Below are 113,016 nucleotides of genomic sequence, written 5' to 3'. Positions count from 1 at the left end.
GCCCGAGATGCGGGCGGCGAGGCTCGCGCAGCCGATCCACTTCGCGTTGTCGTTCGACGAGGAGATCGGCTGCGTCGGCGCGCCGCTGATGCTCGCCGACCTGAAGGCGCGCGGCGTCGCGCCCGCCGGCTGCATCGTCGGCGAGCCGACCGGCATGCGCCCCGTGATCGCGCACAAGGGCATCAACCTCTATCGCTGCTGCGTGCGCGGCCACGCCGCGCATTCGTCGCTGACGCCGAAGGGCCTGAACGCGATCGAATACGCGGCGCGCCTCATTTGCCACATTCGCGATCTCGCCGACGAATTCCGCGCACAGGGCCCGTTCGACGAGCTGTACGACGTGCCGTTCACCACCGCGCAGACGAGCCTCGTCCAGGGTGGCAACGCGGTCAACACGGTGCCCGCCGAATGCCAGTTCACGTTCGAGTTCCGCAACCTGCCGGCGCTCGATCCCGACGCGATCTTCGCGCGCATCGACGCGTACGCGCGCGACACGCTGCTGCCGCGGATGCGGCGCGAGCATCCGAACGCGGCGATCGAATTCTCGAAGATCGCCGCGGCGCCCGGCCTCGACGCGGCCGAGCAGGACGCGATCACGCAGCTCGTGCGCGCGCTCACGGCCGACCAGGACAAGCGCAAGGTCGCGTACGGCACCGAGGCGGGCCTGTTCCAGCGCGCGGGCATTCCAAGCGTCATCTGCGGGCCGGGCCACATCGAGCAGGCGCACAAGCCGAACGAGTTCGTCGAGCTCGAGCAGCTCGCGTCGTGCGAACGTTTCCTGCGCAAGCTCGTGCAAGGCATGACGCTCGCGTGAGCCGGCGCGCCGCCGCGAGCCTCGTTCCGGCCGGCGACCGGCCACCGTCATCGATACGCGCACGCACATGTCGACCTCACCTCACCACCCCGCTCATCTGACGATCAACGGCGAGCCGATTCCGACGCTCGACGAAATCGCCGCGCAGCACTTCGCGCTCACGCCGTGGGTCACGCGCACGCCCGTGTTCGAGCGCGCCGATCTGCCTTCGCTCGACAACACGCACGTGAACCTCAAGTTCGAGCTCCTGCAGGCGAGCGGCAGCTTCAAGGCGCGCGGCGCGTTCACGAACCTGCTCGCGCTCGGCGAGGCCAGGAAGAGCGCGGGCGTCACCTGCGTGTCGGCGGGCAACCACGCGGCGGCCGTCGCGTACGCGGCGATGCGGCTCGGCACGAGCGCGAAGGTCGTGATGTTCGATACCGCGAGCCCGGCGCGCATCGCGCTCTGCCGCCAGTACCGCGCGGAAGTCGTGATGGCGTCGAGCCCCGCCGAGGCGTTCGAGATCGTGCGGCGAATCGAGGCGGAGGAAGGCCGCTTCTTCGTGCATCCGTTCAACGGCTATCACACGATCCTCGGCACCGCGACGCTCGGCTACGAATGGGCGACGCAGACGCCGGACCTCGACGCGGTGATCGTGCCGATCGGCGGCGGCGGCCTCGCCGCGGGCATGTCGACCGCGCTGCGGCTCGCGAATCCGCGCGTGCACGTGTACGGCGTCGAGCCGGAAGGCGCGGACGCGATGAGCCGCAGCTTCGCCGCGAATCATCCGGTCCGCATGGGCGCGATGCACACGATCGCCGATTCGCTGATGGCGCCGCACACCGAGGAATACAGCTACGAGCTGTGCCGCCGCCATGTCGACCGGATCGTCACCGTATCGGACGACGCGCTGCGCGCGGCGATGCTCTATCTGTTCACGCATCTGAAAGTGGCGGTCGAGCCCGCGTGCGCGGCCGCGACGGCCGCCCTGCTCGGGCCGCTGCGCGAATCGCTGCAAGGCAGGCGCGTCGGCGTGCTGCTGTCGGGCACCAACATCGATTCGACGGCGCTCGCCGCGCATCTCGAGCATGCGCAGCTGCATCGGACGTCGCGGCCGTGACGCCGGTTATCCCCAGTTCGTGTTGAAGAGCATGTTGAAAAGCCGCGGACAAGCGCGCTAACGCGTTGATCGCGCGACGTTTTCGGGAAGCGCCGCGAAATGCGTCGCGGGCCTGCCCGACAGGCCCGCCGCGTGGCGCGGTTATCCCCAGTTTTTGTTGAAAGGGCTGTTGATAAGCATGGGGCAGCGGTGCTAACCGCTTGATCCGATTCGGATCGCCCGCCTCGGCGCGACACGTTGCACGATCGATTCGCATCGCCCGAACGCCGAGCCGCGCGCCGCGTTTTCCACAGATCGTGTTGACAGGCTTGTTGATAAGCGGCCGGACAACTGCGTAAGTGCTTGAGCGAGCAGTGCTTTGAATCGGTGCTCACGCACGCGGCGGCGCGCTGACGCGACGTGCGCCGCAAGCGTGCGGTTGCGGTTGCGGTTGCGGTTGCGGTTGCGGTTGCGGTTGCGGTTGCGGTTGCGGTTGCGGTTGCGGTTGCACGGTCGATCAACCACGATAATCGACGAGGGTCAACGATGCCAGCTTTTCATTCGACATGGATCGGCGGCATCGCGCTGATCGCCGCCGTCGCCGTCGCCGCGCTGCCCGGCTGCGCGACGGCGCCGCAACCGGTCGCAAGCGACGCGCGCTGCACGCAAGCGGGCGGCACGCGCGAGTTGCAGGCGGATCTGCTGTTCGGCCGCGACATCGCCGGCCACGGCTCCGTCACCGACGCGCAGCGCGAGCGCTTCGTCGCCGACGTCGTCACGCCGCGCTTTCCCGACGGGCTCACGACGTGGGACACGCACGGCCAATGGCGCGATCGCGCAACGCTCGGCATCGTGCGCGAGGCAAGCTTCGTGATCCGTATCATCGCCGCCGACTCGCCCGCGACGCTCGACAGCCTTGCCGCGATCCGCCGCGCGTACGTCGAGCAGTTTCGTCAGCAATCGGTTGGGCTCGTGTTGACGCGGGTTTGCGCGTCGTTCTGAATGCGACGCTCGGAACGCTTCGCTTTGAATATGCCGTTCTGAACGCTTCGCATCGCGCGCATCATTCCCCGCAAGTCGTTTCGTGCGGATCGCTCGAACGCCGCCGCCAAAATCGTGTCGCACCGCTCGAAGCATTCGAAGCATTCGAAGCATTCGAAGCATTCGAAGCATTCGAAGCATTCGAAGCATTCGAAGCATTCGAAGCATTCGAAGCATTCGAAGCATTCGAAGCATTCGAAGCATTCGACTTAACACGAAGCCCCCGGTCTCGCAAACGCGCCGCATCGAGCGCGTCGCGCGCCCGCGCATCTACCGGCCCTGCCGCTCGGCGAAGCCGTCAGCGCAAACGCCGCCGCGCGCCGCCGCGAAACCGCCCACATGCGCGCCAGCCTCGCACGCGACCACGCCGCACCGCCGCGAACGAAACCGCCAGCGAATCGCATCGACAAAAAAAACGGGCGCGCCGGCGCCCGTTTCGTCATGCGATCGACCCGCGCTCAAGGCTTGTTGCCTTCGAACATGTCGATGATCTGCCGCTTCTCCTCCGGCGTCACGGGCGGCGGCGTCAGGCCCCCGGCGCCCGCCGAGCCGAGCGCGTCGTTCGCGCTCACGGTCGGGCTCGCGGCCGGGTTGAAGTCGACGCTCGCGACGAAGCCCGCGCCCGGCGTGCGATCCGCGTAGTACAGCTCGCCGTCGATCGTCGTCAGCCCGTCGGGCATCGCCATCTGCTGCTCGGGCGCGCCGGAAAGCGCGGTGCGCATGTAGTTCACCCAGATCGGCAACGCGAGCTGCGCGCCGAATTCGCGGCTGCCGAGGCTCTTCGGCTGATCGAAGCCCATCCACGCGACCGCGACGAGCGATTGCTGATAGCCCGCGAACCAGCCGTCCTTCGCGTCGTTCGTCGTACCCGTCTTGCCCTGCAGGTCGCCGCGGCCGAGCGCGTTCGTGCCCGCGCCCGTGCCCGCCGTCGCGACGGTGTGCAGCAGGCTGTTCATCACGTACGCGTTGCGCGCGTCGATCGTGCGCGTCGCGTTCGCGCCGGCGGCGACAGGCTGCGCCTTCTGCAGCGCCTGGCCGCGAGCGTCGTCGACTTCGGCGATCAGATACGGATCGACCTTGTAGCCGCCGTTGGCGAACACCGCGTAGCCGGCCGCGAGCTGCAGCGGCGTGACGAGGCCCGCGCCGAGCGCCATCGGCAGATACGGCGGCGTCTTCGCGGGATCGAAGCCGAAGCGCTGCGTCACGTAGTCCTGCGCGTACGACGTGCCGATCGACGCGAGAATCCGGATCGACACGAGGTTTTTCGAGCGCTGCAGCGCGGTGCGCATCGGCATCGGGCCGTCCGGCTGGTCGTCGTCCTTCGGCTCCCACGGCTGGCCGCCCGGCACGCTCGGCGGGAAATACAGCGGCGCGTCGTTGATGATCGTCGCGGGCCCGAGGCCCTTTTCGAGCGACGCCGAATAGATGAACGGCTTGAAGCTCGAGCCCGGCTGCCGCCACGCCTGCGTCACGTGGTTGAACTTGCTCTTGTTGAAATCGAAGCCGCCGACGAGCGAGCGAATCGCGCCGTCCTGCGGCGCGATCGCGACGAGCGCGCCCTCGACCTGCGGCAGCTGCACGATCTGCCATGCGCTTCTCGCGTCCTTCATCACGCGCACGATCGAGCCCGGCTTGATCTTCAGCGCCGCCGACGCGCGCGCGCTCAACGCGCCCGCCGCGAAACGCAGCCCCGCGCCGTTGATCGTCGTCGTCGCGCCGCCGACGAACTGCACCTCGAGCGCCGTCGGCGACGCGGCGAGCACGACGGCCGATTGCAAGTCCCCGTTGTCCGGATGATCGGCGAGCGCATCGTCGATCGCCTCGTCGCGCTCGTCGCCCGCGGGCGGCAGCGCGACGAAGCCCTCCGGCCCGCGATAGCCGTGGCGGCGCTCGTAGTCCATGATCCCGCGGCGCACCGCCTGGTACGCGGCTTCCTGGTCGGCCGCGTTGATCGTCGTCGTGACCGTCAGGCCGCGCGTGTAGGTCTCGTCCTTGTACTGCGCGTACATCATCTGCCGCACCATTTCGGCGACGTACTCGCCGTGCACCGCGTACTGGTTGCCCGGCGTGCGCACGCGGATCTCCTCCTTCACCGCCTGGTCGTACTGCTGCTGCGTGATGTAGCCGATCTCGAGCATCCGCTTCAGGATGTATTCCTGACGCACCTTCGCGCGCTTCGGATTGACGATCGGGTTATACGCGGACGGCGCCTTCGGCAGCCCCGCGAGCATCGCCGCCTCGGCGAGCGTCACGTCCTTCAGGTCCTTGCCGAAGTACACGCGCGCGGCGGCCGCGAAGCCGTACGCGCGCTGGCCCAGATAGATCTGGTTCATGTACAGCTCGAGGATCTGGTCCTTCGTGAGCGCGCGCTCGATCTTGTACGCGAGCAGCATCTCGTAGATCTTGCGCGTGTAAGTCTTCTCGCTCGACAGGAAGAAGTTGCGCGCGACCTGCATCGTGATCGTGCTCGCGCCCTGCCGCGCGCCGCCGTGCAGGATGTCGGCGACGCCCGCGCGCAGAATGCCGAGAAAATCGACGCCGCCGTGCTCGTAGAAGCGGTAGTCCTCGATCGCGAGCACCGACTTCTTCATCACGTCGGGGATGTCCGCGAAGCGCACGAGGCTGCGGCGCTCCTCGCCGAACTCGCCGAGCAGCACGTGGTCCGCGCTGTACACGCGCAGCGGCACCTTCGGCTGATAGTTCGTGAGCGCGTCGAGCGACGGCAGTTGCGGCCCCATCACGACGAGCGCATAGCCGACGACCAGCGCGCCGACGGCGAGAAGCGTCGCGAACAGCCCGACGAACCACAGCGCGACGCGCGAGCCGAACGTGCGCGAGCCGCCGCTCGTGCGGCGCTGCGCGCGGTCGTCGTCTTCATCGGTGTCGTCGGTGTAATAGGCGCCGGCGGGCGAACGTCGTAGCGAATAATGGTGCTCGTTCGTGGCGCGGGAGGAAGGCGGTCGTTTGATAATAGGCATGTCGGATGGGCAGCGCACGAGGCGCGCCGCGAACGCGCGCGGGGCGCGTGCGTGGAATCGGTGGACGTAGCGTCGTGGAGCGTATCACGTCGACGGCTCCCGGCGCGCGTTGGTCCATACGGCGTCCGGTCCGCAGCGTGACAGCGCATTTTAATGAAATCGACGGGCGCTCTTCACGATTTTTTGTAAAAAATCCTCCAATTCGTTGCGCCGCGCACCGTCGCGGGCCGCGAACGCTCCTATGATGAAGACGGCATGCCGTGCGCCGCCGGCTTTCGTTTTGAAAGGCGCGCACGCGAGAAATTTGCGCGCGGCGCACTGGAAATTTTCGCCGCCCGCCCGCATTTTCGGTCGCGGCGGGCGGCATGCGCGCCGCCCGTGCGAGCCCGCGTTCACGCGGTTTTAAGCGGTGTTTAAGCGAACCGGTGGTGTAATATCCGCCGACGCCGACCGCCCGCGCCACGGCGAAGCATCGCACGCGATGCGCGGCGCGCGCATCGTTCATTACTTACGGAGGAATCCATGTCGCTTTTCGACTCTATTTCGCGCACGATCAAAGGTCTGCTGAACGACGCGGCGGACTCGGTGCAAGATCCGTCGCGCGACGCGCGGCAGATCGTGCGGGAGCTCGACGACAGCATCGGCCGCGCGGAAAACTCGCTGATCGAGATCGAGGCGCAGGTCGCCACGCAACGCAGCAAGCGCGACACGGCCGACGAGCGCGCGAAGAAATATGAAGACGGCGCGAAACGCGCGCTGCAGTCGGGCGACGAAGGCCTCGCGCGCGAAGCGCTCGCCGCGCAGGCGAACGCCGAGGCCGAGCGCGACGCGCTCGCGCGCGAGCTCGAGACGCTCGAGCCGTCGGTCGACAAGCTCAAAGGCCAGATCGCCGACATGCGCGCGCGCCGCAACGAACTGAACGCGCGCTCGAACATCCTGCAGGCGAAGCAGGAAATCGCGCAGGCGAAGGACGTCGCGGCCACCGCGCTCGGCGGGATCGGCGGCAAGAACCTGTCCGAGGATTTCCAGAAGCTCGAGGACAAGGTCACGCTGTCGAACGCGCGCTCGGACGCCCGCCTGAACTCGGCCGACACGAACAGCGGCCGCGCGCTCGACGACAAGCTCGCGGCGCTGAACAAGGGCCCGTCCGTCGAGGACCGCCTCGAAGCGCTGAAAAAGCAACTGAACACGCCGGCGCAATAACGGCGGCGCTACGCCAGCCGGCGCTTCGCGGCGCGGCGGCGGCGCACGTCGAACGCGCACGCCGCCGCGCCGCGACAATCCGCAAGGAGACGGGCCGAGCGCCCGAACCGATCATGAAAAAGCTTCTCGCAGCCGTCGGATTGTCGCTGCTTCTCGTGTCGGCCGCCGCCAACGTGGCGGTGCCGTCGCTGCAGCAAATCCAGCAATCGATCGCGCAAGGCAACTGGCAACGCGCCGACGCGCAGCTCTCGCAAGTGATCGACGCGTATCCGGACAACGCGCGCGCCCGCTATCTGTACGGCCAGGTGCTCGACCGCGAAGGCCGCCCCGCCGAGGCGCTCGAGCAGATCGAGCGCGCGAAATCGCTCGATCCGCAGTTGCGGTTCACCGATCCGTCGCGCTTCGCGCAGACGGAAGCGCGCGTGCGCGCCGACGCGCGCCGGACGGCCGCGCAGACCTCGCGCTCGGCGACGTCGGGCGGCATGCTCGTCGCGCCGCAAGCGCAGGCCCAGGCCCAGGCGCAATCGCAATTCGCCGCGGCGCCCGCCGCGCCCGCGCACCGCGGGCCGTCGGCCGGCATGTGGATCGGCATCGCAGTCGTGATCGGCGCGATCGCGCTCGTGCTGCGCTGGACGCTGCGCCGCGCGCGCTCGACCGACGACAAGCGCGCCGACGACGAACGCCGCGCGCAACTGAAGCGCGCGACCGACGTGCTCAACGACGTGCGCCCGCTCAAGCTCGACGCGCGGCTGTCGACGGCGCCCGGCGCCGCCGCGCTCAACGGCGAGATCGAAGCGCTCGAAGCGCAGGCGCGCGAGCTCGTCGAGACGTTGTCGAACGGCCAGAATCCGGCGCCGCCGTACCGGCTGGACGAACTCGAGAAACAATTCGCGAGCCTGAAGGCGCGCGTCGAAGGCCGCCCCGATCCGAACGCGGCCGCAGCGAGCGCGCCCGGCGGCGCGGGCTCGGTGTTCGCTCAGGAAGCCGATCGGCTGACGGGCGCGCAAGGCCAGCCGCCCTACTCGCCGTATCCGCCGCAGCCGCAACAGCAGCCGCCCGTCGTGATCCAGCAAGGCGGCGGCTTCGGCGGCGGCATGGGCGGGCTGCTCACGGGCGTGCTGCTCGGCGAGGCGATGTCGCACGGCCGCGAGCGCGTGATCGAGCGCGACGTGATCGTCGACGACGAAGCGCGGCGCCGTGCGGCCGCCGATCCGGGCATCGACTTCGGCCAGGGCGGCAGTTGGGACAGCGGCGGCTCCGACGGCGGCGGCATCGATCTCGGCAGCAATGGCGACGACTGGAGCAACAACGGTTGACGACGCACCGTTAGAACGACGAAATGGGCCGGCGACGGCCCATTTTTTTATCGGTCCCCTTTGTCAAGATTTCTCAGATGAACTATCGATAAAGGATCGGGTTCGTTATGATGACGGCCATCAACGTGCCGTAACGAATCGTTGCGCTACGCCCTATTCCATTTTCGACAGGAGCAAGCCGCCCATGAGCATCATCAAGGAATTCAAGGAATTCGCCGTCAAGGGCAACGTCATGGATCTCGCCGTCGGCGTGATCATCGGCGGAGCGTTTTCGAAGATCGTCGACTCGGTGGTGAAGGACCTCATCATGCCCGTGATCGGCGTGCTGACGGGGGGCCTGGATTTCTCGAACAAGTTCGTGCTGCTCGGCCAGATTCCGGCGTCGTTCAGGGGCAATCCGGATTCGTTCAAGGATCTGCAGGCGGCGGGCGTCGCCGCGTTCGGCTACGGCTCGTTCATCACCGTGCTGATCAACTTCGTCATCCTTGCGTTCATCATCTTCCTGATGGTCAAGTTCATCAACAAGCTGCGCAAGCCCGAAGAAGCCGCGCCCGCCGCGACGCCCGAAGACGTGCTGCTGCTGCGCGAGATCCGCGATTCGCTGAAGCAGCGCTGAGCGAGCGCGCCGCGAGCCGCAACACAGCCCGCCTTCGCGCGGGTTTTTTTTCGTCGTCCGGACGGTCTTCGGCGGTGCGTCGCGCGCGGAGGCAGAGAATACCCGAATCATTTTTTGCGACGTTCTGACGCACGCGCGGCGCTACCGGGTCTATCATGGAGACTCAACGACAGTGCAGGCGCAAAAAGCGCTGGCTTTGGCGATCGTAGGCTCTCACCCGGTTCGGTCGACGCACGGCAAAACGCATCGGCGAACTTCGTGAAGCCGGCATTTTCGTATGCTATAAAAGATCGACATGCGGCGCACATAGCCGGGAGTGGGTCGCATGAGGATGCCGCATTTCTTGCAATTGTTTTTGAGGCGAGTGTTTATGTCCTTCCCGAAAAAACGCCGACGCGCGCAACCAGACGGCCAGGAATCGTTCCTCGCGGTGCTGCGCCATGCCAAACCGTTCGCGCAGCTCGATACGAAGATCGCGCGCGCCAGGTCGCAGGACGAGCCCGTGCTCTACGCGCACGTGCTGCCCGGCCTCGACGTCCTGCTCTGCAGCGTGCGCGGCGCGCAGCCGCCGTATCCCGCGATCGCCGAGCTGCGCAAGCGCTGCATCGAATCGATCGCCAACGCGCTCGAGCAGCCGCTCGACGGGCTCGAGAACGGCGGCTACTGGTACGAAGCGAACGGATTCGGCTTCCTCGTGTTCGCGAGCCGCGCGCGAGCGCGTATCCTGCCCGAATTCGGTGCGGGCGTGAAAGCCGGGCTGCGAAGCGGAATCGGGCAACCGAACGCCGGCGACACGACGCCTCGCTCGCTGTAACCCTCGCCAACCTAGAACGGGCCGTTTCAAACGGCCCGTTTCTTCATCCGGCCGCAACGGTTCGCGGTCCGCGCGGCGGCGTGCGTCGCATGTTCGCCGGCGCCCTTGCCGCCCGCGCGCGGCGCGCGTGTTCGCCCCGCTATTCGCCTCGTTTCGCCTGCGGCCGCACGATATCGATGAACGCCGCGAAATCGGCCTGCGCAAGCCCCATCGCCGCGCCGAGCCGCAACACTTGCTGGACCGTCGCCGCGACGGGCATCACCGCGCCCGCGTCGCGCGCCGCGTCGGCGATCGCGTCGACGTCCTTCTGGAACGTCTTCAGCGCGCCGATCGGCGGATGGCCCGCGCTCGTCATTCGCGGCACGAACGTTTGCAGCAGCACCGAATCCGCCCAGCCGCCCGCGAGCGCCTCGGCGAGGCGCGACGCGTCGATGCCGCTCGCCTGCGCGAGCCCCACCGCCTCCGCGATCGCCGTGACGGTCGCCGTCACGATCGCCTGATTGCACAGCTTCGCCGTCTGCCCCGCGCCCGCTTCGCCGAGATGGGTGACGCGCGATGCGTATGCGCCGATCAGCTCGCGCACCGCGTCGACGTCCGCCGGCTGGCCGCCCGCCATCACCGCGAGCGTGCCCGCCTGAGCGCCCGGCACGCCGCCCGACACCGGCGCGTCGATCCAGCTCGCGCCGAGCGCCGCCGCGCGCGCCGCATACGCGCGCGTCGCCGCGGGCGGAATGCTCGAATGATCCACGATGCGCCGCACGCCGCGCGCCGCGGCGTCGCCCGCGAGCACGCCGGATGCGCCGAACACGACTTCCCCGACTGCCTGCGCGTCGAGCACGCACAGCATCACCGTCTGCGCGCGCGCGGCAAGCTCGGCCGGCGTGTCGACGACCTGCGCGCCGTGCGCGGCGAGCGCGTCGGCCTTCGCGCGCGTGCGGTTCCATACGTGCACCCGATGGCCCGCCGACAGCAGATGCCGGATCATCGGCGCGCCCATCAATCCCGGTCCGCAAAATCCCACGTCCACGTCTTCCCCTTTCCTCTCGTTCGAATACCGATTGAAGTTGCCGCCCATCATACCTATCACTCAAGAAGGCATGCGCGGGAACGCCGAATGCGCGCGCCCCGCGTGCCGGGCCGCACATCGAACGACTCACGGGAGAAACGTCATGAACGACCACGTCTACAAACTGATCGAACTCACCGGCTCGTCGCGCCAATCGAGCGACGAGGCGATCCGCAACGCGATCTCGAAAGCGGCGAAGACCGTGCGCAATCTGCACTGGTTCGAAGTGACCGACATGCGCGGGCACATCGAAGGCGACCAGGTGATTCACTGGCAGGTGACGCTCAAGGTCGGGCTGCGCATCGAAGACTGATCGCGCGGGCGGGGCGCGGCGAACGGCGGCGTCAAACGTTCGTTTGGAAAGCGCGTGTGGCGCGTGAGCCGCGCATCGGGTGCATCGGGCATTCAGATCTTGTCGCACTCGTTTCGTTGGGCACGCGCTCGGTGAAAGCGGCTTGCGTCGGACATCGCACGTTCGGCTCGCGCGTCGATCGGGTAAAGCGCCGCCCGCGCAAAAGCGCGAGACGCATCGCGCGGATCGCTCGCTTGCCGGCTCTACATCGAGCCCGACGTCGACGAGCCGCCCCGCCGTACATTCGACGCCGCCGCTTCGCGCGTTTCACTGCATGCCGCGCAAGCGCGACGAGTTACGTGCATTGCGTGCATTGCGTGCATTGCGTGCATTGCGTGCATTGCGTGCAAAGTGTCGCACCGCGCACCCGATCGTTCGCCGTTCCTTCGGCCTCCTTGAAACGTCGCCGCCCGTCCCTTTTTGTTGCGCGCGCCAACCGCTTCCCGCATCGGCGATCTTCATCGCGTCGATGCAGTGACGCGGCAAACGAATCACCCGCGCACGCGCGCGGCCGAGCGCGCGCGGCCGAGCGAAAATCCGAACGGGCCGCTCTTGACGCTCCTTTATGTCCATATTAAAAATCATATATCCCCACCTCCAATCGATCAGCCTGGACATATAAACGGAGAGAACATGAGCCAGCAACGCGAGGCGATCGACACGTATCTGTTGCGCGTCCTGCACACCTTGCTGATGGAGCGCAGCGTGACGCGCGCGGCCGTCAAACTGAACCAGTCGCAGCCGGCGATCAGCGCCGCGCTGCGCCGCCTGCGCGACATCACGGGCGATCCGCTCCTCGTGCGCGGCAAGTCCGGCATGGTGCCGACCGAGTACGGCCTGCGCCTGCTCGAACCCGTGCAGAACGCGCTGCGCGAGATCGAGCGCATCAAGTTCCAGCAGCACAACTTCGATCCGGCCACGTCGATCCGCTGCTACCGGATCGGCTGCCCCGACTACCTGAACGTGCTGTTCGTGCCGACCGTCGTCGAGCGCTTCCGGCAGGCCGCGCCGAACGCGACGCTCGAGTTCCATTCGCTCGGCCCCGCGTTCGACTACGAGCTCGCGCTCGAGGACGGCAAGCTCGACATCGTCGTCGGCAACTGGCCGGAGCCGCCCGAGCAGCTGCATCTGTCGAACCTGTTCGTCGACGAGATCGTCTGCCTGATGAGCAACACGCATCCGTTCGCGAAGCGCGGCGGCCTCACGCTCGACCAGTACCTGAACGCGCCGCATCTCGCGCCGACGCCGTATTCGGTCGGCCAGCGCGGCGCGATCGACGTGCACCTCGCGCGCGAACGGCTGAAGCGCCATGTCGTCGTCACGCTGCCGTACTTCAATCTCGCGCCGTACGTGCTCGTGAAGTCGGATCTGATCTTCACCACGACGCGGCTCTTCGCCGATCACTACGCGAAGTTCCTGCCGCTGTCGGTCGTGCCCGCGCCGCTCGATTTTCCGCCGATGCAGTATTACCAACTGTGGCACGAGCGCTGCCATTATTCGGACGAAGTGCGCTGGCTGCGCGGGCTCGTCGCCGAGGCGACTCGCACGCTGATCGATATGTAAGCGCGCGGCGCGGCGGCGCGGCGACGTCGGCGATGTCGGCGATGTCGGCGATGTCGGCGATGTCGGCGATGTCGGCATCAGTGTCGATCGCGGAACATCCGGCGGCAAGCCTGTCGCCGAATATTCCGCCCAATCCGCGCAACCGGGTACCCAGCCGCGCGCGCCGCGCCGCCGCCCGACGCGCCGCTCAGCGCGCGGCTTCGTAGAGCGTTCGCGCGAGTGCGTTGTGCCGCGCGACGAGCGGCTCGATCTCGAGCGTCGTCAAGCGCCCTTCCCGCACGACGACCCGCCCGTTGACGACGCCGTACGCCGCCTGCGCCGGCGCGCAAAACACGAGCGCGGCGACGGGATCGTGCAGCGCGCCCGCGAACTGCGGCGCACGCAGGTCGAACGCGACGAAATCCGCCGCCATCCCGGGCGCGAGCGCGCCGATGTCGTCTCGGTTCAGCACCCGCGCGCCGCCGAGCGTCGCGATCTCCAGCGCATCGCGCGCCGTCATCGCATCGGGTCCGAATCCGACGCGTTGCAGCAGCAGCGCCTGGCGCACCTCGGCGACCATCTGCGCGCCGTCGTTCGACGCGGAGCCGTCGACGCCGAGCCCGACCGGCACGCCCGCGAGACGCATCCGTTGCACGGGCGCGATGCCGGACGCGAGCCGCATGTTCGAGCACGGGCAATGCGCGACCCCCGTGCCCGTGCGCGCGAACAGCGCGATGCCCGGCTCGTCGAGCTGCACGCAGTGCGCGTGCCACACGTCGCGCCCGACCCAGCCGAGATCCTCCGCGTATTCGGCGGGCGTCATCCCGAATTTCTCGCGGCTGTACGCAACGTCGTTCACGTTCTCCGCGAGGTGCGTGTGCAGCGACACGCCGTAGTCGCGCGCGAGCGCCGCCGCGTCGCGCATGAGGCCGCGGCTCACCGAGAACGGCGAGCACGGCGCGACGACGACGCGCAGCATCGCGTAGCGGCCGTCGTCGTGATAGGCCTCGATCACGCGCTGCGTGTCGCGCAGGATGTCCGCCTCGCGCTCGACGACCGCATCGGGCGGCAGCCCGCCGTCGCTCTGCCCGACGCTCATGCTGCCGCGGCTCGCGTGAAAGCGCATGCCGATGCGCCGCGCGGCCGCGATGCTGTCGTCGAGCCGGCTGCCGTTCGGATAGATGTACAGATGATCGCTCGACGTCGTGCAGCCGGACAGCAGCAGCTCGGCCATCGCGGTCAGCGTCGACACCTCGATCATCTCCGGCGTCAGGTGCGCCCAGATCCGATACAGGTTCGTGAGCCAGCCGAACAGCTCGGCGTTCTGCGCGGCGGGAATCGCGCGCGTCAGGCTCTGATACATGTGATGATGCGTGTTGACGAGCCCCGGAATCACGAGATGGCCGCGCAGATCGAGCACCTCGTCCGCGTGCGCGGGCAGCTCGGCGCTCGGCCCGACCGCGACGATCCGGTTGTCTTCGACGTAAAGGCCCGCGTCGCGCAGTTCGCGGCGCGCGCCGTCCATCGTCACGAGCACGTCGGCGTGCTTGACGACGAGCGTCTTCGGACGGTTCGGGGAAAGGGGTTGCGCGCCGGCGCGCGCGCTCGGGTGTCGTTCCATCGTCGTTCGATCTCCGTATCGTTCGGCCGCCGAGGCGGCCGTCCCGCTCGAACGCGACGCGCGGCACGCACCGCGCCGCCGCGTCCGTTCGAACGCCCTGGCCCGGTTACCCGGCGTGCCCGCCGTCTTCGGGATGCACGCAGGGCCTCGGCCTCACCGGCCGATCCCGCACCCGCGCACCGGCCGAGCATCGCGCAATCCGCGGCGCGGCGCAAGCGGGCCGCGCGCATGATCGCCTTCATGCGGCCGATATGTCCGGCCGCGTCCGTCATCGGAACGACGCAAAAACCCGCCATATCCCGCGAGCGCCGCGGCCACGCGCCCATGCGCGTCCGCGCGCGTCCGTGCGCATGGACGCGCGCTCATGCGGCGCGCATTATCTTCGTTATCGCTCATCGTTTCGCGAGCGAACCTTTTTACAATGGCTGCACGGCGCTCGCTTCGATCCGCCGACGGGTATGTAGCCACTGACGTGGAGCCTCGATCCGCCGCAGCATCACCGGATCGAGCCGCCGCCGATCCTCGCAACTACACAAGGACATTGCGAATGGGCAAGCTCACTACCCACGTACTCGACACCGCGCACGGCCGCCCGGGCGGCGCGATCAAGATCGAACTCCACGCGGTCTCGGGCGACGGCGGCCGGCTGCTTAAGACGGTGCTCACCAACGACGACGGCCGCTGCGACGCGCCGCTCCTCGAGGGCGACGCGCTCGCGGCCGGCACTTACGAACTCGTGTTCCATGCGGGCGACTACTTCGCCGCGCTGGGTGTCGCGCTGCCCGAGCCGCGCTTCGTCGATCTCGTCGTGCTGCGCTTCGGCGTGGCCGACCCCGCCGCGCACTATCACGTGCCGCTTCTCGTGTCGCCGTGGTCGTACAGCACCTATCGCGGCAGCTGACCACGCATCGCTGCCCACGAACGACAACGATCGACTCAGGAGGAGTTTCATGGAAGGCTTCATCACCGACTGGCTGAATCTCGCGATCCGCTGGCTGCACGTCGTCGCCGCGATCGCGTGGATCGGCGAGTCGTTCTATTTCGTCGCGCTCGACAATAGCCTCAAGCCGCCGAAGGACGCGCGGCTGAAGGCGCGCGGCGTGTTCGGCGAGCTCTGGCACGTGCACGGCGGCGGTTTCTACAACATGCAGAAGTACCTCGTCGCGCCGCCCGAGATGCCGGAAGACCTGCACTGGTCGAAGTGGCCGTCGTACACGACGTGGATGTCCGGCTTCGGCCTCTTCCTCGTGCTCTACCTGCTCGCGCCGAACACGTACCTGATCGACAAGAACGTGCTCGACATGGGCCCCGTCGTCGCGGTCTCGTCGGCGCTCGGCTTCCTGCTCGCGGGCTGGATCGTCTACGACTGCGCGTGCCGCCTGCTCGGCAACCGCGACACGCTGCTCGGCGCGTTCGTGGGCCTCTACGTGGTCGCGGCCGCGTACCTCGCCTGCCATGTGTTCTCGGGCCGCGCCGCGTATCTGATCGTCGGCGCGATGCTCGCGACGATCATGACGGCCAACGTGTTCTTCGTGATCATCCCCGGCCAGCGCAAGATGGTCGACAAGCTGCTCAAGGGCGAGACGCCCGATCCGATCTACGGCAAGCGCGGCAAGCAGCGCTCCGTGCACAACACGTACTTCACGCTGCCCGTCGTGTTCGCGATGCTGTCGAACCACTATGCAATGACGTATGCGAACAAGTACAACTGGATCGTGCTCGTCGTCATCATGCTCGCGGGCGCGCTGATTCGTCAGTTCTTCGTGATGCGGCATCGCGGCCGGCAGCTGTGGTATCTGCCGCTCGGCGGCGTCGCGCTGATGATGCTCGCGCTCGTCGCGACGATGCCGAAGCCGATCGCGCCCGAAGCGCAGGCCGCGAACGCGCCGAAGCTCGCGATCAAGGACATCGCCCCGATCCTGCAGCAGCGCTGCGTCGCGTGCCACTCGGCGAAGCCGACGCTGATGGGCAGCGCGCCCGCCGGCGTGATGTTCGATACGCCCGACGAGATCGCGCAGAATGCGCCGCGGATCTATCAACAGGCGGTGCAGTTGAAGGCGATGCCGATCGGCAACGTCACGCACATGACGGACGGCGAGCGCACGCAGATCGCCGCTTGGTTCGGCAGCGGCGCGACGAAGTGACGAAGTGACGAAGTGACGAAGGCCGCGCGCGTTGCCGGCGGGCCCGCTTCGGCGGGCCCGTTGCATTTGGCGCGGGCTTCGAGTCAGCGCCGCCGACGGCATGCGGCAGCGCACCGCGGACGATGCGCGCCCATCGCAATCGAGCAACCGTCACCGCGCGCCGCGTTGGCCGCGTTCGGCCATCCTGCACTGCCTCAGTGACGCGCTCTTCGCCACCCATCATGCGCGAAACGCGACGGCGCGCGAATGGTCGCGGCTGCACTCGGGATACACGACGTGCACTGCCTTCCCGTGCGCGGCCGCCTCGGCGAAGGCTCGATCCGGAATCTCGCGCTCCGGAACGGCGAAACGGCCGCGTGGCCGAACGCCGATATGCCGAGCGGCGTCACGATGCAGATCCCGCGCTGCCAGTTGACGCGCCGCGGCGCAACCGCGACGTGTCACGAGACGAGTCGCCCGCCATCGGGGGCGCGGTCGTGGTGAACTCCCGGACACGCGCCATCGCGAAACATCGGGCCTGCGTTACGCGGCTGCCGGACGCGCGCTCGTGCGTCGCGCCGTTGCAGCGCGCATACGAAGCCGAGCCCGCCGCCGTGCCGCGCGCCGCCGCATGACGGTTGCAACAGCAACGAAGTACGCCGCTACACGGCGCGGCAAGAAAAGAAAAGCCCGCGCACGAGGCGCGGGCGTTGCGTTGCGTTGCGTTGCGGCGCGTCAGCGCCGCTTCATGCTTCATGCCTGTTTTATGCGCGTCATGCGCTCACCGCCAGCAACGCATCGTCGGTCAGCCACAGCGGTTCGGACAGATCCTGTTCGTTCAGATTGAGCCCATCGCCGCCGCGATCGACGACGACGAAGTCGCTCACCTCGCCGAGCGCGATCAGCGGATGGTGCCAGACGCCCTTCGCATAGTTCACGCCCTGCCATCCGCTCGTCACGAACGCACGAATCTTCGACGGATCGAGATCGCCCGCCGGCGCGACGACGACGATGTAAGCCCGATCCGCAAGCGGAATGAACGCCTGGCTGCCGAGCGGATGCCGCTCGAGCATCGTCACCTCGAACGGCAGCGCGCGCGGCTGGCCGCGAAACAGGTTCACGAGCGGCCGCCCGCCTTCGTCGGCGACGTCGATGCGCGCGAGATCGTGAAAGCGCATCGTCGTGCCGAGGTTGATCGGGATCTGCTTCGCGCCGTTCGTCTCGATGACGTCGCCGAACGGCGCGAATGCCGCGCGCGTCAATGGTTCGATCGCGAGCGTCTTCATTGGTCGAGCGTGCCCCACAGGCGCAGCCGCGACACGCCGCCGTCCGGAACGATGTTCAGCCGCACGTGCGTGACGGGGCCGAGCGCGGCGAGCTCCGCCTCGAAATAGTGCTGATTGTCCATCTGCAGCTTCTGCTCGCCGAGCAGCACCGGCCAGAACATCGCCTGCGTGACGAGCGAGCTGTCGGTGCCGCCCGTCACGTATGCGGCCTGAATCGAGCAGCGGTCCGGATAATTGCCCTTGAAGTGCGCGGTGTCGACTTCGATCTTGCGGATCACGCCCGGCTGCGCGAGCGCGATGATCGCCCAGTCGTTGCCCGGTTCGCGGCGGCGGCGCGTCTCCCAGCCGTCGCCCATGTTCACGCCGCGGCCCGGCAGCAGCAGACTCGACGCGAGACCGAAGTGCTGGTTGTTCGCCGCGACGACGTAGCCGCCGTTCTCCATCGCCGCGAGATCGAACAGCTCGGACTTGCTCGCGCCCGCCCAATCGAGCTGCGGCTGGCCGTACACGCGCAGCCGCGCGATGCCGCCGTCCGGGTAGATGTTCACGCGCAGATGCGTATAAGCGTTCGCGTCGCGCGCTTCGACGTAGTGATGGCTGTTGCCCTGCAGCGTCGTCGACGGCATGATCTCGACCCACTTCGTCGCGTCGTTCGGCGCGCCGTCGGCCACGTGCGCGGCCTCGATCGACGCCGCGGGCGGGAAATTGCCGGTGAAATGGCTCGTGTCGATGTCGAGCCCCTTGATCACGCCGGGACGCGCGAGCTTCACGACGCACCAGTCGTAGCCCGTCGTGCGCTTGCGGCGCGTCTCCCAGCCGTCCATCCATTTGCCGTGATCGTCGTATTTGCCCGGGATGAACACGGCCGGCTCGGGATTCAGCATGCGCTCCTTCGGCGCGAAGAAATCGTCGCTCGCCTCGAGCGCCTGCGCGCCGAGACGCGGATCGGCGAGATTCACGTAACGCCGCGTGAACTCGGGTGCGTTCGGATCGGAAAGCGGAAGAGCCATCGTAGTGTCCTTGTCGTGATGTGCGTGCTGCGTGATGAGTGGAAAGCCGCTGCGGCGCGCGATCGCGCGCGCATGGCGGCGGATGCGGCGCGCCGGGCGCGTCGCGGCGGTGTCGTCGCGGCGAACCTGCCGCGCCGCGCATCGCGTGATTCTTCTTCGTTTCGCCGGCAGCCGCGTCGCGACGAGCGGCAAGCGGCGGCCGCCCGCAGACGCCGGGCCGATCGAAGCGCCCGGCCGGCGCTCACGCGCCGATCAGATCGTCGAGCCTGAAGCGCGCGATCCGGTAGATCTGCTCGAGGTTCGCGCGCAATTCCTCGTCGCGCGAATGATCGACGCGCGCCTCGAAGTTCGCGATGATCCCGTGCCGGTCGTAGCCTCGCACCGCGAAGATGAAAGGAAAGCCGAATTTCTCGCGATATGCGCGGTTGAGCCGCTGCAATTTGTCGAACTCCTCCTGCGTGCAGCGATCGAGGCCCGCGCCGCTTTGCTCGCGCGTCGATTCCGCCGTCAGCTCGCCGCGCACCGCCGCCTTGCCGGCGAGCTCCGGGTGCGCGTTGATGAGCGCGAGCTGCCGCGCGTCGCCCGCGCTCTCGACCGCGTCCTTCATCGTCCGGTGCAACGCGTCGACGCCGCGAAACGGCCGTTCGAGCGCGGCCGCCTCGGCGACCCACGGCGAATGTTCGAAGATGCCGGACAGCGCCGCGACGAACGCGTCCGTCGACATCGCGTTCAATTGCTCGAGCGTGTAGTGCATCGCCTTCATCATGCGTCCCCCTCGCGTCGAGCAGGCTGATACGGGTGATGCTCGCGCCAGTGGCGCGCGATGTCGACGCGGCGCGTGACCCACACGCGATCGTGCCGCTCGACGTGATCGAGAAAGCGCTGCAGCGCGCGCAAGCGCCCAGGACGGCCGAGCAGCCGGCAATGCATGCCGATCGACATCATCTTCGGCGCTTCGTCGCCCTCCTCGTACAGCACGTCAAACGCATCGCGCAGGTAGTGGAAGAAGTGATCCGCCGTGTTGAAGCCTTGCGGCGTCGCGAAGCGCATGTCGTTCGTGTCGAGCGTGTACGGGACGATCAACTGCGGCACCGTTGCGCCGCCCGACACTTCGACGCCCATCCAGAACGGCAGATCGTCGCCGTAATAGTCGGAGTCGTACAGGAAGCCGCCGTGTTCGGCGACGAGCCGACGCGTGTTCGGGCTGTCACGGCCCGTGTACCAGCCGAGCGGACGCACGCCCGTCACGCGCTCGATCGCCTCCATCCCGAGCTTCATGTGCTCGGCCTCGCGCTCGGGCGACATGTCCTGATAATGGACCCAGCGCCAGCCGTGGCACGCGATCTCGTGGCCGAGCTCGACGAACGCGCGCGCGAGCTCCGGATGCCGTTCGATCGCCATGCCAACGCCGAACACCGTGAGCGGCAACCCGCGCTTGTCGAACTCGCGCAAGATGCGCCACACGCCCGCGCGCGAGCCGTATTCGTAGATCGACTCCATGCTCATGTGGCGCGCCGGATACGCGGCCGCGCCGACGATCTCGGACAGGAACTGCTCGGAGGCGGGATCGCCGTGCAGCACGCAGTTTTCGCCGCCCTCCTCGTAGTTGAGCACGAACTGCACCGCGACGCGCGCGCGGCCCGGCCAGTTCGCCTGCACCGGATGTCGGCCGTAGCCGATCAGATCGCGTGGATAGTTGGGATCGAATGCCATGATTGGATGCGAAGTGATGCCCCGTCAGCGGTTTCGCGCCGCCCGCGCGACGCCCGGAAACGGGCGCTGCGCGGCCGATGCGACGGATGGCCCAGTGTAGCGAAAACGCCTCGGACCGCCCATACGGGGGCACGGATAGTGCGGGTCAGACGGAATGTATGTGCGGTTGCGGAAAAACGGCGGACGTCGCGGTGTCCGGCGTGGCGATGTCGGGCGGCGCCATGCCGGACGCAGCGGCGGCACGCGCCGCACCCGCCGCACCCGCCGCATCGCGCACCGCATCGCAGGCCGCATCGCACGCCGCCGCGCCCGCGGCCGGCGCTCGCTCGGGCACCGCCGCCCCGCCCGGGCTGAAGCGTGCGAATTCGCCGTCGTAGCGCTTCGCGAGCGGCCGCGCGAAATCGCCGCGCTTCGCGGTCGCGAGCTTCAGTGCGATCAGCGCCTCCGCCCATTTGACCGCTGCCGTCACGCCCTCGACGACGGGCGCGCCGATCGCCGCCTCGATCTCGTGCGCGAATTCCGCCATCCCCGCGCAGCCGAGCACGATCGCGTCCGCGCCGTCCTCGTCGAGCGCGCGCCGGCATTCGTCGACGATCACGCGGCGCGCGGCCGAGCCCGGCCTGTCGAGGTCGAGCACGGCGACGTCGGTCGCGCGCACGTTGCGGCAAAAGCGCTTCATTCCATAGCGCTCCGCGAGGTGCCATGCCATTCCGCAGGTTCGCGCGAGCGTCGTCACGACCGAGAAGCCCGGCGCGAGCACGCTCGCCGCGTGCATCGCCGCCTCCGCGATGCCGACGACCGGCCCGCGCGCGAGCTCGCGCGCCGCGTACAGCCCCGGATCGCCGAAGCACGCGATCACGTAGCCGTCGAAACCGTCGCGCTCGCCCGCCGCGACTTCGGCGAGCAGGCCCGGCGTCGCGAGCGCCTCGTCGTAATGGCCCTCGATCGAAGGCGGCCCCATCGTCGGGCTCACGGCGACGATCGCCGTGCCCGCCGACGCGACTTCGCGCGCGCAGCGGCCCATCGCGTCGGTCATTCGCTGCGTCGTGTTCGGATTGATCAGCTTGATCTTCATACGGACTCCGTCATGCTTTCGCTTGCGCGAGCGCGCGGTAGAACGCGCCGCCGAGCGCCGCGCCGATGAACCACGAGAAATTCGCGAGCCCGGACAATGCCGGCGCCATCACGCACGCGACGGCGATCGCGGCCGCGGGCAGCAGCGCCGCGATCGCACGCCGGTTCACGCCGTCGCGATACCAGTACGCGCCGTCCGTCGACATCGTGTACAGATCGTCGCGCCGCAGCGCGCCGCGCTTCACCAGATAGAAATCGACGATCAGCACGCCGTACAGCGGCCCGATGAAGCTGCCGAGTACGTCGAGCGTGTAATGGATCACGACGGGATTGTTGAAGAGATTCCACGGCATGATGAACACCGACGCGACTGCGGCGAGCATGCCGCCCGCGCGCCAGCTGATCAGGCGCGGCGCGACGTTCGAGAAGTCGAACGCGGGCGACACGAAGTTCGCGACGATGTTGATCCCGATCGTCGCGATCGTGAAGGTCAGCGCGCCGAGAATCACCGCGGTCGGATGATCGATGCGGCCGACTGTCTCGACGGGATCGGTGATCAGTTGTCCGAACACGGGCAGCGTCGCGGCCGTCGTGATCACCGTGACGAGCGAGAACGCGAGGAAGTTGACGGGCAGCCCCCAGAAATTGCCGCGCTTCACGCTGCCGTAGCGCCCGCAGTAGCGGGAGAAGTCGCCGAAATTGAGCATCGGCCCCGAGAAATACGATACGACGAGCGAGATCGCCGTCACCATCACCGGGATCACCTCGGCGCCGTGATACTTGACGCCGCCGAGATTGAGGCCGATGTTGCGCCAGCCGGCGCGCCACACCATGTAGCCCGCGAGGACGAACATCACGACGTACACCGCGGGGCCGGCGAAATCGATGAACTTCTTGATCGTCTCCATGCCGTTCCAGAAAACGAACGCCTGCAGCACCCACAGCAGCATGAAGCCCGCCCAGCCGAGCGCCGAGAGCCCTAGGAAGCCGTAGCGATGTACGTCCGCATAGGGCATCCACTGCGGAAAGAACTTGAGCACGACGATCACGAGCGCGCTCGACGCGAGATAAGTTTGGATTCCGTACCATGCGATCGCGATGAGCCCGCGGATCACGGCGGGCACGTTCGCGCCGAGCACGCCGAACGTCGCTCGGCACGCGACCGGATACGGCACGCCGAGCTGCTGGCTCGGCTTCGCAATCAGATTGCACAGCACGTTGACGATCGAAATGCCGACGATCAGCGCGACGAGCACCTGCCAGCTCGTCAGGCCGAGCGCGAACAGGCTGCCCGCGAACACATAGCCGCCGACGCTGTGCACGTCGGACATCCAGAAAGCGAAGATGTTGTATGCGCCCCAGCTCTGGTTCGCGAGCGGCGCGAGATCTTCGTTGTACAGACGATTGCTGTAACCGGGGGGCGCCGCCGCGCCGTCCGTGTCGCCCGGGCGATCTTCGTTCGGTCGATACGAGGCGCCTTGCTGCGCCACACTGAACTGAGCCATGACATCTCCTTGCCTGCCGCGGACGAGCCGCGCGATCGTCATTGAAATCGCGGCCCGAACGTGGTCGCCCGATGCCGCCCTGGCGGGCGGCCGCATACGCGACCTCCCGGCATTTCGTCAGTTCAGTGAGCGCTCGAGGCGTGCGGCCGGGCCGTCAGCCCGGATTGCCGAACACCTCGCGCAGATCGACCGCGCCCTGCGCCGGCCGATCGAGCATCCTCAGTTCGACGTGCTGAAGATGGTGCGCCATCAGTTGCGCCGCGCGCTTCGCGTCGCCGGCTTCGAGTGCCGCGAGGATCTGCGCATGGTCGTCGAACGAACACGGGCTGCGCCCGTGCGATTCGTACAGCGCCGACATCAGCGTCGAGCGCACGACGAGCCCCTCCAGGCAATCGCGCAGCACCGTGTTGCCGGTGAGCGCCGCGAGCGCGGTATGGAACTCGCCGGACAAACGCACCCACGCCGGAAAATCGCGCCGCTCGAATGCGTTGCGCTCCTTGTCGATCATCGCCGCGACGCCCTTCAGGCGCTTCGCGCCCGGTCCCGTCGCGAGCCGCTCCATCACCGCGAGCTCGACGATGCGCCGCATCTCGAACACTTCGTGCACGTCCTGCAGCGTCGGACTCGCGACGAACGCGCCGCGATTCGGCTCAAGATCGACGAGCCGATCGGTCGCGAGGAGCGCTAGCGCCTGCCGGATCGTGCCGCGCTTCACGCCGAACACTTCGCACAACTGCGCTTCCGTCAGCTTCGTGCCGGGCGCGAGCCGATGCTCGAGGATCGCCGTGCGCATCCGCTCGGCGATCGACTCGGGGCTCGCGCCCGTCGGCGCGGAATCTTTCTTCGTCATGGTTCGCATCTCGTTATGAACAGCATCGTAGATTGGACATAAATATTGTCAACAATTTTGCAAATCGATTTTGCACAATATGGGTGATTGGGACGTCACCCGAACCGCATCAATTCGGTGCAGACGCTTCAATTCACCATATTTGACGGGACTCTTCACCGTTTGAGTCGTCACAATCGCCATCGGCAGCCTGTATTTTTGTCGACAATTTTTCCTTCGATTGGTGCATCACGACAGATCGAGCGAATCGCGCTCTATATCCGTTAGTTGCGAAGCAACGCGTAAAAAAAGGCGGTCGCCCGCCTTTTTCGTGCCGTGCCGGCGGCCGCCCCGCGCTCACGCCGAAAGATGCGGATAGTCCGACATCGTGAGCCGGAAGCCGTGCTCGTTCGCGACGAGCTCCGCGCGCGCGCCGAACGGCAGCGTCAGCAGGTCGGGCACGTGGCCGAATTGCAGCCCCGTGACGATCGGAATGCCGATCACGCCGCGCACCTGCTCGATCATCGTCTGCATGTCGTAGCCGTTGTCGTACTCGAACGGACGCGCACCCGTGAACTGGCCGAGCACGAGCGCCTGCTGGCGCACGAGGACGCCCGCGAGATGCAGCTGGTAGATCATCCGCTCGATCCGGAACGGCTGTTCATTGACGTCCTCGACGAACAGGATTCCGCCTTCGATCTGCGGCATGTAGGGCGTGCCGACGAGCGACGCGAGGATCGCGAGATTGCCGCCCCACAGCGTGCCCGACGCGTTGACGGCCTGCGTTTGCGGCACGTCGGAGACGATCGTCGCCGTCGGCTGCGTGAGCGTCTGCCAGAAATGCGCGAGCGTGAATTCGCTCGGCTTCTCCGCGCCGAAATCGGCGGACAGCATCGGGCCGCCGAACGTCTTCACGCGCGCCTTCGCGTAGAGCGCGAGCTGGATCGCGGTGAAATCGCTGTGACCGACGAGCGCGATCGGCTGATCGCGCAGCCGCCTTTCTAGGCCCCGATAGTCGAGCCCGTGCAGAATCCGGGCGGCGCCGTAGCCGCCGCGCACCGCGAGACCGATGTCGGGCAGCGGCAGCGACGGATCGGCGAGCCGGTTCAGATCGCCCGCGCGCTCGCCGTCGGTGCCGGCGAAGCGCTGATAGCGGCGCTGCGTCGCGTCGAGGTTCTCGATGCGATGCCGCTCGTCGCTCAGGCGTTCGAGCGCGCGATCGATCGCGGCGGGGTCGTGCGGATAACCGGAAGGGGCGAGAAGACGAATCGTGCGCGGCATGCGGGGCGTGAGAATCATGAATTCGCTGGGAAGAATCGATCAGACGTATTTAGAGGCGCCCCGCACCGCTCGGTTCAATCCTCGCGCGGCGGCGCGTCGGACGCCTGCTGCGCGCGGCGGGCGTCGCGGATCGCCTGCCGCCGCTCCGCAAAGAACGACTTGAGCGCCGCGCCGCATTCGTCCGCGAGCACCCCGCCTTCGACCAGCGTGTGATGGTTCAGGCGCGCGTCGGCGAATGCGTCGACGATGCTGCCGCATGCGCCCGTCTTCGGGTCCGGCGCGCCGAACACGACGCGCGCAATCCGCGCGTGCATGATCGCGCCCGAGCACATCAGGCATGGCTCGAGCGTCACGTACAGCTCGCAGCCGGGCATCCGGTAGTTGCGCAGCGCGCGCGCGGCGGCGCGCAGCGCGGCCATCTCGGCGTGAGCGGACGGATCGTGGCCGCCGATCGGATGATTGAAGCCGCGGGCGATCACCTCGTCGCCTCGCACGATCACCGCGCCCACCGGCACTTCGCCCGCCGCACGCGCTTCCTCGGCGGCGGCGAGCGCCATGCGCATGTAGCGGCGGTCGCGCTCGGCGGCGGCTGACAGAAGCGGCGGTTGCGATTCGCTGGGCTCGACGCCGGACGCGGGCGCGCCGGCGGGCATCACATCGCCCCCGCTTCGCCCTGCGCTTCGCCGAGCACGCGCTCGGACAGACGCTCGGCGATGCGGCGGCAGTATTCGCGCGGCACGACCATCGGGCCGCCGCGCAACGATTCCAGCGCCATGTCGAGGGCGAGCATCTTCGCCTGCAGGCGGCAGCGGGTCGCGCGGTCGCTGACCGCGCGAAGCTCGTCCTGCAGGTTGCGCAGCGCCCGCAGTTGCTCGACCGCGGGCGGCACGAAGCCCGCGTTCTTCAATATCCGATTCGCGACGCGCACTTCTTCCGGGACGAGCAGGTCGTCGTCCAGTTCCATCGGCGCGCCGGCGCCCGGCAAATCGTCGAACTCCCCCCGCGCGACGGCGGCGGCGATACGTTGTTCGACTAGAGCGTCAAGCAGTTTCATCGGGGTTTCATAACAATGCGGCATGCGGATTTTAGCAGGCGGCGCGCCGAGGTCCAGCCTGTCCGAGCAAATGCTCGATATCCGGGCCCGCATGCGAGAAAAGGCGCTATTCTTGCTGCAGCCTCTCCAACCGCGCGGCGCATGGCGCCTTGCGCTCGCTCAGGGCAACGAAGCAATGTCGATCGTCACTCGGCGCCACGTTCGCGCCCTCGTTTTTGCGGTGTCGCTCGTCGCAGCCGGACTCGCGTCGGGATGCGGCGTGATGTGCGGCGGCGCGGGCGGCAACGGCGGGTTTGCGGGCGGGTGCGCGACCGGCGTGAGGTTTTAGGCGTCGCGAAAAGGCCTGAGCGAAGCGGATTCAAGCACCAAACCGGCGGCCGATAGCGGCATCGCCGTCGATCGGCAAGCGTCGACGAGGCGAGGGTTTCTCGCCGCCGCGGCACGCCGCCAGGTTTCGCTAGCGCCGACTGCCCTCGCGTCGCGCATTCCGCGTCGCCTCGCCCGCCGACGCGTCGCTTCGCTCCGCGCGAATCGGCCCGGCAAGCGGCGCCTCCGCCACCTCCGCCCGACGCGACACTCGAAAAGCCACGGCGCTTCGCCCCTCTTTTCTGGCCGGACACGCCGACTGCGGCCGTTACGCCGCCGTCTCCGGCCACTCCACTGCCCGGCATTCTCCCGCCGCCGTTCCGACACGATTTCATTCGCCAGGACAGCCGGCTCCGCTCGCGGCCGATCACCGGAGGCTCGTCGTCGAATCCCAAACTCGCCGAACGGCCGGCGCGCCGGCGCGCTGTCGCCGCTACCGGCGACGGCGCACGCGCCGGCCCCGCGTCAACGCCCGCCGAGATAGTCCATCTTGCCGAGCGGCACGCCCTTGTGCCGCAGGATGTCGTAGGCCGTCGTCGTGTGGAAATAAAAATTCGGCAGCGCAAAGCCGAGCAGATACGACTTGCCGTCGAACGTCATCACGCCGTCGCGCAGCGGCAACTCGATCGCGCGCGTTTCGCTGCCGTCGAGTTGCGCCGGCTGGATCGTCTTCAGGAAATCGATCGTCTTGCCGATGCGCGCGCGCAGCTCGGCGAACGTCGCCTCGGTATCGGCGAACGACGGCACCGCGATCCCCGCGAGCCGCGCGCCGCATCCCTTCGCGGTGTCGCTCGCCCGCTGAACCTGCGCGTCGAGCGAGTACATGTCGTCGCGAAGCCGCGCGCGAACGAACTCGGCCGGCTCGACGCCCTGCGAGCGCGCGTACGCGTCGCCCTTGTCGAGCACGGCCGACAGGTTGTTCAGGCCGCGAATGAACGCGGGAATCGAAACGTCGTACATCGAAAGAGCCATGGGTTCTCCTTGACGGGTTCGCGAATCATCCTCGGGATGGCCGACCGTCGCTGACGGCGGCTCCTTAGCATAGACCGGATCGGACAAGCATGCGCACCGTCGCCAAGCGGCAAGCATTCGACGAGGCTTTCGACAGCGCACCGCGCACGGCCCGCGCGGACGTGCCGCCGAAGAAATGCCGCTCGAAGCGAAGTTCTCCGATACGCGGCTTTCTTTTCACCGCACGCCCGGCAGGGTTTCGACAATACACCGTCGAACCTCTTGCCGATCGGTTGCAAATCAAAACCAAACGAACTATTCTTCGCATGGTTTCAATTTGCAACCATTCAAGCGAGGCATCCGCATGCAAGCTCCGCCAGCAGCACCGGCCGCCCGTTCGATTCGAGCCGCCGATTCGCCTGCGGCGCCGGCGACGCTGCCGCGCAGCGCAGTCGCGCTGTTCGCCTGCGCGAGCGGCCTGAGCGTCGCCAACGTCTACTATGCGCAGCCGCTTCTCGATGCGCTCGCCGCCGATTTCGCGATCGGGCGCGCGGCGATCGGCGGCGTCGTGACCGCCACGCAGATCGGCTGCGCGCTCGCGCTGCTGCTGCTCGTTCCGCTCGGCGACCTCGTCGACCGACGGCGGCTGATGCTCGCGCAATCGCTCGCGCTCGCGGCGACATTGACCGTCGTCGGCTTCGCGCCGACCGCCACCGTCCTGCTCGCCGGCATGCTCGGCGCCGGGCTGCTCGGCACCGCGATGACCCAGGGACTCATTTCGTACGCGGCGAGCGCGGCGGCTGCGCACGAGCGCGGACGCGTGGTCGGCGCGGCGCAAGGCGGCGTCGTCGTCGGGCTGCTGCTCGCGCGCGTGTTGGCGGGCGTCGTCAGCGACGCGGCGGGATGGCGCAGCGTCTATTTCCTTTCGGCTGCGACGATGCTCGTGCTTGCGGCGCTGCTTGCGCGCAAGCTGCCCGCCGTCGCGCCGGCGCCGTCGCGCATCGGCTATCCGCGCCTGATCGCGTCGCTCTTCACGTTGCTGCGCGACGAGCGCGTGTTGCAGATCCGCGGCACGATCGCCCTCCTGATGTTCGCCGCGTTCAACATCTTCTGGAATGCGCTCGTGCTGCCGCTGAGCGCGCCGCCGTATGCGTTTTCGCACACCGCGATCGGCGCATTCGGGCTCGTCGGCGCGCTGGGCGCGCTCGCCGCCGCGCGCGCCGGACACTGGGCCGATCGCGGCTTCGGGCAGCCGACGAGCGCCGCGGCGCTCGCGCTGCTGCTCGCGTCATGGCTGCCGATTGCGTTCATGCCCGCGTCGCTGTGGGCGCTCGCGCTCGGCGTCGTGCTGCTCGATGTCGGCGGACAGGCGATTCACGTGACCAACCAGAGCATGATCTTTCGCGCGCGGCCCGACGCGCACAGCCGGCTCGTCGCCGTCTACATGCTGTTCTATTCGGTCGGCAGCGGCCTCGGCGCGATCGCGTCGACGGCCGTCTACGCGGCAGCCGGGTGGCGCGGCGTGTGCATGCTGGGCGCGGCCACGAGCGCCGCCGCATTCGCGTTCTGGGCCGCCACGGCGAGGCTGATGCCGAGCGAGCCCTCCCCGGAAAATACGGCGAACGGGCGACCGCAATAGCCCCGGATACCAACAAATGGCTGTGGCAGAATCGTCCTGATACATCGACAATTTTGCCAACCATGCCATTCATCCGAATATGGGCGGTCGAGCATTGTCTCGCATCGGGCATCGCCGCGCCGATCGACATGCTGACGGCCGCCAATCATCTCGCCGCGGAAGACGGGAGCGAGCGACGCGCGCGCGCGTTCACATGGCGCGTCGATTCGATCGACGGCAATCCGGTGCGCACCGCTTCGGGCCAGATCGCTCAGGTCGACGGGCGAATCGACGGCAGAAGCGCAGCCGATGCGATCTGGCTGACAGGACCGTTCGTCTCCGACGTCGGGCGGCTCCTGAGCCGCCCGGCCCTGCTGGCGCCGCTTCTCGACGCATTGAGGCGCCAACACGCACGCGGCACGCTGATCGCAACGTATTGCACCGGTGCGTTCCTGCTCGCCGAAGCGGGCCTGCTCGACGGACGCGTGGCCACCACGCATTGGTCGAAAGCGACGAGCTTTCGCGCGCGCTACCCTGAAGTCGAATTGCGCGCATCGGACGTTCTGACCGAACAAGAAGGCATCCTTTGCAGCGGCGCCGTCACGTCGTATCAGAACCTCGCGCTGCGCGTCGTTGAAAAGCTCGGGACACCGAAACTCGCCGCCGCAACCGCGAAGATCATGTTGATCGACATGAACCGCGTGTCGCAGGATTCGTTCATCGACATCACCCAAGCCGACAGCCGCGAACACGACGACGCCGTGGTCGCGCGTGCGCAACGCTGGATGGAGCGGCATCTGCGCGAGCCGTTCAGCCTGACACGCTTGAGCCGCCATCTCGCCGTCAGCGAGCGAACCGTCAATCGGCGCTTCAAGGAGGCCGTCGGCGCGCCGCCGCTCAGGTATCTGCAGACGCTGCGCATCGAAGTGGCAAAGCGCCTGCTCGAACAAAGAAAGCTCGGCATCGACGCCGTATGCGAACGCGTCGGATACACGGACGTCAGCGGCTTCAGACAGCTGTTCAAGCGTGTGACGGGCGTGTCGCCGGGCGAATACCGGCGCCGATTCGCTCGATGAGCATCGGTGGGCGGCGATGATCGACGCCGCAGCCGATGTCCGAATTGCCCCGCCGAATGGCGATTTCGCCACTTCCGATACATCGCGTCCATTCCTAAAGTGGAACCACGTCGCCCGGCATACGAGCCGGCCCGCCCTGAAACCACTCGAGGAATTCACGATGCCGATGATCGATGCATATATTCCGGAAGGCGCACTCGCGCCGCAAGCAGAGGCGCAATTGATGCGCGAGCTGACGGACATCTTGATCCGTCACGAGGATCTCGATCCCGACGATCCGCGGGTGCGCGACGCCGCATGGATATTCGTGCATCGGCCCACGGCAGTCTATTGGGCCGGCGCGCCCGCGGCCGCGCCGATCTTTCGAATCGTGGCGTCGGTGCCGGAAGGTCAATACACGGATGCGGCGCGAGCCAGCCTCGTGAAGGAAGTCACCGCCGCCATCGCGCGCGCGGAAGGCACGCCCGCGGACGCAATCGGAACGCGCGCCTGGATCTTCCCGACCGAAATCGGCGACGGCGGCTGGGGAAGCCGCGGTAGCGTGCGCCGCCTGCCGGACATCATGGAGCACTTCGGCGGAGCGACGCTCAGAACGCTCGGCGAACAGCGCCTCGCAGCCAAACGCCGCGCGGATGCGACGGCTTTTGTCGAAGCGGTGCTGCTAGCGCTGACCGGCCGCGCTGCGACGCTGACGCGCACCGCAGACTGAGCGAAGTCGTGGAAGCCGCCATCGCTCGGTCGCCGCGGCAAACGGCACGCCGACATTGTTCTGATGCCGCAATCCGCAAGCCCGTTGATATTTCGCATCGAGCGACTGAACGAGTCTTTGCTGCCGCTCCTCTCGAATCTCCGCTGAACACGCGCATGCCTGGCACGCGCGCATCTTTATCCTGGTTTTGTACCGATCGGTACGCAATGAAAAACGACAAAAGGAGTGCCCCGTGAAATTCCGGCAAGTACGCAATGCGACGGTCCTGATCGAATATGCCGGCACGAGGTTTCTCGTCGATCCGATGCTTGCTTCCAAGGGCACCTACCCCGGGCTCGAGGGCACCGTGAACGGCCACCTGAAATGGCCGACCGTCGAACTGCCGATCGCCATGGACGCGATCCTCGACGTCGACGCCGTGATCGTCACCCACACGCATCCGGACCATTGGGACGAAACGGCGAAGTCCGTCGTGCCGAAGAGCCTGCCGGTCTTCGTCCAGCACGAACGCGACGCCCGCCTCGTGAAGGCGTCCGGATTCATGGACGTCCGCCTGCTGACGCATCGCACCCAATACAACGGCGTGACGCTCGTCAAGACGCCCGGGCAACACGGCACGGACGATGCGATTCACGCGATCGGCGAGCTGCTGGGCGAAGTCTGCGGCGTCGTGTTCAGGCACGCCGACGAAAAGACGCTCTACCTGGCCGGCGACACGGTCTGGAACAAGCACGTGGAACAGAACCTGAAGCGCTTCCGACCGGACGTCGTCATCGTGAACAGCGGAGACGCACAAGTCGTCGGCCTCGGTGCAATCATCATGGGCAAGGAAGACGTCTACGAAGTCCACCGCGCGGCGCCGCAGGCCACGTTGATCGCGAGTCACATGGAAGCGGTGAATCACGCCGCATTGACGCGACAAGCGCTGCGCGAATTCTCCAGGGAGAAAGGCATGACGGACCGCCTGCTCGTTCCGGAAGACGGACAGGCGTACGTTTTCTGAGACAAGCGTCGGCAAGACGAGCCGGGGCGCACGCCTTCTCCGTCAGCGATGGCGAAGACGCGGCTGCACCGAACGAACTCGCTGACAGGGAGGTTGCTGCCGGCGCTCCGGACGCCTTCGCCTCGTTGCACAACACTCGCCTCATCAATCGGCCGGATCGATCTCGGTCGACAAGCGTCTCCGAAAAGCGCGCACAAGCGGTTTCGATCAACGACGCTCGTGCGCATGAGCCGCGCGCCGTAGGCCATGCGCACGTTGCAGCGCGTCGGCGGCGGCCAGTCGTATCGCCGAAACTCTCGACAGCCGCAATCGCGGCGTCTCTCGCTGCTTTCGACCGCCGAGAACCTTCCTCGGCGTTGCGGCCAACGCAAGATACCGACGGGGCAATGGCCGCCGACAGCCATCGTGCGGCACGAGCCCCGGCACTTCAACGACTCACGGCAGCTTCTCGAAAGACCGGGATCACTCCCACTCGATCGTCGCCGGCGGCTTGCCCGACACGTCGTACACGACCCGGTTGATCCCGCGCACTTCGTTGATGATCCGGTTCGACGCGCGGCCGAGCAGCGCATACGGCAGGTGCGCCCAGTGCGCGGTCATGAAATCGGTCGTCTGCACCGCGCGCAGCGCGGTCACGTAGTCGTACGTGCGGCCGTCGCCCATCACGCCGACCGACTTCACCGGCAGGAACACCGCGAACGCCTGGCTCGTCAGGTCGTACCAGCTCTTGCCGACCTGCGACGGCTCGCAAAGGCCCGCCGCCGCGTCCTGCTCGGTCGCCAACGTCCCGCGAAGCTCTTCGATGAAGATCGCGTCCGCACGGCGCAGCAGCTCCGCGTAGTCGCGCCTCACCTCGCCGAGAATCCGCACGCCGAGGCCCGGGCCCGGGAACGGATGGCGATACACCATCTCTGCCGGCAGGCCGAGCGCGACGCCGAGCTCGCGCACCTCGTCCTTGAACAGATCGCGCAGCGGCTCGAGCAGCTTCAGGCCGAGCGTCTCCGGCAGACCGCCGACATTATGGTGACTCTTGATCGTCGTCGCTTTTTTCGTCTTCGCGCCGCCCGATTCGATCACGTCCGGATAGATCGTCCCTTGCGCGAGCCACTTCGCGTTCGTCAGCTTCTTCGCCTCGGCCTGGAACACCTCGACGAACTCGCGGCCGATGATCTTGCGCTTCTGCTCCGGATCGGCGACGCCCGCGAGATGGCCGAGGAACTGCTCGGACGCGTCGACGTGCACGACCTTCGCATGCAGGCGGCCCTCGAACATGTCGAGCACCATCTTGCCTTCGTTCAGGCGCAACAGGCCGTGATCGACGAACACGCAGGTCAGCTGATCGCCGATCGCGCGGTGAATCAGCGCCGCCGCGACGCTCGAATCCACGCCGCCCGACAGGCCGAGAATCACTTCTTCGTCGCCGACCTGCTCGCGAATCAGCGCGACCGCCTCTTCGATGTGGTCGCGCATGATCCAGTCGGGCGCGGCGCCTGCGATGTCGAGCACGAAGCGCTCGAGCAGCTTGCGGCCCTGCACCGTGTGCGTGACTTCCGGATGGAACTGCACCGCGTAGTAGCCGCGCGACTCGTCGGCCATGCCGGCGATCGGGCAGCTCGGCGTCGACGCCATCAGCGCGAAGCCCGGCGGCAGCTCGGCAACCTTGTCGCCGTGGCTCATCCACACCTTCAGCATCCCGTGGCCTTCCGGGGTCGCGAAATCCTGGATGCCGTCGAGCAGTCGCGTGTGACCGTGCGCGCGCACTTCCGCATAGCCGAACTCGCGATGGTCACTCCATTCGACCTTGCCGCCCAGTTGCACGGCCATCGTCTGCATCCCGTAGCAAATGCCCAGCACGGGCACGCCGAGATCCCACACCGCCTGCGGCGCGCGCAGTTGTTGGTCCTCGTAGGTGCTCGCGTGGCTGCCGGACAGAATCACGCCTTTCGGTGCGAATTCGCGGACGAAGTCGTCGGAGACGTCGTTCGGATGGATCTCGCAGTAGACGTGCGCTTCGCGGACGCGCCGCGCGATCAGTTGGGTGACTTGCGAACCGAAGTCGAGAATCAGGATTTTGTCGTGCATGGCAGCGGACGGGAAAAAGAACAATGGAATAACAAAAGCAGCGCACGAGGCGCTGCATCGAATACGTATCCGGGCGGTCGCGCCGCGGCGATGCGCGGCGGCCTGACAGTCGGGGAGACCGGGCCGCTCACGGTTGCGACGGCGGCCGCGCCGCGTCGCCGAGATCGCTCGTCGGGGCGCCCTTGCGCTCGGCCGGCGCCGCGATCGTCTCGCCTGCGTTCACGGCCTGCGCCGCGCTCGCGCTCGTTGCCGATGCGGCGCCCGCCGCACCGGTCGGCTCGCCTGCGCGCGACACGCTCGGCTCGATCCGCGCGGCGGCGGGCGCCGTCACGGCCGGCTCCGCAGCGCGTTTCGACGCGACGCGCGCCTCGATCGCCTGCGTCTTTTCGCGCCTGCGCACCGCGGCCGCGAGCCGCACGCCGCCCAGGCCGATCACGAGCAGCACCGCTGCCGTGACCACCGACACGAATTGACCGAACGACGACAACTGCGGCGAGCGGATCGCGAGCAGCCACACGAGCATCACGACGCCCGTCAGCCAGTTCACGTGCCCGACCGCGCGCGCGACGCCCGCGGTCAGGTCGCCGTTGAAGGCCGCGTGCACGGACAGCCACGCAAGCCCGAGAAGCGCGATGCCGAACGCCTGGCCGATCATCGCGGGATCGACCGTGACGAGTTGCAGCGCGTCGTACAGCGCCTTCCACGGAGTCAGCACGAACAGCACGCCGAAGGCGGCGAGCAAGGCGGCATCGATGAGGAGAACGGCGCGCAGCAACGGTTTCATCGGCAATCAGTCCACGTGATAGTTGGGGGCTTCCTTCGTGATCTGCACGTCGTGCACGTGCGATTCGCGCATGCCGGCCGCGGTGATCTGGACGAACTCGGCCTTGTCGTGCAGCTCCGCGATCGTCTTGCAGCCGCAGTAGCCCATGCTCGCGCGCACGCCGCCGATCAACTGGAAGATGATCGCGTTGACCGAGCCCTTGTATGCGACGCGACCTTCGATGCCTTCCGGCACGAGCTTGTCGATGTTCGCGGAATTGTCCTGGAAGTAGCGGTCCGCCGCGCCGTCCTTCATCGCGCCGACGGAGCCCATGCCGCGGTACGACTTGTACTGGCGGCCCTGATACAGGAACACGTCGCCCGGCGATTCTTCGGTGCCGGCGAACATGCTGCCCATCATCACGGCGTTCGCGCCGGCGGCGAGCGCCTTCGACACGTCGCCCGAGAAGCGGATGCCGCCGTCGGCGACGCAGGGCACGCCCGTGCCGCGCAGCGCGTCCGACACGTTCGCGATCGCGCTGATCTGCGGCACGCCGACGCCCGCGACGATCCGCGTCGTGCAGATCGAGCCCGGGCCGATGCCGACCTTCACCGCGTCCGCGCCGTATTCGACGAGCGCCTTCGCGGCGGCGGCGGTTGCGATGTTGCCGCCGATCACCTCGACCTTCGGGAAGTTCTGCTTGACCCAGCGCACGCGCTCGAGCACGCCCTTGCTGTGGCCGTGCGCCGTATCGACGACGATCACGTCGACGCCCGCCTGCACGAGCAGCTCGACGCGCTCCTCGTTGTCCGCACCGACGCCGACCGCCGCACCCACGCGCAGCTTGCCGTGCTCGTCCTTGCACGCTTCCGGGTGCTCGGTCTGCTTCGTGATGTCCTTGACCGTCATCAGGCCGCGCAGCTCGAATGCATCGTTGACGACGAGCACGCGCTCGAGGCGGTGGCTGTGCATCAGCGCCTTCGCCTCGGCGAGCGGCGTGCCTTCGGCGACGGTCACGAGGCGCTCGCGCGGCGTCATGATCGACTTGACCGGCTCCTCGAGGCGGGTTTCGAAGCGCAGGTCGCGATTCGTGACGATGCCGACGAGCTTCGGACCTTCGACGACCGGAAAGCCCGAGATGCCATGCTGGCGCGACAGCGCGATCACGTCGCGCACCTTCATGCTCGGCGGAACGGTGATCGGATCGCGCACGACGCCCGATTCGAAACGCTTGACCTTCGCGACTTCGCGGGCCTGCTCGACGGGGGTGAGGTTCTTGTGAACGATGCCGACGCCGCCTTGCTGCGCCATCGCGATCGCCAGGCGACCTTCGGTGACCGTGTCCATCGCGGCGGACACGAGCGGCATGTTCAGGGAGATGTTGCGGGTCAGTTGGGTCTTGAGGCTGGTGTCGCGCGGCAGAACGTCGGAGAACGCCGGGACGAGGAGCACGTCATCGAACGTGAGTGCTTTTTGGATCAGACGCATGGCAAATCCTATGGGCGCAAAAGCGAATTATACGCGATGCCCGGTTAATTTTCACAACACGAACAACGGCTTAGCCGTTTTCGGCCGCTTTCGGTCGTTCGGAGCCCCGAATCGTTCGGCTCCCGGTTCGAGTCGCTTTCGATCCGGTTTCGTTTTGGCCCGGCGGGCGCGGGTTCGCGCGGGGCGAAGCCGGCGTGCCACGCGTGCCGTGTGCGCCGTGTGCGACGCTTGCGGCGGCGGCGCTAGGCGACAGGACGGATAAGCGCGCGAAAAGCGGCACGCAAGTCGGGCGGGGCGGGCGACGCGCCCCTGTCGTACCCCGCCCTTGTCCGTACCCTAGTCGTGTCCTGTTGCACCCATGTCGCGCCCTCGTCCACGCCGAAGCGAACCACTGCCACGCCATCGCCCGGCCAAACGGCTCTGTCAGCCCATGGCCGTCGCAGTCCTTGCAGCTTTCGCAGACTCCGTCGCTCATACACGGCCGCTCGGGCCGGAGCACCCCGCGCATGCCCCACATTTGCTCCGACGGCAGAGCGCGGCGCGAGCGCCTTGCCCGCCGCGCCGGATGCCGCGCGCGTCGCTTGCGGCGTCACCCGAGCCCGGCCGCTCGCGCGATCAGGATCATGCCCGCCGCGACGCCGACACACCCGACGCCCCGCGCGACACGCTCACCGGCCGGCGCGAGGCGCTCGGCCGTGATCGCGGCCGTCACGGCCGCCATCGTCGGCGGGTCCATGATCCCCAGGACGACGAGGCTCGCCGTGAGGCCCGCGCTGCAGCAACAGCAGCGAAGGCCGAAATGCACGCCGTGCCGCCAGGCCGCGCCGGCGCTCGCGGGCAACGCGCGGCAGCGGCGCGGCGCCTCACGGCAGCATGCGAGATGGCGCGCCTTCCACGCAGTGAACTGAAGCGCGCCCGCGCACGCGACGACCACGCCGCGCGCGACCGGCGCGGCGCGCGCCAGCGCCGGCACGTGCATCTCGACCGCCGCCAGCGCCGCGCCGAGCACATAGACGGCGATGCCGACCGCGATCCACACGAACCCATACCCCACCGCGACCGACACGGCCCGCAGCCCAGCCCGCAGCCGGGCCCGAATCCCGCCCACGCAGCCGACCGAACGCGCGCAGCGCACGAGCATCGGCGCGAACGACGGCAACATCATCGCCGTCATCATCGCGGCCCAGATGCCGACGAACGACGCCGCATCGCCCGCCCACGTCCGTCCGCACACTCGCGCGCCAATCACCGACATCGTCCCGCCGCCGGCCATCGGCGCGTCGCCCGTCGCGGGCATCGACGCGAGCCACGCGATCGCGGCCGCCGCGACGGCGCCCCCAAGCAGCGCCGACGCGCCGCCGAGCACGCCCGGCGCCGCGCGCCCGAAGGCGGCGTGCCGCGCGACGCCGCGCCCGGTGTCGCGCAGGCGGCGACCGCGCGCGCCCTCAGCGCTCGCCGTACTCGTCATGGCGACGCCACCAGACACCCGTTTCGTTGCGTCCCTTCGGCGCGCGATCGAGCCACTGGTACATGCCCCAGAGGCCGTCCAGCCCGCGCGCGTACGTCGAATACGTGTGATAGACGACGCCGTCCTCGAGCACGAACGCGCTCATCCCGGGCCGATCGCGCGCGTACGTGCGCGCATCGGTCCCGCAGGTGGCCGCGAATTCGGCGACGGGCGCAGGCGCGGGCGTCGCGTCCATCGCATGGCCGCCGCGCCGATAGTTGTATTCGACGGTCCCGTCGCGCTGCTGCGCTTGCGTGAACGACACGTTGAAGTCGTAGTTGAAGTCGCTGTCGAGCGACGACGCCCACGGAAACGTCCATCCCATGCGCTTGCGGTACGCCTGCAGCTTCGCGAGCGGCGCGCGCGACACCGCCGACAGCGTGACGTCGTGATGCGCGAGGTGAACGACGAAGCCGTCGAAGCCGTCCGCGATCGCCGAGCACGACGGGCATCCGGCCGTGTAGTCGGGCCCGAACATGAAGTGGTAGACGAGCAGTTGCGAGCGGCCGCGAAACAGCTCCGCGAGCGACGTGCGTCCTTCGTCGGTCTCGAATCGATACGCCTTGTCGACGCGCACCCAGGGCAGCGCCCGGCGCAGCCGCGCGAGTTCGTCGCCGCGCCGCGTGTGCGCCTTTTCCGCATCGAGCAGTTCGAGCCGCGCGGCGAGCCATTCGTCGCGCGTCCCAATCGTGTGAGTCGCCATCGATCGTCCCTCCTTTTTCGTGTCGCGCGCAGCTCGCCCGATTCGCGAACCGGCGCGCGGGTTGCGTGATCGTGGTGGTAGATTAGTCGCGGGCTTCGAACGGTGGGAGTGACAAGTGTGGCGGGATTCCGATGGACTCGCTGATCACGGCCGCGGCGCGCGCGCTCGCGGCGGGTGATCCGCTCGGCGCGCTGAACCGCGTCGCGTTGCGCGACGACGCGCCCGCGCTCGCGCTGCGCGGCATCGCGATGGCCCAGCTCGGCGATTTCGCGCGGGCGAAGGCGCTCGTGCGAAGCGCGGCCCGCGCGTTCGGCGCGAAGGAAGCCGTCGCCCGCGCGCGATGCGTCGTCGCCGAAGCCGAGATCGCGCTCGCGTCGCGCGAGCTCGGTTGGCCCGAGAAGGCGCTCGAAGCCGCGCGCACGACGCTGGAGGCGCACGGCGACCGCGCGAACGCCGCGCATGCGCGCTATCTCGAAGTCCGGCGCCTGTTGCTAATCGGCCGCCTCGACGAAGCCGAGCGCACGCTCGCCGCGCTTGATCCGGCCACCTTGCCGCCCGCCTTGCAAGCCACGCACGCGCTGATCGTCGCGGGGATCGCGCTGCGGCGGATCAGAACGAAGACCGCGCGCGCGGCGCTCGCCGACGCCGGGCGCGCCGCGCGCGAGGCCGGCATTCCCGCGCTGACGGCCGAGGTCGAGCACGCGTCGCGCGTGCTCGACGCGCCCGCGGCGCGCCTCATCGCGCGCGGCGAAGAACGCGCGCTGCGGCTCGACGACGTCGAAGCGTGGCGCGCATCGCAATCGCTCGTCGTCGACGCGTGCCGCCACGTCGTGCGCGATGCGCGCGCGACGGTCTCGCTCGCGAGACGTCCCGTGCTGTTCGCGCTGGCGCGCGCGCTCGGCGAGGCCTGGCCGGGCGACGTGCCGCGGGACGCGCTCGTCGCCCGCGCGTTCCGCGCGAAACGCATGGACGAAACGCATCGCGCGCGCCTGCGCGTCGAAATCGGACGGCTGCGCGCGATGCTCGGCGCGCTCGCCGACATTCATGCGACGAAGCGAGGATTCGCGCTGACGCCGCGCCGCGCGCGCGACGTGGCCGTGCTCGCGCGCCCGGTCGAGGACGCGCACGCGGCGGTGCTCGCCCTGCTCGCCGACGGCGAGTCGTGGTCGAGCTCGGCGCTCGCGCTCGCGCTCGGCGCGAGCCAGCGCACCGTGCAGCGCTCGCTCGACGCGCTCGCGACGGCAGGCAAGGCGCAGTCGTTCGGCCGCGGGCGCGCGCGCCGCTGGACCACCCCGCCCGTGCCCGGATTCGCGACAGCCTTGTTACTCCCGGCCGCGCTGCCGGGCGATTAGGATGGCGCCATCGATCGACCGGAAGGCGAAGACATGAAACGATCCGCAGCCGAAATCATTCGGGAATATGGCCCGTTCGCAGGCGTCGACAGCGTGCACGGGCTCACGTACGACGGCCATCGCGTATGGTTCGCGTCCGGCGACAAACTGAACGCGCTCGACCCGGCGAGCGGGGCGACGCTGCGCTCCATCGGTGTCGCCGCGCACGCGGGCACGGCGTTCGACGGCCGGCACCTGTATCAGATCGCGGAGGATCGCATCCACAAGATCGATCCGGACACGGGGCGCGTGCTGGCGACGATCCCCGCGCCCGGCGGCGGCGGCGATTCCGGGCTCGCATGGGCGGAAGGCACGCTCTGGGTCGGCCAGTACCGCGATCGCAAGATTCATCAGATCGATCCCGACACAGGCGCGATTCTTCGGACGATCGAATCGAACCGCTTCGTCACCGGCGTCACGTGGGTCGACGGCGAGCTCTGGCACGGCACGTGGGAGAACGACGAGAGCGAGCTGCGCCGCATCGATCCGCGAACGGGCGACGTGCTGGAAGCGCTCGAGATGCCGGCTGGCGTGGGCGTGTCGGGGCTCGAATCCGACGGCGGCGAGCGCTTCTTCTGCGGCGGCGGCAACAGCGGGAAAGTGCGAGCCGTCCGCCGCCCCGCGCGAAACGGCGCGGCACGCGGCGGCGCGGGGCGCGCGGCCGGCTCGACCGACGAATAGCCACGGGCGGCATGCGCCGCAACGTCCGTCCGCGCGTCACGCGCAAACACGGCGACAGGCGCGCCAAAACTTCGCTCGCCGCCGTCGAGCGATGAGGCCGCGCCGCCGACGCGGCACGCGCAATTGCCGGCGATCCGCCTCAACACCGAGCCGCCGAGCCGGCGCGCTCCACGCCCACGCCGCTCCGACCGAGTGCAGGAATGAACAAGACAGACACCGCCTCGCTTCGCTAAGATGCGCGCTCGTCAGTGAAATGGCCGGAGAATTCGATGCAGCGCGGTGTGGTGTATGGCGTGTTGGCAGGCGCCTTGTGGGGGATGGTGTTTCTCGTGCCGCGGCTTCTGACCGACTTTTCGCCGCTGCTGCTGAGCGTGGGCCGCTATGCGATGTACGGCCTCGTGTCGCTCGCGGCCGCGCTGCCCGCCGCCCGCTCGCTCGCCGCGCGCTTGACGCGCGACGATCTCGTCGCGCTCGTCAAGCTCGCGCTCGTCGGCAACGTCGCCTATTACATGTTGTTGTCGAGCGCCGTGCATCTGATCGGCATCGCGCCCAGCTCGCTGATCGTCGGCGTGCTGCCCGTCACCGTCACGCTCGCCGGCCTCGGCGACCACGGCGCGGTGCCGCTCAAGCGGCTCGCGGGCCCGCTCGCGCTCGTCGTGGCCGGCATCGCGTGCATCAACGTCGACCTGTTCACGTCCGAAGCCGCGCACGCGACGACGCTCTCGCAAAAGCTCGCCGGCATCGCGTGCGCGGCGGGCGCGCTCGCGAGCTGGACATGGTACGCGGTCGCGAACGCCCGCTACCTGCAACGCCACCATCATTTCGACGGCAACGAATGGTCGGTGCTGTGGGGCGTCGTCACCGGCCTGATCGGCGGGCTGTGCTGGATCGGCATCGTCGCGCTGCCGGCCGGCGCGCTGCAGCCCGCGCTGCCCGCATCGCGCTGGCAGTTGTTCTGGCTGCTGAATCTCGGCCTCGCGATCGGCGCGTCGTGGCTCGGCAACGGGCTGTGGAACGCGGCGTCGAAGCGGCTGCCGCTCACGCTGTCGGGCCAGTTGATCGTGTTCGAAACCGTCTTCGCGCTGCTGTACGGCTTCGTTTTCGATCATCGCCTGCCGCGCGCGCTCGAGATCGCGGCGCTCGCGCTGCTGCTCGCGGGCGTTTACGGATCGGTGCGCCGCCACGGCGACGGCAAGCGCGCGGCCGACGATCCGCTCAACGCGAACCTCGGCGCGCATTGAGCGCGGCCTCCGCCGGACGCTTCTCCGAATATTTCTTCGGATATGTCAGTTCGGATTTCTCTTCGGAAGCTTCGCCCGGCGTCGGCCCGGAAAGCGCGCGCATGGGCCGCCGCGAAATTTCGTCAGGCGAATCGCCCACGCCGCGCGCCGCCGCTCAGCGCGAATCCTTCGGCAGCCACTTGCGGCCTTCGATCGAGCCTTCGCGGCGGGTCTTGTCGACGCGGCGCTGCCGCGCGACCTTCGGATCGACGATGAGCGGCCGGTAGATCTCGACGCGGTCGCCATCGGCCACGGGCGCGTCGAGCGGCGCGAGCTTGCCGAGGATGCCCGTCTTCAGCGTCGCGAGATCGATGTCCGGATGGCGCGCGAGCACGCCGCTCGCGTCGATCGCGTCGCGCACGGTCGCGCCCGCCGGCACGTCGACGGCGACGAGCGTCTGTTGCTCGGGCAGCGCGTAGCAGACCTGGACCTTCGGCATCTGCGTCACCCCTTGCCGTAGCGCTGGTCGGCGCGCTTCACGAACGATTCGACGAACGTACTCGCGATGTGCGTGAACACAGGCCCGATGATCTTCTCGAGGATGATGCTCGAGAACTCGTAATGCAGCGCGAATTCGATCTTGCACGCGTCCGCGCGCAGCGGCGTGAAGCGCCAGTAGCCGGTGAACTTGCGAAACGGCCCGTCGGCGAACTCCATGTCGATCCGGGTCGGGCGCTCCTGCGTGTTGCGGGTCGCGAAATGCTGCTTGATGCCCTTGAAGTTGATGTCGATCCGCGCCTCCATGCCGGTTTCGTCGCGACGGCGAATCTCGACGCCGCCGCACCAAGGCAGGAAGTTCGGGTAATCGGCCACGTCGGTGACGAGGTCGAACATCTGTTCCGCCGAATGGCGGATCAATACGGTTTTCTGGACATCTGCCATAAATCGCGCGGCATCGCTAAGGTAAACGAGCAAGCCGGGCCAACGCCGCCCCGCTTTGCTAAAATTGTGATTTTAAACGAGTTGGCCATTTCCCTTCATGAGCATCATCGACAACAGAAAAGCGTTTTTCGATTACCACATCGAAGAGCGCTACGAAGCGGGGCTCGTGCTCGAGGGGTGGGAGGTCAAGGCGCTGCGCGCCGGGCGCGGCCAGATCAAGGAAGGCTACGTCGTCGTGAAGAACGCGGAGATCTTCCTGATCGGCACGCACATCAGCCCGCTGCCCGAGGCCTCGACCCACATCAAGCCTGACCCGGTCCGCACCCGCAAGCTGCTGCTGCATCGCGACGAGATCAAGAAACTGATCGGCAAGGTCGAGCAGCGCGGCTATACGCTCGTGCCGCTGAACTTCCACTACAAAGGCGGCCGCGTCAAATGCGAGATCGGCCTCGCCAAGGGCAAGAAACTGCACGACAAGCGCGAAACCGAAAAGAAACGCGACTGGGAACGCGAAAAAGCGCGGATCATGCGCTCGGCCGCGTAACGCGTACCGCGCGACGCTTTGCCGCACGCCGCGCGCCCGCCCGCGGCGCACTTCATCCGCCGCGCGATGCGCCGACATCGAAAAGGCCCGCTTCGATCGACTCGAAAAAGCGGGCCTTTTCTTCATCCCGCCGACGGCGGCGCTCAGCCCTTGCTCGCGCCCGAGCCTGCCGCGCCCGGCGCACCGCGGTTCACGATCGCGAGCGCCGACGCGATCGCCGTGCTCAGGTCCGACAGGTTCGACGGCACGATCAGCGTGTTGCCCGCCTTCGCGAGATTGCCGAACGCGCCGACGTACTGCTCGGCGACCTTCAGGTTCACCGCGTCCATCCCGCCCTGCGACTGGATCGCCTGCGCGATCTTCTGGATCGCCTGCGCGTTCGCCTCGGCCACGGCGAGAATCGCGGCCGCCTCGCCCTGCGCCTGGTTGATCGCCGCCTGCCTCTCGCCCTCCGATTTCTGGATCGCCGCCTCGCGCGCGCCCGACGCGAGGTTGATCTGCTCCTGCTTGCGCCCTTCGGACGCGGCGATCAGCGCGCGCTTCTCGCGCTCCGCGGTGATCTGCGCCTGCATCGCATGCAGGATCTCCTTCGGCGGCGTCAGATCCTTGATCTCGTAGCGCAGCACCTTCACGCCCCAATTCGACGCCGCCTCGTCGAGCGCCGACACGATGCTGTGATTGATGAAGTCGCGCTCCTCGAACGTCTTGTCGAGCTCGAGCTTGCCGATCACCGAGCGCAGCGTGGTCTGCGCGAGCTGCGTGATCGCGAGCACGAAGTTGCTCGCCCCGTACGACGCCTTCATCGGATCGGTGACCTGGAAGTACAGCACGCCGTCCACCTGCAGTTGCGTGTTGTCGCGCGTGATGCAGATCTGGCTCGGCACGTCGAGCGGGATTTCCTTCAGCACGTGCCGGTAGGCGATCCGGTCGACGAACGGCAGCACGATGTTCAGGCCCGGCGACAGCGTCGCGTGATAGCGGCCGAACCGCTCGAGCACCCACGCGTGCTGCTGCGGCACGATCTTCACCGTCTGCGACACGATCACGAAAGCGATGACGAGCAGCACCGCCCAGACGATCAACGAATCCATGAAGCTGGTCCTCCTGGTTGAAATGTGAAAGCCGAACGCGCGAGCACGCGTGCGGTCAGGCCGACGGCTTCGCGGCGACGATGAGGCAATTGCCGCGCACCGCGCGCACTTCGTACAGATGCGCGTCCTCGCGCTCGCCGGCGGCGAGCTCGACGTCCCATTGCGCGCCGCGATACTGCGCGCGGGCGCGGCGATCATGCCAGTGCCTGACCGTGATCGTCGCGCCGATGTCGATGTTGATGTCGGGATTCGCGGACGCGTCGCGCTTCTGCTTGCGGCCGAGCCCCGAGCGCCGGAGCACGATCACGGCGACGCTCGCGACGAGCGCGGCGGCGGCGAACTGCCACGCGACGGGCGCGCCCGCGAGATGCACGAGGCCGCCCGCGAGGAAGCCGAGCGCGATCATCAGCAGGTAGAACGTTCCCGTCAGCAGTTCCGCGATGACGAACACCCCGACGCCGATCCACCAGAAAAACTGCCCTGACACCATCGCCCCTCCCGTTGCACAAAGAAAAACACCCCGGCGTTACCGGGGTGTTTATAGCACGAACCTTGCAATTTGCCTTCATTCAAACGGCGATCCGACGACCGCCGCCCGGACGAACGATCACCGCTGCCGGTTATTGCTTGGCGGCGAGCGCCTGCCACGTGTCGATGACCGTGTCCGGGTTCAGCGAGATCGACGCGATGCCTTCGTCGGCGAGCCACTTCGCGAAATCCGGGTGATCGGACGGGCCCTGGCCGCAGATGCCGACATACTTGCCGAGCTTGCGGCAGGTGTCGATCGCGCGCTTCAACATGAACTTCACGGCCGGATCGCGCTCGTCGAAGTCGACGGCGAGCAGTTCCATGCCCGAGTCGCGGTCGAGGCCGAGCGTCAGCTGCGTCAGATCGTTCGAGCCGATCGAGAAGCCGTCGAAGTGCTGCAGGAACTCTTCGGCGAGGATCGCGTTCGACGGCACTTCGCACATCATGATGAGGCGCAGGCCGTTGTCGCCGCGCTTCAGGCCGAACTTCTCGAGCAGGCCGACGACGCGCTCCGCCTGCTTCACGGTGCGCACGAACGGCACCATGATCTCGACGTTCGCGAGGCCCATCTCGTCGCGCACGCGCTTGAGCGCGATGCACTCCATCTCGAACGCCTGCGCGAAATCCTCGGCGATGTAGCGCGACGCGCCGCGGAAGCCGAGCATCGGGTTTTCCTCGTCCGGCTCGTAGCGCGAGCCGCCGATCAGCTTCTTGTACTCGTTCGACTTGAAGTCGGACAGGCGCACGATCACGGGCTTCGGATAGAACGCCGCCGCGATCGTCGCGATGCCTTCCGTCAGCTTGTCGACGTAGAACGCGCGCGGCGACGCGTGGCCGCGCGCGACGCTTTCGACCGCCTTCTTCAGGTCGGCGTCGACGTTCGGATACTCGAGGATCGCCTTCGGGTGCACGCCGATGTTGTTGTTGATGATGAACTCGAGGCGCGCGAGGCCGACGCCCGCGTTCGGCAGCTGCGAGAAGTCGAATGCGAGCTGCGGGTTGCCGACGTTCATCATGATCTTGACCGGCACGGGCGGCAGTTCGCCGCGCTGCACCTCGGACACTTCGGTCTCGAGCAGGCCGTCGTAGATCTTGCCTTCGTCGCCCTCCGCGCACGACACGGTGACGAGCGAGCCGTCCTTCAGCACGTCGGTCGCGTCGCCGCAGCCGACCACCGCCGGCACGCCGAGCTCGCGCGCGATGATCGCCGCGTGGCAGGTGCGGCCGCCGCGGTTCGTGACGATCGCGGACGCGCGCTTCATCACCGGCTCCCAGTTCGGGTCGGTCATGTCGGCGACGAGCACGTCGCCCGGCTGCACGCGCTCCATCTCGGACGGATCGTGGATCACGCGCACGGGGCCCGCGCCGATCTTCTGGCCGATCGCGCGGCCCGTCGCGAGCACCTGCGACTGGCCCTTCAGCTTGAAGCGCTGCTCGACCTTGCCGTGGGCCTGGCTCTTCACCGTCTCCGGGCGCGCCTGCAGGATGAAGATCTTGCCGTCGCGGCCGTCCTTGCCCCACTCGATGTCCATCGGGCGCTGGTAGTGCTTCTCGATGATGACCGCGTACTTCGCGAGCTCGATCACGTCCTCGTCGGTGATCGAGTAGCGGTTGCGCTGCTCGTGCGGCACGTCGACCGTCTTCACGCGGCCCGGCTCGCCCGGCTGCGTGAACTCCATCTTGATCAGCTTCGAGCCGATCGAGCGGCGGATGATCGGGTACTTGTCCTGCGCGAGCGTCGTCTTGAACACGTAGAACTCGTCCGGGTTCACCGCGCCCTGCACGACGGTCTCGCCGAGGCCGTAGCTCGCGGTGATGAACACGGCTTCCTTGAAGCCCGATTCGGTGTCGATCGTAAACATCACGCCGGCCGCGCCGACGTCCGAGCGGACCATGCGCTGCACGCCGGCCGACAGCGCGACTTCGGCGTGCGTGAAGCCCTTGTGCACGCGGTACGAGATCGCGCGGTCGTTGTAGAGCGACGCGAACACGTGTTTCATGCGGTCGAGCACGTCTTCGATGCCGACGACGTTCAGATACGACTCCTGCTGGCCCGCGAACGATGCGTCCGGCAGGTCTTCCGCGGTCGCGGACGAGCGCACGGCAAACGACAGCTCGCCCGGCGAGCCGTTCTTCAGGATCTCGAACTGCGCACGGATCTCCTGTTCGAGGCGCGACTGCATCGGCGCGTCGACGATCCATCGGCGGATCTCGGCGCCGGCTTCGGCGAGTGCCTTCACGTCGTCGACGTCGAGCGACTCGAGACGTTGCGCGATGCGCTCCGTGAGCTTGTTGTGCTGGAGGAAGTCGCGAAATGCGAGCGCGGTCGTTGCGAAACCGGTGGGCACGCGTACGCCTGCCTCAGCCAGTTGACTGATCATCTCGCCCAGCGACGCATTCTTGCCGCCGACGATTTCGACATCGGTCATTCGCAACTGCTCGAACGGAATTACATACGCCTGATCCTTTGCGACGTTTGCTGCGTTAGTCATACAAGCCCCTAAGTGTGAAAAAAATGCTCGATCGTGCAACGGGCTCGGAGCGCGGCCGCCTGCAAAAAGCGGGACACGCATTGCACAACCTGTCGGATAAGCCTTCGCAGGGACGGGACGACTCCGGCGCACTTGCAAAAATCCCGGCAGAAAGGCGAAAAAGCAGACAAATCGCCGAACTTGCCGGGAATCCGTAGCGCATCGCGACCCGAATCGCGGCTGCGCCGCGCTTCAGCCGCAAGGGCTTATCCAACAGGTTGCCGCTATTCTACCGTGACGGCCAGCGGATGTGGCGCAACCCGCTCGCAATGGGGCTCTAGCGCGCGGTTTCGACGCGCCGGGCAAGTCGGGACGCCTTGCCGGCAGGGGCTTGGCCGGTCTGTCGCTTTTCGTCGGGGCGGTGTACGGGCGTTTGAGTGCAGGCATTGGGCATTGGGCATTGGGCATTCGGGCATTCGGGCATTCGGGCATTCGGGTGTTCGGGTGTTCGGGTGTTCGGGTGTTCGGGTGTTCGGGTGTTCGGGTGTTCGGGCGTTCGGGCGTTCGGGCGTTCAGGCATTCAGGCATTCAGGCATTCGGCGCGCCGAATGCCGGGTTCCCGCTCCCCGACGCAAACGACGCACGGGCGGCGGGCCGACCGACTCGCCGCAATCTTGCGCCGGCGCCGCCCGCGTCGTGCGGCCTCGCGCCTGTCGGACGACGGGTGCGCCCACCCCGCGGGCCGGCACGTCGCCGCCGCACGCATCAACGCCCCGCCGTCGCCCCGCCGATGAGCACGTAGCCGCGACTGCGGCCGCCGTTGTCCGCATCGGGCGTGTTCATCGCCGCGTACAGATCGGCCGCCCTCACCCAGACAGGCGGGTATTTGTAACGGGACACGTCGAGGATCAGGAAGCGGTCGGCCGCGGCGTCGTACGCGCCAAGCGGCGAGATGTGGCCGCCCGTTTGCTGGCCGAGGCGGCTGCGCAGGTAGTTGACGAGCACGTAGCGCCCCGGGCGGCCGAGATGCGCGACCGCGTCCGCGCGAAACGCATCGACCGACGCATCGGACGCATGGCGCACGTCGCCGCGCGCGCCGAGCGCGTTCGCGAGCGCCCCCAGTTGATCGAGCGTCATCCCGTGCTGCTCGATCTGCGCCTGCGGACGGATCTTCTCGGTCGCGTCGTTGAGCACGTTGTCCTGCGTGAAGTAGTGGAACGGCGGATATTGCGCGGCGGCGGGCGCCGGCACGCGCAGCGCGTTCAGCACCATCACGAGCGACGCGACGCCGCAATAGCTCTCGGTTTTCTGCGTGACGAAGTGACTGCCGAGCGGCACGTATGCGCTGCGCGCGCCGCTCTCGGCCAGCATGTGCTCGCCGGCGCCGCTGCCGAGGTCGATCAGGCCGTCGGGCAACGGCAGCGTTTGCGCGGCCGCGCGCCCGATCAACGCGAACGCGCACAACGCGGCCACGGCGAATCCTTTTCTTTTTGTCACGATCGATCCTTTGTCGTTCGACGAGTGGAGCGCCGCTCGCGCACGGCGCCCGCACGAGCATAGCGCGACGCCGAGCGGGGCGCGGCGATGCGAAACGGCGCGCAAAAGCCGGGCGCGGCTCCCGCCGCCCGCGCCGCCGCGGCCCGCGCGCCGAGCGGCGCGCCGGGCCCTATCGCGCGAAATCCGCCGTCTTCTTGACGAATGCGGCGAGGTTCCCGATGTCGAAGCTGCCGAAGCCCGTCACCGGGTCCCAGCCGGTGCCCGCCTTGTAGCCGTAGCCGCCCGAGCCGTTGTTGCCGGACGTCACGTCGTGCACCAGCGTGCCGTTGGACGGAACGTAGCGATAAAGGCTCGCGAGCGGAAAGCCGAGCCGGTTGCCATTGTCGGATTGCAAGCGCGCCCAGATCCCCGTGAAGATCGGCGCGGCGAGGCTCGTGCCGCCCCACTGCTCGATCTGCCCGTTCACGTAGACGTGCGCGCCGCTGCGGCCGTCCGCCTCGAACGCGACGTCCGGCACCGCGCGCGTCCTCGCCGACGTGCCGAGCACGCTGCGCTGCCACGCCGGCACCGCTTCGTTCTTGCTGTAGCCGCCGCCCGTCGCCCACAGGCGCTGCGTCGAATCGTAACTGCCGTACGGATCGTACACGCCGATCGGCTGCAGCCCCTCGTTCCACGCGGCTTCACCGGCGTAGGCGCCCGTCGACTTGTCGGTCGACAGCGTCGTGCCGCCGACCGCGACGACGTACGGCGACGTCGCGGGCTCGCTCACCGAATAGTTCGATCGCGCCGGCACGCCCTGCCCGCCGGAAACGCGGCTCACGCTGCACTCGTACGCGCCGGCGTCGCCCGCCGCGACGGCGAAGGTCTGCCCCTGCGCGACCGCGCTCTTGAAGATCCGGTCGTCGGCCGCCTGCGTGCCGGCGGCGCGCGCATCCGCCTCGCACACGCCGAGCGACACGTTGATGACCTTCGCGACGTTGTCGATGACGGCCCGGTTATATGCTTCGGTGATGTCGGTCAGCAACATCGACGGCGCCGCGTAGAACACGATCCCCTTCACCTGCCCGCCCGCCGCGCCGACGATCGCCTGGCTGTCCATGTCCCACTCGCTCAGGCCCGAGTTGTCGCTGTAGTCGCTGCCGGGCGGCCCGGTGCGCGTGACGCTCGCGGCCACGCGCGCGAGCCCCGCTTTCGCCGCGAAGGTGCCGAGATCCCGCAGCACGGGCGCCGCGTCGCCCGCCATGATGACGCCGACCGTCGTCTGCGACGCCGTCGGCGTCGAGCCCGCGCGGTAGATTTGCGAGAATTCGAGCGGATCGTGGCCCGTCAGCACCGGCGTGCCGCTCGCGGCCGCGTTCGCGGTCGCGTCGCTCGCGCGCGCCGCAAGCGACGCCTTCGCGCCGCCGACGGCGCCCGTCACGGCCGCCCGGCGGTTGTACGTGTGAGCGAGCGTCGCGCTGTCGAGCCCGAGCACCGCGCCGACGATGCTGCCGAGCGCGGCCGGCGCCTGCGCCGTGTCCTGGTTCGCGTGCACGCGCCGACCTTCGAGCGTGAAGCTCTTCAACCGCGTGTTGAACGCCGTCTTGACCGCGGCCGCGGTGCCCGTCGCCGAGATCAGCAGCCGGTTCGGCGACACCTGGATGTCGCGAAATCCGGACCGGCGCAGATGCGCTTCGACGAGCGCGACCTGCTGTTGCGTCGGCGCGTACTGCGCGGCGAATTCGGCGGGCGTCAGATGCCGGCCGTACGCGGCGTTGCCGGGCGTATGCAGATCGCGCAGAAAGCGATCGAGCCTCGCTTCGTCGTTGAGATTGAGACTGACGACCACCCGCACCGGCTCGCCGGGCGCCGCGTCGATCGCCTTGCCGGCCGCAAACGTCGCCGCCGACGCCTGCTGCGGGAATGCCGGATACGCGCGGGTCTGCGTATCGACCCACGCCGGCGCGGCGGCGTGCGCCGTCAGCGTGGTCGCGGCGCAAAACGTCGCCGCGCAAATCACACGCTTCGCTTGCGAAGCGCGAGGGTTGGCCCATTTTCTTGACGTCATTTCGTCGTTCCTCATTTGGTTTGAATAAAGTCGAAACTCAAACAAATCGAACCGCCGAACTGCTCGAGTACCACTGCCCCACGACTGCTGTCCGCACGCATGCGCCGCCGCTCCTCCGGCCTCGCCCGCGATGCGGCAATGAACGAATGCCGCCGCCCGTCCACGCCAAGGGCCGATCGGCAATCAGTAGGATTCCGAATCAACCAAGGCAACTCGACAAACTGATTTGCGCGGCGAAAACATTCATTCGGCGACATGATACGGCTCGCCATTGCCACCTTTCGAACAGCATTACGAAATATTACAGATCATTCCGATGAATGCACGCATCGACTATTGCTCAATACGCAAATGCTTATCGTCGAATCCGGATTGATCGTTCGTCATATCGTCGAGCGGCGCGACGCTCGGGCGCCGCCGGCGACGCTTCGCCGTCGCCCGGACCGCGCGCCCGCGCCTGCTAGAATGACCGCTTCCCGGCCGCGCGCGGCCGCCACGCACACGCTCGACGCTCCGATTCATGCTTCCAACCGTATTCATCGTCTCCGACGGCACCGGGATCACCGCCGAAACCTTCGCGCATTCGATCCTGTCCCAGTTCGACCAGAAGTTCCGGCTCGTGCGCGTGCCGTTCATCGATTCGCTCGAGAAGGCGTACGGCACCGTCCAGAAAATCAACGACACCGCGCAGCACGACGGCCGCCGGCCGATCGTGTTCACGACGCTCGTCGACGGCGAATCGAACGAGATCGTCAAGCGCTCGAACGCGCTCGTGCTCGACATGTTCCAGCGCTTCGTCGAGCCGCTCGAACAGGAGCTGCAGCTGAAGTCGAGCCATGCGATGGGCCGCGTTCACCAGAACGCGGACACCGATGAATACAAGACGCGGATCGAAGCGATCAACTTCTCGCTCGCGCACGACGACGGCCAGTCCAACCGCAATCTCGCCGACGCGGACGTGATCCTGATCGGCGTGTCGCGCAGCGGCAAGACGCCGACCAGCCTCTATCTCGCGATGCAGTACGGCGTGAAGGCGGCGAACTATCCGCTGATCCCGGAAGACTTCGAGCGCGGCAAGCTGCCGACGCCGCTCCACCCGCACCGCGACAAGCTGTTCGGATTGTCGATCGACCCGATGCGCCTCTCCGAAATCCGCAACGAGCGCCGCCCCGGCAGCAAGTACGCCGCGCCGGAGAACTGCCGCTACGAAATCAACGAGGCGGAAGCGATGATGCGGCGCGAAGGGGTCAAATGGCTGTCGTCGACGCACAAGTCGATCGAGGAGATCGCGACGACGATCCTGCAGGAAATCAAGCTCGAGGAACGGCAATCGTATTGATGCAGGCCCGCGACGGCGGCGATGCAAGCGCCGCTCGCGCGCCGCGGCGCTTGCGCCCCCCCAACGCCGCTGCATCCGGCATGCGCGGCGACGCGCGTCGCCCGCGGCATCATTGATCGGCATCGCGATGCCGGCCGCCGACATCGCGAGCATCGCGTTTCAGGCCGTGCGCCGCGCAAGCGCACTCACCGCGCCTAGCGCGCCAATCGCGTAACAGAAGAGAGAAGGAAACGCGCGTGCGTCACACGCCGCGCGCGCGTTGCTGCCGACACTGCTCAAAAAGACAAATCGCCGCCGCAGCAGCCACGTTCAACGATTCCATCCCGCCCGGCTGCGGAATCGTCACGCGATGCGTCGCCGCGTCGCGCCAGCGTGCGGATACGCCCGCCCCCTCGTTGCCGAACACCCACACGACCGGCCCGGACAAATCGCAGTCGTAGATCGCGCGCGCGCCGTGCGAATCGGTCAGCGCGACCGGGGCCGCGAGCCGCTCGATCAGCGTGTCGGCGGCGACGTCCTCGTGGATGTCGAGCAGAAAGTGCGCGCCCATCGCCGAGCGCAGCACCTTCGACGACCACGCATATGCGGTGCCCGGTGTGCAGAACGCCTGCTTCACGCCCGCCGCGGCCGCGCTGCGCAGGATCGAACCGACGTTGCCCGCGTCCTGCACGCCGTCGAGCACGACCGCCGTGTGCGCGACGCGCTCCGGCAGCGCGGGCGCCGGCCGGGCGACGAGCAGCAGCAGACCGACGCCGTGGACGACGTTCGACAGTTGACCGAAGAGCGCATCGGGCAGCGTGACGAGCCGCGCCGGCTCGACGCGCGCGACGATCTCGCGCGCCTCCGCGTGCGCGAACGCGCCGTCGGTGACGACGCACAGCTCCGGCTGCCCGGCCGCATCGAGATAGGCGCTCGCGAGATGGAGCCCCTCGAGCAGCGCCTGGCCGCCGCGGCGCTGCTGATGCGTCGAGCCCGCGAGCGCCTTCAGGCGCTTGTACAGCGGATTGTCGCGGGAAGTGATTGCTTTCATCGAATCAGATCGAACGCCGCGCGCACGGGCGCGAACGAACGGCGGTGATGCTCGCACGGGCCGTGCTCGCGCAGCGCCGCGAGGTGTTTCGGCGTGCCGTAGCCCGCATGAACGTCGAATCCGTACATCGGGAACTGCGCGTGCAGCTCGACGAGCATCCGGTCGCGCGTGACCTTCGCGAGAATCGACGCGGCCGAGATGCTCGCCACGAGCGCGTCGCCGCCGACAATCGCCTCGCTGCGGATCGCAAGCGTCGGACAGCGGTTGCCGTCGATCTTCGCGAGCGTCGGCCGCACCGCGAGCCCTTCGACGGCGCGCTTCATCGCAAGCATCGTCGCGTGCAGTATGTTGAGCGTATCGATTTCCTCGACGCTCGCCGACGCAACGCAGTACGCGAGCGAATGCGCGACGATTTCGTCGAAGAGCCGCTCGCGCTTCTTCGCGGACAGCGCCTTCGAATCGTCGAGCCCCACGATCGGCCGCGCCGGGTCGAGCACGACGGCGGCCGCGACGACGGGCCCGGCGAGCGGGCCGCGCCCTGCTTCGTCGACGCCGCAGACGATCTCGCCCGGCGCATCGAACTCGAGCGCCGGCTGGGCCGCGCCGGCCGCGGCCCCACGGGGTTTGCGAGTCGCGGCCATCAGCGCGGCTTCCTGTCGTCGATCACCCGCGCGACGGCCTCCGCCGCGCGCTGCGCGGTGTTCTGGCGCAGCGCGAGATGCATGTCGGTGAAGATTTCGGTGAGCGCGCGGCGGTTCGCGTCGTCGCGCAACTGCGTGAGCGTCGCGTCGGCAAGCGCGTCGGGCGTCGCGAAGTGTTGCAGCAGCTCGGGCACGACGAAGCGCCCCGCGAGAATGTTCGGCAGCCCGACGTACGGCAGGTAGCCCTGCCGGCGCATGATCTGCCCGGTGAGCCAGGGCACCTTGTACGAGATCACCATCGGCTTCTTGAGGAGCGCCGCCTCGAGCGTCACGGTGCCGCTCTTCACGAGGATCGCGTCGGCCGCCGTCATCGCGACCTGCGCGCGCCCCTCGGTCAACGTGACCGACAGCAACGGATGCGCGTCGACGAGCGGCTGCAGCAGCTCGCGCAGCGCGGGCGTCGCGGCCGGCACGACGAAACGCACGCCGGGCTCGCGCTGCTGCATCAGCTCCATCGCGTCGAAGAACGTCGGGCCGATCAGCTCGATCTCGGAGCGGCGGCTGCCCGGCAGCACCGCGATCACGGGGCCGCTCTCCGGCAGGCCGAGCGCGATCCGCGCGCCGTGCATGTCGGGCTCGAGCGGAATTTCGTCGGCAAGCGGATGGCCGACGAACGTCGCCGCGACGCCCGCCTTCTCGAGCAGTTCGGGCTCGAACGGGAACAGGCACAGCATGTGGTCGACGGCCTTGACGATCTTCTTGATCCGCCCCCCGCGCCACGCCCAGATCGACGGGCAGACGAAGTGGATCGTCGGGATGCCTGCGCCGCGCAGCGCCTGCTCGAGGCCGAAGTTGAAGTCGGGCGCATCGATGCCGATGAACGCGTCGGGCGGCTCGGCGAGCAGTTGACGCTTCAGCTCGCCGCGAATGCGCAGGATTTCGGGAATGTGCTTGAGCGCCTCGACGTAGCCGCGCACCGCGAGCTTTTCCATCGGCCAGTGCGCGTCGAAATCCACGGCGGTCATGCGCGGCCCGCCGATCCCGTAATAGCGGGACGATGCGGGCAGCCGCGCATGCAGCCCGCCGAGGAGCGACGCACCGAGCAGATCGCCCGACGGCTCGCCCGCGACGAGCGCGACGCGCAGCGGTGTGAGTTGGAACGCCATCGTTCAGCGAATGATGCCGCGCTGCGACGTCTCGACGAAGTCGGCTAGCGCCTTGACGGCCGCGTCGCCGTCGCCGCCCGCCTGCGCGAGCTCGCGCAGCTGGACCTTCGCCTCTTCGAGCGACAGGCCGTTCTTGTACAGTATCCGGTACGCGCTGCGCAGCGCGGAGATCGCATCGGGCGAGAAACCGCGGCGGCGCAGCCCCTCGACGTTGATTCCGTGCGGCTCGGCCTTGTTGCCCGCGGCGATGACAAAAGGCGGAATGTCCTGCACGAGCGCCGACGCGCCGCCCAGCATCGAATGCGCGCCGATCCGCACGAACTGGTGGACGCCCGACATCCCCCCGACGATCGCCCAGTCGCCGATCTCGACGTGCCCCGCCATCTGCGCGTTGCTCGACAGGATCACGTGGCTGCCGACGCGGCAGTCGTGGCCGATATGCACGTACGCCATGATCCAGTTGTCGTCGCCGAGCGTCGTGACGCCCGTGTCCTGCACGGTGCCCGTGTGAATCGTCGTGAATTCGCGGATCGTGTTGCGATCGCCGATCACGAGCTTCGTCGGCTCGTCTTTGTACTTCATGTCCTGCGGACGGCCGCCCACCGACGCGTAATGGCCGATGCGATTGTCTTCGCCGATCGTCGTATGGCCTTCGATCACGCTGTGCGAACCGATCGTGGTCCGCGCGCCGATCGTCACGTTCGGACCGACGATCGCATACGGGCCGATCTCGGCCGTCTCGTGGATCTGCGCGCCCGGCTCGATGATCGCCGTGGGGTGAATCCTGCTCATGCGCCGTTGCCTCTCAATGTCTATGTCGCGTTGCGTAGCCTTGCGCGCCGCGCGCTCAGGGCGCCGCGTCGGCCGTCTTGACCGTGCACATCAGCTCGGCTTCCGCCGCGACCTTGCCGTCCACTTCCGCGACGGCCTTGAACTTCCAGATGCCGCGAATGTAGCGCTCGAACGTCACGTTCAGGATCAGCTGGTCGCCCGGCTCGACGACGCGCTTGAAGCGCGCATTATCGATGCCGACGAAGTAGTACAGCGTATTCTCCGGGTCCTTCGGCTGCGCCTCGGCAAACGTGAGGAGCGCGGCCGCCTGCGCGAGCGCCTCGATGATCAGCACGCCCGGCATCACCGGCCGCTTCGGGAAATGGCCTGTGAAGAACGGCTCGTTGACCGTCACGTTCTTCAACGCTTTGATGGACTTGTGCGGCTCGAGTTCGAGCACGCGATCGACGAGCAGAATCGGATAGCGGTGCGGCAGCAGCGTGAGGATCTTATGGATGTCGAAGTTGATTTTTTCAGAGCTCATGATGGTTCGTCTCACGCAATGGTTGGGTTGCGCGGTGATGACTGCAAATGCTGATGCGGGCCGCGTCGGGAAAAACGGCGCTCGGTTCGGTCGGCCGGCGCGCCGGGCAGCCTGCAAGCTGCCCCGTGCGATCCCCGGCCGACGCGTGGGTTCATGCGCCGCCGGCGTCGCCTTCCCGCGCGGCCAGCGCGGTCTCGAGCGCCTTGATCCGGTCGCGCAATTTGTCCAGGTTGCGCACGAGCGCCGCGCTCTTGTTCCAGTCGCCGTGCTCGACGGCCGGAAACGCGCTCGTATAGATGCCCGCCTTCGGCAGCGACTTCGATACGCCGGACTTCGCGGTAACGATCACGCCATCGCCGAGCGTCACGTGGCCCGCGATGCCCACCGCGCCGCCGATCATGCAATGCCTGCCGATCGTCGTGCTGCCCGCGATGCCCGCGCAGCCGGCGATCACCGTGTACGCGCCGATCCGGCAGTTGTGGCCGATCTGCACGAGGTTGTCGATCTTCACGCATTCTTCGATGACGGTGTCCGCCATCGCGCCGCGGTCGATCGTCGTGTTCGCGCCGATCTCGACGTCGGGGCCGACCTTCACGCCGCCGACCTGCGGAATCTTGACCCAGGCGCCCGTACGCGCATCGCCTTCGCCGACGAAATCCGGCGCGAAGCCGAAGCCGTCGGAGCCAATCACGGCGCCCGAATGGACGATCGCGCGCGGCCCGAGCGTGCAGCCGTGATAAATCGCGACGTTCGGATACAGGTGCGAGTCGTCGCCGATCCGCGTGCCGCGCCCGACGAACACGCTCGCATCGAGCTGCACGCGCTCGCCGATCACGGCGCCCGCCTCGACCGTCACGTGCGGGCCGATCACCGCGCTCGCGGCGACCTGCGCGGCGGGATCGATCGTCGCGCTCGGATGCACGCCCGCGGCGCGCTGCGGTGCAGCGAGATCGATGAACATCTGCGCGACGCGCGCGAAGTACGCGTACGGATTCGGCGTGACGATGAAGTTGCGGCCGTTCGCGGCCGCGCCGAGCTTCTCGAGATCGCGCGGCGCGATCAGCACCGCGGCGGCGCCCGTCGTCTCGACTTGCGCGAGATATTTCGGATTCGCGAGGAACGCGAGCTGCTGCGGGCCCGCCTGATCGAGCGGCGCGAGACCGCCGACCTCGCGCCCGCCGTCGCCGACGATCTCGCCGCCGAATCGCGCGACGAGCGCCTCAAGCGTCAATGCCATTCGACGTTCGCTCCGTTCAGTTCGACAGGCTCGAAGGCGACGAGAGCGCCTTCAGCACCTTGTCGGTGATGTCGATGCGCGGGCTCACGTACACCGCTTCCTGCACGATCAGATCGTAGTTCTGCTGCTCGGCGATCTGCTTGATCACCTTGTTCGCCTTGTCGAGCACCGCCGCGAGCTCTTCGTTGCGGCGCTGGTTCAGATCCTCGCGAAACTCGCGCTGCTTGCGCTGGAAATCGGTGTCGAGCTGCGCGAGGTCGCGCTGCTTCTGCGCACGCTCGTTGGCCGACAACGTCGGACCGTTCTTGTCGAGCGCGTCGGACATCGACTTCAGGCGCGCGGCCATGTCCTGCAGATCCTTGTCGCGCTTCGCGAACTCGGCTTCGAGTTTCGTTTGCGCGGCCTTGGCGGGCGCCGACTCGCGCAGGATCCGATCCGAATTGACGGCCGCGATCCGCGCGACGTCCTGCGCGTGCGCGAGCGTCGCGCCGAGCGCGGCGGCAAGCGCCAGCGCGCACATCACTCGTTTCGAAAACTTACCGGTTAGCAAGATTACCCTCTCGATGCTGTAGTCAGTGCCTGATCGATCAGAACGCCGTTCCGATCTGGAACTGGAATTTCTGATACTGATCGCCTTCGTGCTTCTGCAGCGGGAAGCCCAAGCTCAGCTTGAGCGGCCCGATCGGCGAGATCCACGCAAGACCGATACCGTAGCCGTAGCGCAGGCCGTTCGCGCCCGTGCTCGTGCCGCCCGGCGCGTTGCCCCACACGTTGCCGCCGTCGAGGAACGTGAACACGCGCAGCGTGCGGTCGTAGCCCGTGCCCGGCAGCGGGAACGTCAGCTCGATGTTGCCGACGATCATCTTCGAGCCGCCGATCGGATCGTTCGTCTTCGTGTCCCGCGGGCCGAGCGAGCTCGGCTCGTAGCCGCGCACGGAGCCGATACCGCCCGCGTAGTAGTTCTTGAAGATCGGATACGGGTTGCCGATGCCGTTGCCGTAGCCGCCTTGCAGGTTCAGGCCCAGGATGAAGCCGCGCGCGAACGAGTAGTAGTACTGCGCCTGCACGTCCGCCTTGTAGTACTGGATCTTGCCGACCGGCACGCCGTATTCGATGTTCGCCTGCGTGAAGTAGCCGCGGCTCGGGATCAACGCGCTGTCGCGCCCGTCGCGCGACCAAGCGACCGTCAGCGGCACCGTGTTCGACACGCGGCCGAATTGCTGCACGTAGTCCTGATACGACTGCGGCGTATTCGTATCGACATCGAGGCGGTTCTGCTCGAAGCCCGCGCCGAAATAAACCGTATCGGTTTCCGAGAACGGGATGCCGAACTTCAGGTTGCCGCCCGCCGTGATGATCCGGAAGCTCGAGTTCGTCGAGTAATAGAGCGGCTGGTACGTGCGGTAGAACACGTCGGTGATCCGCTTGATGCCGTCGACGGTGAAGTACGGATCGACCTGCGTGACGGTCAGCGTACGGTAGCTCTTCGCGGTGTTCACGTTCACTGCAAGGCTCGTGCCCGAGCCGAACACGTTGTCCTGCGAGATGCCCGCCGACAGCACGACCTTGTCCGTCGACGAGAAGCCCGCGCCCAGCGTGATCGCGCCCGTCGGCTTTTCGGCGACCTTCACGTTCACGTCGACCTGGTCGTTCGTGCCCTCGACGGGAACCGTCGTCACGTCGACGTCGGTGAAGTAGCCGAGACGGTTGACCCGGTCCTTCGACAACGCGAGGCGGCTCGAATCGAACCACGAGCTCTCGAGCTGGCGCATTTCGCGGCGCACCACTTCGTCGCGCGTGCGCGTGTTGCCGACGATGTTGATCCGCCGCACGTACACGCGGCGGCTCGGATCGACGACGAGCGTGAGGCCGACCTTGTGCGACGCCTGGTCGATCTCGGGCTGCGCGTTCACCGTCGCGAACGCATAGCCGTACTGGCCGAGCTTGTCGACGATCGCCTTCGTCGTCTGCTGCAGCTTCTCGGCCGAGAAGCGGTCGCCCGGCTTGATCTTGACCAGCTTCTCGAGCTCCGCCTGGCGATCCAGCAGATTGCCCGCGAGCTTCACGCTCGATACCGTGTACGGCTCGCCTTCGTGCAGCGTCACCGTCAGGTACATGTCCTTCTTGTCGGGCGAGATCGACACCTGGGTCGACTCGATGTTGAACTCGAGATACCCGCGGTTCAGGTAGTACGAGCGCACGTTCTCGAGGTCGCCCGTCAGCTTTTCCTTCGAGTACAGGTCGTTCTTCGTGTACCACGAGAACCAGTTCGGGGTCGACAGCTGCATCTCGTCGCGCAGCGTGCCCGTGCTGAACGTCTTGTTGCCGATGAAATTGATCTGGCGGATCTTCGCGCTCGGGCCCTCGGCGACCGAGAACAGGATCGACACGCGGTTCGCGTCGACGGGCGTGACCGTCGTCGACACTTCCGCCGCGTAGAAGCCGCGCGTCAGGTACTGGCGCTTGAGCTCCTGCTCGGCCTTGTCGACGAGCGACTTGTCGTAATAGCGGCCCTGCGACAGGCCAACCGCCTTCAGCGCCTTGTTCAGGTTGTCCTTGTCGAATTCCTTGATGCCGGTGAAATCGATCGATGCGATCGCCGGACGCTCCTGCACCTGGACGATCACGACGTTGCCCTGCGTCGCGATCCGCACGTCGTTGAAGAAACCCGTCGCGTACAGCGCGCGAATCGCTTCGGATGCCTTGTCGTCGGTGAACGTGTCGCCCTGCTTGATCGGCAGGTACGCGAACACGGAACCCGCCTCGACGCGCTGCAAGCCTTCGATCTTGATGTCCTGCACCACGAAGGGCGCCGTTGCGTGCGCCGCGAGACCATGCGCGGCGAGCGCCGCGGCAGCAACCGTCTTAGGTACGAAGCGATGAGGTTTGAACAACATGCATCCCCAGTGTTTAAGCTTGCATCAGATCAGGCGGCCGCCCTTGCGGCTACCGCCCGACGCGTCAAAAATGGATCAACCGAGCCAGATCGTTGAACAGCGCGATCGCCGACAGCGCGACGATGCAGATCAATCCCGCTCTTTGCAGAATCAGTTGCCAGCGCTCCGATACGGCCTTGCCGGTCGCGGCTTCAACCAGATAATATAACAGATGCCCCCCGTCCAAAACGGGAATCGGCAGCAAGTTCAGCACGCCGAGGCTAATGCTGACAAGGGCGAGGAACGATAGGAACGCCGACCATCCGAGCCGCGCGCTCTTGCCCGCATAGTCCGCGATCGTCACGGGCCCGGACAGATTCTTCAGCGACGCCTCGCCCGTCAGCATCCTGCCGAACATCTTCAGCGAATAAACCGAGATGTCCCACGTGCGCCGCACGCCGAGCTCGATGCTCTCGAGCGCGCCGTAGCGCACGTCGACGGACGGCGTCTGCAGCGCGAGCGCGGCGCCGATGCGGCCCACTTCCTTGCCCGTCTCGTCGTCGCGCTGCGCCTGCGGCACGATCGACACCGTGCGCTCGACGCCCGCGCGCTCGATTCTCAACGAGAGCTTACGGCCCGCGTGCGCCTTCACGTCGTCGATGAAGCGCGTCGAGCCGCCGATGCGCGCGCCGTCGAGCGCGACGAGCTTGTCGCCCGGCCCGAGCCCCGCCTGCTGCGCCGCGCCGCCCGGCAGCACCGACGTCACCGTCAGCGACCCGCCGCCCGGCTCGAAGCCGAGACGCGTCATGAACTCGTCGTCGACGTCGCGCTCGGTGACGCCGTGCAGATCGACGCGGAAATCGTACGTCGTGCCGTCGGCGCGATTGCGCGCGCCGAGCACGACGTCCTTGCGGTCGAACGCCGCGCCAAGCAGCTTCCAGCGCAGGTCGGACCACGAGCGCACCGGCTCGGCCTCGCCGCCCCGCGCGTCGCCCGCGCGCGCGTCGCGAATCGACACGATCGTCTCGCCGCCGTCGAAACCTGCAACCGCGGCGGGCGTGCCGGCCGCGGGCGGTGCGACGATCGCCGCGGGCTCGGTCACGCCCGTCGCGAACACGAACGAAAAGAGCGCAATCGCAAGCAGGAAATTCGCGATCGGGCCGGCCGCGACGATCGCGATGCGCTTGCCGACCGGCTGCCGGTTGAACGCGCGCGGCAATTCGTCCGCGCGGATGCCTTCGCCCGGATCGCGCTCGTCGAGCATCTTCACGTAGCCGCCGAGCGGCAGCGCGGACAGCGTCCATTCGGTGCCCGTCGTCTTGCTGACCCAGCGCGCGACCGGCGCGCCGAAGCCGATCGAGAAGCGCAGCACCTTGACGCCGCACCAGCGAGCGACGCGGTAATGCCCGTACTCATGCACGACGACCAGCACGCCGATCGCCACCGCAAACGCGATCAGTTCGACCAGCACGTTCATGAGCGTATCGACTCCATTCAGGCGGCCCGCTCGACGCCGGGCGCGGGCAGTTTGTCGATGAACGCGGCTGCCGCGCGACGCGCGTCGGCGTCGGCGCCGATCACATCGTCGAGGCCGCTCGGCGTGCGGTTGGCAAGCCCGTTCAGCACCACCTCGACCGTCTGCGCGATCGCGGTGAAGCGAATGCGCCGCGACAAAAACGCGTCGACCGCGATCTCGTTCGCCGCATTGAGCGCCGTGCTCGCAATGCCGCCCGCCTCGAGCGCCTGGATCGACAGCGCGAGGCACGGGAAGCGCGCGTAGTCGGGCTTCTCGAACGTGAGCGTCGCGATCTGCGCGAGATCGAGCGGCGCGACGCCCGCGTCGACGCGCTCGGGAAACGCGAGCGCGTGCGCGATCGGCGTGCGCATGTCGGGATTGCCGAGCTGCGCGAGCACCGAGCCGTCGCGATACGACACGAGCGAATGGATCACGCTCTGCGGATGGATCAGCACGTCGATCCGCTCGCTCTGCAGGCCGAACAGCCAATGCGCCTCGATCACCTCGAGGCCCTTGTTCATCATCGTCGCCGAGTCGACCGAGATCTTGCGGCCCATCACCCAGTTCGGGTGCTTGCACGCCTCGTCGGGCGTCACGTCGGCGAGCGTCGCGGGCTCGCGCGTGCGGAACGGGCCGCCCGACGCGGTCACGATGATCTTCGCGATCCCGCCGCGCTCGGCCGCGTCGCGCGGCATGCACTGGAAGATCGCGTTGTGCTCGCTGTCGACGGGCAAGAGGATCGCGCCATGGTCGCGCACCGCGTCCATGAAGATCGCGCCCGACATCACGAGCGATTCCTTGTTCGCGAGCAGCACGCGCTTGCCCGCGCGCGCGGCGGCGAGGCTCGGCGCGAGCCCCGCCGCGCCGACGATCGCCGCGACGACGGTGTCGCAGCCGTCGCTCTTCGACACGTCGACGAGCGCCTGCGGGCCGTGCGCGACCTGAGTCTTGCTGCCCGCGGCGCGCAATTGCGCGTCGACCCGCGCGGCGGTTTCGGCGTCGCCGACCACCGCGACGTCGGGCGAAAAGCGCAGGCACTGGGCGACGAGCTTGTCTCCGTTGCGGTGGGCAGTGAGCGCGTGAACCGCGAAGCGCTCCGGATGACGCGCGACGACGTCGAGCGTGCTGTCTCCGATCGAGCCCGTCGAACCGAGCAATGTCAGACGTTTATGCATAGTAGAGTCTAGTTTTAACCGAGCAGCAGCATGGCGAGCGGCAGCACGGGCAGCAGCGCGTCGACGCGGTCGAGCACGCCGCCGTGGCCCGGCAGCAGCCCGCTTGAATCCTTCACGCCCGCCTGGCGCTTCAGGAGCGACTCGAACAGGTCGCCGACGATGCTGAACGCGACGAGAACCGTCAACGCCGCGAACCCACCCGCCGCGCCGTAATGCGCGACGAACGCCGAATAAAGGGTCGGCTCGAACGCGTGCGCCGCGACGGCCGCACCGGCGACTGCCATCACCGCGAGCCACCCGCCCGCCGCGCCTTCCCAGGTCTTGCCCGGGCTCACGGACGGCGCGAGCTTGCGCTTGCCGAATCTCTTGCCGGCAAAGTATGCGCCGATATCGGCGAGCCACACCACCAGCAACAGCGACAATACGAAGGGTACGCCTTGTGCGCGCGCCGCGACGAGCGCATGCCAGCACGCGGCAAAGACGACGAGGCCCGCCGCGAGCAGAAACGGCTTCCACGCGCGCCCGGCGAGCGCCGGCTTGCGCCAGAGCGCGTACGGGCCGGCCAGCAGCCAGAACACGCCCGCCGCCTCGAAGAGCGGCCGCGCGGCCTGCGCGCCGATGCCGAGCCGCGTGCTCGCGGCGAGCGCGAGCGCCGCGACGGCCGCGTAGGCAACGGGGCCGACGCCGCCCAGCTTCAGTAGCCGCCCCCATTCCCACGCGGCGAACACGAGCACGAGCGCGATCAGCGCGCCGAACGCGGAAAGCGGCGCGAACAGCGTCACGGGCAGCAGCACTGCCAGCAGCACGACCGCCGTGATGACACGGGTCTTCAGCATGAAAGGGAGTCGGCGTCCTGAGCCTGGGGTTCGAGCTGCGCGCTCGTGCGGCCGAAGCGGCGTTCGCGGTGCGTGTACGACGCGAGCGCCTCGGTAAGCGCGTCCGCGTCGAAATCCGGCCAGAATTTGTCGGTGAAGTAGAACTCGGTGTACGCGAGCTGCCAGAGCAGGAAATTGCTGATCCGCTGCTCGCCGCCCGTGCGGATGAAGAGATCGGGCTCCGGCGCGTAGGACATCGCCAGATGGCGGGCGAACGCGTCCTCGTCGATCTCGACCGCGCGCCCTTCGCGCGCCGCCTCGTCGACGAGCTTCTGCGTCGCCTGCAGGATGTCCCAACGACCGCCGTAGTTCGCGGCGATCGTGAGCGTGAGGCGCGTGTTGCGGGCGGTTTTCGTTTCCGCGCGGCGGATGAGCGCCTGGATGCGCGGCTCGAACTTCGTCAGGTCGCCGACGACGCGCAGCCGGATGCCGTTCGCGTGCAGCTTGCCGACCTCGCGCTCGAGCGCGGTGATGAACAGGCGCATCAGGAACGACACCTCGTCGTTCGGCCGGCGCCAGTTCTCCGAGCTGAACGCGAAGAGCGTCAGGTATTCGACGCCCATGCGCGCGCATCCCTCGACGACGGAGCGCACCGCGTCGACGCCGCGCGTGTGTCCCGCGACGCGCGGCAGGCGGCGCTCGGTCGCCCACCGGCCGTTGCCGTCCATGATGATCGCGATGTGACGCGGCACGGCGGCGACGTCAGGCACGCGAACGGTAGAGCTGGTATAAGTCATGGCCGCTGAGACTGTAGCTGCGGGAAAAAGTGCGACGCAACGTGGCGTCAGACCGTCATGATCTCCGCTTCCTTGCTTTGGACGAGCTTGTCGATCTCCGCGACGTGCTTGTCGGTCAGCTTCTGCACGTCGTCGCTCGCGCGGCGCTCGTCGTCCTCGGAGATTTCCTTGTCCTTGACGAGTTTCTTCAACTGCTCGTTCGCGTCGCGGCGCAGGTTGCGCACGGCCACCTTCGCCGTTTCGCCCTCGCTCTTGACGACCTTCGTCAGTTCGCGGCGGCGCTCTTCGGTGAGCGCCGGCATCGGCACGCGGATCAAGTCGCCCGCCGTCGCCGGGTTCAGGCCCAGATCGGCCTCGCGGATCGCCTTCTCGACCTTCGCGACCATGTTCTTTTCCCACGGCTGCACGCCGATCGTGCGCGCGTCGACGAGCGTCAGGTTCGCGACCTGCGAGATCGGCACCATCGAACCGTAGTAGTCGACCTGCACGTGATCCAGCAGACCGGTGTGCGCACGGCCCGTGCGGATCTTCGCCAGATCGTTCTTGAACGCTTCGATCGAGCGCTGCATCTTCTGCTCGACGCCCTTCTTGATATCAGCGACACTCATTTCAACCTCCGAACCTTCCGAACTTCAAAACGATGCGGGCAATGGCCATAGGCGGCGCACGGCGCCGCCGCCTCCCGCATCGGCGAGAGTTTACACGTGGACGAGCGTGCCCTCGTCCTCACCTTGCACGATACGTTTGAGCGCACCCGGCTTGTTGATCGAAAACACGCGGATCGGCAGCTTCTGGTCGCGGCAAAGCGCGAACGCCGTCGCGTCCATCACCTGCAGGTTGCGGCCGATCGCCTCGTCGAAACTGATCGACGAGTAGCGCGTGGCGGACGGGTCCTTCTTCGGATCGGCCGAATAAACGCCGTCGACCTTCGTCGCCTTCAGCACCACTTCGGCGCCGACTTCCGAGCCGCGCAGCGCGGCCGCGGTGTCCGTCGTGAAGAACGGGTTGCCCGTGCCCGCCGCGAAGATCACCACCTTGCCCTCCTCGAGCTGACGGATCGCGCGCGGGCGGATGTACGGCTCGACCACCTGGTCCATCCGCAGCGCCGACTGCACGCGCGCCTCGATGCCCGCGTGGCGCATCGCATCCTGCAGCGCGAGCGCGTTCATCATCGTCGCGAGCATCCCCATGTAGTCGGCCGTCGCGCGGTCCATGCCGGCCGCGCCTCCCGCGACGCCGCGGAAGATGTTGCCGCCGCCGATCACGACCGCGAGCTGCGTGCCGAGACGCACGACTTCCGCGATGTCGGCAACCATCCGCTCGATCGTCGCGCGATTGATGCCGAAGGCATCGTCGCCCATCAGAGCTTCGCCGGAAAGTTTGAGGAGGACGCGTTTATAGGCATTGGGCATAGGGACTTCCGAGCGACGAGAGGATGACAAGCACGAACTGTAGGGGCGAAATGCTGATTCGAGCAAGCGCCGCCGGGCCGGGCTGGCTGAAAGCCCCGTCCGGCGCCGCTGCCGGCCGCGGCGGAACGGTCGTCCGCCGCGGGTCAAGCGTACTGCTGGTTACCGCTTTTACGACTGGTTACTGCTGCTTCGCGGCGGCGACCTGCGCGGCCACTTCCGCCGCGAAGTCGTCCTGACGCTTCTCGATGCCTTCGCCGACGACGAACAGGGCGAACTTCTGCACCGCCGCGCTCGCGGCCTTGAGCATCTGCTCGATCGTCTGCTTGTCGTTCTTCACGAACGGCTGGTTCAAGAGCGACACTTCCTTCAGGAACTTCTGGACGCTGCCGTCGACCATCTTCGCGACGATTTCGGCCGGCTTGCCCGATTCCGCGGCCTTCTGCTCGGCGACGCGGCGCTCCTTCTCGATCAGGTCCGCCGGCACTTCGTCCGCCGACAGCGAGACCGGCTTCATCGCCGCGACGTGCATCGCGACGTCCTTGCCGACCTGCTCTTCGGCGCCCGTGTACTCGACGATCACGCCGATGCGGCTGCCGTGCAGGTACGTCGCGAGCTTGTTCGACGTCTCGAAACGGACGAAACGGCGGATCGAGATGTTCTCGCCGATCTTGCCGACGAGCGCGAGTCGCACTTCGTCGACCGTCTTGCCGTCGAGCGCCAGCGCCGACAGCGCGGCGACGTCGGCCGGGTTCTGCGTCGCGACGAGTTCCGCGACCTGCTTCGAGAACGCGAGGAAGTCGTCGTTCTTCGCGACGAAGTCGGTTTCGCAGTTCAGCTCGACGAGCGCGCCCGCGTTGCCGCCGACGAACGATGCGACGACACCTTCCGCCGTCACGCGCGACGCCGCCTTGCTCGCCTTGTTGCCGAGCTTCACGCGCAGCAGCTCTTCGGCCTTGGCCATGTCGCCGTCGGCTTCCGTCAGCGCCTTCTTGCACTCCATCATCGGTGCGTCGGTCTTCGCGCGCAGTTCTGCCACCATGCTTGCGGTAATTGCCGCCATCATTCGCTCCTTGAGTCTGTATTCACAACGCCGCCCGCGCTTCGACGCAAGCGGCAGGCATTCGTTTCCGGGCATCCGCGCATTTTTTGCGGTGCATCGCCCCGGATCGGCCGCCCGAAAAAAAGCGGCTTAAAAAAAGGGGGCCTGTTGAGAGCCCCCTTTTTGCGCCGGCTCGGGGCCGGTTACGCGTTTTCCTCGACGTACTCGTCGTCGCCGCCGCGCACCGCCTGGACCACTTCGTTGACCGCATTCGCACGGCCTTCCAGGATCGCGTCAGCCACGCCTTCCGCGTACAGCGCGACTGCCTTGCTCGAGTCGTCGTTGCCCGGGATCACGTAGTCCACGCCTTCCGGCGAGTGGTTCGTGTCGACCACGGCGATGACCGGCACGCCCAGCTTGTTCGCTTCGGTGACGGCGATCTTGTGGTAGCCGACGTCGACGACGAAGATCGCGTCCGGAATGCCGCCCATGTCCTTCACGCCGCCGATCGACTTCTGCAGCTTCGCGATTTCACGTTCGAACAGCAGCGCTTCCTTCTTGCTCATCTTTTCGAGCTCGCCCGCCTCGACCGCCGCCTCCATGTCCTTCAGGCGCTTGATCGACACCTTCAGCGTCTTGAAGTTGGTCATCATGCCGCCGAGCCAGCGTGCGTTCACGTACGGCATGCCGGCGCGCTGCGCTTCCTGGGCGATCGTGTCGCGCGACTGGCGCTTCGTGCCGACGAAGAGGATCGTGCCCCGATTCGCCGCCAGCTGACGCACGTACTTCTGTGCATCCGAGAACATCGGCAGCGTCTTTTCGAGGTTGATGATGTGAATCTTGTTGCGGTGACCGAAAATGAAGGGAGCCATCTTCGGGTTCCAGAAGCGCGTTTGGTGACCGAAATGGACACCCGCCTCCAGCATTTGGCGCATCGTAACTGCCATGTAAATTCTCCACGAGGGTTTGGGTCTTAAGCCGGCTGCCGTATCATGGCGCGACGGCGGACACTGCTCCGCTCCTCGCGCCGCGACACCCTGGGTGCGCCGGCTTGCGATTCGGCGCGCGCTCTTCGAAAACCCACCTTGAAAACCGTTCGAAAGCTTCGCGCCCAGCCTTCGCCGCCACCGCCGCGCCCGAACGGAAAACTCGAACGTTCCCGAGCAAGGCAAAAATAGCGATTCCAGCGTCGACTTAGCCAATAAGTATAGCACGCGAGCGCTACGGCTCTCAAGTCGCCCTCCGCTTTCGCCGCGCCGGCTTCATGCGAGCGCCTCCGCCGGACGGCCCGCGCGTGACTCGCGCGAACGCGCCCGGTTTCGCGCCGCGGCCGCCCGCGAAAGGCTGCGACGGCGGGAATAAGGTGCGATAATTGCGCAATTCACCGCATTTCAGGCATCGACCCATGGCCATTACGCTCAAAAACGAACACGACATCGCCCAGATGCGCATCGCCTGCCGTCTCGCGAGCGAAGTGCTCGACTACATCACGCCGTTCGTCGTCGCGGGCGTGACGACGGGCGAACTCGATCGCCTTTGCCACGAGTACATGGTCAACGTGCAGGGCACCGTGCCCGCGCCGCTCAACTACCAGCCGCCCGGCTACCCGCCGTTCCCGAAGGCGATCTGCACGTCGGTCAACGACGTGATCTGCCACGGCATTCCGGGCGACAAGACGCTCAAGAACGGCGACGCGCTCAACATCGACATCACCGTCATCAAGAACGGCTATTTCGGCGACACGAGCCGGATGTTCATCCTCGGCGAAGGCTCGATTCTCGCGAAGCGCCTCGTGCAAACCACCTACGAATGCATGTGGCTCGGCATCGACCAGGTGAAGCCCGGCGCGCATCTCGGCGACATCGGCCACGCGATCCAGAAGCACGCGGAAGCGCAGGGCTACAGCGTCGTGCGCGAATACTGCGGCCACGGCATCGGCACGGTGTTCCACGAGGACCCGCAGGTCGTCCACTACGGGCGGCCCGGCACCGGCATCGAGCTGAAGCCCGGCATGATCTTCACGATCGAGCCGATGATCAACGCCGGCAAGCGCGACATCCGCACGATGCCCGACCAGTGGACCGTCAAGACCCGCGACCGCAGCCTGTCCGCGCAGTGGGAGCACACGATCCTCGTCACGGAAACGGGCCACGAGGTGCTCACGGTATCGGCCGGCACGCCGGCGCGCCCGACGTTCGCCGCGCCGGCGACGGCGGCCTGAGCGCGTTGCCGCGCGCCTCATCCGCGTTGCCGTTCGCTTTGCCCGTTTCGCTTGTTTCGCTCGTTTGTTTGCCCGTTTAGCCAGGTAGCCGCTCGCGTCGTCGCGCGCGGCCGTTCAACCGCCCAATCCGATTGCCGCCCATGAGCGCATCCGTCGCCGCGCCGCCCTCCGCGCTGTCGCGCAAAGCCGAATTCAAGGCCGCGAAAGCCGAACTGCTCGCGCGCTTCAAGACCGCGGCCAACGTCACGCCGCTGATGCACGCGCTGTCGCGCGCGACCGACGACGCGCTGCGCCGCCTGTGGCACGAATGCGGGCTGCCCGCGACGCTCGCGCTCGTCGCGGTCGGCGGCTACGGGCGCGGCGAGCTGTCGCCGCATTCGGACGTCGACATCCTCGTCCTCTTGCCCGACTCGCACGCGAGCGAGCTCGACGAGCGGATCGAGCGCTTCATCGGGATGGCATGGGATCTCGGGCTCGAGATCGGCAGCAGCGTGCGCACGGTCGGCCAATGCATCGAGGAGGCCTCGCAGGACGTCACCGTGCAGACGTCGCTGCTCGAGGCCCGCCGCATCGTCGGCAGCACGGCGCTCTTCGAGCGCTTCATGCTGCACTACCGCGAGGCGCTCGACGCGCGCGCGTTCTTCCAGGCGAAGGTGCTCGAGATGCGCCAGCGCCATGCGAAGTTCCAGGACACGCCGTACAGCCTCGAGCCGAACGTGAAGGAAAGCCCGGGCGGCCTGCGCGATCTGCAGACGATTCTCTGGATCGCGCGCGCGGCGGGCTTCGGCAGCAGCTGGCGCGAACTCGACACGCGCGGGCTCATCACCGATCGCGAGGCGCGCGAGCTGCGCCGCAACGAAAATTTCCTGAAGACGCTGCGCGCGCGGCTGCACGTGATCGCCGGGCGGCGGCAGGACATCCTCGTGTTCGATCTGCAGACGCAGGCGGCCGAGAGCTTCGGCTACGAGCCGACGCCCGCGAAGCGCGCGAGCGAGCAGTTGATGCGGCGCTACTACTGGGCCGCGAAGGCGGTCACGCAGCTCGCGACGATCCTGATCCAGAACATCGAGGCGCAGCTCTTCCCGGCGACGAGCGGCGTCACCCGCGTGCTGTCGCCGGGGCGCTTCGTCGAGAAGCAGGGGATGCTCGAGATCGCCGCGGACGACGTGTTCGAGCGCCACCCGGACGCGATCCTCGAAGCGTTCCTGCTGTACGAGGCGACGCGCGGCGTGAAGGGGCTGTCCGCGCGCACGCTGCGCGCGCTCTACAACTCGCGCGACGTGATGAACAACGCGTGGCGGCGCGATCCGCGCAACCGGCGCGCGTTCATGCAGATCCTGCAACAGCCGGAGGGCATCACGCACGCGTTCCGGCTGATGAACCAGACGAGCGTGCTCGGCCGCTATCTGCTGAACTTCCGGCGAATCGTCGGCCAGATGCAGCACGACCTGTACCACGTGTACACGGTCGACCAGCACATCCTGATGGTGCTGCGCAACATCCGCCGCTTCGCGGTCGCCGAGCACGCGCACGAATACCCGTTCTGCAGCCAGCTCATCGTCAACTTCGAGCGGCCGTGGGTGCTGTACGTCGCCGCCCTCTTCCACGACATCGCGAAGGGCCGCGGCGGCGACCACTCGACGCTCGGGATGGCCGACGCGCGGCGCTTCTGCCGCGAGCACGGCATCGAGGGCGACGACGCGGCGCTCGTGGTCTGGCTCGTCCAGCATCACCTGACGATGAGCCAGGTCGCGCAAAAGCAGGACACGAGCGATCCGGAGGTGATCAAGCGCTTCGCGGATCTCGTCGGCAGCGAGCGGCGGCTCACGGCGCTCTACCTGCTCACCGTCGCCGACATCCGCGGCACGAGCCCGAAAGTGTGGAACACATGGAAAGGCAAGCTGCTCGAGGATCTCTATCGCGCGGCGCTCGCCGTGCTGGGCGGCGCGCAGCCTGACGCGCATTCGGAGCTGAAGACGCGGCAGGAAGAGGCGCTCGCGCTGCTGCGTCTCGAGACCGTGCCGCCCGACGCGCACCGCGCGCTGTGGGATCAGCTCGACGTCGGTTACTTCCTGCGCCACGACGCGGCCGACATCGCGTGGCAGACCCGCATGCTGTACCGGCACGTCGAGGCCGACACGGCGATCGTCCGCGCGCGGCCGTCGCCCGTCGGCGACGCGCTGCAGGTGCTCGTCTACGTGAAGGACCGCTCGGACCTGTTCGCCGGCATCTGCGCGTACTTCGACCGCAACGGGCTGTCGGTGCTCGACGCGCGCGTGAACACGACGCGCCACGGCTATGCGCTCGACAACTTCATCGTCACGCAAACCGAGCGCGACGTGCAGTACCGCGACATCGCGAATCTCGTCGAGCAGCAGCTCGCCGCGCGCCTCGCCGAATCCGCGCCGCTGCCCGAGCCGTCGAAGGGGCGGCTGTCGCGGCTGTCGCGCACGTTCCCGATCACGCCGCGCGTCGACCTGCGGGCCGACGAGCGCGGTCAGTACTACATTCTGTCCGTGTCGGCCAACGACCGGCCGGGCCTTCTTTATTCGATCGCGCGCGTGCTGGCCGAGCACCGGGTCGGCGTCCACGCGGCGCGGATCAATACGCTCGGCGAACGCGTCGAGGACGTCTTCATGCTCGACGGCACCGGCTTGTCCGACAGCCGTCTGCAGATCCAAGTCGAAACCGAGTTGCTGCGCGCGATCGCAGTGTGAGTATTTCAGCGTTTATGCGCACAAAATTGACCGTCAAGAATCCGCGACCGGCGACGCCCGGCCGCGCCCCCGTCCGTTCCGGCAGCCTCACCGCGCGCAAGGTCGCGCGGCCCGACGCGAAAGCGGAGGGCGCGAAACCGGCGGCGGCGAAGCCCGCGACCAAGTCGGCCGCGGCGAAGCCGTCGGCGCCGCGCGGCGCGCCGGCCGCCCCGCAAAAGCGCGCGGGCGCGCCCGCGCGCTCCGCTGCGGCGGCGTCCGAAGGCAAGCGCGTCGCGAAGCCGCGCACCGCGCATGATGCCGCCCGTCCGGGCGGCGAACGTGGCGCGGCCAAGCGCGCCGGCGCTCCCGGCGCCGCTGCCGGGGCGCGCGACCGCCGCACCGATGCGAAGCCCGAGCGCCGCACCGCCGATCGTGCCGCGACGCGCGACGCGCGGGCGGCGCGCAACCCGGATGCGCGCTCGTTCGATCCTGCCGCGCGCGGCCAGGGCCGCGCGACGCGCGAAGGCGCGAAACCCGCCGGCGCACGCGGCCCGGCAGGCGCCAAGTCGAGCGGCGCATCCAGAACCGCGACGCGCCGGCCGGACGAGCGCGCACCGCGCCCGCACGGCCGCACCGCGCGCGATTCGGCGGCGGCGCCGTTCGCGGGCAAAACCACGGCGAGCGGCAAACGCGCGCCGCAGCGCACCGACGATCGCTACGGCGCATCCGCGAAACGCACGCCGTCGCGCGCCGAGCGCGCCGAGCGCGCCGAGCGCACCAAGCGCACCGAGCGCACTGCGCGCACCGGCGAACGCGCTGCGCCCCGCGCGAACGCATCCGACAATCGCCGCCCTGCCGTCCGCGCGACGACGGGCTCGCGCCTGAAGGCCGCGCAACCGATCAAGCGCCGCATTGCCGAACCCGGCGAACGCGCCGCACACGTCGAACGCGGCGACCGAGGTGACCGAGGTGACGAAACGGGCCTCGTGCGCCTGTCGAAGCGCATGTCGGAACTCGGCCTTTGCTCGCGCCGCGAAGCGGACGAATGGATCGAGAAAGGCTGGGTGCTCGTCGACGGCGAGCGCATCGACACGCTCGGCACGAAGGTGCGCGCCGACCAGCGCATCGAAATCGATTCGAACGCGCGCGCCGCGCAGGCCGCGCAAGTGACGATCCTGCTGCACAAGCCGGTCGGCTATGTGTCGGGCCAGGCGGAGGACGGCTACGCGCCCGCCGCAACGCTCGTCACGCGCGAAAACCACTGGAGCGGCGACCGCTCGCCGCTGCGCTTCTCCCCGCAGCAACTGCGCGCGCTCGCGCCCGCGGGCCGGCTCGACATCGATTCGACGGGCCTTCTGGTGCTGACGCAAAACGGCCGCATCGCAAAGCAGCTGATCGGCGAGCAATCCGACATCGACAAGGAATACCTCGTGCGCGTGCGATTCGGCGAGCGCCTGACCGACATCGAGCATCACTTCCCCGCCGAGTCGCTCGCGAAGCTGCGCCATGGCCTCGAGCTCGACGGCGCGCCGCTCAAGCCCGCGATGGTCAGCTGGCAGAACGGCGAGCAGTTGCGCTTCGTGCTGCGCGAAGGCAAGAAGCGCCAGATTCGCCGGATGTGCGAACTCGTCGGCCTCGAGGTGATCGGCCTGAAGCGCGTGCGGATGGGCCGCGTGATGCTGGGCGCGCTGCCTCAAGGGCAATGGCGCTATCTCGGGCCGGACGAAGCGTTCTGATCGACGCGCGGCCGCCCGCTCGGAGGCCGCAGGCCGCGCATTGACCGCCCGGCTCGCGCCGGCAGGCTTCAAATGAAAACGCCCGCGGCCGCGGGCGTTTTCGCTTTCTGTTTCGCTTCCGGCCGCGTTTGCGCAGCGCGGCAAACCGCGCCGCCGCGGCGCGCCGCGTCAGTCAGTCGTCCGATTGCGCGTCGAGCCCCGGGAACAGCACGTCGGTAAAGCCGAATTTCGAGAAATCGGTGATTCGCATCGGATAGAGCTTGCCGATCAGGTGGTCGTATTCGTGCTGGACGACCCGGGCGTGAAACCCCTCCGCGATCCGCTCGAGCTTCGCACCGAACTGGTCGAAGCCGCTGTAGCGCACGCGCCGGTAGCGGCTCACGACGCCGCGCAACCCCGGCACCGACAGGCAGCCCTCCCAGCCCTCTTCCATGTCGGGCGGCAAATATTCGACGGTCGGATTGACGAGCACCGTCTCCGGCACGGGCGGCGCCTCCGGATAGCGCTCGCTGCTGCCGAAGCCGAAGATGATCACCTGCAGCCCGACGCCGATCTGCGGCGCGGCGAGCCCGGCGCCGTTCGCGTGATGCATCGTCTCGAACATGTCCGCCACGAGCGCGTGCAGTTCGGGCGTGTTGAATGCTTCGACCGGTCTTGCGACTTCGAGCAGACGCGGATCGCCCATCTTCAGAATCTCGCGAATCATCGCGCGTGGCCCTCCAGGAGTTTGTGCATGCCCTCTTCGTCCAGCACCGGAATGCCGAGTTCCTCGGCCTTCGCGAGCTTGCTGCCCGCGTCGGCGCCCGCGACGACGTAATCGGTCTTCTTCGACACCGAGCCCGCCACCTTCGCGCCCGCCGCCTCCAGCAATTCCTTCGCCGCATCGCGCGTGAGCGTGGGCAGCGTGCCCGTCAGCACGACGGTCTTGCCCGCGAGCACGCCTTGCGGCGCGCGCGGCGCGGGCGGCCCTTCGGGCCACGTCACCTTGCCCGGCGCGCGCAACTGCTCGATCACCGTGCGATTGTGCTCCTCGGCAAAGAACTGGTGAATCGATTCGGCGACGACCGGGCCGACATCGTTGACTTCGAGCAATGCGTCGATCGACGCGTCCATGATCGGATCGAGCGAACCGAAGTGCTTCGCCAGATCCTTCGCCGTCGATTCGCCGACATGGCGAATGCCGAGCGCATAAATGAAGCGCGCGAGCGTCGTATGCTTCGCCTTCTCGAGCGATTCGATCAGGTTCTGCGCGGACTTCTCCGCGAAGCGGTCGAGCTCGACGAGCGTCGAGAAGCCGAGATGGAACAGATCGGCGGGCGTGCGCACGATGTTCTGCTCGACGAGCTGATCGATGATCTTCTCGCCGAGGCCGTCGATGTCGAGCGCGCGGCGCTGCGCGAAATGCCACAGCGCCTGCTTGCGCTGCGCGGGGCAGAAGAGCCCGCCCGTGCAGCGCGCGATCGCCTCGTCCGGCAATCGCTCGATCCGCGATCCGCATTCGGGGCATTCGGTCGGCATCACGAACTCGCGCGCGTCGGCGGGACGCCGCTCGAGCACGGCCGACGCCACCTCCGGAATCACGTCGCCCGCGCGTCGCACGACGACCGTGTCGCCGATCCGGATGTCCTTGCGGCGCACCTCGTCTTCGTTGTGCAGCGTCGCGTTCGTGACGGTCGCGCCGCCGACGAACACGGGCTCGAGCCGCGCGACCGGCGTGATCGCCCCCGTGCGCCCGACCTGCACGTCGATCGCGACGAGCTTCGTCAGCGCCTCCTGCGCGGGGAACTTGTGCGCGAGCGCGAAACGCGGCGCGCGCGACACGAAGCCGAGCCGGTCCTGCTCGTCGCGGCGGTTCACCTTGTAGACGACGCCGTCGATGTCGTACGGCAGCGACTCGCGCTTCTCGCCGACCGCGCCGAAGAAGCCGAGCAGGCCGTCGGCGCCGCGCACGACGGCGCGCTCGCGGTTCACCGGCAGCCCGAGCGTCTCGTACCAGTCGAGCAGGCCGCTGTGCGTGCCGGGCATCTCGAGCCCGTCGAGCACGCCGACCCCATACGCAAAGAACGACAGCGGGCGCGACGCGGTGATCTTCGAATCGAGCTGCCGCAGGCTTCCCGCCGCCGCGTTGCGCGGATTCGCGAATTCGCGCTGGCCCGCCGCGCGTTGACGTTCGTTCAGGCGCGCGAAATCGCGCTTGAACATCAGCACCTCGCCGCGCACGTCGAGCACGCGCGGCAGATGCTTGCCCTTCAACCTGAGCGGAATCGAGCGAACCGTGCGGATGTTCTCGGTGACGTCCTCGCCCGTCGTGCCGTCGCCGCGCGTCGACGCCTGCACGAAACGGCCGTCCTCGTAGCGCAGCGAGATCGCGAGGCCGTCGAACTTCAGCTCGCACGCGTATTCGACAGGCTCGGTCACGGTGCCGGCGAGGTCGGTCGCCTTGTCGAGGCCGTCGGCCACGCGCTTGTCGAACGCGACGACGTCGTCGTCGGCAAAGCCGTTGTTGAGCGACAGCATCGGCGTGTCGTGCACGACCGGCGTGAAGCCGCTCGCGACTTCGCCGCCGACGCGCTGGGTCGGCGAATCGGGCGTGACGAGATCAGGGTGTTCGGCCTCGATTTGCTGAAGCTCGACGAAGAGCCGATCGTACTCGGCGTCGGGCAGCTCCGGCTGGTCGAGCACGTAATAGGCGTAGTTCGCCCGCTCGAGCTCGGCGCGCAGCCACGCGGCGCGCTTCGCCGGCTGGCCGGCGGGCGGTTCAACTGGGGATCGGGCCATGCTGGCGGCACTTTCTCGTGAGAATCATCAAGCGACGATTATCTCAGTTCGAGCCCTTTTCGGCATCGGCTGAATGACCGATAGGAGGCGGGGATCGGGAATCGGGGAATCGGGAATCGGGAATCGGGAATCGGGGAATCGGGGAATCGGGGAATCGGGGAATCGGGGGATCGGGGGATCGGGGGATCGGGGGATCGGGGAAAATCGAGAGGATCGAGGGGATCGGGGTTCCAATCCCTTGGTTGCGGACGAGAACGCTTCGATGCCTTATGACGAGCGGGCGAAGCAGGCGGGACGCCGTTCGATCGGCTCGACCGCGCACGATGCCGGGACGGGCCGCCGCCCCGACCTCCGCGTCGCGGCGGCGATCGAAAGCCCCGCGGCACCACTATCGCATCGCGCTGCACAAGCCGGCTCGGGCGGGCGGCGGCGCGTCAATCAACAGACTTCGCAAGAATCGACCGAATGGCGCGCGGCCGATGCGAATGGCGCAACACAACCAGCGCGACGCCACGCCCGCAAACCGCGCTCGCGAGCGCAGCAGCAGCAGCAGCAACAGCGCATCGCGATGCGTGCAAGAGCCGCGCCGAAACGAAACCGGCGCGCCACGCTTACTGGCTGAACAGCCGCCGCGTGACGGGCGAGCCGGCCGGAATCCCCGCCTCTTCGAGCCGCGCGTACAGCTTCATCAGTTGCTGCTCGATCGCGAGCAGCGTCGATTCGGGCAGCGGCCGGCGCTGGTCATCGACGACGCGCGCGCCGATCCGCTCGGAGAGCGACTTCGCGTAATCGCACATCAGCCGGAACGGCAGGATGTCCTCGTCGGCGACGGGCACGTCGAGCACGAGCGTGATCAGGTTGCCGCCCTTGTACGTGAGATCGTCGCGCAGGAAGTTCGTGTCGCCGAACTGGAGCATGAAGACGGGGTTCTGCTTCGCGTCGAGCTTCACGAAGCGCGTGCCGTCGCGCGACAGCAGCAGCCCGTCCTGCGACGCGACCGCCTGCACGTAGTTCGCCGACCACGGCGCGCCGTCCGACATCACGTTGATCGACAGTTGCGCATCGCACTGCGCGGCGAAGCCGTCGAGCTCGCGCGCCATCGACACCGTTTCCATCATGTCCGGGAATTCGGGCGCGCCGTCGATCGCGTCCGCGAACTGCTGAACGCCCGTCACGAATTCGGAGAACTCGAGCTCGTTGAGCGGGCCGCTGCGGTTCGCGAGCTGCGCGGCCGCGCGCAGCTCTTCGTAGCGCACGCCGTTTTGCAGCAGTTCCCACGCGTCGCCGCCCTCCGGCTTGCCTTCGATATGCACCGGCTTGCTGCCCGCGCGGCGCAGCCGCTGCGCGGCGGGCAGGATCTTGTCGCCCGCGAGCGGGCCCGCGAGGCGGATCGGCACGATGCAGTCGATCCGGCGATCGACGACCGCGGGCGGCGCCGCGGAGATCGTCGTCGCGGCGGGCAGCACCGGCTCGACCGGCTCGTCGTGCGCGAGCGCCGACGCGGCCTCGACGGCCTCGCCGCCGCCCGTCGTCTCGACGGCGGGCTCGACCGCGCCGTTCGCGACGGTCGCCTCGGCCTGCAGGTCGGCCGGCGTGTCGGCGGGCGCCACGCCGCCGAACGTCGGCTCGACGCGCGCCGCGCCGTCGCTTTGCGCGCCCGCCGCGGCATCGCGGCGCGCCGGCTGCCGCACCGGCTCGATGAAGGGCGCGTCGTCGTCGCGCTCGTGCCGCGAGGCAGCCTCGGCCGCCTCGGACGGCATCGGGCGCGGCATCCTGCGGCGCACCTTCGCCCCCTGCCACGCGTTGTAGACCACGACGCCGCCCACCACGACGGCGCCCGCGCCGATCAACCCGAGTGTCAACTCGTCCATGCAAGCTCCATCCAATTCTTTTTCATTGGGCTCGCGGGCGGGCGCCCTTGCGCCGCGCGCCCGCGAGCCATTCGTCAAACGTCAATTCTGGGCAAAACCCGCGGCGGTTTCCATGTCCACCGCGACGATCCGCGACACGCCCTGCTCCTGCATCGTCACGCCGATCAGCTGCTGCGCCATCTCCATCGCGATCTTGTTGTGCGAGATGAAGAGGAACTGCGTCTTGCTCGACATCGCGCGCACGAGGTTCGCGAAGCGCTCGGTATTGGCGTCGTCGAGCGGCGCGTCGACCTCGTCGAGCAGACAGAACGGCGCCGGATTCAACTGGAACATCGCGAACACGAGCGCGGTCGCCGTCAGCGCCTTCTCGCCGCCCGACAGCAGGTGAATCGTCGCGTTCTTCTTGCCGGGCGGCTGCGCCATCACCTGCACGCCGGCGTCGAGGATCTCGTCGCCCGTCATGATGAGCTTCGCCTGGCCGCCGCCGAACAGGCGCGGGAACAGATCGCTGAAATGACGGTTCACTTCGTCGAAGGTCGCCTGCAGCAGCGTGCGGGTTTCCTGGTCGATCTTGCGGATCGCGTCCTCGAGCGTCTCGATCGCGTTCGTCAGGTCGGCCGATTGCGCGTCGAGGAACACCTTGCGCTCGCTCGCCGCCGCGAGCTCCTCGAGCGCCGCCATGTTGACGGGGCCGAGCGCGCTGACCGCGTTGTTGATCCGCGTGACCTCGCCCTGCAGGTACGACGGCTTCATGTCCGGCGCGAGCTTCTCCTTGAGCGCGGCCTCGTCGACCTCGGCCGCCGCGAGCTGCTCGGCGAACTGCTCGCCCGTCATCCGCGCCGCCTGCTCCTTCAGTTGCAGCTCGGTGATGCGCTCGCGCAGCGGCTGCAGCGAGCGCTCGGCGGCGAGACGCGTCTCGTCGGCCGCGCGCAGCTTCGCGGTCAGGTCATCGAGCTCCGCGCGCGCGGCGCCGAGCGCCTGCTCCTTCGCCGCGCGCACTTCGAGCGCGTCCTGCAGGCCGGTGTGCGCGGTCTGCTCGTTGATCGTCTCGAGCTCCGCGCGCGCGTCCTCGAGCGATGCGGCGACGCGCTCGCTCTGGTCGTGCGCGACCTGGATCGTGCGCTTGAGCTCGTCGATCCGGTTAGCCGACTGGCGCGCGGCGAAGCGCGCGTCGGTGGCCGCGCGCTCGAGCTCGCGCGCTTCCTGGCGTGCGTTCGTCAGCGTCTCGTCGAGCGACTCGAACGCGAGCTGGTTGTCCTCGAAGCGCGCCTGCAGCTCGGCGAGCTCGGCGTCGTGGCGCTCGAAGTTCGCCTCCGACTCCGCGCGCAGCGCGCGCTGCTCTTCGATCTGCGCGCCGATCTCCTCGAGCTCCTCGCGAATCTGCGTGCTGCGCTGCGTGTAGCGCTCGTGCGCCTGCGCGAGCTTCAGCACGTCCATCTGCAGCGCATGCACGCGCTGCGTCGCGCGCTCGGCCTGCGCGCGAACTTCGGTCAGCGCCTGCGACGCCTGCGTGTGCGCCGCTTCCGCACGGATCGCCGCCGCCTTCGCTTCGTCGGACAGGAGCGCCTGCGCGCGCACCTGACGCGCCAGGTTCTCGATTTCCTGCGCGCGCGCAAGCATCCCCGCCTGCTCGGAATCGGCCGCATACAGCTGCACGCCCGAGCGCGTGACGACGTGGCCCGCCTTCACGACGAACGCGCCGCCCTGCGGCAACTGCGCGCGCGCGGCGAGCGCCTGCGTGAGATCGTCGGCGACGAACACCGCGCCGAGCCAGTCGTTGAGCACCGCGCGCAGGCCCGCGTCGTCGATCCGCACGAACGACAGGAGCGGCCGCAACGCGCCTGCGGCGGCGAGCGGCTCGCCCGCGGCGGGCGGCGCGTAGAACGCGAGCTTCGCGGGCGGCGCGTCGGTCGCGAACGCCTTCACCCAGTCCAGATTCGACACCTCGAGCGCCGCGAGCCGCTCGCGCAGCACCGCCTCGAGCGCGGTTTCCCAGCCGGCCTCGACGTGCAGCTTCTTCCACAGACGCGGCAGCGCGCCGAGCTCGTGCTTGTCGAGCCAAGGTTGAATCTTGCCTTCCGTCTGCACGTTTTCCTGCAACTGCTTGAGCGCGGCGAGCCGCGCTTCGAGCTGATGGATCTGCGCGCTTTCGGCCTGCACGCGCTCGTGCGCCGCTCGGCGCTCCGCGTCGAGGCGCGGCAGCGTCTCCTGCGCGTCGGCCAAGCGCGCCTGCGCTTCGGCAAGAATCTCCTCGTGCTCGGCGAGCTGCATGCGCAGTTCCTCGAGCTGCGCCTCGTCCGGCGCGTCGAGACCGCCCGCCTCCGCCTTCAGGCGTTCGTGGCGCTGCTGCAGCTGCTGCAGCTGCTGATCGGCGTTGCGCTGGTGTGCGGCCTCGAGCTTGAGCGCCTGCTCGGTCTGCGCGATCCGGCCGCGCTCGTCGTTCAGGCCCGTCTGCGCGTCGCGCCAGCGCGCCTCGAGCGCGGGCAGCGCGTCGTGCTTCGCGGCCGCGTCGTCCTCGGCGAGCGCCGCCTTTTCCTCGGCGATCGCGCGCGCCTCTTCCGCTTCCTCGATGTCGCCCTGCGCCTTGTCGGCCTGCGCGCGCCATTGCTCCTGCTGCGCGACGAGCGCCGCGATCTGCGCCTGCACGCGGTTGCGCGATTCGACGATGAACTTGATCTCGGCCTCGAGCCGGCTCACCTCGGCGTTCGCCTCGTAGAGCGCGCCCTGCGCGCCCTGCATCGCGTCGCTCGCCGAGTAGTGCGCGACGCGCAACGTCTCGAGCTGCGCCTCGACTTCGCGCAGCTTCGCGGTCTGCGCGTCGAGCTCGATCTGCGCTTCGCCGATCGCGCGACGCTGCTTGTCCTGCTCGGCCGCCGCCTCGTTCTTGCGCAGCAGCCACAAGAGGCGCTGCTTCTCCTCGCCGTCGGCGACGAGTTCCTTGTACTTGGTCGCGACGACCGCCTGCGCCTCGAGCTTCTCGAGATTCGCGCCGAGCTCGCGGATGATGTCCTCGACGCGCGTCAGGTTCTCGCGCGTGTCGTGCAGCCGGTTCTCGGTCTCGCGGCGGCGCTCCTTGTACTTCGACACGCCCGCCGCCTCTTCGAGGAACACGCGCAGTTCCTCGGGCTTCGCCTCGATGATCCGCGCGATCATCCCCTGGCCGATGATCGCGTACGCGCGCGGCCCCAGGCCCGTGCCGAGGAAGATGTCCTGAATGTCGCGGCGGCGCGCGGGCAGGTTGTTGATGTAGTAGCTCGACGTGCCGTCGCGCGTGAGCACGCGCTTCACGGCGATCTCGCCGTACTGGCCCCACTGGCCGGCCGCGCGGCCGTCGGAGTTGTCGAAGATCAACTCGACGCTCGCCCGGCTGCCGGGCTTGCGGGTGGTCGAGCCGTTGAAGATCACGTCCTGCATCGATTCGCCGCGCAGCTCGGACGCGCGCGATTCGCCGAGCACCCAGCGCACGGCGTCGATGATGTTGGATTTGCCGCACCCGTTCGGGCCCACCACGCCGACCAGTTGACCTGGGACCTGGAAGTGCGTGGGATCGACGAAAGATTTGAAGCCAGCGAGTTTGATCGAGCTCAGACGCACGGCGGTATCGGTGGTAAAGAGTGTGAAACGGTTCGGAGCCTGCGTTGCGCGTTGCGATTCGGCCTAAAGGCCCACGCGCGCCGCATGCCCAAGATTCGAAAAACGGGGCCGTGCTGTCAAGCAGTCGGCCCCGCGAATGGGGCCAATCATACCATCGCGCGCGCGCCGTCCCGCGGCTCGCGCGGTTCGTCGTCGGCCGGGCGGGCACGGTGCACGCGGCTCGACAGCAAGGTCGCGACGACGATGCAAAGGCCGCCCGCCCATTCGCGCGCGGTGGGCACTTCGTTGGCAAAAAGCCACGCCGACAGCGCGGTGACGACGATCTCGAACAGCATGATGATCGACGCGCGGTTCGCCGGCACGCGCGCGAGGCCGTGCTGAACAAGCATGTTGTTCGCCGCGACCGTCACGCCGATCCCGACGACGAGGAGCGCCGCGAAGCCGAGATCGCCGCCCGCGGGCAGCGGCGGCAGCCCCTCGACGAACGACGCGACGACGCCCATCGCCGCCGCGCCGCCGAAAAGCGTCGCCGTGCGCATCTCGGGCTTCATCCGCGGCAGCTCGCGGCTCGCCTTGACGACGAGCACGTTGCTCATCGCGAAGCTCATCCCGGCCGCGAGCCCCGCCCATTCGGCCGGATTCGCCGGCAGCGGCACGCCGAGCCGCGGCGACCACAGCATCAGCATCGCGCCCGCGAGCGACAGCGCGGCGAGCGCCGCGCCCGCCACCGTCAGGCGCTCGCGCAGGATGAAGTGCGCGTAGATCGCGGTCCACGCGGGCGTCAGATAGAAAAGCAGCATCACGCGCAGCACCTCGCCGTGGATCGTGCCCCAGACGAAGCCGAGATTCGTCACGCCCGCGGCCGCGCCGAGCGCGGGCAGCAGCCAGTGCCGGCGGAGCGTCGCGATCGACTTGCGCCGCACGACGAGCACGAACGCGCAGGCGACGACGCTCGTCGCCGCGCTCGCCGCCGTGCCCGTCACGCCGAGCGCCGCCAGCAGGCGCAGCGGATACCAGATCAGGCCCCATACCGACGCGCCGACCAGAATTGCGAGCGTCGGCCAGGCGGCGCCCCCTCGTCCATTCATTTGCAAACCGAACCTCTCGTTCCTTCCCGGGACGGCGCCGCGGCACGCGCCGCGCGTTCCGCCGTCCGATGTCACGCTATAATCGTGCGCCGTCGCCGCGCCCAACAGGCCGGCACGCCGGCATCTCGCGCCGCGACCCGCCGCGCCCTGCTTCGCCCGCGCCCGGCTGCGCCAGCCGCGCCCCAGTTTCGCGCCCGTTTCGCTTAAACCGGCCCGTCCGATCGGCCACCTACCGGCTCCGTGAGCCCCACGCCCGTGAATCCTCGTCTCGACACGCTCCAGCCCTATCCGTTCGAAAAGCTCCGCGCGCTCTTTGCCGGCGTGACGCCGAGCGCGCATCTGCCGCCGATCAGCTTCGGCATCGGCGAGCCGAAGCACGCGACGCCCGCGCTGATCCGCGACGCCGCCGCGGCCGCGCTCGACGGCCTCGCGTCGTATCCGGCGACGGTGGGCACCGACGCGCTGCGCGAGGCGGTCGCGCAGTGGCTCGCGCGGCGCTACGGGCTGCCCGCGATCGACGCCGCGACGCAGGTGCTCGCCGCATCGGGCTCGCGCGAGGCGCTCTTCTCGCTCGCGCAGGCGGTCATCGATCCGAGTCCGCGCCAAAACGGCGAAAGGCCGATCGTACTCTGTCCGAATCCTTTCTATCAAATCTACGAAGGCGCGACGCTTCTCGCGGGCGCCGAGCCGTACTTCGTCAACAGCGATCCGGCGCGCAACTTCGCGCCCGACTATTCGGCCGTGCCGGCCGACGTGTGGGCGCGCACGCAGCTCGTCTACGTGTGCTCGCCCGGCAATCCCACGGGCGCCGTGCTCACGCTCGACGACTGGCGCGAACTATTCGCGCTGTCGGACGAGCACGGCTTCGTGATCGCATCGGACGAATGCTATTCGGAAATCTACTTCGACGAGGCGAAGCCGCCGCTGGGCGGCCTCGAGGCGGCGCACAAGCTCGGCCGCGGGTTCGAGCGCCTCGTGATGCTGTCGAGCCTGTCGAAGCGCTCGAACGTGCCGGGCATGCGCTCGGGCTTCGTCGCGGGCGATGCGGCGATTCTCAAGCGCTTCCTGCTGTACCGCACGTACCACGGCGCGGCGCTGTCGCCCGTGTGGCAGAAGGCGAGCGTCGCCGCCTGGAGCGACGAGGCGCACGTGCGCGAGAACCGCGCGCTCTACGCGCAGAAATTCGCGACCGTCACGCCGATGCTCGCCGACGTCGTCGACGTGCGCCTGCCCGACGCCGCGTTCTACCTGTGGGCGAACGTCGCGCGAACCGGCCTGTCGGATACCGAGTTCGCCCGGCGCCTCTACGCCGACTATAATGTGACGGTCCTGCCCGGCTCGTATCTCGCCCGCGACGCGCACGGCGCGAATCCCGGCCGCGACTTCGTCCGGATCGCGCTCGTCGCCGGCACGGCCGAATGCGTCGAGGGCGCACGGCGCATCGTCGATTTCTGCCGCGGCCTCGCCCGCTGAACGCGCGCCGAGCGCCCCCGATTCATCCATCATTCACGTCCAGCATAGCCACGAACATGTCGCAACAACTTCAGCAAATCATCGATAACGCCTGGGAAAACCGCGCCGAGCTCTCGCCGAAGGCCGCGTCCGCGGAGATCCGCGAAGCCGTCGCGCACGCGATCGAGCAGCTCGACCGCGGCGCGCTGCGCGTCGCCGAGAAGATCGACGGCGAATGGACCGTGCACCAGTGGCTGAAGAAGGCCGTGCTGCTGTCGTTCCGCCTCGAGGACAACGCGCCGATGCCGGCGGGCGGCGCAGGTGCCATCTACACGCAGTTCTACGACAAGGTGCCGTCGAAGTTCGCGAACTACACGGCCGAAGACTTCGCCGCGGGCGGCTTCCGCGTCGTGCCGCCGGCGATCGCGCGCCGCGGCTCGTTCATCGCGAAGAACGTCGTGCTGATGCCGTCGTACACGAACATCGGCGCATATGTCGACGAAGGCACGATGGTCGACACTTGGGCGACGGTCGGCTCGTGCGCGCAGATCGGCAAGAACGTGCACCTGTCGGGCGGCGTCGGCATCGGCGGCGTGCTCGAGCCGCTGCAGGCGAACCCCGTCATCATCGAGGACAACTGCTTCATCGGCGCGCGCTCGGAAGTCGTCGAAGGCGTGATCGTCGAGGAGAATTCGGTGATCTCGATGGGCGTGTACCTCGGCCAAAGCACGAAGATCTACGACCGCGAAACGGGCGAAGTGACGTACGGCCGCATTCCGGCCGGCTCGGTCGTCGTCGCGGGCAACCTGCCGTCGAAGGACGGCACGCACAGCCTCTACTGCGCGGTGATCGTGAAGAAGGTCGATGCGAAGACGCGCGCGAAGGTCGGCCTGAACGAACTGCTGCGAGGCGACTGATGGCGGGCGCAAACGGCACCGCCGGCACCGTCGTCTACGGAATCCCGAACTGCGATACCGTGAAGAAGGCCCGCACGTGGCTCGAATCGCGCGGCGTCGCGTTCGCGTTCCACGATTTCAAGAAAGCGGGCGTGAGCGCGCCGCTCGTCGAGCGCTGGCTGAAGGACGTGCCGCTCGACGCGCTCGTCAACCGGCGCGGCACGACGTGGCGCGCGCTCACCGACGAGCAGAAGGCCGCGGCCGAATCGGAAGCGGGCGCGATCGCGCTGATGATCGACAAGCCTTCCGTGATCAAGCGGCCCGTCGTCGTCGTCGACGGCCGCGTGAAGGCGCTCGGTTTCTCGGCCGACGAATACGCGGAGCTGTTCGCCTGAGCCGCGCGCGCCGCCGCCCCCAACATGCTGCCGGCCTGCGCGCCGGCATTTTTTATCGAAAGTGGTCCGAATCATGTCCGCCACCCTTGCCCTCACCGAACAACTGATCGCGCGCGCGTCCGTCACGCCCGACGATCAACATTGCCAGCATCTGATGATCGAGCGCCTCGCCGCGCTCGGCTTCGAGTGCGAAACGATCGCGTCGCACGGCGTGACGAATTTCTGGGCCGTCAAGCGCGGCGCGGCCGGCCGCGAAGGCAAGCTGCTCGCGTTCGCGGGCCATACCGACGTCGTGCCGACCGGCCCGCTCGAGCAGTGGAGCTCGCCGCCCTTCGTGCCGACGCATCGCGACGGCAAGCTGTACGGCCGCGGCGCGGCCGACATGAAGACCTCGCTGGCGGGCTTCGTCGTCGCGGCGGAGGAGTTCGTCGCCGCGCATCCGCAGCATCGCGGCTCGATCGGCTTCCTGATCACGAGCGACGAGGAAGGCCCGGCGACGGACGGCACCGTGAAGGTCGTCGAAGCGCTCCAGGCGCGCGGCGAGCGGCTCGATTACTGCATCGTCGGCGAGCCGACGTCAACGGCAACGCTCGGCGACGCCGTGAAGAACGGCCGGCGCGGCTCGATGTCGGGCGAGCTCGTCGTCAAGGGCGTGCAAGGCCACATCGCGTATCCGCATCTCGCGAAGAATCCGATCCACCTGCTCGCGCCGGCGCTCGCCGAGCTCGCGGCCGAGCAATGGGACGAAGGCAACGAGTATTTCCCGCCGACCACCTGGCAGGTGTCGAACCTGCGCGCGGGCACCGGCGCGACGAACGTGATCCCGGGCCACGCGGATCTGCTGTTCAACTTCCGCTTCTCGACGGCGAGCACCGTCGAAGGCTTGCAGGCGCGCGTGCACGCGATCCTCGACAAGCACCAGCTCGACTATGCGCTGAACTGGTCCGTGAGCGGCCTGCCGTTCCTCACGCCGCGCGGCGAGCTGTCGGACGCGCTCGATGCGGCGATCCGCGCGGAGACCGGCATCTCGCCCAAGCTGTCGACGACGGGCGGCACGTCGGACGGCCGCTTCATCGCTCGCATCTGCCCGCAGGTGATCGAATTCGGGCCGCCGAACGCGAGCATCCATAAGATCGACGAGCACATCGAAGTGCGCTTCGTCGATCCGCTGAAGAACGTGTACCGCCGCGTGCTCGAACAACTGATCGCTTGACGAAAGGCGCCCGATGACGACCTCCCCCTCCCCGTTCCGGACCGTCCGCGACCTCGTGCGCTACGCGGTGTCGCGCTTTTCGAAGGCGAAGCTCGCGTTCGGCCACGGCTCGGACAACGCATACGACGAAGCCGTCTATCTCGTGCTGCACACGCTGCACCTGCCGCTCGACACGCTCGAGCCGTTCTTCGACGCGCGCCTCGCGCCCGACGAGATCGACGCGGTGCTCGCCGTGATCGAGCGCCGCGCGGCCGAGCGCGTGCCTGCCGCATACCTCACGCGCGAAGCGTGGATGCACGGCCATCGCTTCTACGTCGACGAGCGCACGATCGTGCCGCGCTCGTTCATCGGCGAGCTGCTCGACGACGGCCTGCAGCCGTACATCGAGGACCCCGAGTTCGTCGGCTCGGTGCTCGAGCTGTGCACGGGCTCCGGCTGCCTCGCGATCCTCGCCGCGCTCGCGTTTCCGAACGCGAGCGTCGACGCGGTCGACCTGTCGGCCGACGCGCTCGAAGTGGCGAAGATCAATCGCGGCGACTACGGGCTCGACGAGCGGATCACGCTCTACCACGGCGATCTCTACGCGCCGCTGCCGCAGTTCAAATGGATCGATCCCGAGCAGCGCTACGACGCGATCATCACGAATCCGCCGTACGTGAACGCGGCGTCGATGTCCGAGCTGCCCGCCGAGTACCGGCACGAGCCGGAAATGGCGCTCGCGGGCGGCGCGGACGGAATGGACATCGTGCGCCGCATCATCGGCGAAGCGCGCCGCTGGCTGAAGGACGACGGCGTGCTCGTCGTCGAGATCGGCAACGAGCGCGAGAACGTCGAGGCGGCGTTCGGCGGCCTCGATCTCGTCTGGCTGCCGACGAGCGCGGGCGACGACTGCGTGTTCCTGATCCACGCGAGCGCCCTGCCCGCCGTCGCCGGCTGATCTCGCGCCCTCCCTGGCAGCCGGCCGTGCCCCGGCTCGCAAGGGAGTGGCCGTTGCCGCGCACGCTTCGGTAAGATGCGCGTAAGCGGCAGCCGGTCGCGGCGCGCCGCGTGGCCTTCCTCAGGAATCCAACGCGCTCATGACCCTCGACTGGCTTCATCTCGGCACCTTCATCGGCCTCGCGCACGTGCTCGGCGTGATCGCGGCCTGCCATGCGATCCTGAACACGCGCACGTCGCAAGGCGCGATCGCATGGGCGGTGTCGTTGACCGCGATGCCGTATCTGACGCTGATCCCGTATCTGTTCCTCGGCCGCAGCAAGTTCTCCGGCTATGTCGACGCGCGCCGCCACGAGACCGAGGCGCTGCGCACACGCGCGCATCCGGCGCCGTGGAGCGCCGAGGGCTCGACGCTCGGCGCGCCGAAGGACGCGCTCGGCCTCGCGCGCGTGCGCGCGCTCACGCGCCTCGTCGGCATGCCGTTCCTCGCCGGCAACGCAGTGCGCACGCTCGTCAACGGCGACGCGACGTTCTCCGCGATCCTCGCGGCGATCGACGCCGCGCGCAGCTACGTGATCGTCCAGTTTTTCATCGTTCGCGACGACGCGCTCGGCGCGATGCTGCGCGATACGCTGATCGCGCGCGCGCAGGCGGGCGTGCGCTGCTATCTGCTGTACGACAGCATCGGCAGCTTCGATCTGCCGTCGAGCTACGTGCACGCGCTGCGCGAGGGCGGCGTCGAGGTGCATCCTTTCGCAACCAACAAGCAGTTCGTCAACCGCTTTCAGCTCAACTTCCGCAATCATCGGAAGATCGTCGTCGTCGACGGCGAGCGCGCGTTCGTCGGCGGGCACAACGTCGGCGTCGAATATCTCGGCGGCAATCCGCGCCTGTCGCCGTGGCGCGACACGCACATCGAAGTGCGCGGCCCCGCGGTCGCGAACATCCAGTATGTGTTCGCCGAGGACTGGCACTGGGCGACGCAGTCGCTGCCGCCGCAGGCGCCTCCGCCCGCGCCCATCGCCGACGCCGACATGCACTGCCTCGTCGTGCCGATGGGCCCCGCCGACAAGCAGGAGACGGGCTCGCTCTTCTTCGCGGAGGCGATCAACGCGGCGCGCGAGCGCGTGTGGATCACGACGCCCTACCTCGTGCCCGACGAGGCGGTGATCTCGGCGCTCAAGCTCGCGGTGATGCGCGGCGTCGACGTGCGGGTGCTGATCCCGAGCCGGCGCGATCACTATGTCGTGTTCGAGGCGTCGAAGCTCTATGCGCGCGACCTCGTCGACGCGGGCGTGCGGATCTTCCGCTACCGGCCCGGCTTCCTGCATCAGAAGGTCGTGCTGATCGACCGCGCGGCGGCGGCCGTCGGCAGCGCGAACCTCGACAACCGGTCATTCCGGCTGAATTTCGAGATCATGGTGCTGACGGTCGACGAAGGCTTTGCGGCCGAAGTCGAAACGATGCTCGAGCGCGACTTCGGCAACGCGTTCGAAGTGGATCTGAGCGAGTATCGGCGCTCGCCCGCGTGGCGGCGCGTCGCGATGCATGTCGCTCGGCTGTTCGCGCCGATCCTCTGACTGGGCGCAGGGCGCGCGGCGCGGCAAGGCAAGGCGCGCACGCGAACGCCGCGCGCCGTGGGCGCCGAAGGTGCCGAAGGCATCGAAGCGCGTCCGTTCGAACGAAGACGGAGACTTGCCGATGAAATGCGTGATGTTCTATCAGACGGCGCCGGACGGCCTCGCGAAAGCCGTCGAGCTCGGCCCCGCGCACGTCGCGCGGCTACGCGAATTCCACGCGCGCGGCGTGCTGCTGATGGCCGGGCCGTTCGCCGATCCCGCGCAAGGCGCGCTCGGCATCTTCACGAGCCGCGACGCCGCCGAGGAATTCGTGAGCGGCGATCCCTTCGTGACGGGCGGCGTCGTGAGCGGCTGGACGCTTCAGGAATGGAAGGAGGTGCTGGCCTAGCCGTTCGGCGCGCGACGAATGGGTGTCGGCGCGTGTACGGCGGTTCGTTCGTATCCGCCGGCATGCGTGCGCCGGTGGCATACGGTCAGTGCGTCTGCGGCAATGCGCCTGCGTCGCGCCGCACCTGCGGCCGTTCGATCCGCAACGGCCAAACGTATGTTTCGTCGCAGGAACGTTGCCCCGCTCCGCCACATCGCGGCGGACGAATACGACACGATCGAACGCGGCGTGACGGGACGTTGCACGGTGCGCCCGACGCGGCAACGGAAAATACGCGTGTCCCGCGCGCCGCCCGAACGCCGCGCATCTCACGCCGCCGCCCGAAGAGCGCAGCCGGCCCGGAATCGCCCGCCGGATCGGCCGCGCGCGCCCGATTCGGGCACGCGCCGCAATACCGCTTCGCTCAGAGCTGCTTCTCGACGTCCTCGGCGATATCGTCGGGCTTCGTCGACGGCGCATAACGCTTCACGATTTCGCCTTCGCGATTCACGAGAAACTTCGTGAAATTCCACTTGATCGCCTTCAGGCCCAGAATGCCGGGCGCTTCCTCGGTCAGGTAGCGGTACAGCGGATGCGCGCTCGCGCCATTCACGTCGATTTTCGCGAACATCGGGAACGTGACGCCGAAATTCTTCTCGCAAAACGCGCCGATCTGCGACGCGTCGCCCGGCTCCTGCTTGCCGAACTGGTTGCACGGAAAGCCGAGCACGACAAGCCCGCGCTCGCGAAAGCGGTCGTACAGCTGCTGCAGCCCCGCGTACTGCGGCGTGAATCCACATTCGCTCGCCGTGTTGACGATGAGGAGCACCTTGCCCCGGTATTGCTCGAGCGACACGTCTCCGCCCGAAAGCGCCTGCGCGCTGAATGAATAAAGTTCCGACATTGGCTCGTTCCTCCCTGTTTTGATATGGCTGTGCCGTCCGCGAAAGTCTAGGCGAATTCGGCGCCGTGCGCACACTCTGCCGTCCGGACGATCCCCCCTGCGCGGCGCGCAGTCTAGAATAGCGCTTTTCCCCAGTATTTTTCGCCGTGATCCGTTTCAATCAGTTCAGCCTCGCCCGCGGCACGAAGCCGCTCTTCGACGCGACCTCGTTCACGCTGAATCCCGGCGAGAAGGCGGGCCTCGTCGGCGCGAACGGCGCCGGCAAATCGACGCTCTTCGCGGTGCTGCGCGACGAGCTGCACGCGGATGCGGGCGACTTCGCGATGCCGCCGTCGTGGCGCATCGCGCACGTATCGCAGGAAACGCCCGCCGTCGATCGCAGCGCGCTCGACTACACGCTCGACGGCGACGCCGCGCTGCGCGCGATCGAGGCGCGCATCGCGCAGGCGTCCGCCGCGCATGACGGCGCGGCCGAAGCCGACGCGCACGCGGCGTTTGCCGACGCCGACGGCTACACCGCGCCCGCGCGCGCGCAAGCGCTGCTGCTCGGGCTGGGCTTCACGCTCGCGCAAACGCGCGAGCCCGTCGCGAGCTTCTCGGGCGGCTGGCGGATGCGCCTCAATCTCGCGCAGGCGCTGATGTGCCGCTCGGATCTGCTGCTCCTCGACGAACCGACGAACCACCTGGATCTCGACGCGATCGTCTGGCTCGAGGACTGGCTGCATCGCTATCCGGGCACGCTCGTCGTCATCTCGCACGACCGCGAGTTCCTCGATTCAGTCTGCAACGTGACGCTGCATCTGGAGAATCGCCAGGTGAAGCGCTACGGCGGCAATTATTCACAATTCGAAGTGCTGCGCGCGCAGCAGCTCGACTTGCAGCAAAGCGCCTACGAGAAGCAGCAGAAGACGATCGAACACCTGCAGAGCTTCATCAACCGCTTCAAGGCGAAGGCGACGAAAGCCAAGCAGGCGCAAAGCCGGATGAAGGCGCTCGAGAAGATGGAGCTGATCGCGCCCGCGCACGTCGCGTCGCCGTTCACGTTCGAGTTCCGCACGCCCGACTCCGCGCCGAACCCGATGCTCGTGATGGAAGGCGTGCGCTGCGGCTATCGCGCGGACGACGACGGCGAGATTCCGATCGTCGAGCGCGTCGCGCTGTCGATCCAGAACGGCCAGCGGATCGGCCTGCTCGGCGCGAACGGCCAGGGCAAGTCGACGCTCATCAAGACGCTCGCGGGCACGCTCGCGCCGCTGTCGGGCGACGTGCGCACCGGCAAGGGCCTCACGATCGGCTATTTCGCGCAGCATCAGCTCGAGACGCTGCGCCCGGACGATTCCGCGCTCGCGCATCTCGCGCGTCTCGCGCCCGACTCGCGCGAGCAGGAACTGCGCGATTTCCTCGGCGGCTTCAATTTCTCAGGCGACATGGCGACCGCTCCGATCGAGCCGTTCTCGGGCGGCGAGAAAGCCCGGCTCGCGCTCGCGCTCATCATCTGGCAAAAGCCGAACCTGCTGCTCCTCGACGAGCCGACGAACCACCTCGATCTCGAGACGCGCCACGCGCTCACGATGGCGCTCGCGCAATTCGAAGGCACGCTGATCCTCGTGTCGCACGACCGCCACCTGCTGCGCGCAACGACCGACCAGTTCATGCTCGTCGCGAAGCACCGGCTTCAGCCGTTCGACGGCGATCTCGACGATTACCGCGACTGGCTGCTGCAGCACGCGGCGGACCAGCGCGCGGCGGCGAAGGGCGAATCCGGCCCGGCGAGCGACGGCAACGGCGGCGCGTCCGCGGCAAACCGCAGGGATCAGAAACGGCAGGAAGCCGAAGCGCGCCAGCGGCTTTCGCACTTGAAGAGGCCGCTGCAAACGCGCATCGCGAAGATCGAAAAGGAAATGGAGCAGTTGCAGGCCGAGAAGTCGGCGCTCGACGCGTTCGTCGCCGATCCGGCGAGCTACGAGGCCGATCGGAAAACGCGTCTCACCGACGCGATCCGCAAGCTCGGCGACGTCAACGGTCGCCTCGACGCGCTCGAAGCCGACTGGCTCGGCGCGCATGACGAACTCGAGAAGATCGGGTAACGCGAGCGGCGGCACGCCGATATCGGATCGCGCCGCCGCCCCGCATTCTGAAATCAGCGCCGCGGCAGCGTGTCGCGCGGCATCTGCTCGTCGTCGCCCATCAGATGGCGGCGGCCTTCGAGCGGCCGGCGGATCATCGCGTAGACTTCCGCCTCGGTCACGTTGACGGCGGCGACACGGCGGGCGATCCGCCCGTCCCCGCCGATCCATTCGACGATCCGGCAACCGCCGCCCCACGGCGCGCCGATCGGCTCGGACACGCGGCAACCCCGCACGTTGTACGTGCGCTTTTGCGCACTGGTTTGATGAGATCGTTTCAACACGCTTCCCTTTTCCGCGTCATGCGGCAGACAACCCGGGCAAGCATAGAAAAAAACAGGCTGCAAAAGGGTTACATCAGCGTACCAAAACGTTACATGGTTTTACGCCCCTGATCGGCTCGCGAAAGGCGCGGCGCCGCAACGCGCGAGCGAAGCGCGAGCCGATCGCCGCGCTCATTCGAGCACGCGGATCTGATCGATCGCCTGCTCGATGCGCTCGACCGCATGCACGCGAAGCCCGTCGATCGGCTGTTTCGGCGCGTTCGCCTTCGGAATCAGCGCGGTCGTGAAGCCGAGCTTCGCTGCCTCGCGCAGGCGTTCCTGCCCGCGCGGCGACGGCCGGATCTCGCCCGCGAGCCCCACTTCGCCGAATACGATCAGACCCTTTGGCAACGGTTTGTTACGCATCGACGAATGAATCGCGAGCAGCACCGCGAGATCGGCGGCCGGCTCGGTGATCTTGACGCCGCCGACCGCGTTGAGGAACACGTCCTGGTCGAAACACCCGATGCCCGCATGCCGGTGCAGCACGGCGAGCAGCATCGCGAGCCGGTTCTGCTCGAGGCCGACCGCGAGCCGGCGCGGATTGGGCACGTTCGCGGTGTCGACGAGCGCCTGCACCTCGACGAGGAGCGGCCGCGTGCCCTCTTGCGTGACGAGCACGCACGAGCCCGGCACGACCTCCGTGTGCTGCGACAGGAACAGCGCCGACGGATTCGCGACGCCGCGCAGCCCGCGCTCGGTCATCGCGAACACGCCGAGCTCGTTGACCGCGCCGAAGCGGTTCTTGAACGCGCGCACGAGCCGGAACGACGAATGCGTGTCGCCCTCGAAGTACAGCACGGTGTCGACGATGTGCTCGAGCACGCGCGGGCCCGCGAGGTTGCCCTCCTTCGTCACGTGCCCGACCATGATGATCGCGGTGCCCGATTGTTTCGCGATGCGCGTCAATTGCGCCGCGCATTCGCGCACCTGCGCGACCGAGCCGGGCGCGGACGTGAGCGCCTCCGAATAGATCGTCTGAATCGAATCGATAACGGCCACGTCGGGCCGCTCGGCGTCGATCGTCGCCTGAATCTTCTCGAGCTGGATCTCGGCGAGCAGCTTCAGATCGGCCGCGCTCGCGCCGCCGTCGAGAAGCGCGAGCCGCTGCGCGCGCAGCGCGATCTGCGCGCCCGATTCCTCGCCGCTGATATAGAGCGCCGGCCGCTCGCTCGCGATCTGCGCGAGCGACTGCAGCAGCAGCGTCGACTTGCCGATCCCCGGATCGCCGCCGATCAGCACGACGCCGCCCGCGACAAGCCCGCCGCCCAGCACCCGGTCGAATTCGCCGATCCCGGTCGAGAAGCGCGGCACGTCGGCCGCCTCGATGTCCGCGAGCCGCTGCACCGGCGCCTGTTTCGCGAGCGACTGGAAACGGTGCGCGGACGGCGAGCTCTCGACCGATTCGACGAGCGTGTTCCACGCGTGGCACGACGGGCATTGCCCCTGCCACTTCGGCGCCTGCCCGCCGCACTCGGTGCAGACGAATACCGTTTTCTGCTTGGCCATGCGCGCGCCGCCCTTATTCGGCACGCACCGGCACGCGCGGCGCGACCGCGCACATCAGCTCGTAGCCGACCGTCCCGCATTGCGCGGCGACGTCGTCGATCGGCAGCGTCTCGCCCCAGAGCTCGACGCGCGAGCCGACGCCCGCCTGCGGCACCGGGGTGAGATCGACGGTCAGCATATCCATCGACACGCGGCCGACGATCCGCGTGCGCACGCCGTCGACGACGACGGGCGTGCCCTCCGGCGCGATCCGCGGATAGCCGTCCGCATAGCCGCACGCGACGACGCCGATCCGCAGCGTGCCCTCGGCGGCGAACACGGAGCCGTAGCCGACCGTTTGCCCTTTCGCGAGCGTCTGCACGGCGATCAGCTCGGACGCGAGCGTCATCGTCGGCTTCAGGCCCTTGTCGGCGAGGTCCGCCGAGCGCCCGGACGGCGACGCGCCGTACAGCATGATGCCGGGCCGCACCCAGTCGAAGTGCGTCGACGGGTGCCAGAGCACGGCGGCCGAGTTCGCGAGGCTGCGCGTGCCGGCGATGCCTTCCGCGCCGCGCTCGAACGTAGCCACCTGGTCGGCGACGCCGCGTGCGCCGTCGGCGTCGGAAAAATGGGTCATTAACGTGATCTGGCCGATGCCGGGGCACGCGCGGGCGCGCTCCCACGCGGCGCGGAACTTCTCCGGCGTGTAGCCGAGGCGGTTCATCCCGCTGTTCATCTTCAGCTGCACGTTGACGGGCTTCGACAGCCGCGCCGTCTCGAGCATGCGCATCTGCTCGTCGTTGTGCACCGCGGTCGTCAGGCTGTAGCGGTCGATCACGTCGATGTCGGTCGATCGGAAGAAGCCCTCGAGCAACAGGATCGGGCCCGCCCAGCCGAGCTCGCGCAGCTTCACGGCCTCGTCGAGATCGAGAAGGCCGAAGCCGTCGGTGCCGCGCAGCCCGGGAAAGACCCGCGCGAGGCCGTGCCCGTACGCGTTCGCCTTGACGATCGCCCAGACCTTCGACTTGGCGGCGTGGCGACGCACGACAGTGAGATTGTTCGCCAAAGCGGCGGTGTGGATCGTGGCGGAAATCGGGCGCGGCATAGGAAATATCAGTAAAGACGCTTGCGAATCATCAGCTTATCGCGCCTTTTGGGCGCGACGCCGGGAATGCGCGGAACGATCGGGGAATCTGGCAAGTCCGAATTGACGTATTTTCGTGATATAAAGCCGTGCGCACAACCCATTTCGAACGGAATAAGTCCGATTGCACGGCCCGCGCGGCCGAGCCGCCGCGAGGAAAGCATCGCTTCAGATGAAAAAAGGTTTTTACTCCATCATGGCCGCGCAGTTTTTCTCGTCGTTGGCCGACAGCGCTCTTCTCATCGCCGCAATCGCTCTGCTGAAAGACCTCCACGCGCCGAACTGGATGATACCGCTCCTGAAGCTGTTCTTCGTCCTGTCGTACGTGGTGCTCGCCGCCTTCGTCGGCGCGTTCGCCGACTCGCGCCCGAAAGGGCACGTGATGTTCATCACCAATTCGATCAAGGTCGTCGGCTGCCTCATCATGCTGTTCGGCGCGCATCCGCTCGTCGCATACGGGATCGTCGGCTTCGGCGCGGCCGCCTATTCGCCCGCGAAGTACGGCATTCTGACCGAGCTCCTGCCGCCCGAGCGGCTCGTCGCCGCGAACGGCTGGATCGAGGGCACGACGGTCGGCTCGATCATCCTCGGCACGGTGCTGGGCGGCGCGCTCATCAGCCCGAAGATCGCGTCGCACGTGATCGCGCACACGCCCCCTTCGATCAACACGCCCGCCGAGGCGGCGATGCTCGTCATCATGGCGATCTACGTGACGGCGGCGCTCTTCAACCTGCGCATTCCCGACACGGGCGCACGCTATCCGAAGCAGCAGCACGGCCCGCTCAAGCTCGTCACCGATTTCGCCGATTGTTTCATGACGCTCTGGCACGACAAGCTCGGCCAGATCTCGCTCGCCGTCACGACGCTGTTCTGGGGCGCGGGCGCGACGCTGCAGTTCATCGTCCTCAAGTGGGCGGAGGTATCGCTCGGCATGTCGCTGTCCGAAGGCGCGATCCTGCAGGCGGTCGTCGCGCTCGGCGTCGCGGCGGGCGCGATGATCGCGGCGAGCCGGATTCCGCTGCGCAAGTCGCTGACCGTGCTGCCCGTCGGCATCGTGATGGGCATCGCGGTGATGCTGATGGCGTTCTACACGCGCGACCTGTTCCCCGCGCACTGGGCGCTGGCCATCGGGCGCATGCACTTGCCCGTCTATCTGCTCGTCGCATACGTGTTCCTGATGTTCGTCGGCGCGCTGTCGGGATTCTTCGTCGTCCCGATGAACGCGCTGCTTCAGCATCGCGGCCACGTGCTGCTGTCGGCCGGCCATTCGATCGCGGTGCAGAACTTCAACGAGAACCTGTCCGTGCTCGTGATGCTCTGCTTGTACGCGGCGCTCGTGTGGCTCGACGTGCCGGTCGGCATCGTGATCGTGCTGTTCGGCACGTTCGTGTGCCTGACGATGTGGCTCGTGATGCGGCTGCACCTCGCGAACCAGCGCCGCTTCGATTCGGTCGCCCTCATCGGCGAATCGAAACACTGAGGCGCGGCGCCGGCGCGCCCTCGTCGCGCCGCCCCCTCCATCCGCCCGCGTTTTTCATCGACGCCTCCCGCTCATGACCCGACCGATTCCCAACGCGCTCACGATCGCCGGCTCCGACTCCGGCGGCGGCGCAGGCATCCAGGCCGATCTGAAGACGTTCTCCGCGCTCGGCGCGTACGGCGCGAGCGTGATCACCGCGCTCACCGCGCAGAACACGCGCGGCGTGACGGGCGTGCATGCGCCCGACGCGAGCTTCGTCGCCGCGCAGCTCGACGCCGTGTTCGACGACATCCGCATCGACGCGGTGAAGATCGGCATGCTCGCGAACGCGTCGATCGTGCGCGCGGTCGCCGCGGCGCTCGCGCGCTACGCGCCGCGCCACGTCGTGCTCGACACGGTGATGATCTCGAAGAGTTCGCACGCGCTGCTCGCGCCCGACGCGGTCGCCGCGCTGCGCGACGAATTGCTGCCGCTCGCCGGCCTCGTCACGCCGAACCTGCCGGAGGCGGCCGAGCTGCTCGGCGTCGCGGCCGCGACGACCGAGGACGAGATGGTGCGCCAGGGCGAGGCGCTCGTCGCGCGCGGCGCGAAGGCGGTGCTGATGAAGGGCGGCCACCTCGGCGCCTTGCACGAAAGCCCGGATTGGCTGATTCACGCGGGCGGCGCGCAACGCTTCGCCGGCGAGCGGCTGCCGGTCGCGAACACGCACGGCACGGGGTGCACGCTGTCGGCGGCGATCGCCGCGCTGCTGCCGCAACGCCCGACGCTCGCGGACGCGATCGCCGACGCGAAGGTCTATCTGACGGGCGCGATCGGCGCGAGCGGGCGACTCGACGTCGGGCACGGCGTCGGGCCCGTGCATCATTTCCATCGGTGGTGGTGAGCCGGCGAAAAGCCGCGCCGCGCGTCAACTCGCGGCAAACGCCGCCGCCCGCTGCGGCCAACCGTCGGGCACGATGAAGCCGCGCGCGGTTTCGTGCCACGTCCCGTCGTCGCCGCGCGTGAGCGCAGCGACGAGCGACGGCCCCGGCTGCCCGGCAACCTCGGCGAAAACCGCATCGGCCGAAACGAGCGCGCCGGGCCCTCGCCTCGCCGCCGCATCGTCGATCGCGCGCGGCGCAAGCCACGCGAGACGCGGCAGCGCCATCCACGCGGCACCCTGCCGCTGCGCATCGGCGAACGCCGGCCACGCGTCGCGCGTGACCCAGAACCCGCGCGGATGGTCGGCGTCGACCTCAGGCGGATCGACGATCGCGCCGCCGTCGTGCCCGTCGCCTGCGCGATAGAAGAGCCACCCTTTCACGAGCATCTGCGCGAGCCACGGCCCCGCGTAGCCGAGCGACGCGAACTCGTCGCGCGCCGTCAGCCGCAATTGATGATCGACGAGCCGCGCGCGTTTCAGATCGAAGCGGTCGGCGAGATTCGGTCCGACGAACTCGGCGAGCGACGCGGCGCCCGCCTCCGCGACGCACAGATAGCACTTGACCGCGAGCTCCCAGTGCAGGCGCTCGCCACGCGCGGTTTCGATCAGGAAGTCGCACTCGCCGAGCGTGCGGCCGTTGCGGCGCAGCGGCAGATTCGCGGCGACGAGAACGAGCGACGGCGCATGCTCGACAAAAAAGCCGAGCAGGCATTCGGCATAGCGGCCGAGACGAACGGGCCGCGCGTGCGCGAGCGTGTCGTGCAGCGGCGCGGGCTGCGCGTCGAGCGCGACGAGCCACGCGGCCGTCTGCGCCGCATCCGCGACGCTCGCCCACGGCCGGGCAAGCGGCGCGCCCGCCGACGGCGCGAGCAGACTCGCGCTCGACAGCAGCCACGCGAGGTCGCGCACGGCGGCGTCGCGCAGCGCGCCGAGCGGCACGGGCGACGCCGCGGCGTTCATTGCGGATCGGCGGCGGGCGCGGCGTTCCGGTAGGTATCGTGCGCGAGACACAGATCGGACCAGGCCTTCGCCTTGTCCTGCAGGCTGCGCAGCAAATACGCCGGATGGTACGTGACGATCACGGGCACGCCTTCGTACTGGTGCACGCGCCCGCGCATCGAGGCGATGCTCGCGTCGGTCTTGAGAAGCGTCTGCGCGGCGAAGCGGCCGAGCGCGACGATCAGCCTCGGCTTCACGAGCGCGACCTGCCGCTGAAGATACGGCTCGCAGCGCGCGACCTCGTCCGGCTCCGGATTGCGGTTGCCGGGCGGGCGGCACTTGATCACGTTCGCGATGTAGACGTTCTCGCCGCGCTTGAGCTCGAGCGCGCGCAGCATGTTGTCGAGCAGCTTGCCCGCCTGGCCGACGAACGGCTCGCCCTGCTTGTCCTCGTTCTCGCCGGGCGCTTCGCCGACGAGCATCCAGTCGGCGCTCTCGTCGCCGACGCCGAACACCGTGTTCGTGCGCTTCTCGCAGAGGCGGCAGCGCTGGCAGTCGGCGACCCGCGCGCGCAGCGCGTCCCAGCCGAGCTCGGCGACCGACGTCGCCGCGACGGCGGGCCCCGCAGCGGCGGCGGCGTCCGGCGGCACGGGCTCGAGCACCGGCTCGAGATCGAACCACGACATGTCGTCGTCGGGGCCGGCTGCGTCGACGTCGCCACCGGTTCGAGCGGCCGGCGCGGTCGACGCGCGCGCCGGATCTGCCGCGTCGCGCGATGCGCCTGCGGCGCGCGCGAATGCCGCGGCATCCGCGGCGCCGTCGCTCTTCGCCACGCGACGCTCGCCGCCCGCGACGGGCGGCTCGGCCGACGGCGCCGCGCTCGCGATCGTCGAGCCTTGCTCGCCTTGCACGTCCCGCGCGCGCGTCCCGGACGGCGCATTCGCCGCCGGCATGCCGGATTCGGCCGCCGTCCGCCGCGCTTGCGCGCGCACATCGGCTGCTCGCGGCGCATGCGTTGCACGGCCGTGCGCAATCGCAGCGGGCTCGATCGACTCGGCGTCTTCGGCACGCTCCGTCGCATGCGCCGCCTCGTTCGCCGCCACCGCCGCCGATTCCGCTCCGCCGCGCACACCTTCGCCTTCCGTCGCGCTGACGCGCGCGATGCGACGCGCGGGCTCGCGCGCCGCATCCGGCGACACGGCCCGCGCTCCCTCCGCGGCCGCCGCGCCAGCGGTTTCCCGCGCCGCGCCCGCCACATCCTGCTGCGCGCCCTCGGCGCGCGCGATCCCGCGCCGCACCCACGCGGGCGCGAGCCCCAGCTCTTCGAGCGCCGCTTCAGCCAACGCCATGCGCGCCTCCCTCCTTCGTCAATGCAAGACGCATCACAATCGCGTCCTCCCGGCTCCGGTGCTTCGCCGGATAGTAGTTCCTGCGCCGCCCGACCGACACGAAACCGAAGCGCTCATACAGATGAATCGCGCGCGGATTCGACGGCCGCACTTCCAGCAGCACGCCGTCGAGCCGCTCGGCGCACGCGATCCGCACCGCCTCGCGCAGCAGCGCGAGGCCGGCGCCCGAGCGCTGCGCGGCGGGCGCGACGCACAGATTCAGCAGATGCATTTCGTCGACGACGGGCATCAGCACGCAATAGCCGACGAGCGCGCCCGTCACGTGCCGCATGCAGACGCCGAAATAGCCGTTGCGCAGCGAATCCTCGAAGTTGCCGCGCGACCACGGAAATTCGTACGCGGCGCGCTCGATCTCGACGACTTCGTCGAGATCCGCATCCGTCATCGGCGATAGATAGCGGTCGGTCATCAGCACGCCGCTCATCGGCCGCCTCCGTCCGCGCGCGCCGCGAGCCGCTCGGCGGTGGTCTGCGCGACCTTGTCGCGCACGTACTCGGGCGCCGCGCGATCGGCGGGCACGACACGTCCCGCGCGGTACGCGCGCAGCGCGACGTGCGCGATCGGCAGCGCGTGCGGCAGCGCATCCGGATCGATCGCCTGCGCGCGCGCGCAGGCGGGCAGGCGATCGCCGAACGCCTGCACCGCGTTGCCGGCGAGCACGAACGGCGCGTCGGGCACGCGCACGTCGGCGGGCGCCGCGAGCGTCGCCGGCGCGACTTCGCGCCAATCGCCCGCCGCGTCGTCCCACGCGTAATCGGCCCAATAGACTTCGTCCATTCGCGCGTCGAGCGCGGCGAGCACGCGCGTCACGCGGCCCGCGGCGTCGCCTGCGTTCAGGCGCGCGGCCTGCGCGCACGCGACGAGCGTGCCGACCGGCACGACGGGCAGCGCGCGGCCGAACGCGAGCCCCTGCGCGACGCCGGTGGCGGTGCGCAGCCCGGTGAACGAGCCGGGTCCCGCGCCGAACGCGATCGCGTTGCAATCGGCGAACGCGAGACCCGCTTCGTCGAGCACTTCGCGCACGGCGGGCAGCACGCGCGTGCTCGACACGGCGCCCGTGCGCTCGTGGCGAACCCAGGTTCGGATGGAAGCGGCATCGGCGGTCTGGCCGGCCGCGACGAGGAGCGCGACCGAGCAAAACTCGGTCGACGTGTCGATGGCGAGGAGCACTGTTTGCGTCATGGCCGACATTGTAATGCGGCGCCCCGCCCGCACGGGCGATCCCGTCCGATTCGCACGCGCTTGCCGTGCGCGAATCGGTTTGGAAGGAACGCTCGACCCGCCGCCCGCCCTCGCTTGCTAAGATCGTCGGCCTGGAAAAGCCAGCCTGGAAACCTTACGGAGACACCCATGAGCGACATCACCGCCCAATTCGAGCAAGCGCAGATCGACGTGAAGCAGCTGACCGAGCGTCCCGGCAACCTGACGCTGCTGCGCCTCTACGCGCTCTTCAAGCAGGCGACCGACGGCGACGCGCACGGCGACAAGCCGGGCTTCACCGACATCGTCGGCAAGTACAAGTACGACGCGTGGGAAGCGCTGAAGGGCACGGCGCAGGACGATGCCAAGAAGCAGTACATCGAACTCGTCGAGTCGCTGAAGAACGGCACCGCGTCCTGAGCGCGCACGCCGCGCGGCCGGTTCGCGCCGGCCGCGCAAACCGTCATCGGCGCCGCCCGCCGCGCCCGCCCCGGGCGCAATCGACGGTGGCGCAGCGCAGCAAATCACTGTACAATGCGCACTGCGCGTCGCGACGAGCGGCTTTGCCAGCCCGATGCCAGCAGCCCTCATCGCCAGCGTTCCATAGCGTTTCGCTCCAATCCAGTTTAGAACCTGTCCCTTCCTGCGTAGCCCCTTGCGGGCTGTCAAGTCTCAGGCTGGCGGCATGCGTATCCGATACGCGCCGCACCCAAAAACAGCTTCTAACGAAATTGTTGTCCGCACGTCCACGACATGCGGACAATCGCCACGTTTCCCGATTTGCTCGATGAATCCGTCGACTTGGGTATGCGCGATTGGCGCGGCGTTCGACCCACTGTGTTTCAAGGATTGACATGACTTCGAGCAACCCCCTCAGCCCGCTCAACGCGATCGCCGATCAGGCGCTCAGCCTTCCCGCCGCCGCGCCGCAGACGGCCGACGGCGACCGCAGCGAGGCGGCTTCGGACGAACCGACGTTCGCGTCGCTCGGCCTGTCGCCGGAAATCGTCTCCGCGCTGCAGGCGGCCGGCTACGTGAAGCCGACGCCCGTGCAGCAGCGCGCGATTCCGGCCGGCATCGCAGGCCGCGACCTCCTCGTGTCGAGCCCGACTGGCTCGGGCAAGACGGCGGCGTTCATGCTGCCCGCGATCGAGCGCTTCGCGCAGTTGCAAAAGGCGCAGGGGCAGCAGCCACGCGCGCCGCGCGAAGGGCAGCCGGGCGAGCGCCGCAGCCGCCGCCCGCAGCCCGTCGCGCGCCCCGGCCTGCTCGTCCTCACGCCGACGCGCGAGCTCGCGATGCAGGTGACCACGGCCGCGTCGACGTACGGCAAGCACCTGCGCCGTCTGCGCACGGTCAGCATCCTCGGCGGCGTCGCGTACGGCCAGCAACTGATGCTGCTCGCGAAGAACCCCGAGATCCTCGTCGCGACGCCGGGGCGCCTCCTCGACCACCTCGAGCGCGGCCGCATCGATTTGTCCGAACTGAAGATGCTCGTGCTCGACGAGGCCGACCGCATGCTCGACATGGGCTTCATCGACGACATCGACACGATCGTCGCCGCAACGCCCGAGTCGCGCCAGACGATGCTGTTCTCGGCGACGCTCGACGGCAAGATCGGCTCGCTCACGAACCGCCTGCTGAAGGACCCGGAACGTATCGAGATCACGCAGAAGATCGAATCGAGCTCGAACATCGCGCAGACCGTGCACTACGTCGACGACCGCGATCACAAGGATCGCCTGCTCGACCACCTGCTGCGCGACGTCGCGCTCGACCAGGCGATCATCTTCACCGCGACGAAGATCGACGCCGACCAGCTGGCCGGCCGCCTCGCCGACGCCGGCTTCCAGTCGGCCGCGCTGCACGGCGATCTGCCGCAGGGCGCGCGCAACCGCACGATCCGCGCGCTGCGCGAGCGCCGCGTGCGCGTGCTCGTGGCGACCGACGTCGCCGCGCGCGGGATCGACATTCCCGGCATCACGCACGTGTTCAACTACGACCTGCCGAAGTTCGCCGAGGACTACGTGCACCGGATCGGCCGCACGGGCCGCGCGGGCCGCTCGGGCATCGCGGTGAGCCTCGTGCATCACGCCGAGCAAGGTGCGTTGAAGCGCATCGAGCGCTTCGTGCGCGCGCCGCTGCCGGTGAACGTGATCGAAGGCTTCGAGCCGCGCAAGGCGCCGCCGCCGCGCAACGACCGCGGTAACGGCCGCGGCCGTCCGGGCGGAACCGGCGGCCGCCGGTTCGGTGGCAAGCCGGGCCAAGGCAACGGCCGCTCGGGCTCCGGCGGCTGGAGCGGCAAGCCGGGCGGCAATCGCGACGGCTACGGCGCACGCCGCGGCGATGGCCAGCGCGGCGGCCCGCGGCGCGGCAATTCGGCGGCGTAAGCGGCTGCCTGCGGGCGCGTTCGCGACGCGAACGTGTCCGCGCCCCTCCCCCTCGAAAACCGGCGCATTCGCGCCGGTTTTTGTTTGCGCCCGAGATTTCACGATACGAAAAAATCTTTTGCGTCGTAAAAAATCATGTTGCGTGGCACAACCGAAGCCATTGCAGCATGGGAAACCGCATTCCGCAATAAGAAATTAAACAGATAAGCAACTGATTTTTATAGAATAAATTTTTTACAGCTTCGTGAAAAAGCCCCTGTTTCGACGCAGTCGATTTGCCTAGACTCTTATACAAGACTTCACGAACCGAAGCGCCGAATTCGAACCGCACCGCACCGCTCGTTTCGCGAATCGCCGATTTCTTCTCTTCAGGCAACGACCACTCAAGGAGCACGCATCATGTCGCGTCAACAACAGGCTCAGGAACTGCAAAAGCAATGGGAAACCGATCCGCGCTGGAAGGGCATCAAGCGCGCATTCACGGCTGAAGACGTCGTGCGCCTGCGCGGCTCGATCCAGCAGGAGCACACGCTCGCGAAGCGCGGCGCGGAAAAGCTCTGGACCCTCATCAACAACGAACCGTTCGTCAACGCGCTCGGCGCGCTGACGGGCAACCAGGCGATGCAGCAGGTGAAGGCCGGCCTCAAGGCCATCTACCTGTCGGGCTGGCAAGTCGCGGGCGACGCGAACGTCGCGGGCGAAATGTACCCGGACCAATCGCTGTATCCGGCGAACTCGGTGCCGCTCGTCGTCAAGCGCATCAACAATACGCTCACGCGCGCCGACCAGATCCAGTGGTCGGAAGGCAAGAACCCGGGCGACGAAGGCTACGTCGACTTCTTCGCGCCGATCGTCGCTGACGCGGAAGCCGGCTTCGGCGGCGTGCTGAACGCGTTCGAACTGATGAAGGCGATGATCGAGGCGGGCGCGTCGGGCGTTCACTTCGAAGACCAGCTCGCCTCGGTGAAGAAGTGCGGCCACATGGGCGGCAAGGTGCTCGTGCCGACCCGCGAAGCGGTCGCGAAGCTGTCGGCGGCACGTCTCGCGGCCGACGTGATGGGCACGCCGACCGTGCTGGTTGCCCGCACCGACGCCGAAGCGGCCGACCTCATCACGTCCGACGTCGACGACAACGACAAGCCGTTCCTGACGGGCGAGCGCACGGTCGAAGGCTTCTTCCGCACGAAGCCGGGCCTCGAGCAGGCGATCTCGCGCGGTCTCGCGTACGCGCCGTACGCCGATCTGATCTGGTGCGAAACGGGCAAGCCGGATCTCGAGTACGCGAAGAAGTTCGCGGAAGCGATCCACAAGCAGTTCCCGGGCAAGATGCTGTCGTACAACTGCTCGCCGTCGTTCAACTGGAAGAAGAACCTCGACGACGCGACGATCGCGAAGTTCCAGAAGGAGCTCGGCGCGATGGGCTACAAGTTCCAGTTCATCACGCTCGCCGGCTTCCACGCGCTGAACTACTCGATGTTCAACCTCGCGCACGGCTATGCCCGCACGCAGATGAGCGCGTTCGTCGAACTGCAGCAAGCCGAGTTCGCGGCGGCCGACAAGGGCTTCACCGCGGTCAAGCACCAGCGCGAAGTGGGCACCGGCTACTTCGACGCAGTGACGCAGACGGTCGAGCGCGAAGCGTCGACGACCGCGCTGCATGGCTCGACGGAAGACGAACAGTTCTTCGACGGCCAGAAAGTCGCCTGAGCTCCGACGGGCGCAGGCGCGCCGCGCGCGGCCACGAGCCGCCGCGGCGCGCATCCGGCAAGACCAAGACCATATCAGGGAGAACTCACCCGCCGCGCGCATGGTTGCGCCATGCCTGCCCGAGGGTGCGCGGCGTCTCGCGACGTCGCCGACATTGAAGCGCGCCGGTCCCTGCCCGGCGCGCGTATTTTTTTCTCGGCTGGCGCGTCGCGGCCGTTCGTCGGGCTACACGCGACACGCTATCGATAGACGATCACGGGAATCTTCGTATGGGTCAGCACGCGCTGCGTCTCGCTGCCGATCAGCAGGCTGCCGAGCCCGCGCCTGCCGTGCGACGCCATGAAAATCACGTCGCAGCCGCCCCGCTCGGCGGCTTCGATGATGCCGAGATACGGCGACGGATGCACGCTCGTCGTCGATTCGCACGCGACGCCCGCGCGCCGCGCGGCGGCCTCGACGTCGGCCAGATGCGCGCGCGCCTCGCGCTCGCTGCGCTCGCGGAAATCGGCGGGCGGTTCGATCACGACTTCGGAAAACGGCGAGTACGGATACTGCGGCAGGCACGCGTAGGCCGTCACCCGCGCGCCGACCGCCTGCGCGAGATCGATCGCGCCGTCGATCGCTTTCTTCGACAGATCGGACCCGTCGGTCGGAACCAGGATGTGCTTGAACATGGCGAGCTCCGTCGGCAACTGCGGCGCGTCCGGGCGCGGGCGTACCCGCGACGGCCGGCCGATGCCGGGCGGCCCGTGCGGACGCTGCGTGATTCGATTGTAGTGCGCGAAATCGCACCGCCGCACGCGCTAGAGGGTTCGCCCTCATATCGGAAACGCGCGCAGCCGGGCGCGAATTGTGCGTGCGCAGCGCATGCCGAAGTGGTGCGCGAACGCCCCGCGCGCGCGGCGAAGGCCCGCGCCGCCGCACCGGCGTCACCCCCAGTAGCCGGGCCGCTCGTACGTGTGCTTCAGGAAATCGAGAAAGAGCCGGACCCTGAGCGGCAGATGCCGGCGCTGCGGGAACACCGCGTGAATGCCGATCGGCGGCGCGGCGAACGCGTCGAGCACGCTCACCAGCCGGCCCGCCGCGATGTCGGCGCCGACCTCCCACCACGAGCGCCACGCGAGGCCGTGCCCGTCGAGGCACCATTCGTGCAGCACCGCGCCGTCCGTGCACTCCATCGGGCCCGACACGCGGATCGACACGATCTTGCCTTCGTCGACGAACGTCCAGCCGCGCTGCTGGTTCGCGTTCGCCGCGAGCGCGAGGCAGCGGTGGCGCGCGAGATCGGCGAGCGTCGCCGGCATGCCCGCGCGCGCGAGATACGCGGGCGACGCGACGCACACGCGGCGGTTCTCGCCGAGCTTGAGCGACACGAGCGACGAATCGGGCAGCTCGCCCAGGCGTACCGCGCAATCGAAGCCCTCGTTGACGAGGTCGACCATTCGGTCGGACAGATCGAGCGTGACCGATACGTCCGGATGCGCATCGGTGAACGCCGGCACGAGCGGCGCGACGTGCCGCCGGCCGAAGCCCGCGGGCGCCGACACGCGCAGGTGCCCGCTCGCCTTCACGCCGCCCGCGGACACGCTCGCCTCGGCGTTCTGCATGTCGTTGATGATCCGCTGGCAATCCTCGAGGAACGCGGAGCCTTCGAACGTCAACGTGAGCTTGCGCGTCGTGCGTACGAGCAGCTTCACGCCGAGCCGCTCCTCGAGCGCGTCGAGCCGGCGGCCGATGATCGCGGGCGCGACCCCTTCAGCGTGCGCGGCCGCCGACAGGCTGCCCTTCGCGGCGACCGCGGCGAACGTTTCGATCTGTTTGAAGCGATCCATCCCGTGCGCGGGCGGCGCGAGCCGTCCGCTCCGTTGAACATGAAATCGCTCCAGATTAGATATCGAAAAGTAAAAAATCAAGTGATGATTACTGTCTTTTTTAGTTCAAGCCATCACTAATAGAATCGATTTCGACCTCTGATCGTGGAGCGCAACGTCATGCCCGGCATCCCGCCCGCCTTCCCGAAGGCGATCCTCTTCGACGCGTACGGCACGCTGTTCGACGTGCACGCGGTCGTCGCCGCGGCGGAACAGATGTTTCCGGGGCGCGGCGAGCCGCTGTCGCAGCTCTGGCGGCGCAAGCAGATCGAATACTCGCAGTTGCGCACGCTCGCCGATCCGGCGGGCGCGCGCTACCGGCCGTTCTGGGACCTGACGCTCGACGCGCTGCGCTTCGCCGCGCGCGCGCTCGGCCTCGCGCTGCCTGCGGCCGCCGAGAAGCGGCTGATGGACGAATATGCGTGCCTGTCGACGTATCCCGACACGGTGCCGACGCTGCGCGCGCTGCGTGCGCGCAAGACGCCGCCGAAGCTCGCGATCCTGTCGAACGGCAATCCGCAGATGCTCGACATCGCGATCAAGAGCGCCGGGATGAGCGGCCTGTTCGACCGCGTGTTGTCGGTCGACACGGCGCGCGCGTACAAGCCGTCGCCCGCCGCGTACGCACTCGGCGCGACGGCGTTCGACGCGGCGCCCGCCGACATCGCGTTCGTGTCGTCGAACGGCTGGGACGTCGCGGGCGCCGGCTGGTTCGGCTACCGGACCTTCTGGCTGAACCGCACGGGCGCGCCGTTCGAGGAACTCGACTCGCCGCCCGCGGGCACGGGCGCCGGCATGGCCGACCTGCTCGCCTTTCTGGATGCGCCGCCCGCCGCCGCGAAAACGGCCGGCCGCGCGCGCCCGACGCCCGCCGCCTGACGCGTCGCGCGGCCCCATTTCATGCAATTGCACCACTGCGTAACTGACCGACCAAGGAGAAAACCGATGACCACGACGCTGAAGCTGCCGCAAGGCATGGCGATCTCGGGCGAGATCAAGCCCGGTTACGAAGCGATTCTCGCGCCCGACGCGCTCGAGCTCGTCGCGAAGCTGCACCGCCAGTTCGCGCCGCGCCGCCGCGAGCTGCTGGCCGCGCGCGTCGAACGCACGAAGCGCCTCGACGCCGGCGAGCGCCCCGACTTCCTCGCCGAGACGCAAGCGATCCGCGAAGGCGACTGGAAGGTCGCGCCGCTGCCGGCGGACTTGCAGTGCCGCCGCGTCGAGATCACGGGCCCCGTCGAGCGCAAGATGATCATCAACGCGCTGAACTCGGGCGCGGATTCGTACATGACGGACTTCGAGGATTCGAACGCGCCGAGCTGGACGAACCAGATCGACGGCCAGATCAACCTGAAGGACGCGGTGCGCCGCACGATCTCGCTCGAGCAGAACGGCAAGTCGTACAAGCTCAACGACAAGATCGCGACGCTGATCGTGCGTCCGCGCGGCTGGCACCTCGACGAGAAGCACGTGACGGTCGACGGCGAGCGCGTGTCGGGCGGCATCTTCGATTTCGCCCTGTTCCTGTTCCACAACGCGAAGGAACTCATCGCGCGCGGCTCGGGCCCGTATTTCTATCTGCCGAAGATGGAAAGCCATCTCGAGGCGCGTCTCTGGAACGACATCTTCGTCGCCGCGCAGGAACAGGTCGGCATCCCGCGCGGCACGATCCGCGCGACCGTGCTGATCGAGACGATCCTCGCCGCGTTCGAGATGGACGAGATCCTGTACGAACTGCGCGAGCACAGCTCGGGCCTGAACGCCGGCCGCTGGGACTACATCTTCTCCGCGATCAAGAAGTTCAAGAACGACCGCGATTTCTGCCTCGCCGACCGCGCGAAGATCACGATGACGGTGCCGTTCATGCGCGCCTACGCGCTGCTGCTGCTGAAGACCTGCCACAAGCGCAACGCGCCGGCGATCGGCGGGATGAGCGCGCTGATCCCGATCAAGAACGATCCGGAAGCGAACGACAAGGCGATGGGCGGCGTGCGCGCTGACAAGCAGCGCGACGCGACCGACGGCTACGACGGCGGCTGGGTCGCGCACCCGGGCCTCGTGTCGCTCGCGATGGAAGAGTTCGTCAAGGTGCTCGGCGACAAGCCGAACCAGATCGGCAAGCAGCGCGACGACGTGCAGATCGAAGGCAAGAACCTGCTCGACTTCCAGCCGGAAGCGCCGATCACCGAAGCGGGCCTGCGCAACAACGTCAACGTCGGCATTCACTACCTCGGCTCGTGGCTCGCGGGCAACGGCTGCGTGCCGATCCACAACCTGATGGAAGACGCGGCGACGGCCGAGATTTCGCGCTCGCAAGTCTGGCAGTGGATTCGCTCGCCGAAGGGCGTGCTCGACGACGGCCGCAAGGTTACGGCCGAGCTCGTGCGCGAGTACGCGAAGGCCGAGCTCGAGAACGTGAAGCAAGTGGTCGGCGGCGACACGGCGCCTTACGATCGCGCCGCGGTGATCTTCGAGCAGATGTCGACGTCGGAGAACTTCACCGAGTTCCTGACGCTGCCGCTCTACGAAGAAATCTGAGCGAACGGGGGCGGCCGCGCGTCGTATGTGATGCGCCGCCGCGCCTCGCATGATTCGCGGCGCGACTCACGAACCTGGATGCTCGCGTCGCCTGAGCCGGAAATGCGAAAGGCGCCCTGTGGGCGCCTTTTGTCGTTCAGCGTTCAGCGTTCAGCGTTCAGCGTTCAGCGTTCAGCGTTCAGCGTTCAGCGTTCAGCGTTCAGCGTTCAGCGTTCAGCGTTCAGCGTGTTCAGCGTTCAGCGTTCAGCGTTCAGCGTTGGACGTCGGTTTGGATTTTTGTTCCCGTCCTCTTGCCGCTAGAACTTTGGACTCCCGGCTCGACGGCGGCCCTTGCGTTCCCTATCGGGCGCCATAGGCGGCGTCGGCGCTCGCCGGCCGCGCTTCCTCGTTCGAAGCCGGCCGTCGTCGGCCATCGACGGTCGCGCATCCGACGTCCGCGGCCAGATTTCGCACGCCGCCACGCTCGCGCACGACGGTCGCCGCCACACGTCGCAGCCGCAGATCGCACATGCGACGCAGCGTCACGCGGCGCGCGCTCGGCGATACTGCACCCAATCGCCCGACTCGATCCGCGGCCGGTCCGCGATCGAATGCGCGACGACCGGATAGTACAGGCAATCGTACCGCCGCCCGCCGAGCTCGACCAACGCCTGCTGCTGCACGAACAGCCCCTCGATGCCCGGATAGACCGCCTCGATCTCGTCGAGCACCGGCACGAGTTGCTCGTCGATCGCGTAGACGTCGCCCCAGACGAGATCGCGGCCGCTCTCGGCGACCATCCCCGGATAATTGCCGAAATCGTACAGCCGCCCCGCCACCGCCACGGCGCCGATCAGCGTCGGCGCCGCGATGCCGTGCCGCGCGGCCGCCCGGCCGATGTCGTTGATCTCGCCCGCTCTCAGGGTCCCGTAGCAGAATACGTAGCGCATCGCATTTCCCTTCCTTGTTACAGTCGTGCCATCGAGCCGGCACGCCGCCGCGTCACTCGAGCAGCGCGCCGTCGCTGACGAGGACACCGTCGGCGTCCGCGTAAATCCAGTCGCCCGGCACGATGCGCGTGCCGCGTACGTCGACGGGCACGTCGCTCACCCCGACGCCGCGCTTGTCGCTCTTGCGCGGATGCGCGGCGAGCGCGAGCACGCCGACGCTGCATTCGGCGAGTTCGGCCGAGTCGCGCACGCAACCGTTCACGACGATCCCGGCCCAGCCGTTCTTCTGCGCGAGCGCGCCGAGGTTGCCGCCGACGAGCGCGCAGCGCAGGCTGCCGCCGCCATCGACGACGAGCACGCGCCCCGCGCCATCCTGCTCGAGCGCCGCGCGCACGAGCGTGTTGTCCTCGAACAGCTTGAGCGTCGCGGCCGGTCCCGCGAAGCGCCGCACGCCGCCGAACGAGCGGAACGCGGGCTCGAGCACGCGCAGCGTGCCGTCCGCGAGGCGGCCTTCGTTCGCGTCGCAAAGGTCGGTGGTGGCGAACATCATGTCGAAGTCTCCTGGAGGGCCGTGTGGTGTCGATCCGGCATTATCGGCGAAGAAAAATCCCGCTGCGGCAGGTAGAAGGCTCGCCCTACAATAGCCGGACGCACCACCCGCCCCTGTCTTCGATCACCGATGAGCCCGTCCGTTCCCCTTGCGGCGCAGCCGCCCGCCGCCACGATCGACGTTCCGTCCGAATTCGCGCCGACCCCATCGCACCCGATGCGCGTGCGCGCCCGCGCGACCGCCGCCGGCACGCGCGTGCCGCTGCACTCGCACGCGTGGGCGCAGCTCGCGTACGCGTCGCGCGGCGTGCTGCGGCTCGCGACGGCCGATTCGACGTGGATGGTGCCGCCGTCGCGCGCGATCTGGGTGCCGCCGCGAATTCCGCATGAAGTCGTGATCGTCGAGGACGCGTATCTGCGCACGCTATACGTCGCCGAATCGGCGGTGCCGGACGGGCTCGACGCGTGCCGCGTCGTCGAGGTGTCGGGGCTGCTGCGCGAGCTGATCGTCGCGCTCGAGGCGCGCGCGCTCAATCGGGCGCGCGAGCGGCTGCTGGCCGAGCTCGTGCTCGACGAACTCACGCGTGCCGAGCCGCTGCCGCTCGCGGTGCCGATGCCGGCCGAAAAGCGGCTGCGCGCGCTGTGCGAAGCGGTGCTCGCGCATCCGGCTCAGGGCGAATCGCTCGAGCACTGGGCGGCGTGCGTCGGCGCGAGCACGCGGACGATCGCACGGCTCTTCAAGCAGGAGCTCGGCGTGAGTTTTTCGCAATGGCGTCAGCAGGCGCTGCTCGCGCGCGCGATTCCGCTCCTGAACCAGGGGCGGCCGCTATCGCACATCGCGCACGAACTCGGCTACCAGAGCCAGAGCGCGTTCTCCGCGATGTTCCGGCGCGCGTTCGGGGCGAGCCCTCGCGCCTTCATTCAG

101 protein-coding genes and 1 pseudogene (2 of these 102 cut by a window edge) are annotated in these 113,016 nt (G+C 68.1%); 41 read left to right on the top strand and 61 right to left on the bottom strand.

All coding sequences use genetic code 11. The features are described from left to right. The 3 genes from argE to WS78_RS07760 all read left to right on the top strand — a co-directional run. Positions 1-814, top strand: the 3' portion of a protein-coding gene (gene argE / locus WS78_RS07775; protein ID WP_038744677.1) for an acetylornithine deacetylase. It extends 404 nt beyond the left edge of the window; the window shows 814 of its 1,218 coding nt (coding positions 405-1,218); its start codon lies beyond the left edge, outside the window; it ends in the stop codon at positions 812-814. A 67-nt stretch (positions 815-881) separates the two neighbouring features. Further along, positions 882-1,913: a threonine/serine dehydratase gene (locus WS78_RS07770; protein ID WP_038744679.1), complete on the top strand. Its 1,032-nt coding sequence runs from the start codon at positions 882-884 to the stop codon at positions 1,911-1,913. Between the two features lie 525 nt (positions 1,914-2,438). Then, positions 2,439-2,894 (top strand): DUF3574 domain-containing protein, encoded by a 456-nt coding sequence (locus WS78_RS07760; protein WP_038744680.1) that lies wholly within the window; start codon positions 2,439-2,441, stop codon positions 2,892-2,894. Positions 2,895-3,391: 497 nt separating this feature from the next. Here the strand turns inward: WS78_RS07760 and WS78_RS07750 are convergent, their stop codons facing one another. Then, on the bottom strand, positions 3,392-5,911 hold the full coding sequence (locus WS78_RS07750) for a penicillin-binding protein 1A (protein ID WP_038745101.1): 2,520 nt from the start codon (positions 5,909-5,911) through the stop codon (positions 3,392-3,394). Between the two features lie 522 nt (positions 5,912-6,433). Between WS78_RS07750 and WS78_RS07735 the strand changes: the two genes are divergently transcribed. The 4 genes from WS78_RS07735 (at position 6,434) to WS78_RS07720 (ending at position 9,860) form a co-directional block, all read left to right on the top strand. Further along, entirely contained in the window at positions 6,434-7,114 is a 681-nt protein-coding gene (locus WS78_RS07735) for a PspA/IM30 family protein (RefSeq protein WP_038745099.1), read from the top strand. Between the two features lie 113 nt (positions 7,115-7,227). After that, positions 7,228-8,430 (top strand): tetratricopeptide repeat protein, encoded by a 1,203-nt coding sequence (locus tag WS78_RS07730; RefSeq protein ID WP_059574564.1) that lies wholly within the window; start codon positions 7,228-7,230, stop codon positions 8,428-8,430. Positions 8,431-8,614: 184 nt separating this feature from the next. After that, complete coding sequence (gene mscL / locus WS78_RS07725) at positions 8,615-9,046, top strand: large conductance mechanosensitive channel protein MscL (RefSeq protein WP_038745095.1); 432 nt, start codon at positions 8,615-8,617, stop codon at positions 9,044-9,046. Between the two features lie 370 nt (positions 9,047-9,416). Then, positions 9,417-9,860: a hypothetical protein gene (locus WS78_RS07720; RefSeq protein ID WP_059574562.1), complete on the top strand. Its 444-nt coding sequence runs from the start codon at positions 9,417-9,419 to the stop codon at positions 9,858-9,860. A gap of 139 nt (positions 9,861-9,999) precedes the next feature. On the opposite strand, the gene WS78_RS07715 is transcribed toward WS78_RS07720, so the two are convergent. Next, a complete protein-coding gene (locus WS78_RS07715; RefSeq protein ID WP_060820695.1) occupies positions 10,000-10,938 on the bottom strand; it encodes an NAD(P)-dependent oxidoreductase in 939 nt (312 codons plus the stop codon). Positions 10,939-11,029: 91 nt separating this feature from the next. Between WS78_RS07715 and WS78_RS07710 the strand changes: the two genes are divergently transcribed. Continuing rightward, positions 11,030-11,239, top strand: a complete 210-nt coding sequence (locus WS78_RS07710) for a dodecin (protein WP_038745088.1) — start codon at positions 11,030-11,032, stop codon at positions 11,237-11,239. Between the two features lie 306 nt (positions 11,240-11,545). Here the strand turns inward: WS78_RS07710 and WS78_RS35670 are convergent, their stop codons facing one another. Continuing rightward, the gene (locus WS78_RS35670) at positions 11,546-11,896 is read right to left on the bottom strand and encodes a hypothetical protein (protein WP_157131149.1); all 351 of its coding nucleotides are present in this window, start codon (positions 11,894-11,896) and stop codon (positions 11,546-11,548) included. 15 nt (positions 11,897-11,911) lie between these two features. Between WS78_RS35670 and WS78_RS07705 the strand changes: the two genes are divergently transcribed. After that, the gene (locus WS78_RS07705) at positions 11,912-12,841 is read left to right on the top strand and encodes a LysR substrate-binding domain-containing protein (protein ID WP_010104452.1); all 930 of its coding nucleotides are present in this window, start codon (positions 11,912-11,914) and stop codon (positions 12,839-12,841) included. Positions 12,842-13,028: 187 nt separating this feature from the next. On the opposite strand, the gene WS78_RS07700 is transcribed toward WS78_RS07705, so the two are convergent. Beyond that, positions 13,029-14,441 carry an 8-oxoguanine deaminase gene (locus WS78_RS07700; RefSeq protein WP_038745082.1) on the bottom strand — a complete coding sequence of 471 codons (1,413 nt, stop codon included), beginning with the start codon at positions 14,439-14,441 and terminating at the stop codon, positions 13,029-13,031. Between the two features lie 547 nt (positions 14,442-14,988). Between WS78_RS07700 and uraH the strand changes: the two genes are divergently transcribed. Both uraH and WS78_RS07685 read left to right on the top strand, forming a co-directional pair. Then, on the top strand, positions 14,989-15,342 hold the full coding sequence (gene uraH, locus WS78_RS07690) for a hydroxyisourate hydrolase (RefSeq protein WP_038745079.1): 354 nt from the start codon (positions 14,989-14,991) through the stop codon (positions 15,340-15,342). A 49-nt stretch (positions 15,343-15,391) separates the two neighbouring features. Next, on the top strand, positions 15,392-16,585 hold the full coding sequence (locus tag WS78_RS07685; RefSeq protein ID WP_038745077.1) for a urate hydroxylase PuuD: 1,194 nt from the start codon (positions 15,392-15,394) through the stop codon (positions 16,583-16,585). 752 nt (positions 16,586-17,337) lie between these two features. On the opposite strand, the gene WS78_RS07675 is transcribed toward WS78_RS07685, so the two are convergent. From WS78_RS07675 to WS78_RS07620, 11 genes are all read right to left on the bottom strand, one after another. Then, the gene (locus WS78_RS07675) at positions 17,338-17,850 is read right to left on the bottom strand and encodes an ureidoglycolate lyase (RefSeq protein ID WP_038745075.1); all 513 of its coding nucleotides are present in this window, start codon (positions 17,848-17,850) and stop codon (positions 17,338-17,340) included. After that, entirely contained in the window at positions 17,847-18,860 is a 1,014-nt protein-coding gene (gene alc / locus WS78_RS07670; RefSeq protein ID WP_038745139.1) for an allantoicase, read from the bottom strand. The genes WS78_RS07675 and alc overlap by 4 nt, the downstream gene beginning before the upstream one ends. 241 nt (positions 18,861-19,101) lie before the next feature. Further along, a complete protein-coding gene (gene uraD / locus WS78_RS07665; RefSeq protein WP_038745137.1) occupies positions 19,102-19,623 on the bottom strand; it encodes a 2-oxo-4-hydroxy-4-carboxy-5-ureidoimidazoline decarboxylase in 522 nt (173 codons plus the stop codon). Beyond that, entirely contained in the window at positions 19,623-20,573 is a 951-nt protein-coding gene (gene puuE, locus WS78_RS07660; protein WP_038745073.1) for an allantoinase PuuE, read from the bottom strand. The genes uraD and puuE overlap by 1 nt, the downstream gene beginning before the upstream one ends. A 145-nt stretch (positions 20,574-20,718) precedes the next feature. Then, positions 20,719-21,648, bottom strand: coding sequence for an aspartate/glutamate racemase family protein (locus WS78_RS07655; protein WP_038745072.1), 930 nt, complete (start codon positions 21,646-21,648; stop codon positions 20,719-20,721). A 10-nt stretch (positions 21,649-21,658) separates the two neighbouring features. Beyond that, positions 21,659-23,152, bottom strand: coding sequence for an NCS1 family nucleobase:cation symporter-1 (locus WS78_RS07650; protein WP_197419406.1), 1,494 nt, complete (start codon positions 23,150-23,152; stop codon positions 21,659-21,661). 154 nt (positions 23,153-23,306) lie between these two features. Continuing rightward, on the bottom strand, positions 23,307-24,002 hold the full coding sequence (locus WS78_RS07645) for a GntR family transcriptional regulator (RefSeq protein ID WP_038745067.1): 696 nt from the start codon (positions 24,000-24,002) through the stop codon (positions 23,307-23,309). 336 nt (positions 24,003-24,338) lie between these two features. Next, positions 24,339-25,280, bottom strand: coding sequence for a muramoyltetrapeptide carboxypeptidase (gene ldcA / locus WS78_RS07640; RefSeq protein WP_059574558.1), 942 nt, complete (start codon positions 25,278-25,280; stop codon positions 24,339-24,341). A gap of 56 nt (positions 25,281-25,336) precedes the next feature. Beyond that, positions 25,337-25,918 (bottom strand): tRNA adenosine(34) deaminase TadA, encoded by a 582-nt coding sequence (gene tadA / locus WS78_RS07635; protein ID WP_059574557.1) that lies wholly within the window; start codon positions 25,916-25,918, stop codon positions 25,337-25,339. Beyond that, complete coding sequence (locus WS78_RS07630; protein WP_038745060.1) at positions 25,915-26,316, bottom strand: DnaJ family domain-containing protein; 402 nt, start codon at positions 26,314-26,316, stop codon at positions 25,915-25,917. Before WS78_RS07630 ends, tadA begins: the two co-directional genes overlap by 4 nt. 831 nt (positions 26,317-27,147) lie before the next feature. Then, positions 27,148-27,654: a DUF1993 domain-containing protein gene (locus WS78_RS07620; RefSeq protein ID WP_038745055.1), complete on the bottom strand. Its 507-nt coding sequence runs from the start codon at positions 27,652-27,654 to the stop codon at positions 27,148-27,150. Between the two features lie 343 nt (positions 27,655-27,997). Here WS78_RS07620 and WS78_RS07615 point away from each other — a divergent pair, with 343 nt between their 5' ends. From WS78_RS07615 to WS78_RS07600, 4 genes are all read left to right on the top strand, one after another. Then, positions 27,998-29,272: an MFS transporter gene (locus tag WS78_RS07615; RefSeq protein WP_082717631.1), complete on the top strand. Its 1,275-nt coding sequence runs from the start codon at positions 27,998-28,000 to the stop codon at positions 29,270-29,272. Positions 29,273-29,334: 62 nt separating this feature from the next. Beyond that, a complete protein-coding gene (locus WS78_RS07610) occupies positions 29,335-30,327 on the top strand; it encodes a GlxA family transcriptional regulator (RefSeq protein ID WP_038745052.1) in 993 nt (330 codons plus the stop codon). A gap of 16 nt (positions 30,328-30,343) precedes the next feature. Further along, complete coding sequence (locus tag WS78_RS07605; protein ID WP_226377220.1) at positions 30,344-31,036, top strand: tautomerase family protein; 693 nt, start codon at positions 30,344-30,346, stop codon at positions 31,034-31,036. Between the two features lie 232 nt (positions 31,037-31,268). Then, entirely contained in the window at positions 31,269-32,039 is a 771-nt protein-coding gene (locus tag WS78_RS07600) for an MBL fold metallo-hydrolase (RefSeq protein ID WP_059574551.1), read from the top strand. A 462-nt stretch (positions 32,040-32,501) separates the two neighbouring features. On the opposite strand, the gene guaA is transcribed toward WS78_RS07600, so the two are convergent. From guaA to WS78_RS07575, 5 genes are all read right to left on the bottom strand, one after another. Next, positions 32,502-34,121: a glutamine-hydrolyzing GMP synthase gene (gene guaA / locus WS78_RS07595; protein WP_059574549.1), complete on the bottom strand. Its 1,620-nt coding sequence runs from the start codon at positions 34,119-34,121 to the stop codon at positions 32,502-32,504. A 127-nt stretch (positions 34,122-34,248) separates the two neighbouring features. After that, the gene (locus WS78_RS07590; RefSeq protein WP_059574547.1) at positions 34,249-34,905 is read right to left on the bottom strand and encodes a hypothetical protein; all 657 of its coding nucleotides are present in this window, start codon (positions 34,903-34,905) and stop codon (positions 34,249-34,251) included. Between the two features lie 6 nt (positions 34,906-34,911). Further along, positions 34,912-36,372 (bottom strand): IMP dehydrogenase, encoded by a 1,461-nt coding sequence (gene guaB, locus WS78_RS07585; protein WP_038745044.1) that lies wholly within the window; start codon positions 36,370-36,372, stop codon positions 34,912-34,914. A gap of 589 nt (positions 36,373-36,961) precedes the next feature. Further along, entirely contained in the window at positions 36,962-37,840 is an 879-nt protein-coding gene (locus WS78_RS07580) for a DUF2182 domain-containing protein (protein ID WP_226377219.1), read from the bottom strand. Continuing rightward, positions 37,818-38,582, bottom strand: coding sequence for a DUF899 domain-containing protein (locus WS78_RS07575; RefSeq protein ID WP_059574545.1), 765 nt, complete (start codon positions 38,580-38,582; stop codon positions 37,818-37,820). Before WS78_RS07575 ends, WS78_RS07580 begins: the two co-directional genes overlap by 23 nt. A 131-nt stretch (positions 38,583-38,713) precedes the next feature. Between WS78_RS07575 and WS78_RS07570 the strand changes: the two genes are divergently transcribed. The 3 genes from WS78_RS07570 (at position 38,714) to WS78_RS07560 (ending at position 41,895) form a co-directional block, all read left to right on the top strand. Next, positions 38,714-39,934, top strand: coding sequence for a hypothetical protein (locus WS78_RS07570; RefSeq protein WP_059574543.1), 1,221 nt, complete (start codon positions 38,714-38,716; stop codon positions 39,932-39,934). 33 nt (positions 39,935-39,967) lie between these two features. Continuing rightward, complete coding sequence (locus tag WS78_RS07565; RefSeq protein ID WP_059574541.1) at positions 39,968-40,654, top strand: Vgb family protein; 687 nt, start codon at positions 39,968-39,970, stop codon at positions 40,652-40,654. Between the two features lie 269 nt (positions 40,655-40,923). Beyond that, positions 40,924-41,895 carry a DMT family transporter gene (locus tag WS78_RS07560; RefSeq protein ID WP_059574584.1) on the top strand — a complete coding sequence of 324 codons (972 nt, stop codon included), beginning with the start codon at positions 40,924-40,926 and terminating at the stop codon, positions 41,893-41,895. 154 nt (positions 41,896-42,049) lie between these two features. Here the strand turns inward: WS78_RS07560 and WS78_RS07555 are convergent, their stop codons facing one another. Beyond that, a complete protein-coding gene (locus WS78_RS07555) occupies positions 42,050-42,373 on the bottom strand; it encodes an RnfH family protein (RefSeq protein WP_038745123.1) in 324 nt (107 codons plus the stop codon). Positions 42,374-42,378: 5 nt separating this feature from the next. After that, positions 42,379-42,816 (bottom strand): type II toxin-antitoxin system RatA family toxin, encoded by a 438-nt coding sequence (locus WS78_RS07550; protein WP_038745034.1) that lies wholly within the window; start codon positions 42,814-42,816, stop codon positions 42,379-42,381. Between the two features lie 97 nt (positions 42,817-42,913). On the opposite strand from WS78_RS07550, the gene smpB reads away from it, so the two are divergent. Then, positions 42,914-43,360, top strand: coding sequence for an SsrA-binding protein SmpB (gene smpB, locus WS78_RS07545; protein ID WP_038745032.1), 447 nt, complete (start codon positions 42,914-42,916; stop codon positions 43,358-43,360). A gap of 143 nt (positions 43,361-43,503) precedes the next feature. Here the strand turns inward: smpB and WS78_RS07540 are convergent, their stop codons facing one another. From WS78_RS07540 to ppsA, 3 genes are all read right to left on the bottom strand, one after another. Next, complete coding sequence (locus tag WS78_RS07540; protein WP_038745031.1) at positions 43,504-44,451, bottom strand: SPFH domain-containing protein; 948 nt, start codon at positions 44,449-44,451, stop codon at positions 43,504-43,506. 55 nt (positions 44,452-44,506) lie between these two features. Next, entirely contained in the window at positions 44,507-44,941 is a 435-nt protein-coding gene (locus WS78_RS07535) for an NfeD family protein (protein ID WP_059574539.1), read from the bottom strand. Positions 44,942-45,071: 130 nt separating this feature from the next. After that, the gene (ppsA, locus tag WS78_RS07530; RefSeq protein ID WP_038745025.1) at positions 45,072-47,471 is read right to left on the bottom strand and encodes a phosphoenolpyruvate synthase; all 2,400 of its coding nucleotides are present in this window, start codon (positions 47,469-47,471) and stop codon (positions 45,072-45,074) included. Positions 47,472-47,485: 14 nt separating this feature from the next. Here ppsA and WS78_RS36995 point away from each other — a divergent pair, with 14 nt between their 5' ends. Next, the gene (locus WS78_RS36995) at positions 47,486-47,668 is read left to right on the top strand and encodes a hypothetical protein (RefSeq protein WP_156440113.1); all 183 of its coding nucleotides are present in this window, start codon (positions 47,486-47,488) and stop codon (positions 47,666-47,668) included. Positions 47,669-48,215: 547 nt separating this feature from the next. On the opposite strand, the pseudogene WS78_RS07520 reads toward WS78_RS36995, so the two are convergent. The 3 genes and pseudogenes from WS78_RS07520 to WS78_RS35660 all read right to left on the bottom strand — a co-directional run. Continuing rightward, positions 48,216-49,096 (bottom strand): annotated as a pseudogene (locus WS78_RS07520) (phytochelatin synthase family protein); the annotation flags it as partial. A gap of 20 nt (positions 49,097-49,116) precedes the next feature. After that, positions 49,117-51,009, bottom strand: a complete 1,893-nt coding sequence (locus tag WS78_RS07515; protein ID WP_059574537.1) for a S53 family peptidase — start codon at positions 51,007-51,009, stop codon at positions 49,117-49,119. Further along, entirely contained in the window at positions 51,006-51,266 is a 261-nt protein-coding gene (locus WS78_RS35660) for a hypothetical protein (RefSeq protein ID WP_145986752.1), read from the bottom strand. The genes WS78_RS07515 and WS78_RS35660 overlap by 4 nt, the downstream gene beginning before the upstream one ends. A 248-nt stretch (positions 51,267-51,514) precedes the next feature. Here WS78_RS35660 and ppsR point away from each other — a divergent pair, with 248 nt between their 5' ends. Next, positions 51,515-52,333: a posphoenolpyruvate synthetase regulatory kinase/phosphorylase PpsR gene (ppsR, locus tag WS78_RS07510; RefSeq protein ID WP_038745021.1), complete on the top strand. Its 819-nt coding sequence runs from the start codon at positions 51,515-51,517 to the stop codon at positions 52,331-52,333. Between the two features lie 241 nt (positions 52,334-52,574). Here the strand turns inward: ppsR and WS78_RS07505 are convergent, their stop codons facing one another. The 16 genes from WS78_RS07505 to rpsB form a co-directional block, all read right to left on the bottom strand. Continuing rightward, positions 52,575-53,363 (bottom strand): TrmH family RNA methyltransferase, encoded by a 789-nt coding sequence (locus tag WS78_RS07505; protein ID WP_038745019.1) that lies wholly within the window; start codon positions 53,361-53,363, stop codon positions 52,575-52,577. Next, positions 53,360-54,004: a ribonuclease HII gene (rnhB, locus tag WS78_RS07500; protein ID WP_059574535.1), complete on the bottom strand. Its 645-nt coding sequence runs from the start codon at positions 54,002-54,004 to the stop codon at positions 53,360-53,362. Before rnhB ends, WS78_RS07505 begins: the two co-directional genes overlap by 4 nt. Continuing rightward, positions 54,004-55,170: a lipid-A-disaccharide synthase gene (lpxB, locus tag WS78_RS07495; RefSeq protein WP_059574533.1), complete on the bottom strand. Its 1,167-nt coding sequence runs from the start codon at positions 55,168-55,170 to the stop codon at positions 54,004-54,006. The genes rnhB and lpxB overlap by 1 nt, the downstream gene beginning before the upstream one ends. Positions 55,171-55,173: 3 nt before the next feature. Then, entirely contained in the window at positions 55,174-55,962 is a 789-nt protein-coding gene (gene lpxA / locus WS78_RS07490) for an acyl-ACP--UDP-N-acetylglucosamine O-acyltransferase (RefSeq protein ID WP_059574531.1), read from the bottom strand. Between the two features lie 55 nt (positions 55,963-56,017). Beyond that, on the bottom strand, positions 56,018-56,485 hold the full coding sequence (fabZ, locus tag WS78_RS07485; protein WP_038745009.1) for a 3-hydroxyacyl-ACP dehydratase FabZ: 468 nt from the start codon (positions 56,483-56,485) through the stop codon (positions 56,018-56,020). A 151-nt stretch (positions 56,486-56,636) separates the two neighbouring features. Next, positions 56,637-57,722 carry a UDP-3-O-(3-hydroxymyristoyl)glucosamine N-acyltransferase gene (gene lpxD / locus WS78_RS07480; RefSeq protein ID WP_059574530.1) on the bottom strand — a complete coding sequence of 362 codons (1,086 nt, stop codon included), beginning with the start codon at positions 57,720-57,722 and terminating at the stop codon, positions 56,637-56,639. Positions 57,723-57,738: 16 nt separating this feature from the next. Next, on the bottom strand, positions 57,739-58,242 hold the full coding sequence (locus WS78_RS07475) for an OmpH family outer membrane protein (protein ID WP_038745004.1): 504 nt from the start codon (positions 58,240-58,242) through the stop codon (positions 57,739-57,741). A 67-nt stretch (positions 58,243-58,309) separates the two neighbouring features. Further along, on the bottom strand, positions 58,310-60,619 hold the full coding sequence (bamA, locus tag WS78_RS07470; RefSeq protein ID WP_059574528.1) for an outer membrane protein assembly factor BamA: 2,310 nt from the start codon (positions 60,617-60,619) through the stop codon (positions 58,310-58,312). Between the two features lie 64 nt (positions 60,620-60,683). Beyond that, positions 60,684-62,075, bottom strand: coding sequence for an RIP metalloprotease RseP (rseP, locus tag WS78_RS07465; RefSeq protein ID WP_038745002.1), 1,392 nt, complete (start codon positions 62,073-62,075; stop codon positions 60,684-60,686). A gap of 17 nt (positions 62,076-62,092) precedes the next feature. Continuing rightward, entirely contained in the window at positions 62,093-63,289 is a 1,197-nt protein-coding gene (locus WS78_RS07460; RefSeq protein WP_059574526.1) for a 1-deoxy-D-xylulose-5-phosphate reductoisomerase, read from the bottom strand. A 14-nt stretch (positions 63,290-63,303) separates the two neighbouring features. Then, a complete protein-coding gene (locus WS78_RS07455) occupies positions 63,304-64,125 on the bottom strand; it encodes a phosphatidate cytidylyltransferase (RefSeq protein WP_059574524.1) in 822 nt (273 codons plus the stop codon). Next, positions 64,119-64,901 (bottom strand): isoprenyl transferase, encoded by a 783-nt coding sequence (locus WS78_RS07450; RefSeq protein ID WP_038744996.1) that lies wholly within the window; start codon positions 64,899-64,901, stop codon positions 64,119-64,121. The genes WS78_RS07455 and WS78_RS07450 overlap by 7 nt, the downstream gene beginning before the upstream one ends. A 47-nt stretch (positions 64,902-64,948) precedes the next feature. Next, positions 64,949-65,509, bottom strand: a complete 561-nt coding sequence (gene frr / locus WS78_RS07445) for a ribosome recycling factor (protein WP_038744994.1) — start codon at positions 65,507-65,509, stop codon at positions 64,949-64,951. Positions 65,510-65,599: 90 nt separating this feature from the next. Then, positions 65,600-66,313, bottom strand: a complete 714-nt coding sequence (gene pyrH / locus WS78_RS07440) for a UMP kinase (RefSeq protein WP_004193606.1) — start codon at positions 66,311-66,313, stop codon at positions 65,600-65,602. A gap of 178 nt (positions 66,314-66,491) precedes the next feature. Continuing rightward, complete coding sequence (tsf, locus tag WS78_RS07435; RefSeq protein WP_038744992.1) at positions 66,492-67,373, bottom strand: translation elongation factor Ts; 882 nt, start codon at positions 67,371-67,373, stop codon at positions 66,492-66,494. Positions 67,374-67,555: 182 nt separating this feature from the next. Further along, positions 67,556-68,299 carry a 30S ribosomal protein S2 gene (gene rpsB, locus WS78_RS07430; RefSeq protein ID WP_038744989.1) on the bottom strand — a complete coding sequence of 248 codons (744 nt, stop codon included), beginning with the start codon at positions 68,297-68,299 and terminating at the stop codon, positions 67,556-67,558. 458 nt (positions 68,300-68,757) lie between these two features. Here rpsB and map point away from each other — a divergent pair, with 458 nt between their 5' ends. The 3 genes from map (at position 68,758) to WS78_RS35655 (ending at position 74,005) form a co-directional block, all read left to right on the top strand. Beyond that, positions 68,758-69,573 carry a type I methionyl aminopeptidase gene (map, locus tag WS78_RS07425; protein ID WP_059574522.1) on the top strand — a complete coding sequence of 272 codons (816 nt, stop codon included), beginning with the start codon at positions 68,758-68,760 and terminating at the stop codon, positions 69,571-69,573. Between the two features lie 140 nt (positions 69,574-69,713). Continuing rightward, the gene (locus WS78_RS07420; protein ID WP_038744984.1) at positions 69,714-72,290 is read left to right on the top strand and encodes a [protein-PII] uridylyltransferase; all 2,577 of its coding nucleotides are present in this window, start codon (positions 69,714-69,716) and stop codon (positions 72,288-72,290) included. Between the two features lie 14 nt (positions 72,291-72,304). Further along, positions 72,305-74,005, top strand: a complete 1,701-nt coding sequence (locus WS78_RS35655) for a pseudouridine synthase (protein WP_156437437.1) — start codon at positions 72,305-72,307, stop codon at positions 74,003-74,005. Positions 74,006-74,177: 172 nt separating this feature from the next. Here the strand turns inward: WS78_RS35655 and def are convergent, their stop codons facing one another. Next, positions 74,178-74,711 (bottom strand): peptide deformylase, encoded by a 534-nt coding sequence (gene def, locus WS78_RS07410; RefSeq protein WP_038744976.1) that lies wholly within the window; start codon positions 74,709-74,711, stop codon positions 74,178-74,180. Beyond that, positions 74,708-76,783, bottom strand: coding sequence for an NAD-dependent DNA ligase LigA (ligA, locus tag WS78_RS07405; protein WP_038744973.1), 2,076 nt, complete (start codon positions 76,781-76,783; stop codon positions 74,708-74,710). Before ligA ends, def begins: the two co-directional genes overlap by 4 nt. A gap of 262 nt (positions 76,784-77,045) precedes the next feature. Between ligA and WS78_RS35650 the strand changes: the two genes are divergently transcribed. After that, positions 77,046-77,405, top strand: a complete 360-nt coding sequence (locus tag WS78_RS35650; protein ID WP_156437436.1) for a hypothetical protein — start codon at positions 77,046-77,048, stop codon at positions 77,403-77,405. Here WS78_RS35650 and WS78_RS07400 read toward each other — a convergent pair. The 3 genes from WS78_RS07400 to WS78_RS07390 all read right to left on the bottom strand — a co-directional run bounded on the left by WS78_RS07400 (position 77,395) and on the right by WS78_RS07390 (position 83,342). Beyond that, the gene (locus tag WS78_RS07400; protein WP_059574520.1) at positions 77,395-78,654 is read right to left on the bottom strand and encodes a cell division protein ZipA C-terminal FtsZ-binding domain-containing protein; all 1,260 of its coding nucleotides are present in this window, start codon (positions 78,652-78,654) and stop codon (positions 77,395-77,397) included. The two genes, WS78_RS35650 and WS78_RS07400, sit on opposite strands and share 11 nt — an antisense overlap. 81 nt (positions 78,655-78,735) lie before the next feature. After that, the gene (gene smc / locus WS78_RS07395; RefSeq protein ID WP_059574517.1) at positions 78,736-82,248 is read right to left on the bottom strand and encodes a chromosome segregation protein SMC; all 3,513 of its coding nucleotides are present in this window, start codon (positions 82,246-82,248) and stop codon (positions 78,736-78,738) included. 146 nt (positions 82,249-82,394) lie between these two features. Continuing rightward, on the bottom strand, positions 82,395-83,342 hold the full coding sequence (locus WS78_RS07390; protein ID WP_038745115.1) for a DMT family transporter: 948 nt from the start codon (positions 83,340-83,342) through the stop codon (positions 82,395-82,397). Between the two features lie 249 nt (positions 83,343-83,591). Here WS78_RS07390 and dapC point away from each other — a divergent pair, with 249 nt between their 5' ends. The 7 genes from dapC (at position 83,592) to WS78_RS07350 (ending at position 90,196) form a co-directional block, all read left to right on the top strand. Then, entirely contained in the window at positions 83,592-84,809 is a 1,218-nt protein-coding gene (gene dapC, locus WS78_RS07385) for a succinyldiaminopimelate transaminase (RefSeq protein WP_197419405.1), read from the top strand. A 56-nt stretch (positions 84,810-84,865) separates the two neighbouring features. After that, positions 84,866-85,705 carry a 2,3,4,5-tetrahydropyridine-2,6-dicarboxylate N-succinyltransferase gene (gene dapD, locus WS78_RS07380; protein WP_038744963.1) on the top strand — a complete coding sequence of 280 codons (840 nt, stop codon included), beginning with the start codon at positions 84,866-84,868 and terminating at the stop codon, positions 85,703-85,705. Continuing rightward, positions 85,705-86,079, top strand: a complete 375-nt coding sequence (locus WS78_RS07375) for an ArsC family reductase (protein WP_059574513.1) — start codon at positions 85,705-85,707, stop codon at positions 86,077-86,079. The genes dapD and WS78_RS07375 overlap by 1 nt, the downstream gene beginning before the upstream one ends. 73 nt (positions 86,080-86,152) lie before the next feature. After that, complete coding sequence (gene dapE / locus WS78_RS07370) at positions 86,153-87,292, top strand: succinyl-diaminopimelate desuccinylase (protein ID WP_059574511.1); 1,140 nt, start codon at positions 86,153-86,155, stop codon at positions 87,290-87,292. Between the two features lie 13 nt (positions 87,293-87,305). Continuing rightward, entirely contained in the window at positions 87,306-88,229 is a 924-nt protein-coding gene (prmB, locus tag WS78_RS07365) for a 50S ribosomal protein L3 N(5)-glutamine methyltransferase (RefSeq protein WP_038744960.1), read from the top strand. A 139-nt stretch (positions 88,230-88,368) separates the two neighbouring features. Next, positions 88,369-89,808 carry a cardiolipin synthase gene (gene cls / locus WS78_RS07355; protein ID WP_059574509.1) on the top strand — a complete coding sequence of 480 codons (1,440 nt, stop codon included), beginning with the start codon at positions 88,369-88,371 and terminating at the stop codon, positions 89,806-89,808. Between the two features lie 121 nt (positions 89,809-89,929). After that, entirely contained in the window at positions 89,930-90,196 is a 267-nt protein-coding gene (locus WS78_RS07350; protein WP_059574582.1) for a YciI family protein, read from the top strand. 403 nt (positions 90,197-90,599) lie between these two features. Here WS78_RS07350 and WS78_RS07345 read toward each other — a convergent pair whose 3' ends face one another. Further along, positions 90,600-91,079, bottom strand: a complete 480-nt coding sequence (locus WS78_RS07345; protein WP_038744957.1) for a glutathione peroxidase — start codon at positions 91,077-91,079, stop codon at positions 90,600-90,602. A gap of 146 nt (positions 91,080-91,225) precedes the next feature. Here WS78_RS07345 and WS78_RS07340 point away from each other — a divergent pair, with 146 nt between their 5' ends. Next, the gene (locus tag WS78_RS07340; protein WP_038744956.1) at positions 91,226-93,166 is read left to right on the top strand and encodes an ATP-binding cassette domain-containing protein; all 1,941 of its coding nucleotides are present in this window, start codon (positions 91,226-91,228) and stop codon (positions 93,164-93,166) included. 53 nt (positions 93,167-93,219) lie between these two features. Here WS78_RS07340 and WS78_RS07335 read toward each other — a convergent pair whose 3' ends face one another. From WS78_RS07335 to alr, 3 genes are all read right to left on the bottom strand, one after another. Further along, positions 93,220-93,486: a DUF2866 domain-containing protein gene (locus WS78_RS07335; protein ID WP_038744955.1), complete on the bottom strand. Its 267-nt coding sequence runs from the start codon at positions 93,484-93,486 to the stop codon at positions 93,220-93,222. A gap of 174 nt (positions 93,487-93,660) precedes the next feature. Beyond that, positions 93,661-95,037 carry a DNA repair protein RadA gene (gene radA, locus WS78_RS07330; RefSeq protein ID WP_038744954.1) on the bottom strand — a complete coding sequence of 459 codons (1,377 nt, stop codon included), beginning with the start codon at positions 95,035-95,037 and terminating at the stop codon, positions 93,661-93,663. A 13-nt stretch (positions 95,038-95,050) separates the two neighbouring features. Continuing rightward, complete coding sequence (alr, locus tag WS78_RS07325) at positions 95,051-96,121, bottom strand: alanine racemase (RefSeq protein ID WP_038744953.1); 1,071 nt, start codon at positions 96,119-96,121, stop codon at positions 95,051-95,053. Positions 96,122-96,332: 211 nt separating this feature from the next. Here alr and lplT point away from each other — a divergent pair, with 211 nt between their 5' ends. Both lplT and thiD read left to right on the top strand, forming a co-directional pair. Then, positions 96,333-97,640, top strand: coding sequence for a lysophospholipid transporter LplT (lplT, locus tag WS78_RS07315; RefSeq protein ID WP_038744952.1), 1,308 nt, complete (start codon positions 96,333-96,335; stop codon positions 97,638-97,640). A gap of 73 nt (positions 97,641-97,713) precedes the next feature. Continuing rightward, positions 97,714-98,523, top strand: coding sequence for a bifunctional hydroxymethylpyrimidine kinase/phosphomethylpyrimidine kinase (gene thiD, locus WS78_RS07310; RefSeq protein WP_038744951.1), 810 nt, complete (start codon positions 97,714-97,716; stop codon positions 98,521-98,523). 24 nt (positions 98,524-98,547) lie between these two features. Here the strand turns inward: thiD and WS78_RS07305 are convergent, their stop codons facing one another. From WS78_RS07305 to tsaB, 4 genes are read right to left on the bottom strand one after another with little or no spacing between them, the layout of a single operon-like run. After that, entirely contained in the window at positions 98,548-99,522 is a 975-nt protein-coding gene (locus WS78_RS07305) for a DUF1853 family protein (protein WP_059574507.1), read from the bottom strand. Next, entirely contained in the window at positions 99,519-100,850 is a 1,332-nt protein-coding gene (locus WS78_RS35645) for a uracil-DNA glycosylase (RefSeq protein WP_059574505.1), read from the bottom strand. Before WS78_RS35645 ends, WS78_RS07305 begins: the two co-directional genes overlap by 4 nt. Further along, complete coding sequence (rimI, locus tag WS78_RS07295) at positions 100,837-101,334, bottom strand: ribosomal protein S18-alanine N-acetyltransferase (protein ID WP_038744948.1); 498 nt, start codon at positions 101,332-101,334, stop codon at positions 100,837-100,839. The genes WS78_RS35645 and rimI overlap by 14 nt, the downstream gene beginning before the upstream one ends. Continuing rightward, a complete protein-coding gene (gene tsaB, locus WS78_RS07290) occupies positions 101,331-102,092 on the bottom strand; it encodes a tRNA (adenosine(37)-N6)-threonylcarbamoyltransferase complex dimerization subunit type 1 TsaB (RefSeq protein WP_226377218.1) in 762 nt (253 codons plus the stop codon). Before tsaB ends, rimI begins: the two co-directional genes overlap by 4 nt. 168 nt (positions 102,093-102,260) lie before the next feature. Between tsaB and WS78_RS07285 the strand changes: the two genes are divergently transcribed. From WS78_RS07285 to aceA, 3 genes are all read left to right on the top strand, one after another. Next, on the top strand, positions 102,261-102,530 hold the full coding sequence (locus WS78_RS07285; RefSeq protein WP_038744946.1) for an acyl-CoA-binding protein: 270 nt from the start codon (positions 102,261-102,263) through the stop codon (positions 102,528-102,530). A gap of 434 nt (positions 102,531-102,964) precedes the next feature. After that, positions 102,965-104,497 carry a DEAD/DEAH box helicase gene (locus WS78_RS07275; protein WP_059574500.1) on the top strand — a complete coding sequence of 511 codons (1,533 nt, stop codon included), beginning with the start codon at positions 102,965-102,967 and terminating at the stop codon, positions 104,495-104,497. 399 nt (positions 104,498-104,896) lie between these two features. Continuing rightward, entirely contained in the window at positions 104,897-106,204 is a 1,308-nt protein-coding gene (gene aceA / locus WS78_RS07270; protein WP_038744944.1) for an isocitrate lyase, read from the top strand. Positions 106,205-106,443: 239 nt separating this feature from the next. Here aceA and WS78_RS07265 read toward each other — a convergent pair whose 3' ends face one another. Both WS78_RS07265 and WS78_RS07260 read right to left on the bottom strand, forming a co-directional pair. Further along, positions 106,444-106,878: a universal stress protein gene (locus tag WS78_RS07265; protein WP_059574580.1), complete on the bottom strand. Its 435-nt coding sequence runs from the start codon at positions 106,876-106,878 to the stop codon at positions 106,444-106,446. Between the two features lie 255 nt (positions 106,879-107,133). Then, positions 107,134-108,036, bottom strand: a complete 903-nt coding sequence (locus tag WS78_RS07260; protein ID WP_059574498.1) for a LysR family transcriptional regulator — start codon at positions 108,034-108,036, stop codon at positions 107,134-107,136. A 138-nt stretch (positions 108,037-108,174) separates the two neighbouring features. On the opposite strand from WS78_RS07260, the gene WS78_RS07255 reads away from it, so the two are divergent. Next, positions 108,175-108,954 (top strand): haloacid dehalogenase type II, encoded by a 780-nt coding sequence (locus WS78_RS07255; RefSeq protein WP_197419408.1) that lies wholly within the window; start codon positions 108,175-108,177, stop codon positions 108,952-108,954. Between the two features lie 66 nt (positions 108,955-109,020). After that, positions 109,021-110,613, top strand: coding sequence for a malate synthase A (aceB, locus tag WS78_RS07250; RefSeq protein WP_059574496.1), 1,593 nt, complete (start codon positions 109,021-109,023; stop codon positions 110,611-110,613). A 521-nt stretch (positions 110,614-111,134) separates the two neighbouring features. Here aceB and WS78_RS07235 read toward each other — a convergent pair. Both WS78_RS07235 and rraA read right to left on the bottom strand, forming a co-directional pair. After that, a complete protein-coding gene (locus WS78_RS07235; protein ID WP_038753487.1) occupies positions 111,135-111,542 on the bottom strand; it encodes a gamma-glutamylcyclotransferase family protein in 408 nt (135 codons plus the stop codon). A gap of 52 nt (positions 111,543-111,594) precedes the next feature. Then, on the bottom strand, positions 111,595-112,092 hold the full coding sequence (rraA, locus tag WS78_RS07230; RefSeq protein WP_059574493.1) for a ribonuclease E activity regulator RraA: 498 nt from the start codon (positions 112,090-112,092) through the stop codon (positions 111,595-111,597). 129 nt (positions 112,093-112,221) lie between these two features. On the opposite strand from rraA, the gene WS78_RS07225 reads away from it, so the two are divergent. Then, positions 112,222-113,016, top strand: the 5' portion of a protein-coding gene (locus WS78_RS07225; RefSeq protein WP_038753493.1) for an AraC family transcriptional regulator. The gene runs 69 nt beyond the window's last position; 795 of the gene's 864 nt are visible here — the first part of the coding sequence; its start codon is at positions 112,222-112,224; the stop codon falls past the right edge of the window.

This window comes from Burkholderia savannae, assembly GCF_001524445.2.
Taxonomy (GTDB): Bacteria; Pseudomonadota; Gammaproteobacteria; order Burkholderiales; family Burkholderiaceae; genus Burkholderia; species Burkholderia savannae.
The sequence above is the reverse complement of the archived record's forward strand: the minus strand, read 5'-3'. Positions and strand labels throughout refer to the sequence as shown.

What these genes read in the sequence shown, in the direction of transcription:
- tsaB (WP_226377218.1), bottom strand. Translation starts at nt 102,092, where the DNA reads ATGACGCAAACAGTGCTCCTCGCCATCGACACGTCGACCGAGTTTTGC.
- frr (WP_038744994.1), bottom strand. Translation starts at nt 65,509, where the DNA reads ATGAGTGTCGCTGATATCAAGAAGGGCGTCGAGCAGAAGATGCAGCGC.
- ligA (WP_038744973.1), bottom strand. Translation starts at nt 76,783, where the DNA reads ATGGCCCGATCCCCAGTTGAACCGCCCGCCGGCCAGCCGGCGAAGCGC.
- WS78_RS07730 (WP_059574564.1), top strand. Translation starts at nt 7,228, where the DNA reads ATGAAAAAGCTTCTCGCAGCCGTCGGATTGTCGCTGCTTCTCGTGTCG.
- WS78_RS07705 (WP_010104452.1), top strand. Translation starts at nt 11,912, where the DNA reads ATGAGCCAGCAACGCGAGGCGATCGACACGTATCTGTTGCGCGTCCTG.
- WS78_RS07460 (WP_059574526.1), bottom strand. Translation starts at nt 63,289, where the DNA reads ATGCATAAACGTCTGACATTGCTCGGTTCGACGGGCTCGATCGGAGAC.
- rseP (WP_038745002.1), bottom strand. Translation starts at nt 62,075, where the DNA reads ATGAACGTGCTGGTCGAACTGATCGCGTTTGCGGTGGCGATCGGCGTG.
- WS78_RS07505 (WP_038745019.1), bottom strand. Translation starts at nt 53,363, where the DNA reads ATGAAAGCAATCACTTCCCGCGACAATCCGCTGTACAAGCGCCTGAAG.
- map (WP_059574522.1), top strand. Translation starts at nt 68,758, where the DNA reads ATGGCCATTACGCTCAAAAACGAACACGACATCGCCCAGATGCGCATC.
- WS78_RS07285 (WP_038744946.1), top strand. Translation starts at nt 102,261, where the DNA reads ATGAGCGACATCACCGCCCAATTCGAGCAAGCGCAGATCGACGTGAAG.
- WS78_RS07305 (WP_059574507.1), bottom strand. Translation starts at nt 99,522, where the DNA reads ATGAACGCCGCGGCGTCGCCCGTGCCGCTCGGCGCGCTGCGCGACGCC.
- WS78_RS07455 (WP_059574524.1), bottom strand. Translation starts at nt 64,125, where the DNA reads ATGCTGAAGACCCGTGTCATCACGGCGGTCGTGCTGCTGGCAGTGCTG.
- WS78_RS07540 (WP_038745031.1), bottom strand. Translation starts at nt 44,451, where the DNA reads ATGGATTCGTTGATCGTCTGGGCGGTGCTGCTCGTCATCGCTTTCGTG.
- smpB (WP_038745032.1), top strand. Translation starts at nt 42,914, where the DNA reads ATGAGCATCATCGACAACAGAAAAGCGTTTTTCGATTACCACATCGAA.
- WS78_RS07715 (WP_060820695.1), bottom strand. Translation starts at nt 10,938, where the DNA reads ATGATGGGCGGCAACTTCAATCGGTATTCGAACGAGAGGAAAGGGGAA.
- WS78_RS35670 (WP_157131149.1), bottom strand. Translation starts at nt 11,896, where the DNA reads ATGTCCAGGCTGATCGATTGGAGGTGGGGATATATGATTTTTAATATG.
- WS78_RS07655 (WP_038745072.1), bottom strand. Translation starts at nt 21,648, where the DNA reads ATGAAGATCAAGCTGATCAATCCGAACACGACGCAGCGAATGACCGAC.
- WS78_RS07770 (WP_038744679.1), top strand. Translation starts at nt 882, where the DNA reads ATGTCGACCTCACCTCACCACCCCGCTCATCTGACGATCAACGGCGAG.
- WS78_RS07645 (WP_038745067.1), bottom strand. Translation starts at nt 24,002, where the DNA reads ATGACGAAGAAAGATTCCGCGCCGACGGGCGCGAGCCCCGAGTCGATC.
- WS78_RS07400 (WP_059574520.1), bottom strand. Translation starts at nt 78,654, where the DNA reads ATGGACGAGTTGACACTCGGGTTGATCGGCGCGGGCGCCGTCGTGGTG.
- ldcA (WP_059574558.1), bottom strand. Translation starts at nt 25,280, where the DNA reads ATGATTCTCACGCCCCGCATGCCGCGCACGATTCGTCTTCTCGCCCCT.
- WS78_RS07260 (WP_059574498.1), bottom strand. Translation starts at nt 108,036, where the DNA reads ATGGATCGCTTCAAACAGATCGAAACGTTCGCCGCGGTCGCCGCGAAG.
- WS78_RS35660 (WP_145986752.1), bottom strand. Translation starts at nt 51,266, where the DNA reads ATGGCGAGCCGTATCATGTCGCCGAATGAATGTTTTCGCCGCGCAAAT.
- tsf (WP_038744992.1), bottom strand. Translation starts at nt 67,373, where the DNA reads ATGGCGGCAATTACCGCAAGCATGGTGGCAGAACTGCGCGCGAAGACC.
- WS78_RS07265 (WP_059574580.1), bottom strand. Translation starts at nt 106,878, where the DNA reads ATGTTCAAGCACATCCTGGTTCCGACCGACGGGTCCGATCTGTCGAAG.
- WS78_RS07610 (WP_038745052.1), top strand. Translation starts at nt 29,335, where the DNA reads ATGCCATTCATCCGAATATGGGCGGTCGAGCATTGTCTCGCATCGGGC.
- WS78_RS07235 (WP_038753487.1), bottom strand. Translation starts at nt 111,542, where the DNA reads ATGCGCTACGTATTCTGCTACGGGACCCTGAGAGCGGGCGAGATCAAC.
- WS78_RS07350 (WP_059574582.1), top strand. Translation starts at nt 89,930, where the DNA reads ATGAAATGCGTGATGTTCTATCAGACGGCGCCGGACGGCCTCGCGAAA.
- alr (WP_038744953.1), bottom strand. Translation starts at nt 96,121, where the DNA reads ATGCCGCGCCCGATTTCCGCCACGATCCACACCGCCGCTTTGGCGAAC.
- rimI (WP_038744948.1), bottom strand. Translation starts at nt 101,334, where the DNA reads ATGAGCGGCGTGCTGATGACCGACCGCTATCTATCGCCGATGACGGAT.
- rnhB (WP_059574535.1), bottom strand. Translation starts at nt 54,004, where the DNA reads ATGGCCGCGACTCGCAAACCCCGTGGGGCCGCGGCCGGCGCGGCCCAG.
- rraA (WP_059574493.1), bottom strand. Translation starts at nt 112,092, where the DNA reads ATGATGTTCGCCACCACCGACCTTTGCGACGCGAACGAAGGCCGCCTC.
- WS78_RS07345 (WP_038744957.1), bottom strand. Translation starts at nt 91,079, where the DNA reads ATGTCGGAACTTTATTCATTCAGCGCGCAGGCGCTTTCGGGCGGAGAC.
- puuE (WP_038745073.1), bottom strand. Translation starts at nt 20,573, where the DNA reads ATGGCATTCGATCCCAACTATCCACGCGATCTGATCGGCTACGGCCGA.
- ppsR (WP_038745021.1), top strand. Translation starts at nt 51,515, where the DNA reads ATGCTTCCAACCGTATTCATCGTCTCCGACGGCACCGGGATCACCGCC.
- WS78_RS35650 (WP_156437436.1), top strand. Translation starts at nt 77,046, where the DNA reads ATGCCTTATGACGAGCGGGCGAAGCAGGCGGGACGCCGTTCGATCGGC.
- WS78_RS07475 (WP_038745004.1), bottom strand. Translation starts at nt 58,242, where the DNA reads ATGTGCGCGCTGGCGCTTGCCGCCGCGCTCGGCGCGACGCTCGCGCAC.
- bamA (WP_059574528.1), bottom strand. Translation starts at nt 60,619, where the DNA reads ATGTTGTTCAAACCTCATCGCTTCGTACCTAAGACGGTTGCTGCCGCG.
- WS78_RS07590 (WP_059574547.1), bottom strand. Translation starts at nt 34,905, where the DNA reads ATGAAACCGTTGCTGCGCGCCGTTCTCCTCATCGATGCCGCCTTGCTC.
- WS78_RS07580 (WP_226377219.1), bottom strand. Translation starts at nt 37,840, where the DNA reads ATGACGAGTACGGCGAGCGCTGAGGGCGCGCGCGGTCGCCGCCTGCGC.
- alc (WP_038745139.1), bottom strand. Translation starts at nt 18,860, where the DNA reads ATGGCTCTTCCGCTTTCCGATCCGAACGCACCCGAGTTCACGCGGCGT.
- dapD (WP_038744963.1), top strand. Translation starts at nt 84,866, where the DNA reads ATGTCGCAACAACTTCAGCAAATCATCGATAACGCCTGGGAAAACCGC.
- WS78_RS07560 (WP_059574584.1), top strand. Translation starts at nt 40,924, where the DNA reads ATGCAGCGCGGTGTGGTGTATGGCGTGTTGGCAGGCGCCTTGTGGGGG.
- cls (WP_059574509.1), top strand. Translation starts at nt 88,369, where the DNA reads ATGACCCTCGACTGGCTTCATCTCGGCACCTTCATCGGCCTCGCGCAC.
- lpxA (WP_059574531.1), bottom strand. Translation starts at nt 55,962, where the DNA reads ATGAGCAGGATTCACCCCACGGCGATCATCGAGCCGGGCGCGCAGATC.
- rpsB (WP_038744989.1), bottom strand. Translation starts at nt 68,299, where the DNA reads ATGGCAGTTACGATGCGCCAAATGCTGGAGGCGGGTGTCCATTTCGGT.
- thiD (WP_038744951.1), top strand. Translation starts at nt 97,714, where the DNA reads ATGACCCGACCGATTCCCAACGCGCTCACGATCGCCGGCTCCGACTCC.
- uraD (WP_038745137.1), bottom strand. Translation starts at nt 19,623, where the DNA reads ATGAAGGCGATGCACTACACGCTCGAGCAATTGAACGCGATGTCGACG.
- WS78_RS07515 (WP_059574537.1), bottom strand. Translation starts at nt 51,009, where the DNA reads ATGAGGAACGACGAAATGACGTCAAGAAAATGGGCCAACCCTCGCGCT.
- WS78_RS07375 (WP_059574513.1), top strand. Translation starts at nt 85,705, where the DNA reads ATGGCGGGCGCAAACGGCACCGCCGGCACCGTCGTCTACGGAATCCCG.
- WS78_RS07275 (WP_059574500.1), top strand. Translation starts at nt 102,965, where the DNA reads ATGACTTCGAGCAACCCCCTCAGCCCGCTCAACGCGATCGCCGATCAG.
- prmB (WP_038744960.1), top strand. Translation starts at nt 87,306, where the DNA reads ATGACGACCTCCCCCTCCCCGTTCCGGACCGTCCGCGACCTCGTGCGC.
- guaB (WP_038745044.1), bottom strand. Translation starts at nt 36,372, where the DNA reads ATGCGTCTGATCCAAAAAGCACTCACGTTCGATGACGTGCTCCTCGTC.
- lplT (WP_038744952.1), top strand. Translation starts at nt 96,333, where the DNA reads ATGAAAAAAGGTTTTTACTCCATCATGGCCGCGCAGTTTTTCTCGTCG.
- mscL (WP_038745095.1), top strand. Translation starts at nt 8,615, where the DNA reads ATGAGCATCATCAAGGAATTCAAGGAATTCGCCGTCAAGGGCAACGTC.
- WS78_RS07420 (WP_038744984.1), top strand. Translation starts at nt 69,714, where the DNA reads ATGAGCGCATCCGTCGCCGCGCCGCCCTCCGCGCTGTCGCGCAAAGCC.
- WS78_RS07675 (WP_038745075.1), bottom strand. Translation starts at nt 17,850, where the DNA reads ATGAAGACGCTCGCGATCGAACCATTGACGCGCGCGGCATTCGCGCCG.
- aceA (WP_038744944.1), top strand. Translation starts at nt 104,897, where the DNA reads ATGTCGCGTCAACAACAGGCTCAGGAACTGCAAAAGCAATGGGAAACC.
- fabZ (WP_038745009.1), bottom strand. Translation starts at nt 56,485, where the DNA reads ATGAGCTCTGAAAAAATCAACTTCGACATCCATAAGATCCTCACGCTG.
- lpxB (WP_059574533.1), bottom strand. Translation starts at nt 55,170, where the DNA reads ATGGCGTTCCAACTCACACCGCTGCGCGTCGCGCTCGTCGCGGGCGAG.
- WS78_RS07760 (WP_038744680.1), top strand. Translation starts at nt 2,439, where the DNA reads ATGCCAGCTTTTCATTCGACATGGATCGGCGGCATCGCGCTGATCGCC.
- lpxD (WP_059574530.1), bottom strand. Translation starts at nt 57,722, where the DNA reads ATGGCATTGACGCTTGAGGCGCTCGTCGCGCGATTCGGCGGCGAGATC.
- WS78_RS07685 (WP_038745077.1), top strand. Translation starts at nt 15,392, where the DNA reads ATGGAAGGCTTCATCACCGACTGGCTGAATCTCGCGATCCGCTGGCTG.
- WS78_RS07450 (WP_038744996.1), bottom strand. Translation starts at nt 64,901, where the DNA reads ATGACTTATACCAGCTCTACCGTTCGCGTGCCTGACGTCGCCGCCGTG.
- WS78_RS07700 (WP_038745082.1), bottom strand. Translation starts at nt 14,441, where the DNA reads ATGGAACGACACCCGAGCGCGCGCGCCGGCGCGCAACCCCTTTCCCCG.
- WS78_RS07605 (WP_226377220.1), top strand. Translation starts at nt 30,344, where the DNA reads ATGATCGACGCCGCAGCCGATGTCCGAATTGCCCCGCCGAATGGCGAT.
- WS78_RS07620 (WP_038745055.1), bottom strand. Translation starts at nt 27,654, where the DNA reads ATGGCTCTTTCGATGTACGACGTTTCGATTCCCGCGTTCATTCGCGGC.
- WS78_RS07735 (WP_038745099.1), top strand. Translation starts at nt 6,434, where the DNA reads ATGTCGCTTTTCGACTCTATTTCGCGCACGATCAAAGGTCTGCTGAAC.
- WS78_RS07720 (WP_059574562.1), top strand. Translation starts at nt 9,417, where the DNA reads ATGTCCTTCCCGAAAAAACGCCGACGCGCGCAACCAGACGGCCAGGAA.
- WS78_RS07650 (WP_197419406.1), bottom strand. Translation starts at nt 23,152, where the DNA reads ATGGCTCAGTTCAGTGTGGCGCAGCAAGGCGCCTCGTATCGACCGAAC.
- WS78_RS07630 (WP_038745060.1), bottom strand. Translation starts at nt 26,316, where the DNA reads ATGAAACTGCTTGACGCTCTAGTCGAACAACGTATCGCCGCCGCCGTC.
- WS78_RS07570 (WP_059574543.1), top strand. Translation starts at nt 38,714, where the DNA reads ATGGACTCGCTGATCACGGCCGCGGCGCGCGCGCTCGCGGCGGGTGAT.
- WS78_RS35655 (WP_156437437.1), top strand. Translation starts at nt 72,305, where the DNA reads ATGCGCACAAAATTGACCGTCAAGAATCCGCGACCGGCGACGCCCGGC.
- WS78_RS07550 (WP_038745034.1), bottom strand. Translation starts at nt 42,816, where the DNA reads ATGGCAGATGTCCAGAAAACCGTATTGATCCGCCATTCGGCGGAACAG.
- guaA (WP_059574549.1), bottom strand. Translation starts at nt 34,121, where the DNA reads ATGCACGACAAAATCCTGATTCTCGACTTCGGTTCGCAAGTCACCCAA.
- WS78_RS07750 (WP_038745101.1), bottom strand. Translation starts at nt 5,911, where the DNA reads ATGCCTATTATCAAACGACCGCCTTCCTCCCGCGCCACGAACGAGCAC.
- pyrH (WP_004193606.1), bottom strand. Translation starts at nt 66,313, where the DNA reads ATGCCCAATGCCTATAAACGCGTCCTCCTCAAACTTTCCGGCGAAGCT.
- WS78_RS07615 (WP_082717631.1), top strand. Translation starts at nt 27,998, where the DNA reads ATGCAAGCTCCGCCAGCAGCACCGGCCGCCCGTTCGATTCGAGCCGCC.
- WS78_RS07555 (WP_038745123.1), bottom strand. Translation starts at nt 42,373, where the DNA reads ATGCCGAAGGTCCAGGTCTGCTACGCGCTGCCCGAGCAACAGACGCTC.
- ppsA (WP_038745025.1), bottom strand. Translation starts at nt 47,471, where the DNA reads ATGACTAACGCAGCAAACGTCGCAAAGGATCAGGCGTATGTAATTCCG.
- radA (WP_038744954.1), bottom strand. Translation starts at nt 95,037, where the DNA reads ATGGCCAAGCAGAAAACGGTATTCGTCTGCACCGAGTGCGGCGGGCAG.
- uraH (WP_038745079.1), top strand. Translation starts at nt 14,989, where the DNA reads ATGGGCAAGCTCACTACCCACGTACTCGACACCGCGCACGGCCGCCCG.
- WS78_RS07565 (WP_059574541.1), top strand. Translation starts at nt 39,968, where the DNA reads ATGAAACGATCCGCAGCCGAAATCATTCGGGAATATGGCCCGTTCGCA.
- WS78_RS07575 (WP_059574545.1), bottom strand. Translation starts at nt 38,582, where the DNA reads ATGGCGACTCACACGATTGGGACGCGCGACGAATGGCTCGCCGCGCGG.
- WS78_RS07535 (WP_059574539.1), bottom strand. Translation starts at nt 44,941, where the DNA reads ATGGTGTCAGGGCAGTTTTTCTGGTGGATCGGCGTCGGGGTGTTCGTC.
- WS78_RS07710 (WP_038745088.1), top strand. Translation starts at nt 11,030, where the DNA reads ATGAACGACCACGTCTACAAACTGATCGAACTCACCGGCTCGTCGCGC.
- aceB (WP_059574496.1), top strand. Translation starts at nt 109,021, where the DNA reads ATGACCACGACGCTGAAGCTGCCGCAAGGCATGGCGATCTCGGGCGAG.
- WS78_RS35645 (WP_059574505.1), bottom strand. Translation starts at nt 100,850, where the DNA reads ATGGCGTTGGCTGAAGCGGCGCTCGAAGAGCTGGGGCTCGCGCCCGCG.
- dapE (WP_059574511.1), top strand. Translation starts at nt 86,153, where the DNA reads ATGTCCGCCACCCTTGCCCTCACCGAACAACTGATCGCGCGCGCGTCC.
- def (WP_038744976.1), bottom strand. Translation starts at nt 74,711, where the DNA reads ATGATTCGCGAGATTCTGAAGATGGGCGATCCGCGTCTGCTCGAAGTC.